Below are 115,343 nucleotides of genomic sequence, written 5' to 3' on the forward strand. Positions count from 1 at the left end.
TGGATCTCGGCGTAGGCGAATTCGTATATGGTCTGGGCGAACGTTTTACCGCTTTCGTGAAAAATGGACAAACCGTTGATATCTGGAACAAAGACGGCGGCACTAGCTCTGAGCAAGCTTACAAAAACATTCCTTTCTACGTATCAAGCAAAGGTTATGGCGTATTCGTGAATCATCCGGAATTGGTTTCCTATGAAATCGCTTCAGAAAAAGTGAAAAAAGCCCAATTCAGCGTAGCTGGAGAAAGCTTGGAATACTTCGTGATTGATGGACCTACCATTAAAGACGTTATTAGTAACTATACTGCTCTTACAGGTAAACCAGCGCTTCCACCAGCATGGACTTTTGGCTTGTGGCTGACAACTTCGTTCACTACCAACTATGATGAAGAGACTGTAAATTCCTTCGTAGAAGGTATGGCAGAACGTGATCTGCCGCTGCATGTATTCCACTTTGACTGCTTCTGGATGCGTGAGTATCAATGGACTGATTTTGAATGGGATAAACGTGTATTCCCAGATCCAGAGGGCATGCTGAAACGCCTGAAGGAAAAAGGCCTGAAGATCTGCGTATGGATCAACTCTTATATTGGTCAACGTTCACGCTTGTTTGAAGAAGGCAAGAAAAACGGCTACCTGATCAAAAAGCCTAACGGCGATGTTTATCAATGTGACCTGTGGCAAGCGGGTATGGGACTGGTGGATTTCACTAACCCTGCGGCTTGTGAATGGTATGCCGGCTACCTGCGTGATTTGGTAGATATGGGCGTAGACAGCTTCAAGACAGACTTCGGTGAGCGGATTCCTACAGATGTAGTTTATTTCGACGGATCTGATCCGATGAAAATGCACAACTACTACACTCAACTGTACAACAAAGTTGTATTTGAAGTATTGGAAGAGAAGCTTGGTAAGAATGAGGCAGCATTGTTCGCACGTTCTGCAACTGCTGGCGGCCAACAATTCCCAGTTCACTGGGGCGGAGATTGCTACGCAGATTATGAATCCATGGCAGAAAGCCTTCGCGGCGGTTTGTCCCTGGGCTTGTCCGGTTTCGGTTTCTGGAGTCACGATATCGGTGGTTTCGAGAACACTGCTCCGGCACATGTATTCAAACGCTGGTTAGCTTTTGGACTGTTGTCCAGCCACAGCCGTCTGCACGGCAGCACTTCGTACCGTGTGCCTTGGGCGTACGATGATGAAGCTTGTGATGTTACCCGCTTCTTCACGAAGCTTAAATGCAGCTTGATGCCTTACCTGTATGATGTGGCTGGGCAGGCTGCAGAGCATGGCTGGGCTTCTATGCGGGCGATGGTTATGGAATTCCCGGAAGATCCAACATGCGAAGTGCTCGATCGCCAATACATGCTGGGTGATTCCTTGCTCGTAGCGCCTATTTTCCAAGAAAACGGCGAAGTGAAATACTATCTGCCAGCAGGTCGCTGGACTCACCTGTTATCTGGTGAAACTGTACAAGGCGGATCATGGCGCAAAGAGAAATATGATTTCTTCAGCCTGCCACTGTTCGTTCGTCAGAACTCCTTGCTGGCAATCGGCAGCATCGACAACAAACCGGATTATGACTTTGCGGATGGCGTGAAATTTGGCCTGTATTCACTTGAAGAAGGTACTACTACTTCTGCAACCGTACGTGATCTTAAAGGTGCTCCAGAATTGACTGTGAAGGCTGCCCGCAAAGGCAACAGCGTAACAGTTACTGCAGAAGGCAGCGGTAAAGAATTCTCGCTTTCCCTTAAAGATCTGGGAGCTATCGCTTCCGTAGAAGGTGCAGAGCAAGTGGATGAGACTACAGTGAAAGTAAACGCGGGTGCAAAATCTGTATCGTTTACCATTACACTGAAATAAGATGATTTCTTAAAGCATATTGATATAGCCATAACCTCTCTTGTAGACTGGGTGAACGATCCGTTCCCTGGTTTATAGGAGAGGTTTTAGTGTTACAATCTTAACTAATAACGGGGGAAACGTTATGAATACTAATTTAATTAAGGGAAGTGGAGTTTTGAATCAGACGGACTATACCTCTGCTACGGTTCTTTCAACCGCCGCTAATTTTATTATGAATAGGCAAGAACCTTTTACACATACCTTCCGGACTTATATTCGTTTACGGGAAAACGGCCCGTTGCAGCTGAAATTTTGGCATAGCAATGCGGTGGATTCCACCTGGGACCAAGGGCTTGAAGCTTCGGGCAGTGAGCCTGGGGGCAGTTGGGTAATCGAATCGGCTTTTATCGCGGATGGAGGGACTGAGCCAAACGGAGCTATTATTGAGCATACACAACATGCTGTCACCTTTGAAGGCAATGTCTCCAAGTCAGTAGCGGCCGGTGAATGCTTCTGGAGTGATGAGACAAGTATCAATCTTCCCGATGGCCATTACTTAGCATTTACATGGACAATTAAGACAACTACTGCGGGCAAATCCATTCCTTTCAACGTAGAAGGGATGCTGGCAACCGCTTATGATGCGCCCGGAAATCTGGCTACACAGGAATCAGCCGATGGATTTACAGAATCTGACAAGCTTTTGGTACTGCCAAGCTATATCGGGTATAAGAAAGCTGTGAATAAGAAGCTAGTATTTTTGGGAGATTCGATTACTCAAGGTGTGCGGACATTAAAGGACGGATACGAATATTGGGCAGCGAGAATTGCGGATGGTCTTGGTGCAGAGATTGGTGTATGGAATCTCGGCTCAGGCTGGGCTAGAGCGTATGATGTGGCTGCGGATGGCCCTTGGCTTCACAAAGCTAAACAGAGTGATGAACTGATGATTGTCCTCGGCGTAAATGATATTGATATTGGCTGCCGCTCTGCAGATGAGTTACTTGGTGATCTGACAACTATTATTGCTAAGATCAAAACAGCAAATGCTGATGCTAGTATTATTCTAAGTACGGTGCCGCCGTTTAATTTTCAGGAGGCAAGAGAAGAAACTTGGCGTAGAGTGAATCATGAAATCCTGACTAACCCACCCGCTGGAGTAGACCGTGTGTTTGATATAGCAAGCCTATTATCGTTGCCTGCACCAGACGATCACCGGATCAGACCGGAATATATGAGTGGACAAGACGACCCGCATCCGAACGGCATAGCCGGTAAGACGGTTGCGGACGCCTTTTTAAACTGGTATTGATCAACTCTTAAATGTGTCCCGGTAGTCCTTAGGTGAAGATCCGACCTGCTTCTTAAACACTTTGCTGAAATATTTAACATCATGAAAACCGACCATTTCGGAGATTTGGGCCAGCTTCAGACGAGGATTCTGCAATAGTAGTTTAGCTTTATCTATTCGAATATTAACAATAAAGTCGGAGAAGTTAATCCCGTATTCCTGTTTGAATCGGCGGGAAATATATTCACGGCTAACAAAAAACTTTCCGGCCACTTCCTGTAAGGACAGGTCGGAAGCGTAATTAAGCTCGATGTATTTGACGATATCATGCATCGGATTACGTTCTTTAGCTTGTTTCAGGGCGATTACTTCGGCCAGCTCCTGCATTAGGGTATACGACCAGTCACGCCAAGCGAATAAGGAGAACGAGTAACCGTTCGTATAAGGAGCTGGGTGAAGCTGGTCGGCCTGTTCAAGCTCGGCCAGTGCGCCTTCAGCTTCAGGGCCTAACATTTCCCGTACCAGCTGGGAACGAAATAGTAGAGCATCATTTTTCCATGAGTTTAGGATTTCTGGCGTAACAATTCCGCCTCGGCTAAGCTCATCTACCCAGTGCTGCGCAGCTGTTGATAATATCTCTGGACTTCCGCTGATGACTGCCATTTTCCAATCTTCCTTGACGTCAGCAAAGTTCGTTGTTGATACATTACCGCGAACCTCTGCTTTGGCGATCTCTTTACGATCTCTGAATTCTTCGGAGGAAGAGGAGAAATGGCAGTAATCCTCATGAATTAATAAGTTTCGGCGTTGTAAGGCCTCTGCCACCTCTGCACGCTGATAAGGTAACTGCTTAGGTAAGTTGCCGATGCTGCTGATTCCAAAATGCATTCGGACCTGCAAGGTAGAGTAGATGCCATGATTGATTCTGCCTATTAGCTCGACAACAGAGGTTTGAATATCCCACAGAATAATCGCAATCTCCGGAGGACCTCCCCAATAACGAAAAGCAACACCCTTATGCGGACTGTGCAAAAATTCATTACAAATATTGACGATAGCGTAGTTCATTAGCTCGGTGTCTCCGCCAAAACGTTTAATCAACGGATTGTTACCCGCATCTGTCTGCACCAATATTAACCGAGCGGAATGGATGCTTTCCGGAATGATACCATCACTGCATAACCTCCGCAAAGATAAATCAGAATTGATCGGATCATCAATTAGTGCAGATAATAGCTTTTCCCCATAAATGGGCTTGAACTCATTAAGCTGAATACTCTGTTTCTGCCGTTCGCTTCGGTCGTCTTCTTCTGAGCGCCAGGCTGCAACTGCTTTAGCTACCGCTACATTGATTGCCTCGGCTTCGATAGGTTTCAGGATATAATCAATACCCCCATGCCGCACAGTCTGCCGTACGAACTCAAAATCATTATGTCCGCTGACTACAATAAACTTAGTGTTGCCGGCGAATTCGTTCACCCAGGTCATTAACTCTATCCCATTACCTGATTCCATCATCATATCCATAATGACTAATGCTGGTTTAGCCTGCCGGATGATCTCGATGGCTTCATTTCCATTTCCGGCTTCCAGAATTTCATCTATTTGATGGGCGTCCCAGTCGACAAGCAGTCTGACTGCCTTTCTAACTCTTGCCTCGTCATCAACAATCAACGCCTTCATATCTTTTCACGCTCCGCTATAATTTCAATTTCCAATTTCACTACTACTCCGCCCGCTCTAAGGTTATCCACAGTTAAAGTGGCGCTATCTCCGCACACAAACTTGAGTCGAGCCAGAACGTTCGGCAGACCAATACCTGATCCTGTAGCTTCCTTGGTTTGCTCTGTATTTCTTAATAAATCTATATCTGTTCTAGTAGGATGCTGTAGCTTCTGCTTTAAAAGATCTAACTTCGCTGAAGGGATCGCATTTCCGTTATTTTGGATACAGATTTCCATCCGGTTGTCATCCACTCTTGTTGCGGTGATTTCAATGAATCCGTCACTGCGGGAAAGATTAAAGCCGTGTTTGAAATAATTTTCTACAATAGGCTGTAAAATCATTTTCGGCATAAACGTCTCTAAAAGTGATTCCTCCATATCGTAGCGGAAACTGAACTTATTTTCAAAACGTTCCTTTTGCAGTTCAATGTAGGCTTTGACATGATCCAGCTCATCCTTAACAGTTACGATCTTCTCCTCATTGTACATGCTGTAGCGCATCATTTTGGCTAGAGCTGAAAGAAGTGAGTAAATTTGGGGCACTTTAAGCTCTAAGGCCAGCGTGCCAATGATCTGTAACGTGTTATTCAGAAAATGCGGGTTGATTTGTGCCTGCAGTGCCCGCAGTTCATTGGTCTTATTGGACAATTCCAGCTTGTACTCTCTTAAAATCAGGTTGTTGATCGTGTCCATCATACTGCGGAATCGCTCGGTAACCACGCCAATCTCATCTTTGCCCATAGGTTGAATTTCAACATCAAGATTACCGGTCTGCACCTGATTCATGTAACGAGTCAACTGCTTGATAGGAGCCGTGATTCGAAAAGAGATCAGGGTCGTTAACGTGGCAATTGTAATCAAAAGTAGAACAAGGAGGAATATATTGATCGCTGCCGCCTCATTGGCTTCCCGGAAAAGATAGGACGTAGGAATCTGCTTCACGAGGGTCCAATTTAAACCTTGGGTTTCGATTCTTTGGTAAATAAACACAGCATCTTCCTCTTCAAAATACCCTTGCGAGCTTTGAGTTGTGGCGATTTGCTTGTTGTACCAAGAAGCGTGTAGGCGCTTGCCGTATTCCTCACTGTTGCTTCCGTATACAATCCTGCCATCGCCATCCAGCAGCCAAATGTTCTCCTGCTTCTGATCATATAACTGGCTGACGATGTCGGTAAGAGCCGTTAGCTTAACATCGATCGACAGGAAGCCGAGTGGAGTGGTAGTTGGAATCCTTTCAATTCGTCTATGCAATGTGAACACAGGCTCCGGTATGAGTTGCGGGATAGGTGAAGTTAGGCCATAGCTGTGACTTATATGTGTACTTTGTATAAACACAGGAGAACTGCTAGTGATCTCTGAGTCGGCATAAGGGGGGATACCCTGCCAACGTTTGGGTGTATTTTGGGTGAGCAAAGTGGCTTTTCTATCCTTGACACCGTAAAGATACACCTGGGATATATCTGGCATGGATGAAGAAATGTAATTTAGAGAAGAATAAATTCGTGTGTTTGCTGCCATATCCTCGTATCCCGCTTCGAGCAATCTGTAGAAATCTGAATCTGAATAGACGATAAGGGAGAGACGATTGATCTCCTGAATCAGACTTTCGATGTTTCTATTGCCTTGAAAGAGGAGGTTCGTATTCTCATCTACTGCCCTTGTTCTTAGGGATTGAGTGCTATAGTGATAGCTAATAAACATGGTGGCCATAATACAGATTAACGTTGGCAGTAGGATAAAAACGATCAATTTTGTGCGAATCGTGTTCCATTTCATCGAAATTTGTCACATCCGATCAATATTTTACACCTGAAAGATCACTTTAGTAGGTGTGAGGTACCCTGAAAAAAACAGATAATATGTGTATAAAGCATAAACAAGTAAGTGAGCAAAAGAAAGGGGGGGGCAATAAATGCGCGGCACTAAGTTGTCCCAGTTAGGTCAACAGCTTTTTTTCGTTGGTCCGGCAGTTTTGTTTTTTACCTTAATAACGATTATCCCATTTTTGATGGGGATGTATTACTCTTTCACAGATTGGAACGGTGTATCCGGTAATGTAAGTTGGGTCGGATTTCAAAACTTTTCCACTATTTTCTCAAATGACCCTGACTTCTGGTCTTCCTTTTGGTTCACGGTAAGATTTACGGTGTTAGGTGTGATTTTGACTAACGTGGTAGGCTTCTTCTTAGCTTATCTGTTAACTAAACCTTTAAAGACACGTAACATGCTTCGGACTATTTTCTTTATGCCGAACGTTATCGGGGGATTGTTGCTTGGTTTCATCTGGCAATTTATCTTCATCAAAGGGTTCGCCACTATGGGCGACCTGACAGGATGGTCCTTCTTTAATCTTCCTTGGCTCGGTGATGCCACAACAGGATTCTGGGCGATTGTAATGGTCTTTGTTTGGCAGTCTTCCGGTTATCTAATGGTTATCTACATTGCCTCGTTGAGTAACGTATCTAAAGAAGTACTAGAAGCGGCTGATATTGATGGTGCTTCCCGTTGGCAGGTGCTACGCAATATCGTAGTTCCACTAATTATGCCTGCTGTAACTATCGGATTATTCTTGGCCATTTCCTGGTCATTCAAAATGTTTGACCTTAACTTGTCCTTGACGAAGGGCGGACCGTTCAAATCGACGGAATCCGTTGCTATGAATATTTACAATGAAGCCTTCCTGAACAATCGTTACGGGCTGGGTACTGCAAAAGCGCTGCTGTTCTTTGTAATTGTAGCCATCATTACTCTGATTCAGGTCCGTATCACGAAGAGCAAGGAGGTTGAAGCGTAATGAAACCTACGGAAAAAAAGAGATGGAATATTGGTACGGAAGTGATAATGATCCTTCTGGCGCTGCTCTTTCTCTCTCCATTCTATTTCTTGCTCGCAAACTCGGTGAAATCCTTCGGTGAAATTCTGAGTGATGCGGCAAGCTGGCCAAAAGTATTTATGTGGTCGAACTATTCAACCGCCTGGAAATTAGCCCGTTTCGGTGAAGCATTCCGAAACTCGGTTATTATCACAGTGATCAGTGTTATTCTAATCTCTCTGTTCAGTGCGATGGCATCCTATCGTATGGTTCGGGCGAATACGAAATTCAATCAGTTCTTGCTGCTTATCTTTGTAGCAGCAATGGTAGTTCCGTTCCAAACGATTATGATTCCTATTCTGAAGGTCGTAAATGTTATTGGAGTAAACAACTCTTTCCTTGGTTTGATTATCACGAATCTAGGAATCAGTGTTCCGATGGCGATCTTCCTGTTCCACGGCTTTATCAAGTCCGTTCCTCTTGAAATTGAAGAGGCGGCTACAGTAGATGGATGTAATCCTATTACCGTGTTCTTCCGTATTGTGCTTCCTTTGCTGAAGCCAATGGTGATGACAACAATCGTGCTAAACGCACTTGGAATATGGAATGACTATCTGTTGCCATCCTTGATTCTTCAGGCACCAGAGCTTCGGACCATTCCACTAGCGACTTTCTCCTTCTTTGGTCAATACACCAAACAATGGGATATGGCACTTCCGGCTCTCGTAATAGGGGTCGCACCAATTATCATTTTCTACCTGTTTATGCAACGTTACATTGTTGAGGGAATAGCGGCTGGCTCGGTGAAAGGTTAACACCGAGCCCTCCGTTCCAAATATTTTTTAAGCAGTCCACTATTTTAAGGGGGAATATATAATGAAGAAGAAACACTCCGCAGTTGCTCTATCAGCAGTAATGGCAATGAGTTTAGCTCTAACGGCATGTGGTGGTAATAATAACGCTTCTAGTAACTCACAAAATGGAAGCGCTGGCACAAATTCAGGTGAAGTGAAGACCGTTAAGATCTTCCAATTCAAAACTGAAATCGTAGAAGGCCTCAATGAGCTTAAGGTAGAATTCGAAAAAGAATACCCTAACATCAAGCTGGATATCCAAACAGTTGGTGGTGGTGCGGACTACGCAGCAGCATTGAAAACTAAATTCGCTTCCGGCGATGCGCCTGATATTTTTTCCAATGGTGGATATGCAGAAATGGAACTTTGGGGAGACAAGATGGAAGATCTGTCCGACCAACCTTGGGTAAAAGATCTGATTCCTATGGCTGCAGAGCCTATGACTAAAGATGGCAAAGTATACGGTATGGCAATGAACCTTGAGGGTATCGGTATTGTGTATAACAAGGACTTGTTTGCTAAAGCGGGAATCACTGAAACTCCAAAAACATTGTCACAGCTTGAAGAAGCAGCTAAAAAGCTGCAAGCTATCGACGTAACTCCTTTTGGTAATGCATATCAGGAATGGTGGCTGCTAGGTAACCAAGGGATCAGCGTAGCCTTTGCACAACAAGATAATGTAGATGAATTCATCAAAGGTTTGAATGAAGGAACTGGTACAATTGTAGGAAATAAAACGTTTGAAGAGTGGAGCAAGTATCTCAAACTGACTTTACAATACGGACAAAAGAATCCTTTGACCACAGATGCTAACACTCACCTGGCAATGTTCGCAAAAGGCGAAACTGCAATGATGCAAGAAGGTAACTGGGCACAAACTCTTGTTGATAACATCACTCCTGATATGAACATTGGTATGTTCCCTATGCCAATCAATGAAGATGCTGAGAAGAATGACAAAATGACTGTTGGTATCCCTGCGAACCTTGTAGTCAACAAAGAATCCGGTTCTAAAGAAGAAGCAAAAACGTTCTTGAACTGGTTGGTAACTTCCGATATGGGTAAAGAGTACATCGTTAAAAAATGGAAATTCATCCCTGCTTTGTCCACAATCGAAGCAACACCTGAAGACATCGGTATGCTTGGAGCAGACGTATGGAACTATGTAAAAGAAAACAAAGTTTATGGCCTGCAATCCTCCAAATTCCCTGATGGTGTAACGCAAGAATTTGCCAGCGTGATCCAACAGTTCATCGCTGACAAGGTTGACGTTAACGGCTGGATGACTGGTATGCAAGCTGCATGGGACAAGCTTAAAAAATAAGTAAAGCACATTATAGAGAAGATTTAATGGATATTAGTGGTTAAACAGAAGCGCTCTCCGTATACCTCATCAATTTGAGACGGGGAGCGCTTTTTTGGGGAAACAGGGCTGAATATCAAGGGATGGGGAGAAGCGCCAATGAAACGATATGATCATGTTCAGATGGGAGTGGACTATTACCCGGAGCATTGGGATGAATCCATGTGGGAACCAGATATCAAGTTGATGAAAGAAACAGGTGTTAAAGTAGTCCGGGTTGCTGAGTTCGCATGGAGCCGACTGGAGCCTACTGAGGGGAATTACCAGTTTGAGTGGCTGGACCGTGCGCTGGACCTTTTTCATCAATATGATCTGCAGGTTGTGATGGGTACGCCAACAGCTACACCGCCAAGATGGTTAACGACGAAATTTCCGGATGTGCTTCCGGTGTTTGCTAATGGAGAGACCTTTCACCCGGGGGTACGTGGACACCGCTGCTATAACAGCACATCACTGCGTGAGTATGGCAGCCGTATTATTCTGCGTCTTGCCGAGCGTTACAGTGAACACCCGGCTGTCATAGGCTGGCAGACTGATAATGAATTTGGCATGTTGGATTGTCATTGTGACACTTGTAATACTGCTTTTCGAGCATGGGTACAAGCTAAATACGGAACACTGGCTGAGGTCAATGCAGAATGGGGAACCGTTGTTTGGAGCGGGGAGTACAGCGATTGGAATGATCTTACCGTGCCGTTGGGCGGATCACCTCATCAGAATCCATCTTTTCTATTGGACTTTCAGCGGTTTCAGTGGGATTCGGTGGTAGTGTTTCAGACAGCGCAGATCAATATTTTGCGTATGATTTGTCCAGAGCATTTCATAACCCATAACTTTCACAGCTATCCGCAGCGTCTCGATATGTACGCAGTGGGTGCAGATCTGGACGTGGCTGCGTTTGATTATTATCCGAATACTTCGCCAACCAAACAAGAGACAACGCCTTATACCGGAGCACTTTCATTGGACGTAACCCGTGGCATCAAACGCCAAAACTTCTGGATCATGGAGCAGTTGAGTGGATCTCCGGGTTGTTGGATGCCGATGTGGCGAACCCCTTATCCAGGACTGATTCGTGCCTATGCATGGCAGGCGATTGCTAGAGGTGCGGATACTGTTGTTCATTTTCGCTGGAGAAGTGCAACTTCAGGAGCAGAACAATTCTGGCACGGGCTGATTGATCACAGCAATGTTCCCGGACGCAGATTAGCGGAGTTCACGCAGCTATGTCATGAGGTTAATGGGCTGAGCGGCAAGCTCCAAGGAACGATGCTGAAAAACGAAGTGGCTATCCTCCATTCTCATGAAGAGAAGGCTGCGCTGGATATTCAGCCGCAGGCAGAGGGCTTTGATTATTATGAGAACATTAAGCAGATTCACCGGGCGGTGACCAAGCTTGGCATGGGCTGCGATGTTATCGACCTCAGACAACCGCTTGATGGATACAAAGTAGTGATCGCTCCAAATTTATATTTGCTGGATGAGGAGATCGTACGAAATCTGGAGGATTTTGCCCTCGCTGGCGGGACCTTACTGATCACCAACCGTAGTGGCGTCAAAAATATAAACAACATCGCAGTCATGCAACCGCTGCCTGGGCAGCTGAGCTATTGTACCGGCGTTGAAGTGCTGGAGTATGATCCGATTGGCGTTGAAGCACATGTCATCGTGGATGGGGAGGGTAACCCATATGAATGTACGCAGTGGTGCGACATCCTCCGACCTGTAGTGGCTCAGCCAATTTCTTGGTATGGTGATGATTTCTATCGCGGCACACCCGCTGTAACTGTTAATTCCTTCGGCAAAGGTCAGGTTTATTACTTTGGAACCCATGCGGATGAGCAATACTGGACAGTTCTATTGGAGAACCTGGCTAAGGAAAAAGGGTTGTTACGCTTTGAAGGATTGCCAAACGGAGTACAAGCCTCCGTGCGGACTGGAGATCAGGGAAGCTTCTTGTTCCTGCTTAATCTGAGCCGCGAGTCCGTGATTGTTCCGTTGCCACGAGAATACAGTAGCCTGCTGGATAATAAGATTCGATCTGGAGAGCTCCAGCTCGAGCCGTATGGCGTAGAGGTGCTGGAGATTTGAGTGGTTTTGAGTAAAGAGATTTTGGAGTGGGTTTGGGAGTGTGGCAGGAGAGGGGAAAGTGGAGAGGGGAATGTGTGGAGTAGGGTGAAGTGAAGGTTGGTGAAGATGGAGTGAGGGATGTGTGGAGTAGGGTGAAGTGAAGGTTGGTGAAGATGGAGTGAGGGATGTGTGGAGTAAGGTGAAGTGAAGGTTGGTGAAGATGGAGTGAGGGATGTGTGGGGTAGGAATAGTGAAGTAAGTGGAAGTGTGGAGTAAAAAATGAGTGGAGTAGGGCATGCAGAAACTTTAACAGAAGCACAACAGAAAATAGTTGCACTTCGTACACTTATTTGAAGTGTTGGAGTATTTAATTGGTTTTAGTTGCACTTTGTGCAGCTAAAAATTGGCTAATCCCGCTGCAAGGCCATATTCCGAGAATATAGTTGCACAGAATACACTTATATGGATAATTTCTGCCGTGCAGGCTATTTTAAGTGTACAAAGTGCAATTATTTCGTCTGACTTACTCATACTGAACTGAAGAGAGTTGCACAATGGAGTCCCCAACATGAGCAGATTTCCACGTGGAGTCCACCATAGCAGATTTCCACATGGAGTCCAACATGAGCAGATTCCCACATGGAGTCCAAAGCGGGCAGATTTCCACATGGAGTCCCAACATGAGCAGATTCCCACATGGAGTCCAACATGAGCAGATTTCCACATGGAGTCCACCATGAGCAAATTTCCACAATGGAACCATGAGCAGATCTGCACGATCCATCTCAGAGGTGCCGTACACTCGCAGCCAAATGCACCCAGCCACCGTACCGTACCGCACTTCACCGTACCGCCCATTTCTACACAATAGTAGCGCATACCATACTCTTACTACGTTCTAGCCGCATATTCCCAGCGAGCAATTTTTCCACAGTAGGCGGGGCATGTTTAATGCAGGCGTCTAAATTGCTCCGGCGTAGTCCCGGATTGCTTGCGAAATGTGGCTACATAATGGCTGACATCGCGGAAGCCGACTAGCTGGGAGATAGCTTTTACCGTAAGATCGGGTTGGCTTACGAGCATTTCTTTGCTTTTGCGGATGCGTAACCGTACGAAATAGGCATAAGGCGAGAGTCCGAAAGTTTGGACGAATAGGTTGTTAAGATAGCGCCCAGATACGCCTAGTTCATCGGCTAGATCGTTCAGTCCAAGATCAGGATCGCCATAATGGCTGTCCATCCATTTTAGCAGTGGCTGCAGCTTATCTACATTGCGGGAAATCGCCGTATTATTTTGAAGCTGGCCATATTTACTCAAAGTAAGCAAAAAACGATAAGCATCTGTGGAGGCGCCGAGACCAAACATATCCTGATAGGCATCATGACGATCCAGCATTTCCTTCAGCAAATTGGGGAGAGGCGCTTCATTTTCCCAACGGTAAAAAGAATTACTATTCATCCCAAGGGTCTCCAAAATAGAGTGTGCCGAATCGCCACCAAACGTTAGATAATAGGTACCCCAGTTTTTAGTGTAAGCCTCATAACGATGGGGTGTATAAGGAAGTAGTAATACGCCGCTGCCTTCGGGCAGGGAAAAGGTTTTATTGTCAAAATGGATGATCCCTTCACCTTCTGAGGTTTGAAGCCAATGATACGTGTCATAACCATCGGGGCGGGATACTTTTTCCTGATCATGATTGTGCCCCATACTGTCTAAAGTGATTGGCAAGTGCTGTCCACCTTCATGGACGAATACGATCCTGCGATGCATGATTTCGGACAATGTTATCCTCTCCTGTTAGTTCTATATTCTTATATGTATGAGATATTATTTTATATTTAAAGGGCAACCTTAACCATTTACAATAGATATATAATTATACTATAAAGGGTGTGCGAAGTGTGATTAACGATAAATTACCTAAAATTTGGTACGGTGGAGATTACAATCCGGAGCAATGGGATGCGCCAGTATGGGCTGAGGATGAACGGATGTTCAAGCTGGCGGGAATTGATGTTGCCACAATTAATGTGTTTTCCTGGGCTTTAATCCAACCTTCCGAAGATACTTATGATTTCTCCTCATTGGATGAATTAATGGATAGACTATATAAAAATGGAACTTATGTATGTCTAGCTACAGGAACAGGAGCACATCCAGCTTGGATGGCTCATCGTTATCCTGAAGTGACCCGTGTCGATGTGCAGGGCAGAAAACGTAAGTTCGGCGGACGTCATAACTCCAATCCGAACAGTTCAGTTTACCGCAAGTATGCAGCGAAGCTGGCTGGTAAGCTGGCAGAACGCTACAAGGATCATCCGGCACTGGTAGCTTGGCATATTTCTAATGAATATGGTGGCTATGATTATTCCGAACAGTCCGCTGCTGCCTTCCGTGTCTGGTTGAAGGAGCGTTATGGTTCGCTGGATGCTTTGAACAAGGCTTGGAATACACGCTTTTGGGGACATACGTTTTATGATTGGGAAGAAATTGTGGTGCCAAATGAGCTGAGTGAAGAATGGAACGGTAACCGTACTAACTTCCAAGGAATCTCGTTGGACTATCGCCGTTTTATGTCTTATAGCTTGCTCGAATGTTACAAAATCGAATACGAAGCGATCAAAGAACACAGCGCCAACGTACCTGTTACAACGAACCTGATGGGCTTTTATCCGGAGCTGGATTATTTTGAGTGGGCCAAGCATATGGATGTAATTTCTTGGGACAACTATCCTTCACTGGACACACCGGTCAGCTTTACAGCAATGACACATGACCTTATGCGTGGATTAAAAAATGGCCAACCATTCATGCTGATGGAGCAAACACCGAGCCAGCAGAACTGGCAACCGTACAACTCTTTGAAACGTCCAGGCGTTATGCGTCTATGGAGTTACCAAGCTGTGGCGCGTGGTGCAGATACTGTGTTGTTCTTCCAACTGCGTCGTTCGATAGGGGCTTGTGAAAAGTATCATGGAGCGGTAATTGAGCATGTGGGTCATGAACACACACGGGTATTCCGTGAATGTGCTGAGCTGGGTAAAGAGCTCGAGCAGCTTGGAGATCAACTACTGGATGCGCGTAGTGCAGCTAAAGTAGGGATTATCTACGATTGGGAAAATCGTTGGGCGCTTGATCTCTCAAGCGGTCCGTCGGTTGCCTTGGATTACGTGAATGAAGTCCACAAATATTATGATGCGCTGTATCAGCAAAATATCGAAGCCGACATGATCGGGGTCGAAGAGAACCTGTCCAAGTATGAAATTGTTATCGCACCCGTAATGTACATGGTCAAGCCAGGTTTTGCAGAGAAGGTTGAAGCCTTTGTAAAAGCGGGCGGCACATTCATTACAACTTATTTCAGCGGTATTGTTAATGAGAACGACCTCGTGACGGTTGGAGGTTATCCAGGCGAATTGCGTAAAGTGCTTGGAATTTGGGCAGAGGAAATCGATGCATTACTGCCAGGTATGAGCAATGAACTCGTGCTGGATAAAACGTGGGGTAGCTTGAGTGGTTCTTATAAATGTGATCTGCTCTGCGATCTGATCCATGCCGAAGGGGCAGAAGTTTTGGCGGAGTACGGTTCTGATTTCTATAAAGGAATGCCTGCATTGACTGTGAATAAATTTGGCGAAGGTAAAGCTTATTATTTGGCGACTAGCCCAGAAGCTGGATTCCTACAAGGATTCTTAGCGAATCTATGTGCCGAAAAGAACATTCAACCGCTGGTAACTGCACCGGAAGGTATCGAATCTGTTCAACGTGTGAAGGATGGCGTATCTTACTTGTTCTTACTGAACCACACTGCCGGGGATTTAAGCGCGGATATTGGGGCAGCTGAGCGTACTGATCTACTGACAGGTAATGTAATCAGTGGTTCAGCAGTTGTACCGGGTCGTGGAGTATTGATTTTGTCGGATAAAAAATAGTTGAGTCTCGTCTAACCTATATAAATTTGAAATCCCCACTACAAAACGCTTTTTTGAAGCTGATCGTAGGTGGGGATTTTTTTTCTGTTATTTTTTGGTAGTTCAGTCGCTGCTCTTTTTGCCTTCAGCCATCCCCATTGGGTTTCCGCTGCTTAAGGTAATGCTCTCCGCCACAGTGGAATCTGATTTAAGCGTATATTGGATAATGTCATCAGCTTTCAGGTCAGCTAAGCTGATCGTGTTCTCCTGACGCGTGCCATTGTCAAAGGTCACCGTTACAATTTTGGTATCAGCATCAATTGTAATATCTGTGGTTTCCTCGGAGAAGGTTTGCTGCATCCCACCTCCCTGTGGTCCACCACCTTGTCCACCGCCGTCAGGGGCTCCGCCTTCCGGTATTCCCCCCTCTGGAGGTGTACCGTTTTCTGAGCCTTGATCACCTTCGGGTCTTTCCGGTGGAGTACCAGCCTGGCCGTTCTGCATATCGGCTCCAGCCGTATCTCCAGTGCCTTGTGCGGGCGGGGAAGGCATTTCTGACGTATAGATTGTAATTGTGTTGTCGCTAATACTCTTAATCTTGCCGAAATTCATGGACATGCCGGGTCTGCCGTTTTGTTGATTGCCGTTTCCTTGAGATTGCTGTGCCTCAGCGTTATCTGCGGGTGCCGTGTTCGCTTGGTTATTAGTAACAGCTGTTCCTTCGGACTCCGAATTGGTGCTGCAGCCAGCCAATAGTAGAGAAGCGAGTAGACTTCCTGAGATCATAATCGGTATTAATTTCTTCATTTATTTTCTCTCCTTAATAGTTTTAGATTGATTAGGAGAAATATATCAGACGGTTCTGAAAGGTTGCTTAAGATCAGCTGAAAGTTTGCCTAAAGAAATAGATCATGTAAATGCTATATAATAATCATATAAGTGGGATAAAACTCTACAAAGGTAAGTCATGGTAAGAGATAACCAACGTTCAGGAAAGAGGCAGTACATGAAGAATTTACTCGTAACAGGCTACCGTGCGCATGAGCTCGGTATTTTTGACAATAAGCATCCGGGAATTCCTTATATCAAAAAGGCGCTGTCTAACAGATTAAAGCCGCTAATTGAAGAAGGCGTCGAATGGATTATTACCCCCGGCCAGTATGGTGTCGATCTTTGGGCTTGTGAGGTGGTATGTGAACTCAAGACTCAATATCCTGAATTGAAATTGGGGATCATTACGGCGCATACTGGACAGGAAGAGAAGTGGAAGGAAGAGAAGCAGGAGGAATACCGACGTATTATTGCGGGTGCGGACTTTTGCAGGGCGGTCAGTAATGCCCCTTATGACGGCAGCTGGCAGTTCAGGGCCAGAGATGACTTGTTGTTCCGCAAAAGTGACGGGATATTGCTCTTTTATGATGAGGATGCGGCGGAAGGCAGCCCGAAGTTTTTTAAAGAACGAGCGCTGAAGCTGCATGCAGAGGGGGACTACGAGCTGTTTCTTATTCATTCTGATGAGATTCAAAATATTGCCGATGAAGAAAATCAGCGAGATTATGAATAAAGCTACGAACGAAGATATCGCGAAATAAAAAAGCCCGAATCGGCATTGGGAAATCACCGTTACGGGCTTTAGTTTCTATTTGAACGAGAGGCGGAGAATAGGATGAGTGAGGTCAATCAAGCAGATATTTGTTATGTTATTTTGCTTAGCCCGACGAATCAAGACCGTAGAGACATGGAGATTATTCGTGGTCATGTTAAGCATTTACAAGAGCTGGACCGTAAAGGACAATTAGTGCTGTGTGGTCCCTTTAGTGATTGTCCTGGCGGTATGGTTATTGTAAGAGCGGACTCACGCGAAGAAGCCGTTCTCCTTGCCGAAAAAGATCCTTACGTGCTCTCTGGCATTCGTAGCTATGAAGTGCGTACATGGAGTCTGTCCCATGAGGGAAACAGGCATTTAGGTATTGTTCCACTCCAGGAATAGGTTTAATCAAATGAAGCTTTTTAGCGAAGGTGCTTTTCGCACCTTGTAATGCTGCTCATAGGCATAGGCTAGCTTGATAAGCGTAGGCTCCTGATAAGCTTTTGCTGAGAAGGTTACACCAAAGGGAGCGCCGGCCGAAGTGTATCCAGAAGGAACGACGATGGACGGATATCCTGCTCTGGAAGTAATTCTGGCGCCAAAATCGGCAGGGAACAGCAGGGCATCCAGATTGTATTCTTTCATAGTGGCATCGATCCCTTCTTCCTTGCACAGCTTCAGGTCAGTCGCACGATGGCGTAAATATTGAGCTTCGCTTTGTGTGCCGGAGGAGGTATATTCCGCATCTATTAATGTAGCTTGACCAAATCTCAAAGTCTCCACAGGGTGTGCATGATTAAAATCAATAATATCCTTCAAGGTTCGCATAGGTGCTCCGGGGCCCAAATGAGATAAATAAGCATTCAGTGCTGTTTTGAATTCGTTTAATACCACCGAAGAGTAACTAATTTCGCGGGCGGTCTTAATATCCGCAGGATCAATGATGGTCGCTCCAAGCTCTCTCATTTTGTCGACGGAAGCGTTGAACAAAGCAAGCTGCTCATCTGTGAGCTCCTCAAAATAATAATCACGTGGTATCCCAATTCGAGCGCCCTGCAAACCATTCGGATCAAGGAATACAGTATAATCCTCGTGGATTTTACCTGTATTTGTTCCCATAGCTGCATCGTGATCCTTGCCCAGCATGGCGTTTAGCAGTAACACGGCATCATGAACGGTTCTAGCCATAGGGCCTGCGGTGTCTTGTGTATTGGAGAGCGGCAGGATTCCTGAACGGCTGAGCAGCCCCACGGTTGGCTTAATGCCGATGATGGAGCCCAAATTACCGGGATTAAGAATCGATCCCGAAGTTTCTGTGCCAACAGAGACCGTACAGAAATTACAAGCGACAGCTACTGCTGAACCCGCACTAGAGCCGCCGGTTGGCGTAGAAATATTGTAGGGGTTAAGGACTTGCCCGCCACGGGAGCTATAGCCGGAGGGCATGCCGTTCGTCATAAAATTGGCGAATTCGGTCATATTGGCTTTACCCATAATAATGGCGCCGGCTTCACGCAGCTTGGTAACTATAAACGCATCTTCCCCGGCAAAAGAATTCGCCAAAGCCAGCGAACCCGCACTTGTATGCATTTTGTCCCCAGTATTGATGTTATCTTTCAATAACACAGGTATCCCGTGCAGGGGGCCGCGTGGGCCATTAATTGCCCGTTCCACATCCAGAGATTCTGCGATAAACAACGCATCAGGATTAATCTCCAGTACAGAGTTAATCGTCAGGCCGTTTTTGTCGTGATCAGCAATGCGTTCATAATACATGAGAACTAGTTGTTTTGACGTAATTTCTCCGGCTTCTAATGCAGCTTGGATGTCCGGTATGGTGGCCTCTACGATTTCAAAACTCATATGCGTTCACGCTTCTTTCCCTCTAGGATATGGCTTCTCCTTCATCTAACCATAATTTGGGTGTCGTTGGTAGTTTTCTTTTTAGACTTACATTTTGATTGGCCATTTGATATATTCAGGTCTGCATTGTAATTTTTTTATTTTTCTAGATTAGGAGCTAAATTAAGAACATGAAAAACCACAACTTTGCTTCAAAAATTATCACTTTTTTTGTGGTGATGATAAGTTTTGCTGTTTTATCTTCAAGTCAAGCCTTTGCGGAAGACAGTGATCTCAAATGTTATTTGGACGGTAAGCAATTACATTTTAATGTAAGTCCTATACTGAAAGATGGAGTTACATACGTACCTATGCGGGCGATCTTTGAAGCTTTAGGCGCAACTATTAAATGGGATAATCATGCGAAGTCGGTCTCAGCGGTTAAAGGGGATATTAACATTAAGGGTATCAATTTTCAAAATAATACACTAGTCCCTTTAAGATTTATTAGCGAAGTGTTGGGTAGTAGTGTTACTTGGGATGAAGGTACAAAATCTATTTACATAACCTCACCAGTTGCCGAGGAGAAGATTATTGCCCCGGTCAACAGAACAATTTCAGTAGGAAGCCAAGAGCAATCAAAATCGTTATCAGATGAGAGAAACAGGTTTGTTATAATCGTAAAGCACTACGGAATTAAAAATAATCAGTTGTATAGCTTGCTCGAATTTTCTAACATGGATAATAAAGACATCTCAATAAATTTTAAGTCCGGTGATCAAAAAATCATAAAGACATTCTCAAAGGAAAAGGACCCCATGCCGACTCTGAAAATTGAAAATTGTACGGAAGTAACCCATAAAGTAGTTATCGATAATATTGGCGGGAATATATATAAAATCCCGGAATTTTCAGTTAATCAGGCGTGTGTCAGTTCCAACCAATCCCAACAAGATGCGCTTGATGTATGGCGGAACAACAATTCCGGCCTCTCGGAATTAGGCAGTAACCTCGTGTCTGTCCGTAAATATATTCAAGGTCAGACGGGTGGGCTGCAAAACTTTGTGATCCCAGCCAATAAAGCTGAACAGCTGATCTTGGTCGCCCCAGTTGGAGGGAAGGATAGGTTGGTTGTGGAGGGCAGTTATTTTGTAGGAGGTCTATCAAATAAGACTATAGAATTCCAACTAGATTATGAAGTGGTTTCTGAGCTCGATTTGGGTATTTATAGTTACATATATACGGAACCTGTATATTAAGGATCGTTTTATTAGAAAAGAGGTGTCCGAACGGCCAAAATAAATGGCTGCTCAGACACCTCTTTTGTTGTGAGTGTGTAGATTAAAGTCTGACAATTACTCCTGCGCTGCTGTAAATCCCTCTTCCGCTAAATATTCTTTAGCTTCCTCAAGCGTTTCAAACGCCATCTCCAGATTGAGGTCGGCATAGACATACCATAAATCATCCTCAAGCTTTAGGGTTAGGGTTTGGCCCTCATCATTAGTCCAGAGTGTATCGGCAGTTGCCGCAGCCTTTTTCTTTCTTTTGCTGGCTACAGGAGCATCAGGAATGTAAATAGACAGTGAGGTGATGGAGGCATCCAGCAAACTACGCAGCTCGGATTCCGAGTAGTCGCGAATATTCACGAAGCCCTTATCGTCTGTCTCGTAGCCCCGCAGTAAGCCTGCGAACACATAGCCATTACCATTTGGATGCAGGTGAAAAGCCACGGTTTTCTTATCATGCTGGCTTTCCTCGTAGTGATAGTTCACGCGCCCAAGGGATACATTTTTGCGTTCCAGCTGGGGGTAAGAGTCGAGAATCGCTAATTTTTGTTCAAAAGTAAGCATATACAGCCTCCGGTTTTCGGTGTGATTGTGCACATGATTATACCATGTCGATGGATCGCAGACTATTTTTTAATCATCAAGCGGCAGAGACAGCACGAAGGTGCAGCCTTTGTCTGAGTGCTCCTCAAGCACGAGGCTTCCGTTCATAGATTCGGCCAACAGACGGCTGAAGGTTAGGCCGAGTCCCAGACCACGCAGTGTGCTCTGCTTATCGCTGCCCCGGAAGAAGGCTTCGAAGACATGCTCACTATGATTGGATGAGATGCCAAGCCCGTTATCTTGAACACGAATTTCGGCAAAGCCATGACCTTGCTGATCCAGCAGTTCTATTGTAAGCTGCACCTTTCGATCCGGAGCTTTGGCTTGTACACTGTTATTAAGTAGATTGACGATTATCTGCTGGATACGAAGGGAGTCCCCACGCAAAAATAAGGGATTAATCGGCATATGAAGCACGGGTTCAGCAACATCTTCCGCCTGTGTCAGTTTCCATTGATATACGATTTCTGATAGTAGTGGTACGGCATCCAGTCGGTCGTGACGAACAGAAACCATTCCTGCAGTCAGGGCATTGTAATCCAGAAGGTCGGCTACCATTCGCTGCAACCGTCCAGCCTCCAGCAGGGCAATATCCAGAAATTCCGCAGCTTCATCACCTTCAACGACCCCTTCGCGTACAGCATGCACCAAGCCTTTAATAGAAGTTACGGGTGTTTTCAACTCATGGGAGACTCCGGCCAGCATTACGGCTCGAGACTGCTCAAATTGCTGTAACTTGCCTGCCATCTCTTCAAAAGACATCATCAGCTCATGAATTTCCCGCTCTTTAGCATCCTTATCTAGAACGATATCATAACGGCCCTGGCTGATTTGAGCCGCAGCCTCGACTACCTTCTGAATGGGTTTTGCCAGTTTACGAGATAAGAGGTAAATGGTTAGCCAACTTAAGATGATTAGAAACAGCAGCAGTATGGAGAAAAATATGATCTCCTCCTGTGGAATATGCCGCAGCGATTTTTTGGATTGCAGGACAATAACCTGTCCCAGTGTTTTGTCATCCGAATTTATGGGAGCCACAGCAGCCTTAAACTCAGGACTGCGGGAGTCGTTCAGGCTATCATTTAGCTTATATCTCATTTCCTTGTCAGTTAGAGGTGGCAGGGAGAATAGCATTTGACCTTGTTGATCAGTAATGATCACGCACATCTCTATGGTTAACTTGAAAAACCGCTTCCGGTCTTCGATCAGTTTTTCGAGATTTTGGCTGATTTCAATGGAGCCTTCCATATTTAAGCTGCGATCTGCAATCTCCTGTGCCAAAAGCCCCGCAGTCTGCAGACGATTGCTCATAGCCTCCTGACGGATCCACCATAATGTAGCTAAAGCTGTGAGGAGCAGGCCTACACTAATAATGAGCAGATAACGTATCGTCCAGTAAGAAAGGATAGAGGTACGTTTGGCGTTGTTTCTCTTTAAGTTGTCCATAATTGATATCCCGTCCCCCTTAGGGTACGGATTTCCCCCTCACTAGTAGGCCAGTGCGACAACGCTTGGCGTAGTCTTTTGATCGACAAATCTACCGCCCGGTCGCTTCCTTCATAATCCATTTCCCATACAAATTCTATTAATTGCTCACGCGTACAAATCTGATTAGGTCTTTCAGCGAGAAATAACAGCACTGACATATCCCGAGGACTAAGACTCAGCTCAGCCCCATTTAAAAAGACAGCACGTGCTGTGAAGTCGATAAACAAACTGCCATAATGCCGTTTACGGCTGCCATCAGACCACTGCGAGGGACGGCGTAAGACAGCGTTCACGCGTGCTACCACCTCCTCGGGAATAAAAGGTTTAGACATATAATCATCCGCACCACCGTCGAGGCCGGCTAGCCGGTCATTGATCCCATCTCTTGCTGTCAGCATGATCACAGGGCAGCTGCTTTTTTCACGGATGAGCTTAAGCAGTTCAAAGCCGTCCATGTTTGGCAGCATGATGTCTAGTAATACTAATGAAGGAGGAGATATAGCAAAAGACTCCAGCGCAGCGCGTCCATCAGCTACACGGGTGACTTGAAAGCCTGCTTTTTTCAGATAAGCACTGAGGACCCTAGAGATGGCTTCTTCATCTTCTACAACAAGAATGGATTTCGTCAAATTGGAGTACCTCCAGTCCATAAAATTTACGACAAGTTTAACACATCATAGCCCGTTCTGCTCTGACTTCTTCCCGACATATTGCTTTGTTAGAATGAGGGACGAGCTTGAAAGCATACAGAAATTATGAATATTGGAGGGAACAGGATGAAGAGAAAAAGAATAGCCTTGATCGCTGCAGGAGTTATTATCGTAGGAGTAGTCACAGGTTATACATTACTGGATAAATCGCTGGGCAATAATGTAGAGATCGAGTCCGTGATTCCAAATCAAGCAACCACAGCAGATGCTGGAGAGACAACAAATAACACTGGAGCATCAGCAGGGGTGGCGGTCACAGCCGAACAATTAAACGGGGATTGGACCCTTGGGGAAACCTCTAAAGTCTATTGGTCAGTGACGACCTCTAAAGAAACAGTAAACTTCGTAGACAACAAAGTTCAGGGTACCTGGAAGGTAAATATAGAGGATTCTACTTCGATGGCCGGGGAAGGGACAGTGGATATGAGCGCTCTGGATTCTGGCAATAGCCAACGGGACGAGCATGTAAAAGGAGAGGATTTTCTATCCGTTACGGAATTTCCACAATCCACGTTTGTAGTGAAGTCATTTTCGGAGCTGCCGGCAGAATGGACTGAAGGAGCAACTGTGCCTGTTGAAATGCAGGGGACGCTTACCGTAAAAGGAGTAGAAAAGGACGTCACCTTTCAGTCGCAAGCGGCGTATAGCGGGGGACAGTTGATGCTGTCGGGAACGACAACAGTGGCCTTTTCTGACTTTGGTCTAAGCAATCCCCACACCGTTGTACTGGATACAGAAAATAATCTTGAGGTTCGTTTGGAGCTTGTGCTGACAAAATAGTAGCTCTTTCGTAAGGATAACGCTGCTGTGAAATTTATAGAGAGACTGTACTGAAGAGATTTTCCCAGGCCGTGTTGGCTTTTGGGAGAGTCTCTTTGGTTTGGAATGAATTGTATGTTTTAATAGTAGTATCTGTCGAATAACTAGCAATAGTGGAGGTGTTCTTTGTGATCAAGGTGGCGGCAGCAATTATACATAATGAAGAAGGGCAGATTCTTATTGCCCGGCGGCGGCAAGGTAAATCGCAGGCAGGTCTGTGGGAATTTCCTGGTGGCAAAATAGAGCAGGATGAGAGCATCGCAGAGTGTCTGCAAAGAGAGCTTCAGGAAGAGATGGGGATCACAATCCTTCCCTATGAGAGCTTTGGCATGAACGAGCATAACTATGGAGAGATAAAGATCCAATTGATTGCTTGGAAAGCGCGGTATCAGGGAGGTGTAATTGATCTGGTGGATCACGACGAACATAGGTGGGTGCTTCCGGCTGAACTGGATCAGTTCATGTTTGCTCCGGCAGATCTTCCTTTTGTAGAACGTCTAGTGATGGAATCAAAGCCGGATTGAAGGGAGATATAATATAATATAGAAGAAAGGAAGAGCTTAAATGCCTGTATATGAAAAGCTAGTGCGTGACGGCATCCCCGATTTGATAGCTTCTCAAGGTAAAGATTTTAACACAAGGATATTAGAGTCCAAAGAATACATAACTGAACTACGCAAAAAATTGCAAGAAGAGTCGAAGGAATATTTACAGGCAGCAAGTGATGAAGAAGCTCTGGAGGAGCTTGCCGATATGCTGGAAGTGATTCAGGCTCTGGCGGAGACACATGGGAGCAATAGCGTGGAGCTGGAGAAGCAACGTGCAGAGAAAGCTAAACGTCGCGGTGGATTTAAGAAGGGGATATATCTGATTGAAGTGGAAGGAGAATAACGGGGAGATTATTTTTCCGCACAAGGAGGGTAAAACGTTGTTCAAAACCAAACTGACGATGATCTTAAGCAGTGTGGTGGCCTTGATTCCTGTAGCTATTTATTTATTCCTTTATTCCAAAATGCCGGATACCGTGCCGATTCATTATGATGGGAACATGGCTGATCGATTTGTAAGTAAAGCTAGTCTGGAGGTTATTTTGCAAAGCGGGCTGGGTTGTTTGGGATTCATAATCATGAAGCTTTTACAGTTCCTTTTGCAAAAAGCGTTTATTCAAAGCTCTAACGAGCACTCAGCGGCCTTGAGCAAGATCTGGAATATTGCTATTTTGGTGGTGACGGTGGTGTTTGCTGGCATCAGTTCCTATACATTCATTAGAATGGTCTGATAGAATTAAAGAGACTTAGCAGAAGGATTAGGAGGAACATGCAAATGAAAATGGACAACGCTTACAAGGTGAGATGGGGAATTATTAGCACAGGCTGGATTGCTCATCAATTTGTTACTGATTTGGCGCATGCCAGTAATGGTGTGGCTTATGCCGTTGGGTCAAGATCTCAGGAAAGTGCCGATGAATTTGCTAAAAATCATGGAATTCCGCATGCCTATGCAACCTATGAGGAATTGCTGAATGACCCAAATGTAGACGCGGTATATATTGGAACGCCGCATCCTTTTCACAAAGAAAATGCTTTAATGGCGCTGCGTGCAGGCAAAGCTGTCCTGTGTGAGAAACCTTTTACCGTAAACAGCGGTGAATTGGAAGAAGTTGTGGCCTATGCTAGAGCACATAAGCTATTCCTGATGGAGGCAATGTGGAGTCGCTACATCCCGGCGATTGTGAAGGTTAGAGAATGGATTGCTGAGGGTAGAATCGGTGATGTTCGTTTGGTGAAGGCAGACCTAGGGTTTCGTACCGACTGGAACCCGGAAGGCAGATTGCTGAATCCGCAGCTGGGCGGGGGGGCGCTGCTGGATGTGGGGATTTATCCGGTTTCTTTTGCCTCCATGGTGTTTGGACCTCATCCTGAGTCTATTTCCAGCACAGTGCACATAGGTGAGACTGGAGTGGACGAGCATTTCTCGATGCTGTTGTCATATGGTAACGGGAAAACCGCTTCGTTGAACGGTGGTATTCGTCTTAACATGTTGGAGGAAGCGCATGTGTTTGGCACAGAAGGCCGTATTATTGTAGAGGGTACATTAGTGAACCCGAAATCGGCTGCGCTTTATATAGGAGATGAGAAGATAGAGAGCTTTGCAGATGACCGAGCTTCTATTGGATATTGTTTTGAAGCGGAGGAAGTAGGACGTTGTCTTCAGGCAGGGCTTACAGAGAGTCCGGTGATGACATTGGATGAATCGTTAGCGATTCTGAAACTGCTGGATCAAGTGCGTGCACAGTGGGGGCTTAAATACCCTGGAGAGTAATTAAAATATAAATTAAACACCCCTCGGCGCAGTGCTACACAAGTAGCTCCGAGGGGTGTTGTTATATTAACTAAGCTGCGCTAGTTCTGATTATTGGCGTTTTTGCCTGCCTGAACCCAGCCGGCCACTTCAACGGTACGCTTCGCTTGATGAAAAACAGCGTCACGGATCCGATCCTGATCTTCGATCATTTTACCGTCTCCATCTACACTGACACTTGTTCCGTAAGGGTTGCCTCCCGCACCAAATGTGACTGGATCGGTATAACCGGGTGCTGCAACAATGGCTCCCCAGTGATACATCGACGTATAGAGTGCCAAAATCGTAGCTTCTTGTCCACCATGCGGGTTCTGTGCTGAGCTCATGGCGCTGACGACTTTGTTTACTGTTAGTCCTTTGCCCCAAATGCCACCGGTTGTATCAATGAACTGCTTCATCTGGGAAGCAATGTTACCGTAACGGGTTGGGGAACTGAAAATAATCGCATCCGCTTCGACTATATCGTCGGGTGTGGCGACTGGGATATCTTTTGTTTTTTCAGCTAGGGCTTTCATGGCTGGATTTGCTTGAATTTTGTCCTCGGGGACCAGTTCCTGCACCTTCAGCAGTTTTACCTCAGCTCCTGCTTTTTCTGCGCTTTCCGCGGCCCATTGTGCTAGCTGGTAGTTAGTTCCTGTGGCACTGTAGTAGATGACAGCTAATTTGATTTTTGACATGCTGTAGTCATTCCCTTCGAGTGTAGTTCCATACTATTAATTACCCTAATGGTGTCTTTATAACCCAGAATGAAATCAATCTATTCGAACTGGACAGACAGATGTCCACTTTGCCTGTGTATACTAAGTTCAATCACAGGAAATGAGGGAGAATGGATGAATACTTATTTTGTAGAGAAAGCAAAAATGACCTTGGCGGGGGTTAGCATACGCACAACTAATGAAGCAGAAATGGGACCTGATGGAGGTTTGTCGCAGCTGTGGGAAACTTATTTTCAGAGTAATGTTGCGGGGCAGATAGCTACGGTAAATCCTGAGTATATCTATGCTTTGTATACGGATTATGAGAGTGATGCGAGCGGAGCGTATACCGTTGTGATCGGGCATGAAGTAGCTGAGGAGAGACATATAGAGGAAAGGCAGCTAGAGGAAGGCGAGCTAGAGGAAAGCCAACTAGAGGAAAGCGAACTAGAGGAAAGCGAGCTAGAGGAAAGCCAACTAGTGGAAAACCAGTTCACCTATGCGGCTGTACCGGAGAGCAAATACATGGTTTTTAAGACGAAAAAAGGTCCGGTATTTGAAGTAGTCGCGCAAGCGTGGGGGGAGATTTGGGCGTACTTTAAGGAGTCTGGGGAGGTAAGAACTTACACGGGGGATTTTGAGATTTATGATTCACGGAATTTTGACCCTGCTGACACGCAGGTTGAGATTTATATTGCGATTGAATAGATAGGGGAAAAATGGCTTTAAGTGCTTAGTGGGTTAAGTGCTTAAGCGGGAGATTTTTTAGGGAAAAGTGTTATAGGAAGTGTTATAGAAAAGTGTTTAAAGGGATGTGTTTTAAAGGGAAAAAGGGATTTAAGGGAGTTGCTTATGATAGTAGTATCAAGCAGCTTGCGAGAGAAAGGGGGGCTGCCGAGAGGCAGTCCCTATTTTTGCTGACGGCCAGGTACCGGGGAGAAGGGTTACTTGACGGTGGAAGAGAATATAAACAGCTTAAAAGAATACATACATCTAAAAAGAATATATACATCTAAAAAAATATGTACATCAGTAAAAAATAATGAACAACGACTCTTATCTCATATGGGGATGTGTTGTTAATCCTTGCTGAGGCTTGCATTTAGGCAGACGGGGGGAGACATAAGAGAAGCCCTAGAATATATATACTTAACTAATATGTCTGCGGAAAATTGTACGGTAAAAATCCCGTAGATTTGCTGGATTGGGCAGAAGTGGCGGGGATGTACGGTAAAAATCCCGTAGATTTGCTGGATTGGGCAGAAGTGGCAGGGACGTACGGTAAAAATCCCGTAGATTTGCTGGATTGGGCAGAAGTGGCGGGGATGTACGGTAAAAATCCCGTAGATTTGCTGGGTTGAGCCAAAGTTGCGGAAATGTACGGTAAAAATACTCTACATCAGCTGCATAACGTCGAATTAGTCAGAAATAAGAGCAAAAGTGCCCTACATTAGCGGCATTGAGCTAAAGTAGCAGGAAAGAGAGTCAAAAATGCCCTACATTAGCGGCCCGAAGCTAAAGTAGCAGGAAAGAGAGGCAAAAATGCCCTACATTTGCTCCACCGAGCCAAAGTAGCAAGAAAGAGAGGCAAAAGTGCTCTACCTTAGCCGTCCCAAGCCAAAGTAGCAAGAAAGAGAGACAAAAATGCCCTACATTAGCGGCCCGAAGCTAAAGTAGCAGGAAAGAGAGACAAAAATGCCCTACATTAGCCGTCCCAAGCCAAAGTAGCAAGAAACAAAGGCAAAAATGCCTTACATTTGCTCCACCGAGCTAAAGTAGCAGGAAAGAGAGACAAAAATGTCCTACATTAGGCGCCCCGAGCTAAAGTAGCAGGAAAGAGAGTCAAAAATGCCCTACATTAGCCGCCCCAAGCTAAAATAGCAAAAAAGAGAGACAAAAATGCCCTACATTAGCCGCCCCGAGCTAAAATAGCAAGAAAGAGAGTCAAAAATGCCCTACATTAGGTGCCCCAACCCAAAGTTAGTTTGCTGGAGGAGCTAGTGGAACTGTTATTGTTAGTGGAGTTAATGCGCTTAAGGAACTGATCCAGTTGGTGTAACTAACGGAGTTGATAGAGCTAATGTAACTGTAGAAGTTAATGTAGTCGGCAAAGCTAGTTAGTTAAGCAAATGTGGTTGATGGAACTGAGGTGATTGGTGGAGCTGCTGGAGTGCTGGAGCTGCTGTAGTTCATTTAGTTCATGTGTTCATGTAGTTCATGCAGTTCATGGAACTCATTGAGTCGGCGGATCCGATAGAGTTGAGTAGAGATGACCAATTAGCCAACACACAAATATACAGAAATGGAGAATGCCAAATGGGAAAGCAATTTACCGCTATACTACCTGTACATGAAGAGTTTATTCTTCGGCAGCACCTTTTTTTCGTAGGGTCAGCGCCGCTTTCAGAAGATGGGCATGTTAACCTTTCGCCGAAGGGACATGATTGTTTTCGGATATTGTCTCCTAATCAGGTGGCCTATCTAGACATGACTGGCAGCGGTAATGAGACGAGCGCGCATCTGCTGGAAAATGGAAGAGTGACGGTTATGTTTTGTGCGTTTGAGGGGCCGCCTAATATTTTAAGACTGTATGGAACAGGGGCTGTGATTTTGCCTGAATCAGCAGAATGGGAAACACTGTCCCCTTTGTTTACATCTCTGCCTGGAGCTAGACAGATCATTTTGATAGATGTTCATAAAGTACAGACTTCCTGCGGATTTTCGGTCCCATTCATGAGTTATGCGGGTGAGCGGGATACGTTGCAGCGTTGGTCTATCCAAAAGGGCGAGGCAGGGCTGAGAGAATATAGACAAGAGAAAAACACAAAGAGTATAGACGGGCTACCCACACCTCTTGGACAAAAAAACTGACCAGAGAGGATCTCCCATACTCATGGTGGGTAGAAGGAAGGCACAAACCATAGGGTTGCTTACTCAAGTCATTAAAAGTTGTCTGCTTCGAATAGGGATGTACATCCAAGTCGTTCAAAGTTGTCTGCTTCGTATATGTACACCCAAGTCGCTATAGTTGCTTGACTACTCATTATAAATGTTCACTAGGTGGATACAGTGTATGCTATAAACCATTACATCCGATCTCATTAGGCAAAGTAATAAGCTAATTGAACGCAACAAGTAATCCCGTAATCCGTAATCCGTAATCCGTAATCCTGTAACCTGTAATCCCGTAATCAAAAAAATGAAGGACATAAGGGTGACGATTCATTTGGCATCCCATTGGAGGGTTTTTTAGAGTGTCCTTTACTATTTAATAGTCTATAAAAATTATGGTTTTTACTGTTATTTCTATCATCGCATGCTCAATTATTTAAACTTATAATGAAGGCGATGGGATGGGCTGCTTTTCCATCAATCATCGTTTACATTCTCATGTAGAAGTTATTTTACGTAGATTAATAAACGGACAAAGGAGATACAGCATGCTGCCATCACTCGCATTTCTTAAACGTCAATTAGAGGGGATTTTACGCAATAAATTTGCACAGGGGCATCAAACCTCGGGTTATTTAGCCAAGCTGGAACAGCTTCCCGCAAGCTATGATGCCTATCTGGAATTCGCTCATAGCTTGGTGGCCATTCCAATGAGGGACAATTGGCCTTACTATGAACCAAACGATTTACAAGAGATATGGCAGGAATGCGATCCGGCACGACCTTTAGGCCAAGTCGGAATCCTGAATCTTAAGGATAGCTCCAAACGTGTAGAGGCGGGATTCCTCGCTTCAGTCTGTGGTTCAATGCTAGGCAAACCGATTGAGGTAAACCCCAGCTTGTCGGAATTGCGTAAAGCTTTAACTTCTGTAGGGGAATGGCCACTGAATGATTACATTTCTGATGAAGTTCTCCATGCTTTGGATCGTCGACATTGGTCTTGGTTTGAGACGACGCGGGGGCGAATTCGTTATGTGGCACCTGATGATGATATCAATTACACATTAATGGGAATGATGGCGTTAGAACAATTTGGCGATGGTTTTACGAAAAGAAATTTAAGAGATTTATGGATAAATCATCTTCCGATAAGTACTACTTGGGGGCCGGAGAGGACCATCTTGCTTCGATCGGGGATTAGCTATTTGGAGCATGATAGAGAACTATTCAATCATTCTGAAATAGAGGCTTGGCCCGACTTCATGGTGCAAGAAACAGAACTATGCGGAGCAGCGATTCGCGCAGATGCTTACGGTTATGCCTGCCCCGGTCAACCCGCTCTTGCCGCTGAGCTAGCTTGGCGTGATGCAAGTTTTACACATCGCCGGACGGGGATCTACGCCACGATGTTCATCGCCGCTGCGATTGCAGTTGCGCAAGTACTGCGCGATCCTATTAAAATAATAAGTACTGCACTGCAATTCGTACCTAGAAGGAGCCGATTCTATGAGATTACTCAGGATTGCCTGCAGAGGGTAGCGAATGCAGATAACTGGCTGGAAGCTTATCAGAGCATCAACCATAAGTATGCAAATTATGGTCACTGTCAGGTTTATCAGGAAATAGGTACCTTAATTAATACATTTCGATTTGCAGACAATGTCGGTGACGGGATATGCAAGCAGGTGATGCAAGGCAACGATACGGATAGTTTTGGAGCAACAGCAGGCTCTCTGCTCGGGGTTTATTTTGGTTCTGACAGCCTGGAAACAAGATGGCTTGAGCCTTTCCAAGACCGGATTCATACGGGATTATCTAATTTTCATGAGCAAAAGCTATCCCGTTTGGCTGAGCGGATGGGGCGTTTGCCAGAGCTGTTGCATACTCACCAACATCGAATTGAACCCAGCGAGCTCTATGTAAACGAGAACACCGATTTAAACCTTTGAATTTGATTTCATCAAAAAATGGTTAAGTGGAACCTATATAGAAGTGCTTTAGAAATTAAAAGTGCCAATTGAGTAGCTGAGTAAAAGTCACCGTGCTTAATGCAATACGACATTATCCCGTAACAGGTTACTTTTTGATTTTTTTCATCTATCCATAGACTGCTAGTACATGGAAAAAAGACACCAACCCCCGGTTAGTGTCTTTTTGTCTAGCAACAGGTACTGCTAACAATGGCAAATTTGCTTGAAGATGTTACATCAAACGTAGATCACATAAGGGATGATGCGTAACCAATGGTGTGAAAGCGTCTAGAGCAGATTACTTGAAAGTTCAATGGTTTGTTAAAAACATCCACAATAGGTAAATTAACGAGACCTAGACTACAGGATAATTACGAATGATTAACGAGCTATGTGATCTTCATGGCATTACGTACCTATTAACCATCGAAGCGCTGTCCAACGCTAGTTGCTATAAGTGGTGGAGCTTACAGGATCGTCGAGCCGACACAAAGACAAGGTTATCCCGTATGCCGTATCCCGTATCCTGTATCCCAAATCCCTACCGCCCAAAGCTCATGCTACCTACGGATTCCACTATAAACACAGGCACATATTGCTCGCCCATGTCTGTTCCAACGAGCTCATATCCATTCTGATATTGGCCACTAACTAACGCGTTACCTGTAACGGAACCCACTTCTCCTTGGAGCAAAATATAAATCCCATCCGAGTAAGCAAGACTATTGCCGAAGTTATCTACGATGATCTCACAATGAAAAGAGACCTTTTCAAAAGGATGAGTGGTAAGATCCGCAGCTGAGATTACAGCATACTCCTGAACAATCTCCGCGAATTGATAGCTGCCGTCTACTTTACGGTAAAGTGCCGTTTGCCCGTCAACACCGTCTCCAAGATCCGCATTAGGCACGAGAATAGAGTCATCCGGCTGCAGTTCATAACTATCACCAGCTAAAGAAAATAACTGCGAAATACCATTCGATTTCATCTCATATGCTGTGAAAAGGGTGCGTCCACCTTCAACCTCAGATTGGGCTAAAACTACAGGTACACCTGAAGAAGTTGCCAACTGTTCATTAAAAGTAAGACTGCGCAGACTCTCGAAGCGTGGCAAGCTGTTTCCAGTTAATGTGACCACATTGTCGTCGTTATTCATCGCGGCATAATAGAGCACGCCACTATTATCCGTCCCGGCAACGATCACTTTTGTGCCCAATAGTCCTTTGCGGGAGATGACGTTGTTGTATTTGTCTTGCTCTTCACCGCCAGGAAGGAGGCGAACAGGCTCTGCGATATTCCAAGCCAGCCTAGTAGCGGCAATGTTTGTCGAAGTATCTTCTAGCGGGGCAAGATCTCCGTATAATTGTATCGCTTCAGCATATTGACCTTTAGTTGTCAGACGTTTGGCGTTTTTTAGTAGCTTAGCCTTACTAGTATCGATCAAAGTCAGCACCTTGGATGACGTGATGCCTGCCGATCCTGCAAAATTACGATAAGCTACAGCATGCCCAGCAAAAGCTGTGATATTGTCACCTTCAAGATCTTTGTTCAGGATGATCTTCCCGCTGCTTTCTGCTTGTTGAAGTACCCAAGGAGCTTCGTAATTATGCTGGCTATAAGCACTCATCAGGGACAGGGTGCTTTCCAGCATGCCGGTAAAGTTTCCTGCTCCTGCTAAGGATTTTAATATAGCTGTGTCATGGCTTTTAAACTTTGAGGCTAGTAAATCCTCTTTGGAAGCTGCACTTCCATAATAAGCATCAGGAATCTGCAAAAGATTCCATTTGAAGTTCTCTTCATTACTCACCCCTCCGCTCTGGTTCTGGGCAAGATCGGCAAGGAACTGCTCCTTAAACTGACGGAAATAAGAGGTGAACTGGTCTGAAATGCCTGAGGCCGACGATAACTGGCGATAATAGGATTCATAGGGACCGCCTGGCTTCATATATGTAGCTTTTAAACTGAGCAGAGCTTGATAGCTTTTCATAAATCCGGCAAAATCCTTGGTCGCTGCTTCCTCCTTAGTAGAGGCTACCAAATCATTCAGAACTTTGCGGATGTCTGTGATTGGAGCTAATTCATCCAGACGTTTTGCGACTCTTTCTTCCTGGTAATCAATGGAATAGTTGGCCGCTGCTTGACGGTACTGATCCTCTGCATTAATCAGATCCCCGGCAGCGTAGAGACGGTCGGCTTCTTTGGTGATTTGTATTTTATCTGCGATGAGAAAAACCTTCTGTCCAAGCAGCACAAGCATGCATATACACAAAATGATCATAAAGTTTCGCAGGGTTATTAATTGTTTGAACGTCATATAGAGTAGCCTCTTTTTTCAAAATATAAGAAAGCCTAAGAAAGTATAAGTTTCACGGTATACATCATCCTTATATTTCTTTGAGAAACGGTTGGTTGTCATCAATAAGGATGTTTGCTTTATATTGGTTCATCTTAGCTTTCAGGTCTATTGGACCTCCGGGTCCCAGCGGTATTTGGCTTCACGAATGTCAGCTACCCTGAGGTCTAAGCCGTTCCAAGGTTCATCGGGATTCGCAGCAATGAGTTTGGACAACCGCAAGAAACGGTCCTTGGGCAGATCTTGCACGTATCGGCCAATCATATTGGAGTAGAGCAGGGCATAACGCTTCATTCTTACCGCCGCTCCTGCAACGCTCGTAAGGATGGTTAAGCCGTTAGCCATCTGGCGAATCTCCACTTCATAGTTCTTCACGTAGCGTAGTGTACGATCCTTAATGAGATCGGGACGGACTTTAGCGATCTCGCCGATATATTCGGCTAGCAGTGGTTCGAAGTCTTTTAGAAGAAGCTGCTCCAGTTCTAGATCCATATCCTTGCGGAGTAAAAATCCATGCAGCAAAGCCACTCGCTGCCGCGCGATCCGGTCGCCGCGAAGCAGGATGGAGAGCTCGCGCAGCTTCTCATAGGCAAGAACATCATCCTCACGGAGTACGGAGACAGCTTCCTGACGGTTGACCTCCAGCCCTTCCTTGATGATGCCGATCCCACGACCAAGCAGCTCATTGAGAGAACGAAGATTCTCGTTCTGCCTTACTTTTCGCTGCGTATAGTACAATAGTCCAGCAAGCACAAGACCACCGGCACCACACAATATCATTTGTTGGATGCTATTTCCAAAATAGACAGAGGCTAGTGTGAGCAGTAAGATGAATAGTAGGCGGGTATGCATCTTCCGTCTGGCTAGTGATGCTGCGTGCTGCTCTACAGCAATAAGTGAGGCTCTGCCACATTTTCTACAGCGGTCTTCGCCAAGAGCGGTATACCGCCCGCAGTGGCGACAGATGCGCAGCTTGTCATAAGCGTAACGAGGTGCCTTGAAGGGCCGGAAGGTAACGGGTCTTTTCTTATTCACGGCCTTTATCGCCTCCGTTCAAAGCGGCTAGCAGTCGATCGTTAATATCATCACGTGTCAGTGGTTTGCGCTGATGTGCGGCATAAATGGAAATCTGAATTACGGCAATTAGGAACGTAATCCCAAGAATGACGTATGAAATCATGGAACAATCCTTTCTCATGGACGCTCTGCAGTCCAGATGGCTTTTAGAATGATAATCTTCTATGCATCAATGCACTGGGTCCGGCGGTCCTAAAGTTGAAGTTTACAAGGTTTAATTATATCATAATGGCATGCTATTTACAGATTTTAGCGATAGTGCTGAACCTGTCATATGTGCCTAATATAACACAAGAGGAGCCCTATTTATGCTTCGTAAATATCAAAGTATTAGAACAACCAAGACTCTCTTTCTACGTATCTTTCCGGCATTGCTCCTGGCTCTTTGTCTAGCTGCCTCGCCTTTTGCAGCTGTTAAGGCCTATGCGGCAACGTCGGCGCAATCTCACATTGACGCTGTGCTTCTTATTGATGTCAGCAACTCCATGAAGACTAGTGACAAGAACAAAATCGCCAACGAAGCGATGAAAATGTTCATAGATATGTTATCCACCCAAGGTGATAAAGTAGGTATTGTTGCCTATACCGACAAGGTGCAACGGGAAAAGGCCCTGCTGCAAATTAGCTCGGAGAGCGATAAGCAGGATTTGAAGGATTTTATTGATGGTTTGGACCGAGGAGCTTACACCGATATCGCTATTGGCGTAGAGGAAGCTGTAAAGGTTCTGCAGAATGGAAGTGACCCTTCCCATGAGCCTATCATTGTAATGCTCGCTGACGGCAATAACGATTTCAACAAAGCGACAGGCCGGACGCAAAGTGAATCAGATAAAGAGCTGAAGGCGGCCGTAGAGGTTGCCAAAAAGAATGGCTATCCCATCTATACCATTGGACTTAATGCAGATGGCAAGCTGAATAAACAAAGCCTCGCCGACCTGTCCAATGAGACGGGTGGTAAAGCATTTTCGACGGACTCAGCAGACGATCTGCCGCAAATCCTGAGTGAGATTTTTGCCAGCCATTTGAAGCTGAAGGTAGTGCCTGTGCAGTCGATTACTGCAAATGGCGATTATCAGGACGTGACCGTCAACGTGCCTAACGGCAGTGTTTTGGAAGCCAATATCTCAATTATGTCTTCACAGCCTGTGACAGCGAAATTAACGGACCCGTCAGGGAAAGAAGTTGCGATCCCCTCAAACAATGTCCTGCTGTCCAAGTCTTCTACTTATAGCTTGATTAAGCTACTGTCACCGCAGGAAGGAGATTGGAAACTTCAGGTTAAAGGTGTGCCAAAGGATAAGATTGATATTAATCTAGTCTTTAACTATGACCTGGAGCTTAAGATCGATGCGCTGCCATCAGCAACCTATAAAAAGGGTGATAAAATCGACATCACCTCGCATCTGTTCAGCAACGGTACTCAGGTAACACTCAGTAATTTGTATCAAGATATGAAGGCGGTACTGCTTGCTACAGATATTGATACAGGTGATGTGCAAGAAATCGAACTGGATAACTCCGGAGCTGTCTTCAAGGGTACATTTGAGGTAAAAGAAAGCCATAACTACGAGTTGAAGGTACGGGCAGAGGAAAGCAGCTTTTATCGGGAAAGTGCACCTGTCCAGATCAGCGCGAAGACAGGCGGAGCAGCAACAACAGCACCTTCTACAGGGACTGGCAACGAAGAACCCCTGAAGGAAGCCTCATCCAAAACCCTGTATTACATTATAGGGGGCATTCTTTTAGTGCTGGCAGCGGGTGCAGCATGGTATGTGCTGAATAAGAAATCGGCACGTGGTTTTGTTGGACAGCTGGTAGTAGAGGTTAAAGACAGCAATACGGGTGAGAAGACCTACCCACAATATAAGAAGCTTGCAGGCTTCAAGGGCAAGTTCACCCTTCATCAGCTGCTGCAATTGGCGCCTGAACTGAAGGAGAGCGAAACTGTTATTTTCACACCGGCTAAGAATGACCGATTGCTGTTACGCAGCGGAGAAGGTGTTACTGTGGAGAGATCCGGACGTGCTGCGGATGCTTCGCGTGGTCTTGAACTGAAGAGTGGGGACCGCGTTTCAGTATCTCTACAGACGGTAGATAAGACGATTTATCTGGAATATTTAGTATAGTAGGCAATGGCAATGTATGCCGCAGAAACAGTTTTGCTGCAAGATATCTGAAGTACAGCTTCCGCAAAACTTTTAGGAGGATAAGCATATGAAACCAGTAGTAAGAGAGCATATACAGCAATTGGATGTATCACTAGGCGGCGGGATTGTCAGCGATAAGATCAGGGTGGATACGATTGATAATCCGATCCTGATCATTGGACTAGGCGGCACGGGCATTGATGCCCTGCTGCGTCTTAAATATCAGATTAACCGCCGCTTTAAGCTGCCGGAGGATCCGATATCCAAGAAGAAACGGGACAAGCCGGATAATGTGGAATTTCTAGCTTTTGAGACGAATGAACAGGATCGTGGAAAAAAATACAAAGGCATTGGGCTGGACCCGCAAAATGAATTTGTACTGTTGGCGAATGCCGAAATCGGCGGATTGTTGCAGAACCGCAGTATCCTCGATTCCTATATTACGGATTGGCTGTCACCTGAGCTGAGTATTACAGATGGTATGAATGGTGCTGCTGGTGTGCGGCAGGCTGGACGTCTGCTTTTGTTCACCAAGATTAATCAGGTTGTAGGCGCGATTGATAAGAAGATCAAGACGTTATCCGTAGGCACTAACAAAAAGCTGATGGTCTTTCTGCTGACAGGTCTGTCGGGCGGTACAGGCAGTGGGGCTTTCTTGGATATTGCCTATATCGTGCGCGGTATTATTGAACGTGACTATGGATCAGCCGGTATTGACCGTGTGAACACGCTGGGTTATCTCTTTACACCTGACGTGAACCTGTCTAATAAAAGTCTAAGCGAGCACACGCGTGAATATATTCGCAAGAACGGTTATGCAGCGCTAAAAGAGCTGGATTACTGGATGAATGTGGACAGTCGTGGTGAGCGGTTCCAGCAGCAATACGGTAATATTTTGACGGTAAATTCACCGCTGCCTCCATTTAATCTATGTCATTTGATCTCTGCAACGAATACCGAGGGTAAGCTGCTGGAGAATGCGTACGATTACTGTATGAACGTAACGGCGGAGAACATCACGAACTTTATGGCGAGTGAAGAAAAACAGTCTGGTGAAGAATTCGCCATCCATGACTATATCAGTAATATCCGCACCAACATTGCGCAGATGAACAAGACCTACCCAGCTAACTATGAATACAACATTATCGGTGCCTCGTCCGCTGTGCTTCCGATTGAGGAAATGACGACTTACCTGGCTTTCCGCTTGTTTGATAAAATGGAAAAAATGTTCCAGCAGGCGCCAGGTCAAGAGGATGTAGAGAAATTCGCACGTAAGCTTGGAATTGATCTCGACAGTATGATCAAGACGTTTGAATCCCGTGTGCCTGAGCCGTTGCCAGGCTACGAGAACAGCGAACGCTTGAGCCATGCCAATGTTGTTAAGAATCAAGTGGTAAGCATGGATACAGAGCTGGAGCAGAACTTCCTGGCTCGTGCCCGTGAAGAATATATCAAATCGAAAAAGCAGCTGCCTGGCGAAATTGTGGGACGTTTCAGTGAAGAGCTGGAGCGCATCTTCCTGCATCCAGAGCAAGGGCCGTTCTACGTTTCCCGCTTGCTGTATACCGAGAAGGGCTTCTGTATTTTGAAGCTGATTCAGTCTTATATTGAGGCTTTACGTGAAAGCTTGTTGCGTTTGCCACGTGATATTGAGACAGCGCAGGACAGTGCGGATGAGAAGCTGAGCGATGCCCGCAGTGCTTTTGTCTCCAAAGAGAAGAAGAAAAATGCCTATATTGAGGCTAAAATCAATGAGTATTGGCTGCACGCCGATGTAGAACGCACTGAGCAAATGATTCAATTTTACGAGGACTTATATGAGCTCTTAAACGATGAGAACAGCCGGATTTACGGTGTGTTTACAGAGATTCTTAGTGCGCTTAGCTCGATTTTTGCCAAGAACGGGGACATCCTTATCAATGGCGAAGAGCAGGCAGACTATAAAGGAAACAAAACTTATTATTGGAACATTGTGAACGTGCCGGATATTTCGGCGACCATCTCCAAGATCATGGATCAGAAGGACGGCGACGACCTGATTCGTGACTTCACCCGTGAAATGCTGAAGCATTCCGGACGTTGGGTCAAAGAGCAGGAGATTGATATCGTTCGCTCAATTTCGGAATTCCTTAGCGATAAGTTTGGGGATCTGATTACCCGTTCGATGGAGGATTTCCTTGTGATGAAATTCGGCCATGAAGAGCCGCTGGATAAATTCGTTGAGCGGATTATTGCCGGTAAATTGGACGAAGAGGCTGTGCCTACCTTCCACCTTAGCAATAGCTCGGGTAGCTTACATTTCCCATCATGGGGTTTCGTTTCCGTGCCTGTTAAAGCGCCGGGTATCCTAAAAGGGATTCGTAATTATCAGAATAATGCGCTTGGCAAATCGCAATTTACGATCAAGGAAAGCCAAGTGAAAAATCGTATTTTCTGGCTTAATACACGTAATGGTGTGCCACTTTTCGTATACACGCCGCTGCGGGTGTTTGAAGAGAACTATGAGCGGACCATTCTCGACAAGGAAGGGATCGGCCGCCATCTCGTGATGACGGATAAGAACAACTGGACGTACCTGCCTTCTCCGATTCCAGAAAAATCATGGGGCGACACTTACGTCAATTCTCGTGTACGTGATTATAACGCTAGAGTGCGTGCAGACTTTGCAAAAGCGCTGGCAAGTGGAGTCATTATTGAAAAAGGTGTAGATGAGAACACAAGTAACAGATATTCTGTTGTGTTCACCAAACCTTTTGATCTGGACGCCATTTTGAACGGTTTCGATATGCAGCTGCAATCTACACGCCCAAATCTCGGTGAAGTGAAGAAGGCGGTTGATGAGCTGAAGAGCCTGCGTGAGAAGGGCTTGGAGCGGGAAGGCATTAAAGATATCTTTGGCAGCATCAACAAGGACATGGCGCAGGAGAATCTCATTCGTTCACCGCAGCTGATTTCACGTGTTCGTGTGGAGCTGGCTAAATATGCTGAACTGACTGCCAAAGCCGCTGAGCTTGAAGGTGTGCTTCATCAATATCTGGACGAAGATAAGTGGATGGATCAGTTCATTGAAGCTTTGTATACGGACAGCATTATCAAAAAAGGCGCACTCTACGTTTATGACCGTGATGAAGAAGAGGACGCTTGGGAGCCGTTTGCTAATTTGATGAAAGAGCGCAGCTACGTAGAGTATGCCGTGTATCGGCACTTCCGGGAGCTGGATGAGAAGAGCCGCAGCGTACTGCTGCGTAAGGCAGCACGTCGTGCAGGTGAAATGACTGCCGCTGAAGACGTTACCCCGCTGCTCTATAAGCTGGAAGGACTGTATGTATCATTCCTGGAAGCACGCGATAGCTTGGAGTACGAACGGGTAGAGTATGAGAGCGGCGATGAGATGTACGGATTCTACAAGAGCATGACTAGCAAGCTCGGCAGTATCCGCAGAAAGTTGAAATAGGCCTATGATCAAAACACAGGCATTATCTTATGGTGAACAATATGCGGTACAGGAAGAGGCACAGCGCAGCAAAGGGGATGGACGCAGCAGCATCCATTACCCTGCCCTGTTTCTGTTCGTAGGCGACAAGGTTGCTCCGGCCATCGGTCCGGTGCTGGATAGCTGCGAACGAAAATGGGATAACGCCGGCGGTGTTATGGCATTACATGCTGTGTCAGGTGCGGCAAAAGAAGGAATAGACGGAAGTATAAGTGGATCTGTTGCGGGAGGAAAAGACCGGGTGCTGGCCATGGCCTTGCCGGAAACGGCAGGGTCAGATCCACGCACTGTGCGTCATGAACTTTACCGCAAGTTTCATGAGGATACACGTTATCTTGCTGAAATGAATAAAGTTATCCGGCGGCTGAGCAACAGTATAGCGGATTATGGACGTCTATATTCATCTTTTGACGTCATCCATCTCTCTATCATTACGCGGGTTGATGATCCGCTTAATGTATTGCTGCCGGAAATTACACTGTTGGCTCGTGCTGTACTCGGCCAGTCCTTTAAGTCCGTACAGACAGATCTCTACGCTCTGATCAATGAGCGGGAGCAAGGGGATAATTTTGGATATTCCAGCTCAGTAGGGCTGGCTTTTCTGCGTGAATTGGACAGAATGCAAGCTACGGACTATAAGTTTAATGCGCCGTTACTTGTGACGGAAGACGGTCTGTCGATTCCAGTTGCCCATGGTCCTTCCGCATTATTTGACCTTGTGTATCTGCTCTCCGATAAGAATGAGCGCGGTATGATGTCTGCACACGGTATGGATGACAACTACGAGATTATTTCTCATATTAGTCTGCTCAAAAATCGGGTCCGCCCGGCTTCTGATCAGGCTACTGGTCATGGCGGATATAACAATATGACCTTCAAAAGCGGCATCAGGGGCAGCACTGGAAGACAAGGCTACGCCTCTGCTGGCTTTTCCGGGGTAAGAAGACCTAATGTTCAAATTGCTTTGGCGGTGCTGTATCATGCGTTTCGGCGGCTTGTCTCCGATATGCGTGAGGGCAGTTCGTGGACTATACGTGAACGGCAGGCGTTGTTAGGGCTGGACCCTGACAGCTTGCGGGAACACGCGGTACACCTACTTCCGGAGAAAGACGGCCTGAATGAAATGACGGGGTTAATGAGTCACGGACGCCCTACCTATAATGAACTGAAGCAGCTGTCACTTCGTGAAGCTGAACGGCAGTTGTTCGGTGACGGGGGCGAAGCTTATTTCCGCAATAACTTTGTGGCAGAGTCAAACCGGAGAGTAGAGGGAATGAATCCATTACGCCAATGGCGCACTATGCTGGCGGCACAGGAAACATCTACGCCAGCGGTAAGCTTTTATCAGCTTGCGGAGTGGACGGCAGATCGTGATGAAGCCGGAAGTGTGCTCCATCTTTTACGTCAGCATATGGCAGGCCTGCGTTCCGCGATTCTCTCCATGCAGGAGGAGCTTGAGGACCTTTACGCAGAAAGCGTGGAGCGCCAGCCGTTCCAGCGTGTGCCGCTTTTTGATAAAAGAACAGTACGTAACTTCATTCATTATTTATTCTCAGCCGTATATGGCAAAAAATATGAACTATTGGGCCTAGAAAGTGAGCTTGCCCTATGCAGTCGTTTGGAATCTGCACTTGAGCAGCTTCATATGGAAAGTATGGCCCGTGTGAAAGCTATGGAGACTTTGGAGGAAGAATTGCGTATTACTGTTATGGACAGCATTGGGCGAACAAACGAAACAACGGGCCAGAACGTAATGGAATACTACCGCGTAGTCACAGAAGAAGTGATGAAGGATATCGAAACCCGGCGTGGACCTGGAATATTCTTCAGTGAGAAGTACATGGGCAGTATCTCCAAGCTCTTAGAACAAGGGAAAGAAGCTGTGATTGAGCGTTTGATTGATATTTGCCGTCGGGAGCTGCTGACAGCAGAACCTTTCAATTTATCTTTTGAGGAAGAGCTTCTGCGGCGTGCAAATGTTGCGGCAGCCTATGAGAATCGTCAGGTTCTATCGAGGGAAGAGCTGTTCAAGCGCTTGTATCATAATTTAGAAGAGGGCGCGGCCATTAATGTTCGGTTATTCGAATATACGCAAGAGCATCGTCATGAGGAGAAATATTTCTTTGGAGACAGTTCATCAGAGTTTCTACGCTACGCCTTTGGAGTAGATGAGACAACCCGGATTTACCGGTTAGGATTCGTGCATGAGCAGCGGAGGAGCGGAGTGGAGAAGCTAAACCTGATGGGCGGCTTTCATTTAGAGGACCTGCTCTATTATCGCAACGGTAAGGTCTATTATGAGACTTATGCTCAGAATGGCTATCAGCTCCATGGGCTGAGTGAAGATCAGCTTCCTGAGATGCGCTGATGGCGTAATAGATAGGTCCCCTCACTTTGAGTCCCTTTATTGCCTTTGTGCAATAGAGTCATCGGATATAACTCTTAATTAGAGTTCCGGGATAGGGACATTTCTCCTTATTTCCACTGCACACTATGCAATAGAATAGAAATAGATGTTTCTCCTATTCCATTCTATTGCACAAAGTGCAATCTGGGGGATGATAACACATCCGGGTAGCCCGTTTATCAGGCAGCATAACCCCCGGAATGTTTAAAGGATAAGAGTACAATTCAGATTTTACCCGGAAAGGAAGTATAACGATGCAGAGAAAAATCAATCTGCTGCTGCTCTTCTTCAGTCTGATCGGCGGCGGGGTCGCCTTTCTTTTTGGCGAATGGCTGCTAAGCTGGTATAACGATCTGCCTTCCATCCTGCTTGTGGGTATTTATTTTGCCATTGTGGCGATGGGAGTCGGTGTAGGCTGCCTGCTTGCAGAGATGATCTCGCCACGACTGAACGGAGCTTCATGGAAGCAGCGCTATCTGGGGTTATCGTGGAAGCTGCTGCCTCTGATGATTGTTCTTGCACTTGGTGTTGGAGCCTTAACGGAGTTTGTTTATGAGCTGAATTTTGGCGGAGCCAGACCAGTTAAGAATGTAGTAATGGCTATTGATGACTCAGGCAGTATGACACAGAGTGATCCCGATAATAGCCGGTATTCCGCAGCAAAAGCGTTAATTACAAAAATGGACACTGACAATAAGGTAGCCGTGGTGACCTTTAACAACGAAGCTGTAGTTGTCCAACCTTTAACGCCACTTTCAAATTCGGAGAATCGTGAGAAGGTGCTGACTGCAATCGATAATCTGCAGCCAACCGAAGGCGGTACGAATATTAGCGGTGCGGTCTCGGAGGCACTCAAGGAGATTGACAGTGACGGCAAAAAAGACCAAGGAGCCATGGTCATCTTGTTGTCTGACGGAGTGAGTAATTTCGATACCACAAGAGAGTTGCAGGCTTATGTAGAGCGCGGCATTGCCGTGAATACCATTGGTCTGGGCTTGAATGATCCAGCAGGCACTCAGCTGTTGCAGGATATTGCGAGAGTGACAGGCGGACACTATTATGATGTCAAGGATTCAGCCCTACTGGGCGATGTGTTCCAGCAGATCTATGACCGTCTGGGAGATCGGACGCTGCTAACTGAGCGCAGTGATTCAACGGCAGACAGTCCTTATTATGCTGCGGTTCGTATTTTGTCATTGATGTTGATGGGGGCTGCAATTGGATTAGGTCTGGGAATTATGTTTGATAACCGTCATTTGGCTAAAAGCTTTGGGATTGGCGGCGTAATATCAGGCTTGATCGCAGGACTGATTCTGGAATTTGGACTTAGCGGTGACTCCTTTACAGATAGTCTTATTCGTCTTCTGGCTGTTCTTATATTAGCTGCTATTATTGCATTATTTACAGGCGTCATTCCGGTAGGAGAAGGACGTATTTATCGAAATAGAAGAAACAATAACGCAGCGCCTGCACCAGCATCGGATAACTTTCCGGGTCGGCGCAGAAGCAGGAACAGCAAAGGATTCTAGTGTAGCGGAAAGGGGTTTACAGTAATGAGGTACGCCGAGGTTAATGCTTCCGCTCCGGGAATAACGGATGTGACATCCCAAGTGGATGACCGATTCTGTACGCTGAGATGGCGCTGGCCGGACGGCGTGCAGGCGGTGTACATCCACAAAACCTCCGCAGAAGCGGCTGACATGGGAACCGGAGATGATCCGCCGATCGGGATGAAGCTCTACACTCGTGAGGAATACAAATCTAACAATGGTTATCGTGATCGATTGGATGAGATCGGATTGATATCCTATACGATATTTGCTCGTCTTGCTGAGAACGGTGAGACTGCCCTGGTGAGGCAAAATGATGGTGTGAACCGGGTGATGGTCAGTGCAGGCAAAGCCCGGATCTATTATTCCATTCAACAAAAAAAGGCCTTATTCGGAAAACAAAAGACCGTACATATGGCGATTACGGCAGAAGTGCCCGTGGCACGGGATGTCCTCTGTTATGTCAAGAAACGTGGAGGGCATCCTGCAGGGAAAGAGGATGGTATTCTCTTTCCCTTCGTCCAGGATTTCGCTCCTGGACGCAATGTACTTCCGCCGATTGAAATCGGTAAGGATGATTTTGTACGCATCTTTTTCACCGATGGCAAGAAATATGGGCTTTATTACGAATTGGTACCGGAGTGAGACTGGGTCTACGCGTACAAGCGGGTAATGAGCAGTGCGTTCATAGCAAGTACGTAGATACAACTTTTGGGAGGATGAGTAGATGTCTTTTTTTAGCCGTTTTATGAAAAAGAATCAGCCGGAGCCGCGGCCGCTTTTTTACGATATAGTGTGTCCGTATTGCTTCACCAAGTTCTCTCCGGAGGATGTCGTCTTTCGGGCTATGCACAGCCGGGAGGACGATGAAAATTACGCATTGGGTGAGGATGACGCCTTGAACAAATACCGTGAGCGCTTCGGGCTCGATACGGTAGATGACATAGAAGCGATTATCAACCCGGCGGATATTCCGGAAGAATATCATCATTACACGGATCATGTGTTAACTGGGCTTACGGATCGTTACGGTGTGCTTACACGCAGACGGCTTTGCCCGTCCTGCCATAATGAGCTGCCGGTGACTGCCGGGAAGGTGCCGAGTAACATCATCTCGATTATCGGGGCATCCCAAGTCGGGAAATCGGTGTATATGACCTCGCTGATCCACACATTGCAGCATACTACAGCAGGTCATTTTGATGCCGCTTGTATGCCGCTTAATGCAGAGATTAGCCGTAAGTTCCGTACATTGTATGAAGAACCGCTTTTTGAGCGTGGGGATCTGCTGGCTTCTACACAGAAGGAAAAAATGCAGGAGCCTTTTATCTTTCAATTTGTCTTTAAGGATGAAAATAAACCGCCACTGACACTTGTATTCTTTGATGTAGCAGGTGAGGGTATGGTGGATCAGGATTATCTTGGACTTCATGGTCAGCATATCAAGAACTCTGCGGGTATTTTGTTTATGGTTGATCCGCTGCAAATCCGTTCTATCCGTGAAAAGATTCATATTAACATCGGTGACCGCCCGGGAGAATGGGTCTCACAATATGACGAGCCGCGCGATGTGGTGCTGACGATGTTCGGTGATTTTATTGCCTATCAGGAAAAGAGTAAGACAGACATTCCAACAGCGGTTGTGCTTGCCAAAAGTGATATGCTGCATTCGCTGAAGGATGAGGATGGCGATTACATCAAGTCCAACAGCAATGTGTTCAATAACTATGTTCACCGCAAAACATTAAACATGGACGAGTTCCATAATATCGACGGGGAAATTCGCAGATTTATTGGTAAGGTGGACAGACCCTTTAAAGATACGATGGATGTTTATTTCGCGAATACGGGTTATTTTGCAGTATCTGCGTTGGGCAGCAATCCTGTGAATCAAAAGATTGAGGGTGTAGTAAGCCCGATTCGTGTAGACGAGCCTTTTATTTGGCTGCTGCATAAGCTGAAGTATATTGAGGGGAGCGACGGCCCGTGAATGTTTTCTCAGGGTCAACAATCGCCCAACAGATGTACACCCGCGAACGTCGCGGAGTGTTTCGTTCCACAGAAGGCTTCGATACGGTAGCGAAATCAGATAGTCTGGACAATAATTTTGTGAAAAAAATCCTTCATCCCTTCTGCCTCTACGATGCTCCTGCGGAGTTAACCGCACGTGGAGAGAAGGATGAGGCTGCATATCCTGGTGCGCTGCACCTATTTCATGCTGAGAACGGGGATACAGTTATTGGGCTTAGTCGTTATCAAGCGGCCGATTTCACAGGCCAACGAAGCGCTTTTTTTGCACATAACTATGTAGTTCCTGCTTCACGTTCCGAAGAAATTGTGCAGAGCTATGGAGACTGGCTGCATGCTGATTTTGCAGAGCGTTATACGGGAGAGCTTGGTGGAACCTTGCCGGAGCTGCCCTCTATTCCAGTTGTTCGCACAGACCGCAGCCCTGATCCAATCGCAGGCTTACGCTTGTTAGGGATTGATGAAGGGATATTCAAGGCGTTATTGCAAGCGGTGATGCTCTCTGTAGCAGGTAAGAAAAAAATCTACGTGGCTCTAAACGTACCTATCACCGAGTTGTCTGCGCGGGCGGTGGAACTTACAGAAATTCTGTATAGCGTGCTGCCGTATGAATTCCGCCGTAGATTAGGCGTGATTACGTATGCGAATGAACCGCAAAGCCGTAAATATATACATCTTAGCTTTGTGGAAAAAGGTTCACTTCGTCCCGGTGACCGCAGTATTGAGAAGGATTATACCTTTGATTTGGCTTCCGGACGGATGGGAAATGTCGATTTTGGCGATTCCCGCCAGCCTTATGCTGATTTGGTATGGAAGCTGTTACTGCTGAATCCAGGAGATATTAACGACTTCGTAAGCTTCGCCGATCAGATTCTGCGTGGAGAGAGTCCTGAGCACAAGCTATCCCTTTCTTTCTATAATGAGCTGGCTATATTTTATGAGATTGAGCAAGGGAACGAGCATTTATATACGGAAAACAAGAGTGCGGTGCTAAGTGGTTTGCTTTCTTACCTAAAACCAGACGGTGCAATTCATTCTAGAATCCGCTTGAATGATATTTTCTTAGAACGGTTTGACCGGGAATTTGATCTGATTCGGCAAAGAAATGTGCCAGATCCGGCGATTATGGAATGCTTTAAAGAGTATTTTGTACTTAAGGATCACAATTACAGGGTCAGAATCGTGGATTATTTCATCAATGGGATGCTTCATAGTGTGGAAGCGGGCCGCAAGGATATTTTGAGTGCTGCTTACGGGATCATTGAGAGTAATGATGAGTTAAGTGCAGCTTACTTCCAGCGCGTGATGTCTGAAACTTATTTCCGTAAGCAGCTACTTGAGCCTTATATGGAATCAAGACTAGCTGCGGCGTCCAGATCTGCGGATATTCTGAGCTTTGTGCTCCATTGGGGGCGGTTCCTGCCAGTGGCGTTAGAGCAGTCTTTTGCTCAAAATGCTGTGAAGGATTATTTGCTAGAAAAGCTCCAGCTGGAGCATGATCCGGTGGCTTCTGTGGCGGAAATTCATGAAATTGTAGATAAGGCAGAAAAAGATCGCCGCAAAGGAACAGGAGTTGCTCCTAAGGCACTCTCCCTAATGCAGGATCTTGCTGCTTCAGCAGATAGATTCTTACTGAACCGCTTATCGCTTTCTGATATGACGCAGGAGGAGCTTCTGGAGGTAGTTTTTTTACGGTATGGTAATGTTGTCGATTGGCAGCCGCCACTGGATAGGATTAGCAAGCAGAAAGAGAATGCGCTGCGTGCCGCTTACCGCTGGTTTGGTGAAGAGAAGCCGAGTGAGGAGATTTTTACAGGATTGTCTCCGCAGGAACTAGACGATGTGCAGCTACTGGGTCGTCGTTTGCTAAAAGAGGCGCGTGTTCTGGAACCCTTTGAACGGCTTCCGCTAGCCTTTTACTATACAACTCAGCGTGAAGGGGGTCCGCTGGATTACGATGCGCTTCTGGAGCTGTTAAAGCGTAAAGCCGGTTCCGACAAAGAAATCATCTATCGGTTTTTTGCTTGGTCGCAAGGCAATCCTTTATTTACGGTTTCGAATAAAAAGCTGCAACCGGGTTACCGTAAGGCGATTCTGAAGTATTTCCTGAGCAGTGATCGTGAAGCGTTCAAGAATCGGGAATTCCGAAAGAACTATGTCGCGGCAGCTCGGCCTGCTCTGCAAAATGTGTACAATGAAGCCCGCTCCCAACTGGCTTCCCCGCTGGCGCGCTGGATCAGCCGCAGCCGATTTCGACTCTTAATCTCCGGCTCCATTACGGGTATTCTGGTGATTATTGCAATTATCGTATTCAGTATGCTGCGTCCGGATGATACGAAGACGGCTGTGCCGGGGACAAGCCCTGAGCCGACCCCTGTTCAGAGTGCAGGCAATATGCTGCCTCCAGCTTCAGTATACTTGAAGGATCAGAGCGTCGAAGGAGATAAGGGGAGCAGCATATTGGTGTTCACCTTCGCAAGTGCAGATGACTGTGTGCAGTTTCAACCGACTGAGATTAGTTTAATGTCTTCGTCTACAGAGATAGATAAAAGCTTTAAGGTCGCTGCCACGAATGGCACTTGTCCAGTGCCGTTAACGGATGGGACGGATGAGGGAAACACCGCTGACGAGTCAGATACCGCTAGCACTACTGGAGGAACAGCAGAAGGTGCAGATGCTACTAATGCTGTAGCTGATGCATCTCCGTCTCCTACGCCTTCCTCTGATACTGAGGACAGCACTGGGTTGCCTTCCGCAACAGCTGTGACTGAAGGTGAACAACCTTCCTATCAGGTTGAGGTTACATTGGAGCCTGGAGTGACAATTCTAGAGAAAAGTATGATCAAAGCCGGAAGATTTACACTGATCGTAGATCCCGACCCTAATATTCCACCAGCTTCTGATTCAAGTGCTGAACCCTCCCCGACTGCAAGTCCGGAAGGAACAGCAGAATAACAAGCTTTCTGAACAGCAATACCTACCGGGAGGTATTGCTGTTCATTTTTTTTGCTGCCCATACTTAGCTTTTCTATAGACATGCTATGTATTAATAGATATGATTATGGATGTCAAAATAAGATACTACATACTGGAAAAGGTGCAGACTCTATCAATCTAGTCGTCTGCTTAAAAGGGAAGTCCGGTGCAAGAGTCCGGCGCGGTCCCGCCACTGTATGTGCGGAGCGTTTCTTCTATAAACCACTGCCCCGAAGGTAGGGTGGGAAGGTGAAGAACAGCGATGAAGCATTAGCCAGGAGACCTGCCTTTTTCGTGAGCGTTTCTATTCTTCGTGGGGTAAGAATGTGGAACATATACAGATGGACTGTTGGCAGGAAGCAAGCGCCGCAGCCTCGATTTGTAATCTTCCCTGACCGCCCTCCAATGGGGCGGTCTTTATGTTATGCGTCTTATTCCCGGCAGTACCCATTCTTATACAGAAAGAGGTTAAACAATGAAGAAAATCATGTCTTCCAAGTTTGTAGCACTTGGGCTGGCCTTATTCATGGTCATTTCAATTCTAGGAACATCTCTTGCTCCAGCAGGACAAATATTTGCAGAAGCGAGCGCTGGCGCCGGTCTGGAGGCAACTGCTGCGGAGCGGATTAATGTTGCGGATGCGACTTATGCGGCTGCAGAATATCTCTTGAAAGGTGGCGTGCAATCGGATTGGCAAGCCATTGGATTAGCGCAAGCAGGGTACAAGCTGCCGGCTAGTTACCTTTCAGAGCTTGAGAAAAAAGTAAAGGATGCAGCTGGCGATTTCACCAATGTAACCGATTATGCTCGAATCGTGCTCGCAGTGAGAGCGATTGGTGCAGATCCTACTAGCTTTGCTGGTAACGGAACGACTCCTGGCTATAATCTGATTGAGAAAATTTATAATAATAGCAAGCTCAGTGAACAGACGCTTAATAATCCGGTATATGCTTTACTTGCGCTGGATTCTGGTAAATATAATATCCCAAGTGACGCGAAATGGACGGCGGATAAACTCCTTACGGAGATTCTCTCCAAACAGAATCCGGATGGGGGCTTTGCACTAACCTCAGGCGCAAGTGAGCCTGATATGACAGCGATAACCTTGACGGCTCTGGCGGCACATAAAAATAATCCCGAAGCCTACTTAGCAGGGCTACAAGCCGTAGCCTGGTTATCCGCAGCTCAAGATAGCCATGGGGGTTACGGTGACAGTGCTGAAAGTAGCGCACAAGCAATCCTTGGACTCACATCCTTCGGAGTTGATCCTAGTGGATTAGAATACACCAAAAACAAAGTGGATCTAATGGAGAACCTGCTTAGCTATCGTCTAGCTGATGGTAGCTTCACCCATAGCCGTGGTGGAAGCAGTAATATTCTGGCGACAGAGCAAGGGCTTCAGGCGCTGGTTGCCTATAATTTGCTGTATAAAGGAAGCAACAGTAAGCTATACGATTTTTCCAAATCCTCCATTCAGAGCTCACTCATCTACGCTCCAGTAACGATTGAGGGACCACAGGCCACGTTGGCACAAGGGTACGCCTATGCTGGCAACGCACTTGGAGCGTTAGAGAAGCTGGCGCTTCAAACGAACTTGCCGATCACGAATCCTTCGGGCAGTTATGTGACTGGCATCGGAAATATTGTTGCTGGAAGCTTTGGTGGTTATGACGGATGGATGTATGTTGTATCGCGTGACGGAAAATGGATTAATCCCGATGTAGGCATGAGTGATTTTGTACTTAAAGATTCAGATCAGGTACTGGTTTATTATGCCGGAGACGACACTAAGCTTGTGGATTCCGTTACGCTTTCCAAAGCAAATCTTAAAGAGGGCGATTCTTTTACCGTCACTGTAACTAGTAAGACGTGGAAATGGGACGCTGCTACGAATACTTCCTCTCCTGTAACTGCAAAAGCTGCGGGTGTTCAGGTCCAAATTGGAGCTCACAAGGTAACGACGAATGCTAAAGGTGAGGCCGTATTCTCAGGAAATATGCCCGCAGGTGACTATACACTGACTGTAACTGGCTACCGTGAAGGTAAAGCCCCAACGATTGCTAAATATACAAAAGCTCTAAAGGTGATTTCTAAGAATGTAACAGCTTCGCTTACCGTTGAAGGCCCGGAAGGGTTGATTAGTGAGGGGACTTTAAAAGCCTCCAATGCCCTTGAAGCGTTGCAACAACTAGGGTCTACCGATGATTTTAAAGTAGATATCACCAAATCGTCTTATGGCAACTTTGTATCAGGTATCCATGGAGTTTCGCAAGGTACTTACGACGGATGGTGGAGCTTCGTGGTATCACGCGGCGGGGAGTGGATATATCCAAGTGTGGGTATGGATGCGTTCGAACTACAGGAATCCGATCGTGTGCTTGTCTATTATGCAGGAGAAAATACACAGGTTGTAGATTCTGTGGTGCTTTCCCCATCACAGCCAAAAGCTAATGAAGCTTTTACTGTAAAGGTTTCACAGAAAAAGTGGGTGTGGAATCAGGAAAGCTTCACTTCTGATCCGGTTATCTCACCGGCTGCAGGTGTGCAGGTTTCGATTGGTGATAAGAAGGTAATCACGAATGAACAAGGTGTAGCTGTTGTTGATGGGGGTCTCCCGGCAAATAGCTATACACTGACTGTTACCGGTTATACTAAAGACAGCGTACCGAGCGTAGCGCGTTATACTCAGTCTCTGACTGTCGGATCGTCTGTTATTGCTCCAGCAAAAGCTACCGCTACCCTCTCAGTGATTGGAGATAGCCGGAAAGGAACCATCCTAGCCAGTACAACAGTAGCTCTAAAAGAGGGCGAAACGGCTTATAGCTTACTAGTCAGTCAATTAGGGACTAAGGTAGTATCATCCGGCAACGCTGGAAGCATCTACGTGAAATCTATTGAAGGGTTGGCTGAATTTGATGGAGGCCCAAGCAGCGGATGGAAGTATAAAACGAACCGGGATGCGGATCCAAGCATCAGTGCAGACAGTTATATTTTGCAGAACGGTGATACTTTGTACTGGTACTATACCTCTGGAGAATAAGGAAGAGGAAGTTTGAGTAGGCGGGCACACTTGGATTCGGAGTAATAGCGGATCGGGTGCCCGTCCTTTTTATATTTGAGGAAAGTCGTTTTATGACAATATATACTTTTATTCGACACAATATTTAAAAAATCATCAAACTCTTAGCCCTTCCGACCGATAAAAATAGATAGATCATAAGATAATGTGAAGGCGGAGTGTAGATGAAAAATTTGAAAGTGAAATACAAAATAGGGTTGCTTTTGGTATTCGCTGTAATCATGGTTAATGTTGTAGGTGGCATAGGCATCATTACGATGACCCAAATGGCCGAAAAAACAAATGAGACATATAATGAAAATTTATTGCCTGTTTCTTACGTAGGGCAGATGCGTACGAATAATCGGGCTATTGAATCCTATCTTTTGGAGCGTTTGATTAGCGTAAATGCCAGCAAAAACAAAGAACTTTCTGAGAGTATCCAAGTGAAGGTTCAGGATAATAATGAACTTATGAACAAGGTGAAAGCGATTCAGTATAATGATCCTGCTATTGTAAGTAAAATCAAAGAGTATGAGTCCTTTTTGCCAGATTATCGTGCACAGCGGGATAACATTATAAAGATTGCTGATAGTAATCATAATCAAGAGGCCTATAAAGTATTTTCAGGCGAATTTAACGAATCCCGTGAAAAAATGATCAACCTACTTAAAGGAATTAGTGATTCTTTGCTTAAAGATGCTGATGAACACAATTCAGATTCCATGGCAACCGCTAAAAGCATGCGGGTAAACAATACCATAATGATTACGTTCGCCTGGGTGATTTGTTTCGTAATTAGTATTGCAATTATTCGACTGATAACAAAACCCCTTAAAGAACTGCAAGGACTAATGAAGCGGGCAGAAGATGGAGATTTGACTGTGGTAGCAACTTACACCGCTAAGGATGAGATCGGCCAAATTAACAGTTCATTTAACAATATGCTGCAGGGCTTGCGGAAGATGATGCAAGGGATTGCAGAGAGTGCAGAACTGCTGTCAGCTTCATCGGAAGAGATGAGCGCTAGTGCTGAGCAGACCTCATTGGCTTCACAAATGATCGCTGTATCTTCTGGAGAGATTGCTGCGGGATTTGATGAGCAGACAGAGAGCATTAACAGTACAACACGTTCCATAAAAGCAATGACCAATGATATTGCAGCCGTAGAGGGCAGTAGCTATGAAATGTCGGATCTTATGGGAGTAGTCTCCGGTTCATCGGATCGTGGAGTAGAGGCTGTAGACCAAATCATTGTGCAGATGAAGGAAATTGACCTCAGTGTAACTCAGAGTCAGGAGATTGTTTCTAATCTGGGGACATTGTCACAAGAGATTAATACAATTATTACAACGATTAACGGTATTGCTACACAGACGAATCTGCTTGCGCTCAACGCTTCTATAGAAGCAGCACGGGCCGGTGAGCATGGACGGGGATTTGCTGTAGTTGCTGGAGAAATTCGTAATCTGGCGGAAGCAACTAGAAATAGTTCTTTGCGGGTTACAGATATTATTACACATATCCAAAAGCAAACCGAAAGCGCAGTAGAATCCATGGCTTTGGGTACTGAGCTAGTCACCAATGGCGTAGTTCAAAGTCATCTGGTATCTCAAGCTTTTCATGAGATTCAGACTTCCATTAAAGAAGCTACCTTACAGACAGCGGAGATTAGAGAAGCGGTTGCTCATGTGGCCATGGAATCACAAGGTGTGGCAGCAGCTATGGAACAGGTCAACGTTATATCTAGTAAAGGTGCAGAAGGTGTTCAGGACACAAGTGCAGCGAGTCAGGAGCAACTATCCGCAATGGAGGAAATGTCAGCTTCAGCTCAGTATTTAGCGGTGCTCGCAGAAGATCTGCAAAAGACATTGTCCAGCTTCAAACTATAGGCTTCATAATATTGTTAAAACCAGCAGAGCAGCGGTTCTCCAGTAACGGAGATCGCTGCTCTGCTGTTTGTGGTTATAGCAGATTGGGAGCAAGTGCGAGCCAACTGATCTCAGTTGGTCAAGGGGGAGGGATGTAAGCTGGTCTCAGTAGGTCAGGAGCGGATAGACGTAGGCTAGTTTCAGCAGGTCAGGGGGAAAGATGTAAGTTGGTCTCAGTAGGTCAAGGGGGGAGAGATGTAAGTTGATCTCAGTAGGTCAGGAGCGTATAGACGTAAGTTGGTCCCAGCAGGTTGCGGGCAAACATATGCTATGTGATCTCCAGCCCACACTAGTGGTAAGACGGAGGCGTGGAAACAATAAAAACCTAGGAGATGATCGGTATGCTCATACATCGTAACCCCGTACCCCGTAACTCGTAACTCGTAACTCGTAACTCGTAACTCGTAACTCGTAACTCGTAACTCGTAACTCGTAACTCGTAACTCGTAACTCGTACCCCGTAACCCGTAACCCGTAACCCGTAACCCTAGTGTTCCCGGCAGATCTCTAGTTTTTCAAACACACTGTCTACTTGATATTCCCCAGTTTAAGGTCATCTGGGTCCGATGCGTGGGCTCATACCCATCCCCATATGCTATCGGACTCAGTAGCCGCTATTTGCATATTAATCGCCATTGGGGTAAGTTTCGGACTCCAGTGCAGCTATTGGTGTGGAAAACGCTGATAACTGGTGTTTTTTGCACCAATAGCGGCTATGTGGACCGATAACACCCGAAACAGAGGCAAATCCAGCAATTAAGGTCATCTGGGTCCGATGCGTGAGCTTATGCTCACCCCCAAAGGCTATCGGACTCAGTAGCCGCTATTTGCCCATTTATCGCCTTTGTAGCAAAGTTTCGGACTCCAGTGCAGCTATTGGCGTGGAAAACACTGATAACTGGTGTTTTTTGTACCAATAGCGGCTATGTGGTCCGATAACACCCGAAACAGAGGCAAATCCAGCAATTAAGGTCATCTGGGTCCGATAGCGTGAGTTCATACTCATCCCAACTGGTTTGGCGGACACAGCAGACGCCATTCGCTCATTTTGTGGCTTGGGAGTGGAGTTTAGGACTCAGTAGCCGCTATTTGCCCATTTATCGCCATTGGAGCAAAATTTCGGACACCAGTGCAGCTATTGGTGTGGAAAACGCTGATAACTGGTGTTTTTTGCACCAATAGCGGCTATGAGGTCCGATAGCATCCGAAATATAGCTAAATCCAGCAATTAAGGTCATCTGAGTCCGATAGCGTGGACTCATACTCATCCCCATAGGCTATAGGACACAGCCGCCGCTATTCGCACATTTGTCGCCATTGGAGCGAAGTTTCGGACACCAGTGCAGCTATTGGTGTGGAAAACGCTGATAACGGGTGTTTTTCGCACCAATAGCGGCTATGTGGACCGATAGCATCCGAAATATAGCTAGATCCAGCAATTAAGGTCATCTGGGTCCGATAGCGTGAGTTCATACTCATCCCAACTGGTTTGGCGGACACAGCAGACGCCATTCGCTCATTTTGTGGCTTGGGAGTGGAGTTTAGGACTCAGTAGCCGCTATTTGCCCATTTATCGCCTTTGGAGCAAAGTTTCGGACACCAGTGCAGCTGTTGGTGTGGAAAACACTGATAACGGGTGTTTTTTGCACCAATAGCGGCTATGTGGTCCGATAGCACCCGAAACAGAGGCAAATCCAGCAATTAAGGTCATCTGGGTCCGATAGAAAAACTCGGGAGCATGAATGTGATCGGATTAAACAAAAATTAGTGTTTAGTTCAAGACCAAAAAAAGAGGGAATTCCAATAGCTAGTTCACAGCTGTTGGGATTCCCTCTTGATTTTTTCAAAAAAACTCAGCGTGTATCCTTCCAGAAATTCAGAGGTTTCAGATCTGAGCTAATGACGTGGAATGTATAGCCTTCTTTTTTCAATGACTCTAAGATACGCGGAAGTACTTTAAGTGTAGCTTTTTGATCATGCATCAGAATCACTGGATTGGTCTGCGATTTCTGCAGCTTATGAACCTGATTCATTACCGAATTATAGATCGTCGTACTAGCATCCTTGTATTTCCAATCCTCTGAGTCCACGTTCCAATCCCATAGATGATAACCTTGAGCCAGCACTTTATCTCTAAAGGCCTTTGTGAAATAAGGCTTGCTTCCATAAGGAGGACGAATCAGTGTAGTGCTTTGACCTGTAATCTTTTTCAAAATGGCGTTATCGTTATCCATCTCTCCCAGCGCAGCCGCAGGTGAAGCATAAAACTTCTCTTTCCGGTGCGTCATTCCATGCAATGCGAGACCATGCCCTTCATTCGCAATCCGTTTCACTTGCGCAGTATGCTGGTTCATATTCGGTCCGATCATGAAAAAAGTTGCCTTCGCATCATATTTTGCCAAAATATCAAGCAATGTAGAAGTTGTAGCCGTTGGCCCATCATCAAAGGTGAGGTATACGGTCTTACCTTGCTTCCCAACAGTTGGCGTAGAAGTTCCAGGAGTTGCGGTTGGCTTCAATTCCTTTTTAAACTTACTTACAAATGTTGCATCATCTAATGTAGCCGAGCCATCTTTTACACGCAATAAATATTGATCTGCTTTAAAAGAAATTCCAAAACCAAGATAAGAGGTCAATTTCAGTGGAACCATTGTTTTTCCGTTTTTCAAAAATGTACTCATGGATATGGTCTTTCCATCGCCTAGAGTAGCTGTTGCATGATCATTCAGCAGTTTGATTGATCTGTTCTGACCTGTAACTTTTATCCCATCGCTCACTCCAGTTAGCGTTAACTTAAGTTCCTGTGATAGATCACGTAGAGGAACGTAATAGGTATCTTTTACCGAAACTGCTTCAATAGTTGTTAACTTATCGTTCACACCTAACCTAAGGGAGCCTGCACCTGCTGCATTCACTGAATCTATCGCTCGTATTGATCCGGAACCAATGAATAATACGATTAATAATAGCCATACTTTCTTTAAAGACATCGTCAAAAATCTCCTATCTATGTATATTTGTCTATTACCTTATCATACATTGATAGAATGAAATTTGAGAGATTGTAACCCCCAGCAGAATAATTTGTTACCTTTTAGAAGTTAACTGTGATTTCAACCACAATCATAAAAAGCACGCGACTCCGGCTAAATACTGGCGCATCAACAAAAAATGGTTAAAATCACCCTGTTTTGCGCAGAATAGATGTGTCTAAATTAGCAACTTTAGTAAACTATTGAACAAAGTTTGAACGGAATTTTTCAACCTATAAACAGCGCCGTTACAGTGATCTTTATCATACTATTAGAAACTTGTAACAAATTGATCACACATATTTAACTTGTTCGCCATTATTAAGGTCTTTTTTAGTCTAAATGGAAAAATAAGTCTTTTGCTTTCTTCTCCATAAATTCTTACTATATATAAAGGTTAATGTTGAGGGTTAATAAAAGAAGTATTGAAGGAAGGAGCTTAAGCATGAACAAAAAGGGACCGTTATACGCTTTATTTCTCAGCCTAATTTTACTCTTGCCAGGATGCAGTTCAATCGCTGTTCTGAATCCGAAGGGGCCGGCTGCAAGAACTTTATCTGACACGATCATTCTCTCCATTGTTATGATGCTCGGCGTTCTGGCAGTTGTCTACATCTTATATGTCTTTGTGCTTTTGAAATACCGTGCTAAAAAAAGCAACGAAGATTATATTCCTCCTCACGAGGAAGGAAACAAATGGCTGGAGGCTATCTGGATTACCATTCCGATTATTATCGTGGCATTCCTCTCCGTAGTCACCGTCAAAACAACAGTAGATGTAGAAAATGTTGCAGCGGATTATAAAGATCAGAAACCGCTTGTAATTTATGCTTCCTCCTCTAACTGGAAATGGCATTTCAGCTACCCAGAAGAAGGTATCGAAACAGTAAACTACGTTAACATTCCAGTTCACCGCGCTGTAGAGTTCAGATTGTATTCTTTCGGTACGATCTCAAGTCTTTGGATCCCACAATTGGGAGGACAAAAATACGCGATGAGCGACATGATCACAACCTTGCATCTTTCAGCTGATACTGTAGGTTCTTATGTCGGAAGAAATGCGAACTTTAATGGTAAGGGTTTTGCCCACATGGAGTTTGAAACACTTGCGATGACAGATAAGGACTATCAGGAATGGGTGAAAGACGTTAAAGAAACGGCGGGTCCACTGACGGAAGATGAATTTAAAGGTCTTTTGGAAATGGAACATGTCGGACGTAAAACGTATACGAATACTCACTTATCCTTTAGCCCGCCTCCGGGAAGCCATGGTGACCATATGAGTAATGGTGGCACTGAAATGGATACGGATAACGGAAGTATGGAGCATCAGGATAATAAAGAAATTCACCCGACTCCAGCACCATCCAGCGAGACGGAATTCAACACCGAGCCTAATCCAGAACTGGATGAGCCGACACCTAGTTCTCCATTAGAAGAGAGCACAACACATGACGGACACTAGTCAATGTTAATTGAACAACTTGAAAGGAGCGATTCCTAATGGATTGGGATAAATTTAAGGTCCACGGCGAACCCCTGATATACGGAGCTATGGCAAGTATTGTTCTGGCTACAATCGGGATTATCGTCGGCCTGACCTATTTTAAAAAATGGGGATATTTATGGCGCGAATGGTTGACTACTGTTGACCACAAACGTATTGGGATTATGTATATCCTCGCTGCATTGCTTATGCTTTTCCGCGGCGGCGTTGACGCTATTATGATGAAGCTGCAAACAGCAGCCCCGGACATGAAATTTCTTGACGCACAGCATTACAACGAGGTATTTACAACACACGGCTTGATTATGATCCTTTTTATGGCCATGCCGTTTATTATCGGTCTGATGAATGTTATCGTTCCGCTGCAAATCGGTGCTAGAGACGTTGCCTTCCCGCGTCTGAATGCTGTCAGCTTCTGGCTCTTCTTCTTTGGAGCTATGCTGCTTAACATTTCGTTTGTTATCGGGGGATCGCCAGATGCTGGTTGGTCCGCATATTTCCCGCTAGCAAGTTTAGAGTTCAGTCCAACGGTGGGTAATAACTATTACTCGCTCGCACTACAAATTTCAGGTATTGGTACGCTCCTCACAGGCGTTAACTTTATTGTAACGATTCTGAAAATGCGTGCACCAGGCATGAAGTTGATGAAAATGCCGATGTTTACTTGGTCCGTATTGATCACCAACGTAATTATCGTATTCGCATTCCCTGTGCTTACGGTTGCACTCGCGTTGATGATGTTCGACCGGTTGTTCGGCTCTCAATTCTTTACGATGGCCAATGGCGGTATGGATATGTTATGGGCCAACCTGTTCTGGGTATGGGGTCACCCTGAAGTATATATCGTTGTCTTACCGGCATTCGGTATTTATAGTGAAATTATCGCCACCTTCTCTAAAAAGAACCTGTATGGATATACATCCATGGTATTCAGTATGTTGATCATTTCCCTCTTGTCCTTCCTAGTATGGGCTCACCATTTCTATACAATGGGTCAAGGTGCTATGGTTAACAGCTTCTTCTCGATTACAACCATGGCCATTGCCGTACCAACAGGTGTGAAAATATTTAACTGGCTATTTACCTTACGAAAAGGGCGAATAACCTTTACGACACCTATGCTATACACCCTGGCCTTTATTCCGATCTTTACGATTGGTGGGGTAACAGGTGTCATGTTGGCTATGGCCAGTGCCGATTACCAGTACCATAATACTATGTTCCTGGTTGCCCATTTCCACTACGTTCTTATTCCGGGTGCGGTCTTCGCCGTTATCGCAGGGTTCCATTACTGGTTCCCTAAAGTATTCGGTTTCCGTCTGAATGAACGTCTTGGCAAGCATGCCTTCTGGTGGATTATCATTTCCTTTAACGTATCGTTCTTCCCGCTGTTTATTCTCGGACTTAAGGGTATGACCCGCCGACAATACACCTATTCTGCGGATACTGGATTTGGCCCGCTGAGTATGGTCTCATTCGTAGGTGCGATCGGTCTCGCTATTGGATTTGTAATCCTGGTTTATAACATTTACTGGAGTACTCGTTACGAACCAAGAGATACTGATGGAGATCCGTGGGATGCACGTACTTTGGAATGGGCAACGAAAAGCCCGATTCCAGCTTACAACTTCGCAGTGGTTCCAAATGTAAAAACACGCGATGCTTACTGGTCTGCTAAACAAGATAAAGTACCGCTTTTTGAAGATAAGATTACTAAGATTCATATGCCTAGCAACACAGGAAAACCATTTGTTTTGGGTGTTATCTTCTTCATTGCAGGGTTCTCTCTGGTCTTCAGTCTTTGGATTCCAGCGATCCTCTCTGGAGTAGGTATCCTCATTGTTCTAGCTGCTATGTCCTTTGATAGGGATCACGGATTCTACATCCCAGCAGAAGAAGTTATTGCTACTGAAAAGAAATTGCGGGGTGAGACAGTATGAAAATAGATGCGTCTAAGCCGCTTGAATACTCAACAGAAGAGAATAGTAATAAAATCTTTGGCTTCTGGGTTTTTCTAGGAGCGGAGATTGCACTGTTCGCTACATTGTTCACTGTTTACTTTGTAATGGTAGACCGTTTTGCCAGCGGCCCTAGCGGGCCGGATCTTTTCGAAATTGGTCCAGTAATGATCGAAACATTGCTGCTGCTGACAAGTTCGTTCACGATTGGTCTTGCAGTTCATGCCATGCGGCATGGTTACCAAAAAGCCATGATGGTCTTTTTCGGACTAACCCTTCTAATGGGTCTCGGCTTCCTTGGTATTGAAATTACGGAGTTTGTCACTTATGTTCACGAAGGGGCTACACTTCAAACCAGTGGTTTCCTATCCAGTCTCTTTGTACTGCTGGGAACACACGGAGCTCACGTATCGTTCGGGTTCCTGTGGGGTGCGGCTATTCTAATCCAGTTGAAGCGTCAAGGTATTAATCCGGCTACGGCCAATAAATCCTTTATCTTCTCGCTGTACTGGCATTTCTTGGACGTTGTCTGGATCTTTATTTTCAGCTTCGTCTATCTGAAAGGACTGATGTAGCATGATGAAGCAATTGTTTCCAATTCGCCATGTGATGGGTTTCTTAGCCTCTCTTGTCCTTTCTGTGGCTGCACTTGCTGTAATCTACCTTGATCTATCCAACACTGCGAACATGGCTATCCTGCTTGTTACAGCCCTCATTCAGGCTTCCTTGCAGCTCTTCCTGTTCATGCATATTGGTGAATCAGCAGATACCAAGAAAGAACTTTACATCAATATCGCCTATGCCTTATTCGTTGGTCTAGTTACGATATTCGGTACGCTCTTCATCTTCGTATGGGGCTGGTATGCTTAATTACAGACACTAATACTCAAAGGGACGTCTCTAAAGCCAAAATGGCTTAGGGACGTCTCTTTTTTTGCGTTTATTTCGGAGGTTAGTTGTAGCGGATGCCCGGAAATGAGCATCTTTTTAGGCAATAGCTGCACGGGACTCCGAAACTTCGCTCAATAGGCGGAAAATGTGCGAATAGCGTCATTTGAGTCCGAAAGCTACGGGGGATGAGGTTGGCTCGGTGCGATCGGACTCAGAGGAGCTTAAAAGCGGGAAACAGCGGCGTTTGGAGTTGTAACGGACCCCAAAGTCGCTATTGGTGTGAAAAACGCCCAAAATGAGCGCCTTTCTAGGCAATAGCTGCACTGGAGTCCGGAACTTCGCTCAATAGGCGAAAAATGTGCGAATAGCGTCATCTGGGTCCGAAAGCTAGCGGGGATAAGGAGGCTCGGCGCGATCGGACTCAGATGACCTTATAAGCGGAAATCAGCGGCTTTTGGAGTTGTAGCGGACCCCAAAGCCGCTATTGGTGTGAAAAACGCCCAAAATGAGCACCTTTCTAGGCAATAGCTGCAGTGGAGTCCGAAACTTCGCTCAAAAGGCGGAAAATATGCGGATAGCGTCATCTGGTCCGAAAGCTACGGGGGAGATAAGGGGGGGCGGCGCGATCGGACTCAGATGAGCTTAAAAGCATGAATTAGCGTCATTTGGAGTTGTAACGGACCCCAAAGTCGCTATTGGTGTGAAAAACGCCCAAAATGAGCGCCTTTCTAGGCAATAGTTGCACTGGAGTCCGAAACTTCGCTCAAAAGGCGGAAAATGTACGAATAGCGGCATCTGAGTCCGAAAGCTACGGGGGATGAGGATGGCACGGCGCTGTCGGACTCAGGTGACCTTAAAAGCTGGAAACAGCGTCATTTGGAGTGGTAACGGACCCCAAAGTCGCTATTGGTGTGAAAAACGCCCGAAATGAGCGTCTTTCTAGACAATAGCTGCAGTGGAGTCCGAAACTTCGCTCAAAAGGCGGAAAATGTGCGAATAGCGTCATCTGAGTCCGAAAGCTACGGGGGATGAGGATGGCACGGCGCTGTCGGACTCAGATGACCTTATAAGCGGAAATCAGCGTCATCAGGGTCCTAAAACTACTGTGGATGAGGTTGGCTCGGCGCGATGGGACGTAATTTTGATTAATAGCAAGGAATAGATAAATCCCGAAGGAAAATCTTGGGGATTTTTTTGTTGACATATAAATAAAACTGTATTAATAATAGTAGTACAGTTAGTACACATCATAATGGATTTAATGCAAGATAGTGGAAGGAGGAAGGTTATGTTCGAACTGGACGTTCGTAGTCGGAAGCCGATTTATGAGCAGCTGACCGATAAGGTCAAGGAGATGATTCTGCATGGTATTTTGCAGACGGATGAACAGCTACCTTCTGTAAGGACGTTATCCCAGCAGCTAACCGTGAATCCCAATACGATTCAGAAGGCTTACCGTGAATTGGAACGTGAGGGATATATCTATTCATTACAGGGGAAAGGAAGTTTTGTAGCCCCAGTGAAAAAAGAACAAAATGCGATCAAAAAAGCGGAAGTCCGGAACGAGTTGCTGAGGCTGATGGCGGAGGCGGTATACCTTGGGTTCACCGCAGCTGAGATTAGTTCTTTGTACCAACAAGTGGAGAAGCAAAGAGAAGGAGGGAAGAGTGATGATTGAGATTCGGGGAGTCAGCAAGTTATTTCAAGGCGAGAAGGCAGTCGACGATATCTCTTTAACGGTACATAAAGGAACAATTTATGGGCTGCTCGGCTCTAATGGCGCGGGTAAAACTACGCTGCTCAAAACATTGGCGGGCATCTACTCTCCAGATAAGGGGACCGTGCGGGTGGATGGTGAAGCGGTATTCGAACACCCGACGACTAAGCAACGGGTTATTTTTATGCCGGATGCTCCTTACTTTTTCCCACAATCCACCATGCTGCAAATGGCGGCCTTCTATCGCTCGATTTATCCGAGCTGGAATCAGAAGCGTTTTGAAGATTTGGGAACCGTATTTCAGCTCGATAAAAAACGCAAACTCAGTCGTTTCTCCAAAGGGATGCAGCGGCAAGCGTCATTTTGGTTATGTTTAAGCTGTATGCCGGATGTGCTGATTATGGATGAACCGATTGACGGATTAGATCCGGTGATGCGGCGTCAGATCAAAAACCTGCTATTTCAGGAGGTTGCTGAACGCGAGTTGACGGTAATCATTTCTTCCCATAACCTTCGTGAGATTGAAGATCTGTGCGATCATGTCGGGATTATGCATGGTGGGAAGATGTTGATTGAGAAGGATCTGGATGATCTTAAGGCGGATACACATAAGATTCAAGTGGTGTTCCGAGATGAACGGCATGAGATTCCGTTAGCTGCCAAGTTACAAGTTCTGCATCAAGAGCGCCGGGGAAGTGTGAACCTATATATTGTAAAAGGGGATCGTGAACGGATCAAAGCGGCTTTTCAGGTGTACGAGCCATACGTATTCGATTTGCTTCCATTAACGTTAGAAGAGATCTTTATTTATGAAATGGGGGATGTCGGATATGATGCGCAGCCATTACTACTTTAATAGCAGTATTTTTCGCCAGAACTTCCGCCAGCATGGCTGGATAGGGATTATATATGCACTCGGCTTATTATTTGCACTTCCATTACAGCTCTTCATGAGCAGCAATCCGGATGCAAAACCGCAGGAAGTTGATCATTTATTTCGCATAGCTGGTAGTGTGCAAGCCTTGTTTATCATTACGATCCCAGTTGCCGCAGGACTATTCTTATTCCGATACCTTCAGGCAAAATCACCTGCAGATCTTTGGCATAGCCTGCCTTTACGCAGAGAGCATATATTTACAGCTCATCTGACGAGTGGACTTACCTTACTATTGCTGCCTGTTTGGTTAACTGCTGGGGTGGTTGCCGTTGTTAAGCCGTGGAGTGGTAATTTTTATATTTTTCAAGGCGCAGATATTTGGCAATGGTGTATTACAGTTAGTATTCTGACTTTGTTCCTCTTTTGCTTTAGTGTTTTTGTGGGAATATGTACGGGCCAATCTATTCTTCAGGGAATTATCATTTATATTTTGCTTATTCTTCCTGCTGTACTGATCTCATTAATCCACAGCCATTTAGCTATGTATCTTTATGGATATGCAAATGCAAACTCTAACTTGCGTGATTCTATTTCGCAGATATGGTCTCCTTTTGTTCATATCGTGTATTATTTTACCGGCAAACCCTTCACCAATACAGAATTATGGATTTATGGGGTATTGGCACTTCTATTTATCGGGTTGTCGTACCTGTTATACCGTAAACGTAATACGGAAAAAGCGGGTCAGGCTATTGCCTTTGGATATTTCAACCCACTGTTTAAAGCAGGGGTTATGTTATGTGCCATGCTTATTGCCGGTAATTATTTTGCGCAAATGAAGCAACAGCAAATGGGCTGGGTGATTGGTGGATATGCCATCGGAGCCATTATTGGTTATGTTGCCGCAGAAATGATTGTTCGGAAAACATGGCAGATTATGACGCGTAAAATGGTAGCTGAGTTTGCAGTTTATGCGGTAATGATAGGGTTACTTCTGTATATCCCGGTATCAAGTGTTACGGGGTATGAAGCCAGAGTGCCTTCCGGTGATAAGATTAGCGGTGTATATATGGGAGCTAACTACCGGTTGTATGCCCCAACGGATGATTTGTACACTACACCCTACATGGGGCAGAACCCTTTTTCCGATGATAAAGATTATATAGAAGCTGTCCGTAAACTCCATCAAGCGGTAGTTGCGGTACGTCCAGAACTTACCTCACAACAATACGTTTATGAATATTTTACTCTGGCTTATCAATTGGAGAATGGTCACAAGCTAGTGAGGGAATACTGGATCCCTAATAAGGGGTTTGAATCAGAGCTCAAGGCGGTTAAGGATACCGAAGCTTACAAGTATGAAAAGTATAATTTAGCTCTCTTAGACAAAGACCTGGATTATATGTGGGTTACTAACAGGAATAAAAAAGTAGCGATCTCTGATCCCGGGGAAATTTTAGAGCTAAAGGAGATTATCAAACGCGAAATTTTGAATATGTCCTACGAAGTACAGATAGATAAGGATGGAATACCTGATGTGGCTAATATCCAAATAGAGGTAAAGGCAAAAGAGGACAGCAATCAAGTTTCTTCAAGTTATGGTTATAATTATCCATGGAAATCTTCTTTCCATGAGCTTGAAAAGTGGATGAACGAAAAAGGTTATGCCGATAAAATACAAATAACAGCTGAAGATATCCAATCGGCAGAGATTATAAAAGATGATTATATGGACGAGCAAACACCTAAGAACCCTACTAGTCCTGAACAAAGAGTAGCGCTTGCACGCGAAAAGAATCGTACGGCTGTTACGAAGGATAAGACATTATTAACAGATATTTTGGACCATCATTTCCATTATGGTGTTGAGAATGGCAACTACATTGTGAAGTTGATGTACAAAGAGGGTTATAGCGATTTCGTAATGTTAAAAGAATCGGATATGACGCCTGAATTGAAAGCATTGCTGAAATAAGTTAAGAATAAGTTAAGAATAAGTTTAGAATAAGGTAAGTAAAAGATTACAGATAAAAGACTACTGGTTGACATAAACTGGATAGTTGGATTATGCTTTTGGAGATAGGAGAAGGATGAAATGGAACTTTTAGATCAGCCTCTGAACCAGTATATTCGTTCCGGTAAAATAACATCGCTGTATTAACTGGTAAGGAGTTTTGTATTTAGGTGAAGCCCGACCATGGACGATAGAGTCCATGGTCTTTTTTGCATAGTAAGAGGTAATACATGGATGTGTGATTGCTGTAATGCCTCTGGAATCTGCTTCGAAGAGATCCTTTAGTAGAATAATATAAATAGGAAAAATTGAGGTGAAAATATAATGTTAAGCAATACAGCGGAAGTGTCGTTAAGTAAATTTATGACTAAGCTGCTTCGGCATACCCCGGAGCAATATGGTCTTATTTTGGATCCAGAGGATGGTTCCTGTAGGTTGGATGATTTACTGTTTGTTATTGTAAGCACTCCTAGATGGTCAGAGGTGACTGTGGGAGATATTCGGCAAGTGGTTGCAGGTTGCGACAAGCAACGATTGGAAATCGTTGATGACCGGATCAAAGCCCGGTACGGGCATAGCCACACAAAAATCACTTATGAGCCGGGGACTCCGCCTGCTATACTTTTTCACGGAACTCATTCTGGTGTGCTTTCTGTGATTTTGGAGGAGGGGCTCCAATCGATGGGACGGCAGTATGTTCATTTGTCTGAAGGGACTCATTTTGCCAGTTTAGCCGGAAGTCCGCAGAGGGAAATTGATATTGTTAACCGTTGATACGATTAGAGCGGGTCAAATGGGTGTAACCTTTTATAAGGCGGGTAATAAGGTATGGTTGGCAGGTCATATACCGCCTTCCTGTCTTAAGGTGTACCCCGTAAGTTGAACTAGATCGACGTTTGGTCAGGAGGCATAATAACATGGATGAAATTCCAGATCACTTAGATCACGGATTACAGATTGTATTTATTGGATTCAATCCTAGTATCCGTTCTGGCGAGGTAGGACATCATTACGCGAATCCGCGGAATAATTTCTGGAGAATATTACATCAGTCTGGACTTACTCCCCGGTTGTATGATGCGTCTGAGGATGGGGACTTGCTTAAGCTGGGCTATGGGTTTACAAATATTGTTGCCCGTCCCACACGGGGAATCGACGATATTACTCGTGAAGAATACCAGGAGGGTCGGGAAATGCTTCGCTCCAAGCTGGAGAAATATCGGCCTCAAGTCGCCTGTTTTGTAGGTAAGGGTGTGTATACAGAGTTTAGCCGCAGAACAAAAGCTAACTGGGGATTTCAAGGGGACGTGCCTCCAAAGGTAGATGGTGTCCGTGAATTTGTTGCACCCTCTTCTAGCGGATTAGTTAGAATGCCGATGGAAGAGATCGTTGGGATTTATCGCAGATTAGCCGAGTTTACGCAAGAGAACGATGGGTGATTGATGTATTCGGAGGTAGGGTGCTAAAGGACACAGGAGTCGCTAAAAGTAACAAATCACTCTAATTTGTGCGCTATCGGACACCAATGCAGCTATTGGGTGGAAATAGACTGAATATGAGTCCATTTTGGGTAGATAGCGTCTCTGGAGTCCGAAAACACGACTAAATGGCCGAAAATCCACGAATAACGGCGCCTGAGTCCGTAAGAGTAAAAGCTGGGGAAATTGGCCATGGATCTCCGTAAATCCGTAGACCCCGCAGATCCCGCAGATCCCGCAGATCCCGCAGATCCCGTAGCTCTCGTAAGGTCTGGCAAACTCTCGCATCTCAGTTATCTCTCGCTACCCTCAAACACAAAAGGAGCAAGATTCCATATCGGAATCTTGCTCCTTTTATAACTTCAAAGGGCAGTCTCAGTATATGAGACATGCCCTTAGTCCCTAATACATTAGGTCTCAATCAGCAGCAGAATGATAGAGGATAAGGATAGGCAAACACTAATCAGGCAAAGCACGGCAACGACCTGCTTCTGGTTCAGGCCTGCCCGAAGCAGGCGGTAATGAGCCTGGGTGGCATCGGCTTGATAAATGGACTTGCCTTGGATGAAACGTTTGACTACGACAAAAATGTTGTCGAAGATCGGTACGCCCAGCGCCAGAATCGGGATGAACAGCGACAGGACGGTGGCTTGCTTGAACGCGCCGTCGAGTGCAATGACCGCAAGGATGAAGCCGAGAAAGGTTGCCCCGGCGTCGCCCATAAAGATTTTGGCGGGCGGCTTATTGTAGCGCAGATAAGCAAGCGTAACGCCAATCAGTGAAATTGCCATAATGGCAGATGAGGATTGCCCCTTTGCCAGTGCGACAACAAATAACGTAATCGCCGAAATGGCCGTCAAGGCACCAGCCAGACCGTCCATGCCATCCGAGAAATTAATAACTGTGGTTACACCGAAGATCCAGATAATCGTCAGCAGAAACGATAGAATGACAGGCAAAACGATATAATCGCCTGAGAATGGATTGTAGAATCCGGTAAAGGCGTTGCCAGAAACATAAACCAGGATCGCTGCGCTAACTTGTACAATTAACTTGGGCAGAGCTGGGAAATCTTTGCCTTTCGTTTTGTACCAATCATCCACCGTGCCTATGGTCAGCAACAGTACGCCACCTACAAATAATGCGACAGTCTCCATGGAGAAATCACGCGCGAACACCAGATAAGTGATAAAAAATCCGATGAATATGGCGTAGCTGGCCGTTAGCGGAATGGGCTCTCTATGAATTTTACGCTCAACGTCCTGCCGAGGCTTGTCCACAAAATCAAGCCGAAAAGCAAGCTTGCCGAGCGGCGGAATTAGAAAGTAGACGATAAGAAATGACATTAGAAATGATAAAACGTATAAAATGACGCTCACCACCGTTTTCTTTTTAAAATACCACAGATCGATTAAATCTACCTTAAAAAAGTAAAATTTTGTCGTGAGGGGTGTGAAGTTGACTTGCCAGCAACGCTGTAGTACCTTGTTGAGAAAAGCCTTTGGGGGATATTTATGAAATACGATGTTATTTTATTTGATGCCGACGATACGTTGTTTGATTATGGAATGGCAGAAAGTCACGCGTTGTCTAATGCCTTTCTACACTTTGGGATGCCCACAGGTGCAGCAGATTATGCTGCCAGTTATCAAGAGATTAACCACGCATTGTGGAGGGATTTAGAACAAGGAAGGATTTCATCTGCGGCGTTGCGGGTAGAGCGGTTTAATCGGTTGTTTGCTGCACATGCGCTTGAGCTTGATCCTGAAACATTCAGTGAGGCCTATCTACGTTTCTTAGGCGAAGGAACCTTTCTGATGCAGGGAGCAATCGAGCTATGCGGAGAGCTTGCAGATTGCCGCCTGGCGATTATCACGAATGGAATCAAGGATGTGCAAACTTCCAGAATCCAAGGCTCGCTGCTGAGTGATACATTTGAGCAGATCATTATCTCAGAGGAGGCAGGATGTCAGAAGCCAGAGACGGGGATTTTTGATTATGCTTTTGCCAAATTGGGGATTGAGGATAAGGAAAAAGTATTGATTGTGGGTGACTCCTTAACCTCTGATATTCAAGGCGGAATTAATTATGGGATTGATACCTGCTGGTTTAACCCGCTAGGGAAGATTAATGAGTCCGGCGTTCAGCCAAAATACGAAATCCGAAACCTGTCGGAGCTACTAGATATTGTAGGGAAAGCCACTAACCTTCAATAAAAAAATAAGGTGTGAGCGCATAAGCGGCTCACACCTTTTATTTAGTAACCTGAAGAGGTTTATTGCCGAGTATCCAGCGGCTTTAGATACGCCTCGATTTGCTGGCGTTTCGATTCCAGAAATGGCGGCAGCGCAAGCGATTCACCTAAACTTTCCATAGGCTCATCTGTAGCAAAGCCTGGTCCGTCTGTAGCTAACTCAAAAAGGATGCCGTTAGGCTCGCGGAAATAGAGGGAACGGAAGTAGAAGCGGTCGACGAAACCGGAATTAGGAAGCTGCGCCTGGCGGATGTGTTCGATCCATTGCTTCAATTCGTCTTCATTATCTACGCGGAATGCGACGTGATGTACCCCGCCACGTCCCAAATGCTCTTGCTCCAGATCATTGCGTTCCTCCAGATGAACCTCAGCACCTGATCCGCCTTCACCAGTCTCGAATACGAGCACATCTGGCTGACCGGCAACTGTTGAAGGGTAGGTTCCTATACGGCGGAAGCCGAGCAACTGCTCCAGCACTACCGCTGTATGTTCTGCACTTTCTACTGTGAGATGTGCGGGTCCTAAGCCTACAATGCCATATTGGGCAGGTACTGGGCTTTTAGCCCAAGGAGTACCGCCGGCAACACCGTTATCATTTTCGTCGGATACGAGAATGAAACGTTGGCTCTCGTGATCGCGGAAGGATAAAGTCTGGCGTCCACCAAGTTCCTGTATCGTCCCATGCTCCACGTTAAGCTCGGTGAAGCGATGCTCCCAGTAGGTAAGTGCGGCATCGCTTGGCACTCGAAGGGAGAGCGCGGAGATGCTGTTATTGCCCTCACGGTTGCGGCCTGCCATCGGAAGCTCGAAAAAGGTTAATTCGGTTCCGGGATTACCCTTCTCATCTCCATAGAATAAATGGTACACTGAAATATCATCCTGATTTACTGTTTTTTTAATGAGACGCAGTCCGAGTACCTCTGTATAGAACTTAAAGTTCTCCTGTGCTTTGCCTGTAATAGCTGAGACATGGTGAAGTCCTTTTAACGTTAAACTCATGGTAGTTACCTCCTTGTAAATGCTTTGGGTTTGTGGATTATTTTAATTTATTTTTAATATATCGATAGAATCTTTGGTGAATATTATTAAGTTACTATAATTTTAATAGTAATAAGAAACTTTTGCAAGTGGATATTAATGTTTCATGAAATTTAATTCATACATAAGGAGAGAGTATAGTGCACACAACAACAAGCTTGATGAAACAATTACAGGAGTTAGGGATTGATCCACGGGGGACCATTCTAGTTCATTCCTCGTTAAAAAGTGTTGGCGAAGTAGAAGGAGGCGCGAACACGGTGCTGGATGCACTCAGTGAATATATGAAGGATGGGCTGCTTGTTTTGCCAACGCATACATGGGCTTATATTAATGCGGATAATCCGCGCTTCTTTGTTCAAGATTCCCCATCTTGTGTAGGGATATTACCGGAGCTGTTCAGAAAACGTCCAGGTGTTGTCCGCTCTTGGCATCCGACTCACTCTGTAGCGGCTTTGGGTGTTGATGCTGAGGCGTTTACTGCAGGGGATGAACGTTGGGATACGCCATGCGCCCGTGGTTCAGTGTGGGGCAAGCTGCTTGATCGGAAGGCGGAAATAGTACTGCTGGGCGTCGATCTGCGGCGGAATACGTTCATTCACGGTATTGAAGAGTGGGTGGATATTCCGGGCAGAATGACGGATAGTCATGAGGAATTATATACGGTGACGCCGGGTGGCGATGAAATCATGGTGCCTTCTCGCAGACATTGTGGTCTCTCTTGGTCGGAGCATTTTTGGAAAGTGGAACGCGAGCTTGAGGAAGGCGGTGCCATGCGTAAGGGGAACTTCGGGGATGCACTAGTTAGAGTGTGTGGAACAGTAGAAACGACGGATATTTTAAGCCTGATGCTAAAAGAGAATCCTGATCTTTTCTCCGATAATGAACCGCTGCATGGTGAGTCCAAACCAGATCCGCTTCCAAAGACCAGACGTGAACAACCGTAGGTGGGAGAGGCTAAACCATTTTTTCAGCACGCACAATCTGGAAGCCGCTATCAATGTATGGTATATTAATCTCACTAAAACATAGTAAGGAGATTGGAAATGGAAAAAACATTGGTCTTTGGACACAAAAATCCGGACACGGATACTATTTGTTCGGCAATTGCTTATGCAGCACTCAAAAAAGAATTAGGCTGGGATGCTGAGCCAGTTCGCCTGGGAGACGTTAGTGGTGAAACGCAATTTGCGCTTGATCATTTCGGAGTAGAGGCTCCTCGTCTGGTAGAGAACGTAGCTGGAGAAGCTAATCAGGTTATTCTTGTTGACCATAATGAACGCCAGCAAAGTGCGAATGACATTGATCGAGTGCGTGTAATTGAAGTTATCGACCATCACCGGATCGCTAATTTTGAGACTGCACATCCGTTATACTACCGTGCTGAGCCAGTAGGCTGTACTGCTACTATTCTTAATAAAATGTATAAAGAAAACGGTGTAGCTATCCCTAAAGACATCGCCGGATTGATGTTGTCTGCAATCATTTCTGATTCCTTACTGTTTAAATCTCCAACCTGCACCGCTGAAGATGTAGCTGCAGCACGCGAATTGGCTGAAATCGCTGGTGTAAATGCAGAAAGCTACGGCCTTGATATGCTGAAGGCTGGTGCTGATCTTAGCGACAAGAGTATCGCTCAACTGATCTCCTTGGATGCTAAGGAATTCAAAATGGGTGAATACAAAGTAGAAATCGCCCAAGTGAACGCGGTCGACGTTAATGATGTACTCTCCAAGCAGGCTGAACTGGAAACTGCACTGACTTCCATTATTGCTGAAAAAGAATTGGATCTGTTCCTGTTCGTAGTTACTGATATCCTCAACAACGATTCGGTGGGTCTGGCTCTGGGCCGTGTTGCAGGTGCAGTAGAACAGGCGTACAACGTGAAGCTTGATGACAATAAAGCACTTCTTAAGGGTGTAGTATCCCGTAAATCGCAAATCGTACCGGTACTTACAGAGACAATTGCTAAACTGTAAAGCATTTTGACAGTTGCGTTGTATTTTGTACAATAGAAATCCTGTCTATGAGAGTAGATTGGATAAAAAGAGCTCATGCCCCATCAGTAGTTAAGATGGTGACATGAGTTCTTTTTGTTTTACGGCGTATTCTGCTACAATATTTTGGGAGGGGATCCAACTGATCCTCTTCCAATTGCATGAACTTTGAACCAGCATGAGGAATATGACAAAGGGATAGGGGATATTGGAAATGGAATTGTTTGCAGCATTGGAACGGGACGACTACGAGGAATTATTATTTTGTCAGGATAAGGCATCGGGATTAAAGGCGATCATCGCGATTCATGACACGACACTAGGACCAGCACTGGGTGGAACACGGATGTGGACCTATGCTACGGAAGAGGAAGCTATTGTTGATGCGCTTCGATTAGCAAAAGGGATGACCTATAAAAATGCAGTATCCGGCCTGAATTTGGGTGGTGGGAAAACAGTAATCATTGGAGATCCCAAGAAGGATAAAAATGAAGCCATGTTCCGTGCTTTCGGAAGATACATACAAGGTTTAAATGGACGGTACATAACTGCTGAAGATGTAGGGACTACGGAAGAGGACATGAACATTATTTATCAAGAGACAGATTATGTTACTGGCACCTCACCTACGTACGGTTCTTCGGGCAATCCGTCACCAGCAACGGCTTACGGTGTTTACCAAGGAATGAAGGCAGCCGCTAAAGCCGCCTTTGGCAGTGATTCGCTTGAAGGGAAGACAGTAGCTGTTCAAGGCGTGGGGAACGTGGCCTTTACACTGTGCAAACATCTTCATGAAGAAGGAGCACAGCTTATCGTAACGGACATCCATAAACCAGCCGTTCAACGTGCAGTAGAGGCCTATGGCGCCAAGGCTGTAGATCCAGGCGATATCATCAGTGTAGATTGTGATATTTATGCTCCTTGCGCTCTTGGAGCGACAATTAACAATGAATCCTTACGGGTAATCAAGGCGAAAGTGATTGCAGGAGCTGCTAATAATCAGCTGAAGGATTCCTCGCATGGTGATGCACTTCATGAGATGGGGATTGTATATGCTCCAGATTACGTGATTAATGCAGGTGGCGTCATTAATATTGCGGACGAGCTGAACGGCTATAATAAGGAACGTGCCTTTAAGCAGGTGGCGAAGATTTACGACAATATTACCCGCGTAATGGAAATTTCCCGTTTGAACGGAATACCTACTTATGCCGCTGCGAACCAGCTTGCAGAGGACCGGATAGCGCTATTAAGAAATAGCCGCAGCACCTTCCTGCGTAATGGTCAACATGCACTTAGCAGAAGATCGCTGCGGGGATAAGCTGTAAAAAAACTCGGCAAGCTCCATCCGATTACAACTTCGGAGGGACTGCCGAGTTTTTTATGCTCTTTTATTTCTACAAGAAACGTTTATTCTCTTTCGAGGACGGTAACGTGGTTTCTGCTTATTCCTAATTACTGAACCTTTTGCGGTTCTGGGTAAGTGACGCCGAAGGTGTCGACCGTCACCTTTTTCATGACTGGTGGCTCATCTGGACGATCAGAACCGTCACGAGGCAGGCTCACAATTCTTTTTACAGCTTCGATACCTTCAGTTACTTTACCAAAAGCGGCGTAGCTTCCATCTAGACTAGGGTAAGCTGCATCCATAATAAAGAACTGGGAACCGGCAGAGTCAGGAGCCTGTGATCTTGCCATGGATAGAACACCTTCTGTATGCAGAAGGTTATTGGTGAACCCGTTGCCAGAGAACTCTCCGGCGATACTGTAACCCGGGCCTCCCATACCTGTGCCATCAGGGTCGCCGCCTTGAATCATGAAGTCAGGAATTACTCTATGGAATATAGTGTTATCATAAAATCCTTTTTGAATAAGTGAGATGAAATTGTTTACGGTGTTAGGGGCAACCTCAGGGTATAGCTCAGCTTGGATGATATCCCCGTCTTCCATTTCAATGGTTACTAAGGGATGACTTGCCGTAGCTGAAGGAACGCCTTCAGTTGGGGCTGCACCTTCCCCAGGTGCTGATCCGCTGCTTCCATTATTACTGCTTGCATTGTTATTGTTTGGTTTGTTACCGCAACCTGCCGCAATAACCATGACCAGGCATAACATGATCAGAAGAATAGCGGATTTTGTTCGTGTAGACTTCACTAAATAATCTCTCCTTTTTATTGAATAATCTCGTAGGTACTTCCCATAATACCTCCTTTGTCCTATTACATGCAAAGGTCAGTTATGACTTCTGGGATTGGCACATCTTAAAAAGAAGTTTACAATGGTAGGATGTTTCCAAAGAGAACATCGAGAAAGGATGTGCATAGGATGCTCTTTTCGTGGAAGCGGAATTTGATCGTGCTTTGGATAGGGGTTTTCTTTTGTAGTACAGCTTATTCGATCTCGATTCCCTTTCTTTCCATTTTTTTGAGCGACGAACTTGGGGTTTCAAATCATTTGGAGATTTGGTCAGGGGTTAGTTTTGGAATAACCTTTCTTGCCAGCGCTTTAATCTCTCCCTATTGGGGTTCGCTAGCCGACAAGTATGGTCGGAAACCGATGCTTATTCGCTCGGGTTTTAGTCTGGCAGCTTTATACCTTATTAATTATTTTGTACATGATCCTTATGTTTTTTTGATTGTGCGTGTGCTGCAAGGACTGCTTGCCGGTTTTGTTCCAGCAGCTATTGCAATGGTAGCCACCAATACACCTGAGCATAAGACGGGGTACGCTTTAAGTATTATGTCTACAGCCGGAGCGACAGGTAGTATTATTGGACCATTAATTGGCGGTGTAGTGAGCTATTATACCAGCAACCGGATTGCTTTTTTATTCTCAGCGGGTATTGTACTTATCTCAGCGCTCATTGCTACTTTTTTTGCAAAAGAGGAGAACTTCGACCGTTCGGCTCCAAGGTCACATGTAAGTGATGATATCAGGGAAGCGAGAAGTAACCGAGCTTTTATTACTTTGCTCTCGCTGGCGGGAATCAGTACCTTCTCCGTTATGATTCTGGAACCGTTAATCCCAATTTATCTACTGGACATGGGGATCTCCAAAAATAGTGCCTCGCTAAGCTCGGGAATCGTATTCTCCGCTGTGGGGATTGCTACGGTGCTGATGGCTCCGCAGTGGGGCAGACTCGGCAGCCGAAAAGGCTTTGGGATGATCTTATTTATTGGACTGATCGGGGGCGGGATCGGTAATATTCTACAGTTTTTTGTTTCGGGCTATGTAGAGTTCGCTATCCTTCGCTTTGCATACGGCTTGTTCTATGCAGGTGTGCTGCCGTCAGTCAATGCCATGATTGTACAAGTAATTGAGCCGGGATTCCGTGGACGGGCCTTTGGCCTGAATCAGGCGGCATCTCAGCTTGCGACGATGGCTGGACCGATTATCGGCGGCTTATTGGGCGCGTTTATTCCAATTCGTTGGGTGTTTGTAATCAATGGAGTGATGCTGCTGGTAGCAGCGATATTGGTTAAGACCCGCAAGCTGGAAGCACAAATCGCCGCTGCTCGTCCCGCAGAACAGCCAACAACGATGCAGGGCTAACTGCTACCTCAATGAGCATGTCGTTATTTAGAAATAACATAAAGCCGCCGGGCTCACAGCCCGGCGGCTTTATTCATATTAAGCTGCTATTCTCCCTGCGAACCGTTCAAAACGTCTGTTCCCGGCATAACATCCAATGGCGGGGAGGCAGGGTCAATAATGGAATTTGGATATACATCGTCTGCATCTGGAACATCCTCCAGCGGCTGATCTTCTTCTTCCATCTCCAAGAGTTCCTCATCCTTAGTATAATCCGTATCATCTAGGGTTAATCCTGCGGTTTCAGCGGCTAGATATGCATCGGATTCCACCAGCTCATCTCTTTCGATTACATCCTTAGGTGAGTTTAAACCAATATCTGCTGCCAAGTATTTATCGCCAACCAAGACAGGATCTGCGTCATCATCAACAATATCCTCTTCATCCATATCAGCTTGTATATAACGTTCATATTCAAAGTCAGCTTCAGTTTTATTTGGTGAACTATCCATAGCCGTTCACTCCTTTTTTATGATAAAATTTGAACTTCCTATGTTTATCTTTACCCGTTTGACCATGATCGAATCGCTGATCCAATAAATGGGTATGTCTATATTGGATTAGTAAAAAATGGGTGAAAGCAAAAGCCGATGAAAAACGTTCTTTTTCGAGAAAATTTACAAGAATAGGCAGGGATAGTGCGAAGCTTGTCGAAATTAAGAAGCATATATGAACGTTTAAACAACTAATGAATTACTGAGGTGCTACGATGAAGTTGCCAAAGCTCAATATAGCGGCTGCTTTTTTATTAATTCTACTGCTGACCGCTATGGTTCCTTTTGGTACGGCGATAGTGAGTGCTGAATCATCAGACTCTACGCTGCCCAATTGGGAGATTAAATTTGAACGTATAGAAATAGATCATATTGAAGAAGCTGTGGCAGCTCTTGATGAAGAATGGACTCGTGTTATGCCTCATGGGAAAAGCCCAGAGACTCCAAGTGGAGCAACCTCAGCCTGGCTGCGGTTTACTTTACCACAAATTAGTGATAAATCTGCGTTATTCATAGATAAAGTATATGGAAATAATGTTAAGGCTTATTTAAATAACGAATTAATATATGATTCCGGAAAAGATTTTAATTTCAATGGCAGTAAGGTTTTCATTCCTCTGTCCAAAAGTGTTGGAGGACAACAGCTATATTTATGGACCCATGGTGGCAGCAAAGACTTAGGGATTCACGGCGAAATAAGAGTAGGCCAATACGATGAGCTGTTATCTGTTTATGTAAAGCAGGGCTTAATGGATCTGATCATTGGAACGACGCTTATTTTTATTGCGATTGTACTGCTGATCTGCTCGCTATTCATGAGAAAAGGCTATTTTTCAGGCGGATATCTATTGGTGCTGATTATTTTATCCATTGGCGTCTTAGTGGTAACGTATTCATCGTTCCTGCCGACAATCCTCGGCGATTATGGAGAGATCGTACTTGTTTTCTTTGATGTAGCTTTATATACGCTTTTGCCATCCTTTACATTTTATTTTGAGAAAATATTTGGTCCAGGGAAAAAGAGAATCGTTACACGATTCCGTAAGTTTCAAATTGTCTATTCTGTATTTTGTTTTTCCCTAATGGTTATTAATATTCTTTTGTCCTATCAGGTGGATGACTTTTATAGATTGATGACTACGAGTGTGCTAGGTATCCTTATGATTGTGCAAATTATACTTTTGATCAGCTTAGCGTTTATACACGTGAACCGTGGCAATGTAGATGCTGTTATTTTTACTTCAGGGTTCTCAATATTTGCTTTCATGTCTCTTAGTGAACTGGTCATGTTCTATGCATCGGGGCAATCCTATCAATTATATTGGTGGAAATGGGGAATGGTGATTTTCGTAATTGCCTTAATCGTCATTCTGGGAAGAAGGTTTACTCGAAACCATGAACAGCTTATTGAATATTCCCATCAGCTTGAGAAGTTCAATAATGATTTGCAGCGCTCGGAGAAGATGGAGATTATTAGTGAGCTGGCAGCTTCGGTTGCCCATGAAGTACGGAATCCATTGCAGGTTACCCGGGGGTTTCTGCAGATTCTTGGGGAGCGTTCAGATCAAAAGGAGCGGGAATATCTGCAAATGGCAGTGACAGAACTGGATCGAGCTACGCTCATTATTACAGACTTCCTAACCTTCGCTAAACCAGGACTTGAAACCGTAGAGCAGCTTGATGTGTCCGAAGAGTTGAGGCATGTGACGGGTATTCTTTCTCCGTTAGCGAATCTGCAAGGGGGCGTCATTGAACTTAATCTGCAGCCAGGACTTTACGTTACTGGATCATCTGCCAAGTTCAAGCAAGCGTTTATCAACATTCTCAAAAATAGTATTGAAGCTTTAAAGGACAATGGGCTGATTAAAGTCACAGCCTGGAAGTCTGGAAAACATATAATAATCAGTGTTCATGATAATGGGGAAGGGATGAACCGGAATGAGCTGGCTCGGTTAGGGGAACCTTATTACTCCAATAAGACCAAAGGAACGGGGCTTGGACTGATGGTAACCTTTCGGATTATTGAGGCGATGGAGGGATGCACTGAGTTTCGCAGTGAGAAAGGGGAAGGGACTGAAATTATAGTAAAAATACCAGAACTTAGAAGAATTTAGAAGTAATTTATGATAATTCCGTTTTTTAGAAGGAAAGAGTGAGGGGCTGAGCGAAGTAGTACAGACAGAATATTGTTTCTGATACTTACTTCTGAGGTGCATATATGCGCTTGATGATTAAAGTCCTACATATAGCAATAGCTCTTACTCTCCTTCTGATAGGATATAGTTCAATTGTTGTATCAGCAGCGACCCCATATCCATCCCAAGAAATTACCAGTTGGCAGATGAGATGGGGCGATGGAACCGAAAACAGCGGCGTAGAGGTTCCACAGAATAATGACCAGCAGTATTGGATAAATGTGAATGCTACGAAGGAAATCCCACATCTGCCATCAGGCGTATCCACTTCTTGGACTCGTATTTCCATACCTAACTTTAGTTATATCTCCCCTTCAATCTACATTGATACTCTATATGCTCTTCATGTGAAGGTGTATGTGAACGACCGTTTGATCTTCGAGGAAGATCGTAATTATATTAAGGATAACTATTCTTTGTTGTTGCCTTTGAGTCAAAGCGATAGTGGGAAAACATTATACATTTGGACTGAAACGCTGCAGGATAGAATCGGAATTAAAAATGAAGTAGTGATCGGTGAACACAACCTGTTAATCAATGATTATATTAAAAATGGACTCAGCGATGTGATTTTGGGCTGTGCTTTTTTTCTTGTGGCTATCGTTCTATTTATAAGCTCTCTATACATTAATAGGGACTATTTTTCCAGTGTGGCTTCACTAGCCGTTGTAATAGGTTCAACCGGAATTCTTTCGATAACCTATTCTCCTTTTATTTATACCTTTTACAGCGATTTAGGCGCGATTAGTAATGTATTTCTTGATTTGGCTTTATTCTCACTTTTACCGGCGCTTACTCTTTTATTTGAAAAAATATTTGGCAGTGGAAAATATGCGATCGTTCGTCGTTTTCGTCAATTTCAAGTCATTTACTCCTCATTTTGTTTGCTATGTCTTTTGATCAATTTTCTATCGAATAATAGCTATATTGAGTTTTATTATTTTGTATCCACCACTATTATCGGGTTCATCCTCATCCTTCAGTTCATCTTGCTGATCGTATGTGTGATTATATTTTCGCTTAAAGGGAATAGGGACGCTATCATTTTTGCCATTGGCTTTGGAACGGCTGCATTTACTGTAGTGTCAGAGTTACTGTGGTATTACATTCATAAGGGGAACTATGATTTATTCTTGTGGAAGTGGGGCATTGTTGCCTTCATAATCTCCTTGATCGTAATTCTGGAGCGAAGACTAGCCTATAGCCATCAACAGGTTGTTAACTATTCTAAAGAATTAGAGCGTTTTAACAACGAATTGCAGCGTTCAGAAAAAATGGAAATTATTAGCGAGCTTGCTGCATCTGTTGCTCATGAAGTGCGGAATCCACTCCAGGTAACTAGGGGTTTCCTTCAGCTGCTTAGCGAGAAATCCGTTGGTGAAGAGGAAATATTTATGTCGATGGCCCTTAGTGAGCTGGATCGTGCTTCCGGGATCATTACGGATTTCTTAACCTTCGCAAAACCGGAATTTGAGACGATTTCCAGTCTGAATTTGTATAATGAATTTAAGCATATTGAGAGTATTATGCAGCCGCTTTGTCATTTAAATGGAGGAAAAATGATTCTCGATGTATCGGGCGAATTATGGGTGAAGGGGAATTCCTCGAAGTTTAAGCAAGCCTTCATCAACATTATCAAAAATAGCATTGAATCTTTCCGGGACGAAGGATTTATCTATATGTCGGTGTATGCGGAAGAGGAGAACGTAATTATTCATATCAAAGACAACGGGGAAGGGATGGACGCGGATGTCCTGCACCGATTGGGAGAGCCTTATTTCACTAAAAAGAATAAAGGGACAGGTCTAGGATTAATGGTCACTTTCCGCATCATCGAAGCTATGCAAGGTAAAGTGAAATTTACAAGCAAAAAAGGAGTGGGAACCGAATCCATCACCATACTGCCATTGGCAGAAGCTCCGGATGATTCTCACTCCTTAGGGGGTTAATCTTGTTGTCTTACCACGAACCGCGTGGTGCTGCGGTTGCCTTCAATACATCGGATGTAGGACTTGGTGGAATTACAAGATAGAATTCGTTGGAGCCTTCTTCAACGGCTTTCAAGGTAACGCTGTCGGGAATGATTACGCCTAATGCTTCTTGGAGAGCCGCTTTTGGGTCTGAGAGTAGTCTTTTCTTGAAACTTGGATCTTCCCATGCCTTTTGAATGACTTGATTTCTAAGAATTGCTTCTGACATAATAATCACCCTTCCCAAATTGTATATATTTACCTTTAATAATATAACATAGCAAAACTACTAATACTATTCTTTTTATTACAAAATAATAGAATTAATGGACATTTTTTGACAACCAATGATATAATCCTCCGTTTAGCAAGAGCTGCTTGTCCGCTTCGATGGAATCAGAGATCTGCTGTAAGTTACTTACTAGCATGGAATGGAACGCAATAAGATGAGGGGCATCAAGGTCGGAAACTGTAACTTTGTTATGTGTGTCGTGTGCTAATTGCGTATAGGTATGTAGACCATTTGCAGTGAATAGATAAAATTCGACCTCTTGCGTAGTGAGTTTAGCTGCACTGCTGTTTGGCAGATGTTTGCGAGTTAGGGAGAGAAGACAATTATAGTTGCCCGCGGATAAATCTTCTTTCCAGTCCTCATAGTCATCCAGCATTTGCAGTGTAAGCAAAACCGAATGGATAAGCTCTTCAGCTTGCGGCACTAAATCACTCTTTCCAGACATCAGAAGGGCAGCAGTGCTGGATAGCTTGAGCGGACTGGCTTTATAGGCAATTTTGACCCGATCATTAAGAAAATAGTCACTGGTATTTTCGTTGCTAACACTATCTGCCCACTCCATGATATAACGATTAAATAAGATCCAGAAAGCGGATGGCTCCGGAAATAGTATCCGGTAGATATTTAAAAATTCGACATAAAGCAAATTTGCCAAGGGTAATTTTTCGTATGCGGAGGATTCTTGGCTGTCCATCAGGTCATCCTGTATGAAGAAATACAACATAAAAAAGACGTTGCCCATCGACATCTGGCGAGTAACCTCTGTAGAGATTCCGCATCCCTTCTGCAGCCAAAAGGGTAAAAGATAACATATGTAGTTTTTGTGGCTTTCAGCGTTAAATACGTTAAAATGCTCAAGATAGGACATGCCTTGTTGATTTAGAGGTTCTGGAAATTCGGAAATAATCCGTCTGCTTTCTTGGAATACCAAGCGCAGTTCATCTTCGTAGTCATTTAGCCAATCCATAACAATCCTCCTATGAAATTTTTACGAAAATGGTTCTTTTGCCCTGATTATAGCTTTCTCTTTATTCCATTACAACTAAAATTTAGGAGGTATTAGCAAATATGGAATGGTATACTTTCGGCCAAATGCTTATGGCGATTCGAATGGGCCAAAAGGCGGAAACACCGGATGGCCGCATGGTTATGCGTACCTCCACGGGACTTTTTTGGATAAACGGAATCCTGCAGGGAAAAGTGGTAGAAATTAAAGACTATCTGTTCTCTGACCTATGGCGAATCTATGAGGATCAGGAAAGCCAGCAGGAGGGAATTGGCAGGGAACAACACGAGCAACGTGAGCGGGAGATGCTTGAGAATCAATATGAAGAGCTGCGCTGGGCGAACCGAAAACGTTAGTTCAACGTTCGATTACCCAACAGCAGCTATATAGTGAATATTAATAAGAGGGATTAGGAACTTACGGATGCGGAGAGCTCCGATTTTAATGCTTCATATTGACTACGCAGGCGTTGAAGTTTCGAGATACTTTGCTCCAAGCCGCCGAGCCGGTTGCGTTCCGTCCACAAGAGACGATATTGGTGAAGGAGTATATCAAGATCATTGATTTGCTTCGTAATCAGCGCAGGATCAAGCGAATCTGGTGCTGATGTCAACTGTAGCTTGATTCTGCCAAGCTGCACAGCATGCTTCACGAAATGGATGCCATTACTCAATTCTTTCAGCACAAGAGCAGCATCCTCGCATTGAAGATCTAGCCCCGATAGCCGCGCCTCAATGGAGAGCAGATATTCTTCGAGATGATTGAAGTGTTCCTCAGTAAGCTTCTCTATGATTAGGAAATTGTCCAGATGGGTACGCAGCAGCAGGGACATTTCTGCATCATTCGAACGGTTGATACTGGATTCAAGCTGATAGTAATTGCCGAGATCCAGGAGCAGCTGGCCAATTCCCTCAGAACGATCTGCAAAAATAAATCTATTTAAATACTGTGCAGTATCTGCTTCCAGATTATGATCTACACTCCAGGATAGGGCTGCGCCGTAGGCGAAGCCGGCATAGCTGACCGGCAGATGCTGCCAGTGTCCAAAATCTCCCCAATCGGTAATGAGATAACCGATAGCGCCGTTGTTTTTGCCATGAATAGCTGCACTGCGCAGATTGGCTAACATATTGTCCGTGCGTCCTGTAATGGAGTTCCATGAGCTGGTGCCTGGGCAGACATAAAAAGGAATACCTGCTTCACGGAATTTGAGCGTATCGGACTCGAAGGGATGCTCCGCGCTATAACCCCATTCCATAGCAATAATATCCTTAGGAAGCTGAGGAATCAGTTCGGGATGCTGGATAATGATATCGCCCCAGAATTGCATCGTTTTGCCACGTTTTGTAACCAATTCATAAATTTTTTGCAGGAATGATAAATAGAGTTGACCTTTGCCTTGTGTTTCAGCCAGAGCTTTGTTTTTACCAAGGCCGAGTTCATAGGTCTCATCGCAGCCTACATTAAACTGATTGGAGCTAAAGTAGGGCAGCAGATCGTCAAACATTTTGTCTAGCAGAGGTAGTACAGCAGGATCTTCGGTATCAAAAGTACCAGGGTGCATAAATAAGCCTTCTGGATAAACGTCCTGCGCATACAAATTCTTCGGAAGCATAAAGCCTTCGGGAATTTCAGCTAAAGCGTTGAATTCTGGACGAGAAAGCCAGCCCTCCATATGCCCAAAGCTATTCTGATTGGGAACAAGCTCTATATAACGTGCTTTGCAATAGGCATCCAGAAGCAGGATTTCCTCTCCGGTAATTGGGGTTTCAAGCTCCCAGACTTGAGGGAAGGATTCATAAGCGAACGGAGCACCTTCTATATATAGCTGAAGTTCATTCATCTTCAAATCAGCCATAAGGTCAATGATCCGGTACAAGGTTTCTTGCTTCGGGATTTTATTGCGGCTGATATCTATGAGCAGGCCTCTGGCTCCAAAATCAGGTTCATCGCGAATATGCAGCTGAGGTATAGATTTTCCACTTTGTTCTATGATTTGTTTCAGGGTTGCTGCTGCGTAGAAAGCGCCTACAGGAGAGCTATAGGAGACAACGATACCCTTCTGTTCGACAACAATCTCATAGGCCTGTGCAGACAATAATGGCACATAGTTAAAGTTACAGACAGATACAACGGTTGGACGTAAGCCAATGGATAAAGTCAGCTGCAGATTCAATGCTTGTGCAATTACTTCCTGTAGTTTTCGTGCAGCTGGCATGGCAGATTGTTCTTCCATATTAGGAAGCACGATGCTTCCGCTTGTTGGGAAATGGAAGGAGCCTTGTGACAATGTGATTTCACGCGGATTAGGGAAAAGCAGTAGTGTAGAATGATTAAGCATAGCGTGGACACCTCTTATTCATGTAGAATATGATCATCTTCACAATAACCTTATCACTACTAAACAAGGGGAGGAATGCCTATAATGTCCAAGCACATGGATTATATGATCAGTCCATATCCAATAAGAATTATTGATCCCAAGGTTGAATCCTCCAAGCTGAAGCTCAAGAATATAAGGGTGGGACAGGCAGGACATCTGCCAGGAAGAACGTTATTCCGTTCAGGTGTAGTTTTTGAGCACTGGGCCATTGTTTACATAGTGTCAGGTAGTGGCTCCTACATGGAGATTGGGGGAAAAGAGCAGCAGGTGCGTGAAGGCAGCTTATACTTTTTCCGCCCAGGTTACAGTTATAACTTTGGTCCACCACCGGGAGGCAGCTGGGATGAGTATTATATTAACTTTAATGGCACGCGTGTATCGGAATGGCTGGAATCGGGCCTCATAGCGGGGGGAAATGTTTTTCAAGCCCAATCTATAGTAGGTCTTACTACCTTATTTGAAGAAGTGCTGGAACGGATGGAGAGCGGAGAACCTGTAGATGCGGATCGGGCAGCATTATTGCTCGAAAGAATGCTGCTGGAGTGTTCTTTTATAATAGAAGAAAAAAGTTGGAATTCTCAGGCTGATTATATGCGTCAGATTCGGGAAGACCTGAACTTATGCATTTATGGTGAAATGGACCTAGAACAAATAGCGGCAAAACATCATGTTTCGATGTCTACGCTTCGTCGTCTTGTTCGGCGCAGCAGTGGATACCCGCTTCATGAATATATTCACCGTCTAAAAATGGCGGAAGCCAAAAAGTTGCTTTTCAACACATCATTACAAATTAAGGAAATTTCTAGTATGCTTCATTATAATGATCCGTTCTATTTTTCTCGTTTATTTAAAAAATATATGGGGATCGCACCCCAGCTTTGCCGGAATAACATTTAAATCGACATCATCCTACTAGAGTCCCAACAGCAATTGTTATAATTTGTATAATTGTTGTCGTTTTATAAGATATGTTGAAAATTATGGATTAATATTACATAAATACGTTAGTTCTTATTAACTATAGTGGATAAAATTCCAAATTTTAGTGATAAAACCTACTAAAAAAATAATAAATTTTTTGTAACTATTTTTCAAATGGAAGCGCAAACATGGGAAATGTCAACTTGTTATTGTGATTTTTCTCATGTATGATGCTTTTATCGAGCACAGTACAATCTTACATTTTCCAAAAAACTGGAGAATAGGGTGGTGGGATGAAAATCAAACCAACTGCAGAAGACAAACTGATTGCGTATTACAGGTATTTTTCATTGTCCCTCACATCACTCATGTATCTTCTAGATCAGACGGGACCTTCCATAATTTATAAATCACTTATTATTGCTATACTTGTTATGTTTGCACAAACGTTCTCATTTTGTTATCGAAGGCTACGCAGCAGGCCGAAGACTCTCGTCCTGGCTGTTAGTATAGAGATGGTGGGAATTATCGCATTGACCTTGTTTACGGGTGGGTACGAAAGCTCTTTTAGGCTTTATGTGCTAAATCCTGTATTGATTGCTGCAGGCTCATTGTCCATTTATTTTGGATGGTCGTTGCTCTTAAGCTACATCAGTATTTTTGCGGTGCTCTGTTATTTTTTTATCAATTCTGCGAACAGAAATTTTCTGGAAATTGTATTTATAAATGGGAATCTGTTTCTAACACTGGTACTTACGGTTATAATAATGCAGATCGTTAATCGGATGAAGCGGCAACGTGAAGAATCGAATGCTCGCACGAAAGAGACGATGGAGCATATCAAATCCCTGTACCATATCGTGGAAACCTCAAGCCAACATGATTTCATGAATATCGGTCAAGTGATCACCGATTATGTTGTTAAGCTAACGAAGCTGGATAAGGCTTTGTTTTGGTTCGCCAAGAAAAGCGGAGAACCAGCTCCGCAGAGCAGGCAGACCGGCTGGCAGCAGGAAGAGGAACAGTTCCTATTCTCAGAACTGGGAAAACATGAGCATGAATGGAGATTGCAGCGAGAGCCTATTTTTAGAAATCTGCCGGGATTAGGAGATTTCCTGCTGATGCCTGTACGGATGAGCACCCGTTTTGTAGGGATGATTGGACTCAAGCTGGAGTCTACAGAGGGGCTGGAAGGCCGCAGATGGTATATTCAACAATTGATATTCTTATCTGAGCTAAGTGCGAATATTCTTGAAAGACATGAGCTTGGTGTGATCGAGAACCGGTTGATCATCACGAACGAACAGAACCGGATTGCGGATGAAATGCACGACAGTGTATCGCAGAGCCTTTTTGGTATTGTGTATGCGACGCATTCGCTGAAGGAATCGTGGAAGAGAATGTCAGATCATGAGCTAGAAGAACAAATTGAGCTTATTCATGATTCTGCTACAAAGGTTGCTAAAGAACTGCGGATCACGATCTACAGTCTTAGCTCCAAGAAGAGTGGCGGTCCTACTTGGTTGGGCATGGTAAGATCACATTTGAAGAGCTTATCCAGGTTAAATGATGTTGATATTGATTTAAAAATAACGGGCGATGATTTCAGTCTCCCTTATCCTTACCACAAAGCGCTTTTTCGGATTATCTCCGAAGCCACTGGTAATGCCATCAGGCATGGTGCTGCCAGTCGAGTGGATGTAGAACTGTCTCTAAAGCCGACTTGGATTCGATTATTGATTTGTGATAATGGTGTTGGTTTTGATACTGATTTGTTATGGATTGAATCTGAAGATAGTGTAAGCGGACTTGGCATGAAGAATATGCAATATTTGACCCAGTCGCTCGGAGGCGACTTTCAGTTGTCCAGTAATGAGAGCACAGGAACAAGAATTATGATTTCGATTCCTGTCGGTGTAGCTGAATTAAAGAATGCATAAACTTTAGGCGGGAGGTCGTTTCTGTGAAAATCGTCATTGTAGATGATCATCCTTTAGTTAGAAGAGGACTGGCATCTGTCATTTCAATGCAGCCGAATGTGCAGTTTGCAGGTGAGGCAACGAATGGCCAAGAAGCGCTTCTTGTGATTGAGGAGACGCAGCCTGATCTCGTATTGATTGATCTTAAGCTAGCAGATGAATCGGGATTGGATGTCATTAAGACAGCACGTGCTCGTGGTATCGTTAGTAAGTTCATTTTGTTGACGTCATCTGCGAGCAGAGAGGATTTCCTGAAGGCTGAAGAAGTACTGGTAGATGGATATGTACTGAAAGAGGCGTTGCCTGAGGAGTTACTGTTTGCTATCCAATTGGTGCACAAGGGAAGAAAGTATTACGATCCTGGTCTGATGGAAGATAAAATGCGCATGAGTGGAAGCAGCCCAACGGATGAATTGACACCCAAAGAAAAGGAAGTCCTGATCGAGCTGGGGCAGGGCGCATGCAACAGAGAAATTGCTTCACGTCTTTTCATTAGCGAATTTACGGTGAAAAAGCATGTCAGTCAGATTTTAGCAAAATTACAGGTGGCTGATCGTACACAGGCAGCGCTTTATGCAAATGCTGTCGGATTAACCAAATATGAAATGTCATACGAGTGAAAATTGAAATAATTCGTAAGCATTGTACATGAACACGGACAGGTTGTCCGTGTTTTTTTGTGCGTTAAAACTTAAATTAGCCCTATATATGGCACTAAAGTATACCTAATCCCCCTCTTAAGAGGTATAACGTCTTACTCCAAAGTGAAGAGGAAAGTGATGGTATGAGCCATGTGGCGAATGGTGTGGATTGATAGAATTAAAGCAACAACTGAAACTTTCATGAATGCTTTCAGAATGTAATTTTAGCGGAAGGAGGGTTACTGTGGAAAAGACGATTCTGGATTACATTAACCTGATTAAAAAAAGGTTTTGGCTCATCATGGTGTTCGTTTTGATCTCCTGTGCTACGACTTACTATGTTAGCAAAAACTTCGTTGAACCCGTCTATTCCGCTTCCGGACAGCTGCTTGTCAACAACATTGCCAAAGCTCCCGAGAGCAACAATCTTAACGATTTGAGCTTTAGCCTGAATTTAATTGAGAGTTACAAGGAAATTATGAAATCACCAACCATCATGAAAAGCGTAATAGAAAATCACCCGGAGTTTGGTCTCACGGCCGATGAACTAAGTCAGAAGCTTGAGATTAAAACTTCAGAGAAGAGTCAGGTGATCAACCTCAATGTTCAGGATGAAAGCTACACCAAAGCTGCCGGGATCGTAAATGCGGTATCGCAGACATTCATTCGTGAATTGCCGTCGCTGATGAGGGTAGACAATGTTACCTTGCTGACACCGGCCGATCCGACTGATGTTCCAGGGCCCTCGAACGGCGGGTTTGCGATGAATCTCATCATTAGCTTTGTTGTATCCCTTATGGCTGCCTTAGGAATTATTTTGCTGATGGAAACACTTAACGGCACATTAAGGTCTGAAAAGGAAGCGGAATATGACCTTGGTCTACCGGTAATTGCTTCGATCGCAACCATTCGCAAACGTGATTTGGGTAAGGCGGCAGGCGACACCAGAGTGAAGGAGGGTGCTTATGTTGCGGCTAAATAAGAGTCTGGTTACAGACGTTAATCCATCCTCGCATATCTCCGAATCGTTCCGATCACTGCGCACATATATACGTCAGCTTGAACTAGCGCAGGGCGGCGGAGGAAAAGTGCTGCTCTTTACATCAGCAGAAGCTGGGGCAGGCAAGACGACAATCTTGTCGAATCTCGCGGTTTCTTTCGTCCAGGACGGCAAGAAGGTAGCGGTGGTTGACTGCAATCTGAGACATCCCGGTCTTCACACCGTGTTTGAAGTAGAGGGGAGTGACGGGCTTGCGGCTTATTTAAGTGGGCAAGAGGAAGCAGATAACATCGCAGTCCTCGGAAACTTAGCCAATCTTTCAGTCATCCCGGCAGGAAAAACTCATGTTAGTCCGCCGGATTTGCTGGGGAACCCCAAAATGACCGCTTTGCTTGAGGAACTAAAAGAAAACTACGATCTGATCCTGCTGGATTCTCCTTCGGCAGTCGATTTCAGTGATGCTCGTATATTGGCACCTCAAGCGGACGGCGTGATTCTGGTGGCCAGATACGGAAAGTCCAAACGGGAATCGATTCGCAAAGCGAAGACGCTGCTTGAACAGACCGGCTCTAATCTAATCGGAATTGCCATGAACCAGGCGAAGTAACTGTTTATGCTTTCGAAGTAAGTTTAGCTCGAAGTCAAATCATTGAAGCTAATGCTCACAAAACTTAAGTTTATGCTTTCGAAGTGAGTTTTGTACGAAGTCAAATCATTGAAGCTAATGCTCACAAAACTTTTAGGAGGTAAAGTGCGATGAAAAAGGTAAAAAAAGTAATCATACCCGCGGCAGGACTAGGTACGCGCTTTCTTCCTGCAACGAAAGCCATGCCTAAAGAAATGCTTCCGATTATCAATAAACCAACCATTCAATACATTGTTGAGGAGGCTATTGCTTCCGGTATTGAAGATATCATCATTGTTACTGGTAAAGGTAAAAGAGCCATTGAGGATCATTTTGACAATGCGTTTGAGCTGGAGTCTAGGCTTCTGGAAGATGGAAAGCTGGATCTGCTTAAAGAGGTTCAACGTTCAGCTAAGGTAGAAATTCACTATATCCGCCAGAAAGAACCGAAGGGTCTGGGGCATGCCGTATGGTGTGCAAGACGGTTTATCGGAGATGAGCCATTCGGTGTCATGTTAGGCGATGATATCGTCACAGGAGCCGTACCTTGCCTTAAGCAGCTGATCGATCAATATGAAGAAACACAAAACTCGGTTATCGGAGTTCAAGAGATTCCTGATGAATTCACGAATCGTTACGGTATTATTGAACCGGATTTGCAGGACGGTAAATTGTATCGGGTTAACAATTTTGTAGAGAAGCCGCCACTAGGTACGGCACCTTCCAATCTTGCGATCATGGGCCGGTATGTGTTTACGCCGAAGATCTTTAAGTATCTCGATTTGATGGAAGAAGGCGCTGGCGGAGAGATCCAGTTGACAGATGCCATTCAGAAGTTGAATCAGAGCGAACGGGTATATGCCTATAATTTTGACGGAACAAGATATGATGTCGGCGAGCGGCTTGGATATATTTTGACAACACTTGAATTTGCACTGCAAAGCGAAGATTTGCGCTATCCGGTGATGGATGCAATGGCGGAATGGCTGAATAAAATGGGACAAACCAGCTTGAGTAGTTAAGTTGAGTTCGCAAAATTTTAGATGAGGAGGATGAGCATGCAAAAACTGCCGGAAGACTACGAGGCGGTCCTGCCGAAACTTTACATGCTGCATACCGATGAGAGAAGGAAAGAAGCAGAGTCCTATTTGATAATGAAACGGATGATCGATATCTTTTTTTCCGCTCTTGGTCTTCTCGTGTTAATGCCATTATTTGTTGTCGTGGCGATTCTGATCAAGCTGGAGGATCCGAAAGGAAAGGTGTTCTTTCGGCAAAACCGGGTTGGGAAGAATGAAAAGCAATTCCCGATGTATAAGTTCAGATCCATGGTCAGTAACGCTGAGGAGTTAAAAGAAAACCTGATGGCCTATAACGAAGTGAGCGGTGCCATGTTCAAGATTAAGAACGATCCGCGGATCACACAAATAGGGAGATTCCTGCGCAAGACGAGCATCGATGAGCTACCTCAGCTGTGGAATGTGCTGATAGGTCAAATGAGTCTGGTCGGTCCTCGTCCTCCGCTGCCAGAAGAGGTGGCTCAGTATACGGATTATGACAAACAGCGTTTGACGGTTACTCCAGGTTGTACCGGATATTGGCAAGTAAATGCCCGAAACAGTGTCGGCTTCGACGAAATGGTACAGCTGGACTTAACCTACATCCATATTCGGAGCACCATGCTGGATCTAAAAATCATTGCTAAAACCGGACTGATGTTACTCGGTTCAAAAGATGCTTATTAATAATGTGGAAATTAGGTGAATGCCGATGCGTGAATACGGAGACGTTCCTAAGCTTTCCATTATCATCTGTACCTACAACAGAGCACCTTTATTGATCAAGACGCTTCAGTCACTTTTAAAGCTGGATCACTTAGAGCAGGCGGAGATCATTGTTGTGGATAATTGTTCCAAGGATGATACTGAAGCTTGCGTCAAAAAGTTTATAGGAAAGCATGGAGCTGATGTGGATATCCGCTACATGATGGAGCCGATGCAGGGGCTTTCAGCGGCTAGAAATACAGGAATTCTGGCTTCCAAATCGCCGCTGATTGCCTTTCTCGATGATGATGCCATACCTTGCCAGCGTTGGATAACAACGATTGTCAGTACTTTCGAGAGTAAACCGGAGGTCATGGCTATGGGAGGCAAAATCGCTCCGATATTTGAAAGTAAACGTCCGGACTGGTTGATTAAACCCTTTGAGCTTCCGTACACGATTGTTGATTTAGGTAGCCGGATTAAGGAATATCCCAAGCAACTTCATCCTTGTGGGGCCAATATGGCGATGCGGAAGCTCGTATTCGACATCAGTCTTTTTCCCCTAGATCTCGGAAGAAAGGGTGATTCTCTGCTCTCTGGTGAAGAGACCTGGTTATTCGGACAGATTCAAAAAGAAGGGCATTCCATCCTCTACCATCCGGAAATGGCGGTTGACCATTTCGTTCCGGCGGCCCGTTTGACGGAAGACTGGATTATGAGGCGCTATTATAGCCAAGGTATCTCTAACGCTATGAAAAGCGAAGGACTAAAAGGCAAGCTGCTTCTAGTGGGAAAGACAGCCGCTAAGCTCGTGTATATCCTGGCTGATTCTATCCTCTCAAGAAGTAAAGGAAGAAGGCTTTTGAATAAATGCAGGCTGGAGAGTATTCGTGGAACGCTTCATATGATTCTCAATCGGGAGAGGCATTCCGCAGCGGGGTGAGGGATTAACATGACAAATTTTGAGTGGGGCTCCAAATTAAATGTTTTGCCATACGGGATGCTCTATCTCATGTCGGCCCTGTTCTTTGGAACGGCGGTCATCTACCAGCCGATGATTGCGATAGCTGCCGTGCTTCTGATTATTTTGCTGGGAATCTCGATTTCACGGCCTGAACTGATCAGTTATTTCGTTCTAATCACGACGGCAATATCGATTAACTTTTTATATGATGGCAGCATGTTCGGAATGGAGATACTGTCCCTTTATAAATTGGTTATCGTGATGCTGCTTGTTCCTTGTATTCTGGTCAATGGCTTGCGGTTTCGTCTGAGTCACCCCTTGTGGGCAATGGTAGCGCTGCTGGTGATTACCTTTGGGTCTTCGATCTGGCTGCCGGAAATGACCTCATCCATTGCAGTTAAAGCTTTTATCGGTCTATCCATTCCATTCGTATTTTTATTAATCAACTGGAAAAAGAATGTAGCCGAGCTGCAAATCAAAATTATCTGTATGCTTCCCCTTGTTAGTGTAGTGGTTGGTTTGTTGCTGCAGCTTGCGCATGTTCATAATTTTCTCAACATCGAGTATACAGGCGCTGTACGGATTCAGGGGGCTAATATTCCTGCGCATTTAGCGATGCTGGCCTTTATGGGAGTAGCGATTCCATTTATAGAGGTGAAGCGGAATCCGCAGCAAGCACGCTTTTTCTATATCATGTTAGTTCTAAATTTCTTTATCTTGATTGGAACAGGAACAAGAGGGCCTATATTGGCACTTGGACTTACCGTTCTCTATTACTTCTATGATATTCTCCGCCAATATTTGAAGGGCAGAACCTATCTGCTAATTCCGTTGATGGGTGCATTTTTCCTGATTATGGTCGCCGTTTTCTGGCAGCTCGATAATTTTGAGAAACGTTCCTTTGAGAGACAGACAGATACGGCTGTTGATTTATCAGGAAGGTCAGAGGCATGGGAGTATTTCTTAAACAAGGCTGCGGACTCTCCTTGGTCTGGTAGAGGGCTTGGAGCAGTGACGGTAGCAAATGATGGAACATTGTATAAGGGTTTTGTAGTTCCGCACAACGAGTATATCCGCTTTTACTTCGATGGGGGATATATTGGCGCTATTCTGTTGATGTTCTCTTTATTGGCTGTATTTATTCTGGTGTACAGAGCATTGGCTCCGCCGATCAAACCTTATTATCTGTTATTTATTGCAGCGTTTTTAATCTACTCATTCTCCGATAACACGCTGTCGACGGTCCAATTTATTATTCCGTTCTGTTGGTACCTGAACTGCCTGTATCGATCTTCACAGCCAACCGATTCCCCACAAAAAGAAGTGATACGATGAGTCAAGTGAATATGTTCGATGTCAATTTTGATAACTATGATTTCATGGATTTGCTTGATTACATTGATAAAACCATTCAGGAGAGGAATCAGTCTTATATCCTCACTTGCAATGTAGATCATGTGATCAAGCTTCGTAAGGATAAAGAATTTCAAACGGTATATTCGAAGGCAGGCGCAGTTGTTGCTGACGGAATGCCACTGATCTGGGCATCCAAAATGCTAGGCAAGCCGCTTAAGCAGAAGGTATCCGGCGCGGATCTATTTAATCGATTGGGCAACGCCTTTGAGCAAAGGAAGTACCGGCTGTTCTTCTTAGGCTCAGCTGAAGGCGTGGCGGAACGGGCAGCGATGAATTTGAAAACAGCACATCCCGGAATAAATGTGGTTGGCTGTTATTCTCCATCCTATGGATTCGAGCACAATGAGGAGGAGAATGAACGCATTATAGAAATGCTGACAGAGTGCCAGCCAGATATCGTGTTTGTTGGTGTAGGAGCACCTAAGCAGGAAAAGTGGATTTACCGCCACTATACCTCTTATCAAGCTCCGATATCGATCGGAGTGGGAGCGACCTTTGATTTTCTGTCAGGCTCAGTGAAACGAGCGCCTAGCTTCATGCAAAAAACAGGGTTCGAATGGTTCTGGCGGCTTAGCCAGGAGCCGGGCCGGCTCTGGAAAAGATATCTTGTGGACGATGCACAATTTCTACTTTTATTACTTAAGGAACTGCGTAAGCGGGATAAGGTGAAGGAAGGAGGCTTGGAATGAGTGTATTTACGCCCCCATCACTTAGGTTCATCAAGACAGTTGGATTAATAGGGGGGACTGCTGCTGTAGGTGTCTCTCTTCCGCTGATCATCGGCTTCTCCAGTGCGATGCTGAGTTCATCGAACAGTCTGCAGGGAGCCATTCTCTCAGCCATCCTATTCCCAGCTTTCTTGTTAGCCATACTTAGACCGAAAATGCTGGTTGCTTATACCTTGCTAATCTGGGCCGTAGCTCCAGAGCTGCGCCGCATTGCTGACTGGTCAGAAGGAGTGTATCACTCTGTATCCTTGCTGAGCTTAGCTCCCTTGTTAACCGGTGTAACCTTGATCATTCCGCTGCTGAAGGAGATTCATAATATTCAAAAAGCCTCCACGCGGATCATGTTAATGTTCGCAGTTGCGCTGGGTTATGGTGCTTTAATCGGTTTGGCTAAGAATGGCATGGGTTCAGTTTATGACTTAGCGAATTATATTGTGCCACTGCTGTTATTGCCGTACTTTGCCGTCACGAAGTTCAAGCCGAAGGATATCGATCGACTGCTTACCGCTTTTGCCAATATTGCAGTCCTAGTTGCCATTTACGGGATTGTTCAGTATTTGACGGTGCCACCTTGGGATGTGTTCTGGATGAAACATGCGGATATGATGTCCATCGGAAATCCATATCCATTGGAAATCCGAGTGTTCTCTACGCTGAATTCGCCCGGACCGGCTGCAACCTTCTTAGCGTTTGCTTTAGTTCCGATGATACTGGAGAAAAAATGGCGGGGAACATTGCGCTGGATCGGCGTTCTGCTAGTTGTAATCTGCCTGCTGACTACTTTGGTACGTGCGGCATGGCTGATACTCCTGGTGATGCTGCTCATGTATATTGGAACCTCTCCTTCTAAGGGAAAGTGGAAAACCTTGATCCAATTAGTTTTTGTGGCTGCTGCGTTGTTCTGGGTTGTGCCGAAATTGCCTGGTGCCGAAGGACTGGTTGCTCGGGTAGAGACACTTTCTTCTGTTCAAGAAGATCACTCTTATAATGAACGGCTAAGCTTATGGCAAAACATGCTGCCGATGGTTGCCGCCAATCCAGTAGGTCAGGGAATTGGTAGTGTAGGCCAAGGGACTAAGCTTGGTAATGACGGCGAGCTTGGAGAGTACGGAATTATGGATAACGGAGTTATCGCTTTACTGCTTACCTTTGGTGTTCTGGGTGCTGTTTTCTTCTTCGGAGCTTTAGGCGCAGTTGTCAAACAGATATTCGCTAGAGTAATCAGCAGGGACCAATTGCAGCCCTACGCCCGACTTGCGTTAGCTACTTGGACCGGTGCGATTGTCAGTCTAGTTTCAGATAATGGGTTTCCCGGACTCAAGGGATACTTAATCTGGATGCTGATCGGTCTTGGCCTCAGCGCAAGGGAGATTACTCAAAGTAGAAGGAAGGGAACACCGTATGCAGCAGTTGAATGCAAAATCTCTCCCCGCTAGAACAATCTGGTCATCTTTTAGACTGTTCGCCAAGAGCAAGGACAACAGCTCGGCAGCCGTAAAAACTATGTTTGTCAGTGTCATGATCCTATTGATTAACATGTTAACTGGTGTACTGACCGCACGTTATCTTGGACCGACAGGTCGTGGGGAACAGACGGCAATGATTAACTGGTCACAGTTTCTGGCGTTTAGCATGAGCTTTGGCATTCCTTCAGCTCTCATCTATAACGCTAAGAAAAATCCGGAGGATGCCGGAGTGCTTTATCGTATGGCATTGCTGCTCGGTACCATTTTTGGGGTCATAGCGATGATTATAGGTATCGTGGTCTTGCCTTATTGGCTGAAATCCTTCAGTCCGGAGGTCGTGACCTTTGCTCAGTGGTCTATGATTCTGTGTCCGATTATAGTGATCTCTCAAATTAACAATGCAGCTTTTCAATTCAGAGGCGAATACAAGAGGTTTAATTGGATTCGCTATCTAGTGCCGTTGCTTACACTGACGATGATCGGGATATTGATCGCGCTGGATCAGATGAATCCATTTACAACTGCAGTTGCCTATCTTCTTCCGGGAGCTCCGCTGTTTATTGGAATGACGATTTCCTTGCTTCGTACCTATAAGGTGAAGATGAGAGGGGCCTATCAGAATTTAAAAAGATTGTTTACTTACGGGCTTGGTTCCTACGGCAATGACTTGCTTGGCAATTTCTCTACCTATATCGATCAGATCGTAATTGCCGGTTTGTTAAGACCTGCTGATTTGGGGCTGTATGTAGTGGCTGTGAGTCTATCACGAATGGTTAATTTTTTCTCAAGCTCAATTACGATCGTGTTGTTTCCTAAGGCTTCTGAGCTGTCCAAAGAACAGGCAGTTGAGTTAACATTCAAAGCCTTCCGAATAAGTACGACCTTCACCATGCTTGGCGGGGTATTCCTGATGCTCTTAGCCCCTTTAGTAATTCCGTTGATGTACGGCAAAGACTTCAATGCGGCATTAACCGTGTTTCGCTTATTGCTCCTTGAAGTGACCATTAGCGGAGGGACGATCATTCTGGCGCAGGCATTTATGGCGTTAGGCAAGCCAAAAGTGGTTTCGATGCTTCAAGGTTTCGGCTTACTTTTGGTTATCCCAATGTTGTTCCTGCTCATCCCTAAATTTGGCTTACTCGGAGCAGGGATAGCGATGTTGTCATCAGCAATCCTGCGATTTTTCTTCATTGTTCTCAATATAAAGTACACCTTAAAAGTTAAACTTCCGCGGTTGCTCATTACCCGGGAGGACATTCAGTGGATGAAGACGACGATGAATTCTTACATTCGCAAGAAACCTATGGATATGAATGGATAATGCGAAAGATAAAGGAGGAAACCTTCATGGATTCAGTAAAAAGCGTGGTAGGCGGCCAAGGCAATTATCCAATATCGGCTGTCATCATCGCTCAGGATGACGAAGTTCGAATATCTAAGGCCATACAATCCTGCAGGTTATTCGCCGACGAGGTGGTTGTGATTGACGGAGGCAGCAAAGACGGGACAGTACAGCTTTCTGAAAGCTTGAATTGTCGTGTATACGTCAACCCTTGGCCCGGATATGCGAAACAGAGGGAGTTCGGAGTAGAACGCGCGGTTCATGATTGGGTCTTCCTTATTGATACTGACGAAGTGGTCAGCGACGAGTTGGCCGCGAGTATTCTTGAACTGAAACCGGGGCTTATGGATCAATCGGTTGCCTATTCTATCTACCGGATTGGCGATTTTATGGGCAGATGGCTGGATCGTGGCGAATATCTAGTGCGCCTTTACAACCGCAAAGCGTATGGCATTCGAAATAGCTTGGTGCACGAGATGCCCGAGGTCTCTGAAGAGCGAACCATACGTTTGACAGGAACCCTCTGGCATTATGGTTACCGCAGTATTAACGATCATGTGGCACGTTTCAATAAGTACACTGACTTGGAAGCTGAAAGTGCGTATGCCAAGGGCAAACGATTTCGGGTCAGTCATCTGCTGTTAAGACCACCAGCCCGTTTCCTGCAAAAGTATTTCTTACACGGGTTGTTCAAGAAGGGAATGTCAGGTTTCGGAGTATCCGTATTCTGGGTCATGTATGAATTCATGGTCGGCTTCAAGCATTACGAATTAATTAGATCGGGAAAGCTGACTCAGCACAATGCGAAGACGAGTCAGACCGAGAAGGAGAATAAAGGAGAGAGAAGCTATGCCGTACAGTGACGGATTGAACATTATGACGACAGGCCTTAGCTGGCCGTCGCTACAGCCGGGTGGGCTTAACACGTATTTCAAATCCGTTTGCGAGCAACTCTCCTCACGTAATCGGGTGCATGCGCTGATTTGCAGTCAAGAGACGCCTGCTACCCCTGAGGAATTGATTATTCACAATGCCGGAGATCCAAAAGATGGGATCTGGAAACGTAAGGATGCTTTCCAGCGTAAGGCGGCCGATCTGATGGGAGAGGGCAGTGGCCGTATAGATATTTTATACACTCACTTTGCTCCTTATGGTATTGGTCCAGCCTTGGAAGCAAAGAAACGTGGGATTCCTGTAGTGATGACTTTTCATGGCCCATGGAATGAAGAAATGAAAATCGAAGGCCAAGGCATTAAGCACCGGGTCAAAACAACCATCGCCAAATCCATTGAACATAGAGCCTATAAGCTTGCGGATAAGTTCATCGTGCTTAGTGAGACGTTCCGCGATATTCTCCATAAGCTGCACGGAGTGCCACTACACAAAATTATTGTGATTCCAGGCGCAGCTAATGTGGAACGTTTTATTCCCGCTACGAATCGATTGGCGATTCGCCGGACCTTGAATTTACCTGAGGGAGCAACAACCGTGCTGACTGTCCGGCGTTTGGTCAATCGGATGGGACTACTCCAGCTGCTTGAAGCCTGGAAGCAAGTTGCGGAGCGATTCCCAAATGCAATTCTGCTGATTGGTGGTAAAGGGCCGTTGCGGGGGGAACTGGAAGAAAAAATCGCCGACTATGGCTTAAGCAACAAGGTAAGACTGCTAGGCTACATTCCTGATCATGAACTAGCCTCTTATTATCAGGCAGCGGACATGTTCGTGGTTCCCTCACAGGCATTGGAGGGCTTTGGTTTGATTACCGTTGAAGCCTTATCTTCAGGATTGCCAGTGATGGCTACACCGATTGGCGGCAATAAGGAAATTTTGCAAGGCTTCCGGCCGGAGTTGCTATTTAAGAGTTCAAGTAGCGACCACATGGCTGAAGGCATGATCCATATGCTTAGCAATCGAAAACTGCTTCCGAGCCGGGATGAATGTAGGGAGCATGTACTGGAGAGATATACCTGGGAGCATGTTACGGATCAAGTAGAATCCGTGTTCCTACAAGCTTTAGGAGAGGAGGTGACCACGTAATGCTTAGAGTGGCCTATATAGATCACACTGCTAAATGGAGTGGTGGAGAAGTTGCCCTGTTTAACATCCTTACCCATATTGGAGAACAGATCGATCCCCTGGTAATCCTGGCTGAGGATGGTGCCCTGGCTGAACGGCTACGTGAAAAAGGAATGGATGTCCGTATTATTCCGCTGGATGAGAGCATCAGAAGTCGTGGTAGAAATGCAGTCAACTTGGGAGCACCTGCTGCAGCCTTCAAGCTGTTGGCTTATGGCCGCAAGCTTGCGCCGCTTTTAAAAGCGGAGAAGGTAGATTGCGTGCACACCAATTCCCTGAAATCTGCATTATACGGAGCCATCGCTGCAAAAATAGCGGGCGTTCCATTGATCTGGCACATCCGGGATCATATTGGAGCTCCTTATTTAAAGCCAATCGTTGCCAAAGGAATTCGTTTGCTGTCGCGTCTGCTCCCCAATGGAGTCATCGCAAATTCACATTCTACGCTGAATGCTTTGGAGCTGCCGCGTTCGAAAAAAACGCTGGTCGTATACTCCGCTTTCGCTAAAGCGATTGGTAATGGGATCGGTATGCGGGACCAGAAGGATTTTAACGTACTGCTAGTTGGTCGATTGGCGCATTGGAAAGGTCAGCATATTGTGCTGGAAGCCGCAAAAAGCTTTAAGAACGAACCTCGTGTGAAATTCTGGCTGGCCGGAGACGCTCTGTTTGGAGAAGAGGCTTATAAGCAGGAATTGCTGCAAAAGATAAAAAACGACGAGCTTACTAATGTAAGCATGCTAGGGCATGTGGATGATATTCAAGGCCTTATGAATACTGCTGATTTACTGATTCACACTTCGGTAACTCCTGAGCCTTTTGGCCAAGTTATCGTTGAAGGAATGGCAGCGGGATTGCCGGTGATCGCCTCCAATGAAGGCGGGCCGGTAGAAATTGTAGTTCAAGGTGAGACAGGGCTACTGATAGAGCCTGGTGACGCGGCGATACTGGCAGACTCCATTAAATGGATGCTGGATCACCCAGAGGAAAGACGGCGGATGGCGGACAATGGGATGAAACGAGTGAAAGAGCATTTTGTTATCGAGAATACGGTCAAGGACATCGTTGACTACTATAAAGGTTTGTTGGCGGGCACCTGACAGATGATGATATGACGCGGTAATTCTGAAGATGATGCTCCATAAAACTTTGAGGATGATTCACATGAAAATTGCGATAGCGCACGATTACTTAATCCAAATGGGCGGCGCGGAAAGAGTGGTGGAAGTCTTTCATCACATGTATCCCGAGGCTCCAATCTACACAACGGTTTTTAACGGAAGCCGCCTTACTGACAATCTCAAAGATGCGGATATCCGTGCCTCCTGGCTGCAAAAGATTCCGGGGGTAAAGACCAATTTTAAAGGGGTGCTGCCACTTTATCCAATGGCCATCCGTGATTTGGACTTTCGCGGTTTCGATATCGTCCTGAGTTCCAGCAGTGCTTTTATGAAAAGTATTCAAGTTCCTAAACATACGTTTCATCTTTGTTACTGCCATACGCCTATGCGCTTCGCATGGGATTATGACACCTACATGGAACGTCAGTCGAATTCCGGGCTGTTCAAAAAAATGCTTAAGGTATACATGCAGCAGCTCAAAACGTGGGACCAACGGACTTCCAAAAATGTGAATCAGTTCGTAGCCAATTCTTCAGTAGTGAAGACGAGAATTCAGAATTATTATCACCGGGATGCAGATGTCATATTTCCACCGATTAATACAGCCCGGTTTACAAGCTCTTCTACCATTGGTGACTACTATTTAATTGTCTCCCGGCTTGTTTCCTACAAGCGGATTGATCTGGCAGTAGAGGCTTTCAATCGTAACGGTCTTAAGCTTTATATCGTAGGGGATGGACCGGATCGCAAGCGTCTCGAAGGCATGGCTAAGGATAATGTATCGTTTCTGGGCCGGCTAGAAGATGAACAAGTAACTGGAATGATGGCACAGTGTAGAGCATTTATTTTTCCAGGAGAAGAGGATTTTGGAATTACACCGTTGGAAGCGAACGCTGCAGGAAGACCGGTAATTGCTTATCAAGCAGGTGGGGCACTAGATACTATTATTCCTTATGTAAATGGTGTGTTCTTTCAGCATCAAGAAGTGGAGGATCTACTTAAGGCTATTTATGAGGTAGAGTCCTACGCTTGGGATATCGATCAAATTATGGAGCATGCACGTAAATTCGATGAGCAGGCGTTTATGGTTAAGTTCAAGCAGTATGTTGAGCAGGCGTACGTCAATTTTCTAAAAGGAGGATGATTATATGAAGCTGACAGTAATCGGTACTGGGTATGTGGGTCTTGTATCTGGCGTGTGCTTTGCACTGGGCGGACATCATGTCATCTGTGTGGATAAGGACGAGGAAAAGATTAAGAAGCTGAAACAGATGGAATCGCCCATCTATGAGCCGGGAATCGAGGAACTGATTGAACTGAATCTTCGTGAGGAACGGTTATCTTTTTCTGCAGATCTTCAAGCGTCGGTGCGCCGTTCAGATATTATCATTCTTGCTGTAGGTACGCCATCATTGCCTAACGGTGAAGCAGACTTAACCTACATTGAGGGTGCAGCCGCTGAAATCGCCAAAGCGATGGAAGGGCACAAAATTATAATGACTAAATCTACAGTTCCAGTAGGAACAAATGAAAAAATCTCTCAAATGATCTCTAAGTATACCCAACATTCTTTTGATATCGTGTCTGCACCTGAGTTTTTACGTGAAGGGTCAGCGATTCGCGATACCCTCCATCCTGATAGAATTATCATTGGCCTTGATAATCCAGAGCTGGAACCAACGATGCGCGAGCTTCATAAGGGTTTCACAGAAAATGTATTTGTAACAGATATACGCAGTGCTGAAATGATCAAATATGCTTCGAATGCATTTTTGGCCACGAAGATCTCCTTTATTAATGAGATCGCCAATATTTGTGAAAAAGTGGGAGCTGATGTAACCGAGGTAGCACAAGGAATGGGTATGGACCAAAGAATCGGGTCATCCTTCCTGCAGGCTGGTATCGGTTATGGAGGCTCCTGTTTCCCGAAAGACACTAATGCGCTCATTCAAATTGCGGGCAACGTCGATTACGAATTCAAATTATTGAAATCTGTAGTCGAAGTGAACAAGGGACAACGGTTTATGATCATCTCCAAGCTGCATGAATCACTTGGCAGCCTGCGCGGTTCGACAATTGGGATATGGGGGCTTGCTTTTAAGCCTAACACTGATGATGTCCGCGAAGCTCCAGCCAGAGAGATTGTTGAGGCACTGGTGGCTGAAGGGGCAACAGTCAAGCTATATGATCCAATCGCAGCTACAAATTTCAGGCAGCAATACGATCATCCGCAGCTTCGCTGGTGCAATCTGCCAGAGGAGGCGGCTGAGGGCAGCGATGCCGTATGCCTCTTGACCGATTGGAGCCTACTGAAGGACATTGATCTGCATCAGCTGGCGAAAAGCATGCGCAATGGGGTGCTGATCGATGGACGCAATGTGTATTCCAAGGAGCAAATCGAGGGTACCGGCCTCGTTTATCATTCTGTCGGTCGCCCGCAGATGGGTGGATTGAGCGGTTATTCTGCTAGTGTGGCTGGAGCGGTTTAATGATTTGTGTTAAGTGTCAGTCGCAACTGCGGTGAATGTTTGGACTTCCAGCCGCTGTTGTCTGCAGATTTCCTGATTCTAACCGCTAATAGCGGTAGAAATCCGCAGACAAAGGCGGACGCTATCGCTCTTACAGTTCCAAAATTCCCCTCCGTCACTCCGTTCCCTTATCTTAAGTTTCTAAGCAATTTATAAAGTTAGGTACTCTGATTATATACCGCAGTAGCAGTAGCATTTGTAGTTGTCATTGTCATTGTCTCTGTCTCTGTGGTGGCAATTAGTCTTGCTCTTGTAGTTGCAGTTGTTCTTGCAGTTGCAGCTGCCTCCCCCGGAGCAGAAGCAAATCTTTAGAAAAACGTGCTTGCTTCCGGCTGGAACAGCCCGGTACGCACGGATCAAGTATTAAGAAGAAGTTGGTTAGGTTAAGAACGGAAAGGGAATTTGGAACTGTAGAAACGGAGTGTTCGCCCGAAAGATTTCCGTAGGAAAGCTAGCTTCGAAAGCATATGCTATCCTCGGATTTCTACCGCTAGAAGCGGTTCAATAAGGAAATCTGAGGATAACAGCGATCGGAAGTCCAAAATCCCTTGAAGTGGTTTCTACCTAACAAATTTTTTTAGTGCATCCGCTCGAAATAAGGCTAAGTGGAAGCTGACGTTTTGATAACAATTCAAATATGCTCGATTTCCATAATTCAAGGAGGGTTCATTCTATGAAAATGGTACTTCTATCAGGCGGTTCAGGTAAACGGTTATGGCCGTTGTCCAACGACTCACGTTCAAAGCAATTTCTAAAGGTACTTGAAAGCCCTCAAGGTGAACCAGAATCCATGGTACAACGTGTCTGGAGACAGCTGGAGGAAGCAGGGATGGCAGAATCATCTTATCTGGCCACCGGCCGCGGCCAAGTAGAAATGATACAAAGCCAGCTGGGAAGTCATGTGCCGATTATCGTTGAACCGGAGCGTCGGGATACTTTTCCGGCTATCGCCTTAACAGCTACCTATCTTTATTCAGTGGCAGGTGTTTCTCCAGCGGAGACGGTAGCAATATTGCCTGTTGACCCTTATGTAGAAGCATCCTTTTTCGATACCATAGCTATGCTTGAGGGGACCATGCTGGAAAGTGGAGCAAATCTGGCCCTAATGGGTGTTGTTCCTGAACATGCCTCAGAGAAATACGGATATATTATTCCTACCACCGAAGAGGCGGGGGAAAATGGTTTTATGAAGGTGAGTCACTTTCAAGAGAAACCAGACCGCATACAAGCAGAACAGCTCATCGAGCAAAATGCCTTGTGGAATTGCGGCGTGTTTGCCTTCCGCTTAGGGTACTTGTTAGATATTTTGCAGCGTAAAGGGTTGCCTTTAGGATATGAAGAATTGCAGAAGCAGTATAAGCTATTGTCTTCCATCAGCTTTGATTATGAAGTAGTGGAGAAAGAAGAACATATTGTAGTACAGCCGTATGATGGATTCTGGAAGGATCTTGGAACGTGGAATACGCTGACAGAGGAAATGAGCAGCAAGCATGTAGGAAAAGGTTTTGTGACGGCGGATTCTGAGGGGACTTGCTTGATTAATGAGCTGGACATTCCGATTACGGTAATTGGTGCGAAGGATCTGATCATTGCGGCTAGCCCGGATGGGATTCTAGTTACCCATAAAGCTGAGAGCCCACGGATTAAAGAAGTGCTGAAGACCTTTGAACAAAGACCGATGTACGAGGAACGCCGTTGGGGCCATTACAAAGTTATTGATTATGTGAAATATGATGAAGGCAATGAAGTGCTGACCAAACGGATTTTTATATCCGAGGGGAATAATATCAGCTATCAATTACATCGCAAGCGTAGTGAAATTTGGACAATCGTCAGCGGCGAAGCAAGTATTGTGCTGAATGAGAAAAAACATAATGTGAAGGCTGGGGACGTGGTACGTATACCGGAAGGAACGAAGCACGCGATCCTTGCTTTGACGGATGTTGAGTTTATAGAGGTACAGACGGGGTCTGAATTAGTAGAAGAAGATAACATACGTATTACTTTAGACTGGAATGATATAGAACTACAACAATTCATTTCATAGGTCTAACCTATCTATTTAACCAATTCAAAATTTCTTGAAACAGGTAAATTGACTCAATTATCAAAAAAAGTCATAAAAACACTAAATATATCATTAATTGTCGTCGATACTTACGGTAAGAGAGATTATTTCTCTTAAATTGAAAAGGCAAACCTATCGAAAGGTAGGGACGCAAAGCTATAGGGCCTTCGAAAGAGTGGCAGCCTGGCTACCGAAAGGGAGATTATTTTGAAAGCTTACCGTACGTATCGATTGTTTGGTGCATTTCTGTCACTCGTCCTGTTTCTGACTGCACTTCCGCTTGCTGTTGGAATTTCGCCGTCTGTTGTCATAGCTGCTTCAAATTCTGGAACGCCAGTTACCCCAGGTGCCTCACCTGAAGCCGTAAAGCTGCTTAACTATTTTTACTCGATCTCAGGAAAAGGTATTATTGCCGGTCAACATGACTATTTAGAAAGTCCAGATGAAATTAACAATATGCTGAAGGGAACCAGCGGACAATATGCGGCTCTTCACGGTTATGAAATGGGTGCGATCAGTGGTCAGTCCGAAGCAACGATGGCTTGGCAACGTCAAAATGTGGTGAACAGCGCCATCAACTGGAATAAAGCGGGCGGGATCGTAGCTATGACTTTTCATGCTAACCTGCCGGGCACCTCTTATGACTGGGATAATGTGAAAAAAACACTTAGCCAGAGTGAGTTTGATAGTTACGTTACACCGGGTACCAAGCAATATAACAATCTGATCGCTGAGCTTGATAAGGTGGCCGTCTCTTTAAAAAGCTTGCGCGATGCCAATGTTCCGGTGCTTTGGAGACCCTATCATGAAATGAACGGGAACTGGTTCTGGTGGGGGAAGAAAAATAACTTTTCTACACTATGGAATATTATGTATGACCGTTTTGTTAACGTTCATAAATTAAATAATTTGTTATGGGTATGGAGTCCGAATGCTCCCAATGTTTGGTCAGATCCTTATGCGCTAACTTATCCAGGTGCTGATAAAGTAGATATTCTGGCAGCAGATATATACGAAAATGATTACCAGCAAAAATACTATGACAGCTTATTGAGTCTAGCCGCAGGCAAACCGATTGCGATCGGGGAAAATGGTGAAATGCCTAATCTGGAGAAGCTTCAGCAATCGCAAAGTAAATGGACGTATATGATGAGCTGGGGAAAAATGCTTTACGAGAATAACAGTGCAGACACAATCAAAACATTTATGAATAGCAACTATACCCTGACCAGAGATAAATTAAATACTGGTCTGGCACCGACACCTAGCGCCGCACCAGCGCCGGCACCTTCTGAAGAAGAGGGGGAGGCAGCAATTCCTCTCGCGAAGGGGCTTGCAGGAGAGTATTACAACAACATGCAATTGTCGGGAGCAGCAGCTCTTAACAGAACTGATGCAATAATCGATTTCAATTGGCGGCAAGGCTCGCCGGATGCCGCCCTCGGGATTGATCGGTTCTCCATACGTTGGAGCGGTAAAATTAAGTCATTATATAATGAGCAATATACATTTTACACTACCTCAGATGATGGTATCCGTGTCTGGGTGAATGGGGAATCCGTGATTGATAGTTGGACTAAGCAAAGTGGTACTGAGCGTAAGGGCATTATAACGCTGAAGGCTGGCCAGCTATATGATATCAAGGTGGAGTATTACGAGAATGAAGGCGATGCGAGAGTCCGCTTGATGTGGGAAAGTGCTAGTCAAGCTAAAGAGACAGTTCCAGCAAGTGCACTTTTTCTTCCGGATGTCTCCTGATTGATGAAAATTAAAGGTCGATCCTTAGTGGCTCTGCGTTATTGCAGAGCTACTAAGCTATAGTCCTCATTAGGTCAGAAGACGATTGTCCGATAACAGGTATGTTTTTAACACCTGTGGAGGCAGTACAGCTACCGAAAGGAGGATTTATTTGCGTAAATATTATAAGAAAAACAGATTGTTGTTTACTATGTTACCGGTGTTTATTATTTTTTCCTTGCTGCCTTGGGGAGAGGTTAAAAGTCTTCCGAAGGCTATGAGTGTTTCTTCCTCTCTACCTCCGGCTATACCAAGCAATCCTTCGGCTTCTGAAGAAGCCAAGCAACTGCTGAGTAATTTGGTGAATCTACGTGGCAAAGGGATCTTGTCCGGCCAGCATGATTATCTAGAAAGTCCAGATGAACTGGTTCATAAGCTGAAGAATACTTCGGGACAAAATGCCGTTCTACATGGTTATGAATTAGGGGCGATTAATAATCAATCCGAAGGGACGATCGCAGAACAGCGGCAAGCTGTTATAGACAGTGCAATTGAATGGCATCAAGAGGGTGGCATTGTAGCCATGACCTTCCATCAGAGCTTACCGGGAACCTCACCAGAATGGTCCAATGTAAACAGAAGTCTCAGTCAAGAGAAATTTAATGCTTATGTTACACCTGGGACAGCTCAGTATAAGAGGCTAATTTCAGATCTAGACGAGGTTGCTGGATATTTGGGTCAGCTGCGTGATGCCGGAGTGCCGGTCTTATGGCGACCTTACCATGAAATGAATGGTGGTTGGTTTTGGTGGGGGAAAAAGGACAATTTTTCAGAGCTGTGGAGTATTGTCTATGATCGTTTTGTAAACACACACAAGCTAAATAATCTACTGTGGGTGTGGAATCCGAATGCACCGAATGAATGGTCAGATCCATATGCTGCATATTATCCCGGTGGGGATAAACTCGATGTTCTGGCTGCGGATATCTACAATAACGATTATAAACAGTCCTACTATGAGGATCTGCTCGCATTGGCCGAGGGTAAACCTATCGGAATCGGGGAGAGTGGGCAATTGCCGAACCCGGATGTATTAACTGAGAAACAAAATAAATGGGTCTATATGATGACCTGGGGAAAATTACTGACAGAAAATAATACGCTACAGTCAATTAAAAGCTTTATGAAAGACTCATTTATAGTATCGAGAGAGGACTATGTTCTCACAACAGGAGGTCCTTCGATAGCACCCGTAACTCCGGTAACCCTAACGGGTTTAACTGGAGAATACTATAACAATACTGATTTAGATGGAGAAGCGGTACTTATCCGCAATGACCGTAAGATTGATTTTAATTGGCATGGTGGGTCCCCTGCCTCAGAGATAAATGAAGATCACTTTTCTGTACGCTGGAAAGGGAAACTCAAACCTAAATTCAGTGAAAAATATACGATTTCGGCATCCTCTGATGATGGAGTCCGTGTCTGGATTGACGGAAAGCTGATCATCGACAATTGGAAAAATCAAAGTGCAACCCTTCATAAAGGAAGTATCCCGCTCACAGCCGGAACGCTTTATGATATCCAAATTGAATATTATGAGAATGAAGGAGATGCCAATCTTCGTTTGCTATGGGAGAGTTCCAGCCAGAAGCAGCAGGTAATTCCACAAGGGGCATTGTTCCTTCCTTAATCTAATGAAATGATAGGGTAAGACATTCCGGAAGAAAGAGAGGACCTATGGATGGGAATAACGAGGAGAATATCTAATAGAAAAAATAAGATATCTGCAAACAAACCATTACTGTTATTACTAAAATTCGCCGCATTAACCGTCTTGTTTCTGTTGTCTGTCTCTGTCTTCGGAACGAATAGGACAAACGATTATAAGGTAGGTGCCAATATACCGAGACTATCTGCAGGAACTGATGCTGCAGCAGAAATACCGGATGGTACTGTGATCTGGAATCTGGGACAACATGATGGCTCAGCAGCTGAATTCGCTGCGAGTGGCACTTCTGGCAGCAAGAAGGAATTTAATGTTACTTCTTCGGCGCTCAAATCATCGGCTCTGCAGAGCTTGCCTGCAGGCTTGAATGGAAAGACCCAGCCGGAATTAACAATCACCTATCAGCTAAATAAGATCCCGGAGAATGGGGTCTTATTTAGCGTAGGTATTCTGGATGCTTATAAATCCGTGCCGCAAATGAGTGTGTTCTCCAATCATCAATTGTCGGGGATCATTCAAATTGCGGGCGTTGCTGGCACAGAAAGCGAATATAACTTTCAAAAGACCTATGAATTATATATTCCCAAGGAGCAATTAAAGATAGGAACGAATGAATTGAAGCTGCAAACGGTTCGCTGTTTATATTGCAGTGACAAAGAAGACGAATATTCCTGGTGGACTTGGGATAATCTCCGTTTAGAATCTCTTAACGCTCCAATTTCTGAGCCTATCCATGGCAGCTATACACTGACGGGAACAGTAGTGAATAATAAACAATTTTATTTCGATGAAGGTGCAGTTACGCACTTGCCTTATGTTATCAAATGGCTAGGGATGGCTTATAGCGGGAATGTGATGCGTACTAGCTGTGCCAGTGATGTCGGGAGATCCTGCTCGGATATGATGGAATATTACAAGGTATTGCAGGATTACAACATGCAGGCGGTTGCTTTGTATTTGCATACTGGTGATATTAAGCTTAAGGCAGATGGATCGTTGCCTGCTGACGCGGAGAAAAAGCTGACAGATTATTTTGAGCAATATAGCCCCTATTTTCAATATTATGAGGTAGATAATGAGCCGGGATTATTCAATCGTTCTAAGGCAGTGAACCTGGCAATTGCGGACTGGCTGAATAAAAAGGGCAAGCAAATCGCGCCCCATTTACAAACTGTTGCTCCGGGCTGGGCATATTGGCCGAGCTACAGTGAGGATTCCTGTGGTAATCAGAAGGGAACTGGGAAGGAATGTGGAGATCCGGATGGCTGGGAACGTGATCCAGAGCAACGTATGGAGTTGGAGAAGGTTACGGATTTGACCAATGGACATTCCTACGGTGACTCTTATATTTTTAGTAATGGAGGAAGCTTTACTGAGAATTTGAAGACCTTCACTGGCGCAGACAATGGACTCGGCAAAAAAATGCTGACCACTGAATTTGGTACCTCGGACAGTCATGTGGATGCCTATCAATACGGGGCAACGGAGCGGACAGCGGCTGTATTCGACCGGATCATGCGTGCACATATTGGTTATGCGGATATGTTTGTGCAGCATGCTGCTTTTTTTAAGGATTTCAGTTTATTCAAATACGGGTTTAATTTAGAAGAGCATGATCCGGCGACCACAGAGATTTATTATACAAAAGAAAATGAGGATTCACGTGTCAGCATTATGAGAAGGCTCAGTCTTGCCTATGCTACACATGGAGCTCCGCTAACTTATCAAATTGCCAACAAAGATGTATTAGCCGACAAGCTGGTATATGTTCGGGCCGTGGATACTTCTACATTGAAGCCTCTTGCGGGAAGTGGAGCGACCTCAAATAAGGTGCTGGTTAATTTCGTTAACTTTGAGTCTACTCCACAAACTGTGAGTGTAAATGTGACTATGCCGAAGAACGGGGTGTATGAAGGGGAACGTTTTGGAAACGGGGATACGTATGAAAAAGCAAGAAGTTATGTAACAGGTAAAAAGGCTACTCCTACGTTAACCTTTACGGAGACCCTTGCTCCAGGAGAGGCTGTGCAGTATATTTTGCAGCCTTCCTCTGAAGTAAAGCCGTCGGCACCTAAAGGATTCAAAGCCGCAGCAACAAAAGGTTTAGCTGTAAAATTAAATTGGTTGGAGGCACCAGGAGCAAGCTATGAGCTGCTTCGCGCTGAAGGTAGCGGCGGGGAAATGAAGGTGGTGGCCACCGATGTGAAGCTTACAGAATATACGGATCATAATTTACGTGAAGGGACGTTATATACCTACGCGGTAAGGGTATCCGGCTCTAATTTACTGTCCGATAAAGTTCAGATTACAGCCACTGGACTGGTTCCTCTGGATCGTACTAAATGGAAGGTATCCTCAAATGTGAATACGGCAGCATCAGCTCCTAGTCTGGCTATCGATGGGGATCGGCGCACGCGCTGGGATACGGGGAAACATCAGGTTTCCGGTGAGTATTTTCAGATTGATCTGGGTGAAGCACATGAAATTGAAAGAATAGATTTGGATAGCACGTTATCACCGTTTGATTATCCAAGAGACTATGTAGTCTATATTTCTGACGATGCTCAAAACTGGAAAAAACTCACGTCTGGTAAAGGTACGAAAGAGCTTACTAAGATATCCTTTTCTAAAGTGAAGACGAGGTATGTCAAAATTGTGCAGAACGGAGCCGGCGGGAATTATTGGTCTATTCAAGAGCTACAGGTGTACTCCAGAGAATAAGAATTATTTGAATTTATATAACTGTTAATAGAGCATACTAAATAACCTCAGCGGGATCCTTCTCCCGCTGAGGTTATTTTTGTGCTTTAAATAAAATGGAGGCCTGACATATAAGGTAAAGGGATTGCCTCTGATTCCCCCAAGGAATCAGAGGTGCGAAGCGGGCTCGCTGGATCAAACAGCAGCGAGATCAGCTCCTTGTCGTCCACAGACGACAAGTCGAGGCTACGCTTGCGGCATACTTCCGTCTGCCGCAAAAGCGCTTCCCGGTCTGCGATGCAGACCGTCCCGCTGTTCGCACCGGCGCTTAAGGAGGCGCCGGCGTCCCGCAGAAGCGCGAGCAGGCTGCGCTCCTGCCACGGCACAGGCACTTGCAGCGTGCCAACGCCGCCGCACAGAGCCGCCTTGGCCAGCAACGCCGCTACCGCTTGCGGCTGGCCGGCCCATTCCACCGCCGTCGCTGGGCTCGGCGCCGGCACATCCGCCGCGGGCACAGCCATCGCGGCGAACCCCTCGATGCTGCCGTTCCGCACGGCTACGAGTGTGCGCTGGGACAAGCCCAGCACACCCGCGTAAGCCTCGGCACCCAGCAGCAGCGCCAGCTCACCCGGACTGTACACCTGTCCGGCTTCGCGTTCATTCAGCAGCCGGTTGACGGCGAAGAAGTCGCCCGGCTGCATTGGCCGCAGCGTCCATTCTTCCCCTGCTGCGGCAGCAAGTGCGTGAGCCGAGCTTGCGTTCAGCTCGGCAAATTGCGTACCGCCGAACGGTACGCATCCCGCTCGGGTATACAGCGAGCGGTCACCCGAGACAAAGATAAGCGATGCGCCGGCATTCGCAGCATGGGTCTGGCATAGCTGTAGAAGCTGACCGGCTAGTCCCTGTCCGCGATAATCAGGATCTGTGCAAACCGCGCCGATGGAGAACACGTTCAGGAGAGCTTCTCCAGTGCGGATCGTGGAGGGCACTAATCCCATAAAAGCAGCGATGTTACCGTCCTCGGCAACGGCTGCATAAGAGTGAGTGTAACCAGGGCTAAAAATCAGCGGAAACAGCTCTTTCATAGAAGTGTCGCCAGCTTTACGAAAGATGGAATGGGCTAGAAGAGCGGCTTGCTCCAGCTCCGCAGGTTTAATTAATCTCAATTGCATATACAGTCAGCCTCCTTATATGTAAATACGAGTAGGGTAGAAAGGAATTATTTTAAGTATAAGCCCCAGCGGATGAAATCTTCAATCCTGCTTATATTATTCAATGTCTCAAAAGGAGGTGGATAAGGGTAATAACGTACATAAATAAGGAAGCTTATATTTTAAGCTAGAAGCGAAAGGGAAGTGAATAAACGGTGACCCAACTTGCAGATAATATCATATTATTGCTGGCAGCTCTCTTACTTGTAGGTGTGTTTTCCACCAAATTCTCCACTAAATTTGGAATGCCAGCTCTAGTGCTTTTCCTTGCTGCGGGGATGGTACTGAGTCAATTTATCTTTTTTAACAATGCTTCCTTAACACAAATGGCTGGGATTTTTGCGCTGGTTGTTATCTTGTTCGAAGGTGGGATGCAGACCAGTATTAAGGATATCAAGCCTATTATTCGGCCGGCATTATCCTTATCCACGGTAGGCGTATTGTTAACGACAGCTATCGTTGGGGTGTTCGCTAAGCTGATTCTTGAGGTGTCATGGGCGGAAAGCTTTCTGTTCGGAGCTATCGTGGGTTCGACTGATGCGGCTGCGGTCTTTTCGGTATTAGGCGGTAAGAATATTGACAAACGACTGACCTCGACACTCGAAGCGGAATCAGGCAGCAACGATCCTATGGCGGTGTTTTTGACAGTATCGCTGATCGAATGGATTCAGCATCCGGATATGGCGATATGGGGACTTGTGCTGTCCTTTATATGGGAGATGGCAGTTGGTTTGGTGATAGGGGTTGTACTTGGCAAAGTCGCAGTATATCTTATTAATCGAATTAACCTGGATTCCACCGGACTTTACCCGGTATTGGCAATTGGATTTGCTGTCCTAACCTACGGCTTATCTGCACTCGTTCATAGCAGCGGCTTGCTGGCTGTCTATGTAATGGGTCTTACCCTTGGCAATTCCGAGCTGATGTATCATCGAACCATTATGAATTTTAGTCATGGCTTTGCTTGGATGATGCAAATATTTATGTTTATATTGCTGGGTCTACTGGTATTTCCACAGGAGCTGGCAGAGGTGGCTTGGCAAGGTATATTGCTGTCCGTCATTCTGATGGTTGTGGCAAGGCCAATAGGAGTGTTTATAAGCTTGCTCTTTTCCAGATTCTCTATTCGTGAAAAAACACTAATTTCTTGGGCCGGCCTGCGCGGAGCCGTTCCAATTGTGCTGGCAACCTATCCGCTGCTAGCTAATCTTCCCCACGGCCGACTGTTCTTTAATGTAGTATTCTTCGTCGTGCTGACCTCAGCAGTGATTCAAGGAACAAGCATTTCACCGCTGGCTTCCCGGTTGAAGCTGGTGGGGCAAGAGGATTCAGCACAGCCATCACTGATGGAGCTGGTCGCCCTTGGCAAGACGGATTCCGAGTTCAACCACATAGGAATTGAACCTTACATGCCCATTGCCGGGCAGAAAATCTCCGATATCGGACTGCCAGATGATATCTTATTTACTGCTATTATCCGGA

89 protein-coding genes and 2 riboswitches (2 of these 91 running past the window's edge) are annotated in these 115,343 nt (G+C 45.2%); of the genes, 67 read left to right on the plus strand and 22 right to left on the minus strand.

Annotated features, from left to right (window positions below):
• A protein-coding gene (gene yicI, locus MHB56_RS18785) for an alpha-xylosidase (RefSeq protein ID WP_076129610.1) crosses the window boundary here: on the plus strand, positions 1-1,865 show its 3' portion. 457 nt of this gene lie to the left of the window's left edge; the window shows 1,865 of its 2,322 coding nt (coding positions 458-2,322); its start codon lies beyond the left edge, outside the window; its stop codon occupies positions 1,863-1,865.
• 124 nt (positions 1,866-1,989) lie between these two features.
• Positions 1,990-3,159 (plus strand): SGNH/GDSL hydrolase family protein, encoded by a 1,170-nt coding sequence (locus MHB56_RS18790; RefSeq protein ID WP_076184999.1) that lies wholly within the window; start codon positions 1,990-1,992, stop codon positions 3,157-3,159.
• On the opposite strand, the gene MHB56_RS18795 is transcribed toward MHB56_RS18790, so the two are convergent.
• Together MHB56_RS18795 and MHB56_RS18800 are read right to left on the minus strand one after the other, a co-directional pair.
• Positions 3,160-4,821, minus strand: a complete 1,662-nt coding sequence (locus MHB56_RS18795) for a response regulator transcription factor (RefSeq protein WP_076185000.1) — start codon at positions 4,819-4,821, stop codon at positions 3,160-3,162.
• Positions 4,818-6,638 carry a cache domain-containing sensor histidine kinase gene (locus MHB56_RS18800; RefSeq protein ID WP_341143867.1) on the minus strand — a complete coding sequence of 607 codons (1,821 nt, stop codon included), beginning with the start codon at positions 6,636-6,638 and terminating at the stop codon, positions 4,818-4,820. Before MHB56_RS18800 ends, MHB56_RS18795 begins: the two co-directional genes overlap by 4 nt.
• Positions 6,639-6,774: 136 nt before the next feature.
• On the opposite strand from MHB56_RS18800, the gene MHB56_RS18805 reads away from it, so the two are divergent.
• The 4 genes from MHB56_RS18805 to MHB56_RS18820 all read left to right on the plus strand — a co-directional run bounded on the left by MHB56_RS18805 (position 6,775) and on the right by MHB56_RS18820 (position 11,982).
• The gene (locus MHB56_RS18805; protein WP_036680772.1) at positions 6,775-7,656 is read left to right on the plus strand and encodes a carbohydrate ABC transporter permease; all 882 of its coding nucleotides are present in this window, start codon (positions 6,775-6,777) and stop codon (positions 7,654-7,656) included.
• Positions 7,656-8,489: a carbohydrate ABC transporter permease gene (locus MHB56_RS18810; protein ID WP_036680774.1), complete on the plus strand. Its 834-nt coding sequence runs from the start codon at positions 7,656-7,658 to the stop codon at positions 8,487-8,489. The genes MHB56_RS18805 and MHB56_RS18810 overlap by 1 nt, the downstream gene beginning before the upstream one ends.
• 61 nt (positions 8,490-8,550) lie before the next feature.
• Entirely contained in the window at positions 8,551-9,852 is a 1,302-nt protein-coding gene (locus tag MHB56_RS18815; RefSeq protein ID WP_094902687.1) for an ABC transporter substrate-binding protein, read from the plus strand.
• A gap of 138 nt (positions 9,853-9,990) precedes the next feature.
• On the plus strand, positions 9,991-11,982 hold the full coding sequence (locus tag MHB56_RS18820) for a beta-galactosidase (protein ID WP_341143868.1): 1,992 nt from the start codon (positions 9,991-9,993) through the stop codon (positions 11,980-11,982).
• 502 nt (positions 11,983-12,484) lie between these two features.
• On the opposite strand, the gene MHB56_RS18825 is transcribed toward MHB56_RS18820, so the two are convergent.
• Together MHB56_RS18825 and MHB56_RS18830 are read right to left on the minus strand one after the other, a co-directional pair.
• The gene (locus tag MHB56_RS18825; RefSeq protein ID WP_341143869.1) at positions 12,485-12,802 is read right to left on the minus strand and encodes a hypothetical protein; all 318 of its coding nucleotides are present in this window, start codon (positions 12,800-12,802) and stop codon (positions 12,485-12,487) included.
• A 107-nt stretch (positions 12,803-12,909) separates the two neighbouring features.
• The gene (locus MHB56_RS18830) at positions 12,910-13,743 is read right to left on the minus strand and encodes an AraC family transcriptional regulator (protein WP_341143870.1); all 834 of its coding nucleotides are present in this window, start codon (positions 13,741-13,743) and stop codon (positions 12,910-12,912) included.
• Positions 13,744-13,862: 119 nt separating this feature from the next.
• Between MHB56_RS18830 and MHB56_RS18835 the strand changes: the two genes are divergently transcribed.
• Complete coding sequence (locus MHB56_RS18835; RefSeq protein WP_341143871.1) at positions 13,863-15,893, plus strand: beta-galactosidase; 2,031 nt, start codon at positions 13,863-13,865, stop codon at positions 15,891-15,893.
• A gap of 102 nt (positions 15,894-15,995) precedes the next feature.
• On the opposite strand, the gene MHB56_RS18840 is transcribed toward MHB56_RS18835, so the two are convergent.
• The gene (locus MHB56_RS18840; protein WP_341143872.1) at positions 15,996-16,679 is read right to left on the minus strand and encodes a hypothetical protein; all 684 of its coding nucleotides are present in this window, start codon (positions 16,677-16,679) and stop codon (positions 15,996-15,998) included.
• 199 nt (positions 16,680-16,878) lie between these two features.
• On the opposite strand from MHB56_RS18840, the gene MHB56_RS18845 reads away from it, so the two are divergent.
• Positions 16,879-17,436 carry a DUF1273 domain-containing protein gene (locus MHB56_RS18845; protein ID WP_036680784.1) on the plus strand — a complete coding sequence of 186 codons (558 nt, stop codon included), beginning with the start codon at positions 16,879-16,881 and terminating at the stop codon, positions 17,434-17,436.
• A 102-nt stretch (positions 17,437-17,538) separates the two neighbouring features.
• The gene (locus tag MHB56_RS18850; RefSeq protein WP_341143873.1) at positions 17,539-17,862 is read left to right on the plus strand and encodes a YciI family protein; all 324 of its coding nucleotides are present in this window, start codon (positions 17,539-17,541) and stop codon (positions 17,860-17,862) included.
• Positions 17,863-17,868: 6 nt separating this feature from the next.
• Here the strand turns inward: MHB56_RS18850 and MHB56_RS18855 are convergent, their stop codons facing one another.
• Complete coding sequence (locus MHB56_RS18855; RefSeq protein ID WP_341143874.1) at positions 17,869-19,323, minus strand: amidase family protein; 1,455 nt, start codon at positions 19,321-19,323, stop codon at positions 17,869-17,871.
• Positions 19,324-19,493: 170 nt separating this feature from the next.
• Here MHB56_RS18855 and MHB56_RS18860 point away from each other — a divergent pair, with 170 nt between their 5' ends.
• Positions 19,494-20,561, plus strand: coding sequence for a copper amine oxidase N-terminal domain-containing protein (locus MHB56_RS18860; RefSeq protein ID WP_341143875.1), 1,068 nt, complete (start codon positions 19,494-19,496; stop codon positions 20,559-20,561).
• 96 nt (positions 20,562-20,657) lie between these two features.
• Here the strand turns inward: MHB56_RS18860 and MHB56_RS18865 are convergent, their stop codons facing one another.
• From MHB56_RS18865 to MHB56_RS18875, 3 genes are all read right to left on the minus strand, one after another.
• Entirely contained in the window at positions 20,658-21,152 is a 495-nt protein-coding gene (locus MHB56_RS18865; RefSeq protein WP_076099543.1) for a hypothetical protein, read from the minus strand.
• Between the two features lie 69 nt (positions 21,153-21,221).
• The gene (locus MHB56_RS18870) at positions 21,222-22,637 is read right to left on the minus strand and encodes a HAMP domain-containing sensor histidine kinase (RefSeq protein ID WP_280753480.1); all 1,416 of its coding nucleotides are present in this window, start codon (positions 22,635-22,637) and stop codon (positions 21,222-21,224) included.
• Positions 22,625-23,308 carry a response regulator transcription factor gene (locus MHB56_RS18875; protein WP_232061150.1) on the minus strand — a complete coding sequence of 228 codons (684 nt, stop codon included), beginning with the start codon at positions 23,306-23,308 and terminating at the stop codon, positions 22,625-22,627. Before MHB56_RS18875 ends, MHB56_RS18870 begins: the two co-directional genes overlap by 13 nt.
• A gap of 147 nt (positions 23,309-23,455) precedes the next feature.
• On the opposite strand from MHB56_RS18875, the gene MHB56_RS18880 reads away from it, so the two are divergent.
• From MHB56_RS18880 to MHB56_RS18900, 5 genes are all read left to right on the plus strand, one after another.
• A complete protein-coding gene (locus MHB56_RS18880; protein ID WP_076194409.1) occupies positions 23,456-24,169 on the plus strand; it encodes a YceI family protein in 714 nt (237 codons plus the stop codon).
• A gap of 167 nt (positions 24,170-24,336) precedes the next feature.
• Entirely contained in the window at positions 24,337-24,732 is a 396-nt protein-coding gene (gene mutT / locus MHB56_RS18885; protein ID WP_076185009.1) for an 8-oxo-dGTP diphosphatase MutT, read from the plus strand.
• A 40-nt stretch (positions 24,733-24,772) separates the two neighbouring features.
• Positions 24,773-25,099 carry a nucleoside triphosphate pyrophosphohydrolase gene (locus MHB56_RS18890; protein ID WP_076129598.1) on the plus strand — a complete coding sequence of 109 codons (327 nt, stop codon included), beginning with the start codon at positions 24,773-24,775 and terminating at the stop codon, positions 25,097-25,099.
• 37 nt (positions 25,100-25,136) lie between these two features.
• Positions 25,137-25,487: a DUF1648 domain-containing protein gene (locus tag MHB56_RS18895; protein ID WP_081387265.1), complete on the plus strand. Its 351-nt coding sequence runs from the start codon at positions 25,137-25,139 to the stop codon at positions 25,485-25,487.
• A 44-nt stretch (positions 25,488-25,531) separates the two neighbouring features.
• Positions 25,532-26,530: a Gfo/Idh/MocA family protein gene (locus tag MHB56_RS18900; RefSeq protein ID WP_445667747.1), complete on the plus strand. Its 999-nt coding sequence runs from the start codon at positions 25,532-25,534 to the stop codon at positions 26,528-26,530.
• A gap of 80 nt (positions 26,531-26,610) precedes the next feature.
• Here the strand turns inward: MHB56_RS18900 and wrbA are convergent, their stop codons facing one another.
• Positions 26,611-27,246: an NAD(P)H:quinone oxidoreductase type IV gene (wrbA, locus tag MHB56_RS18905; RefSeq protein WP_076138996.1), complete on the minus strand. Its 636-nt coding sequence runs from the start codon at positions 27,244-27,246 to the stop codon at positions 26,611-26,613.
• 156 nt (positions 27,247-27,402) lie between these two features.
• Between wrbA and MHB56_RS18910 the strand changes: the two genes are divergently transcribed.
• The 4 genes from MHB56_RS18910 to MHB56_RS18925 all read left to right on the plus strand — a co-directional run bounded on the left by MHB56_RS18910 (position 27,403) and on the right by MHB56_RS18925 (position 32,108).
• Positions 27,403-27,975 (plus strand): GyrI-like domain-containing protein, encoded by a 573-nt coding sequence (locus MHB56_RS18910; protein ID WP_341088557.1) that lies wholly within the window; start codon positions 27,403-27,405, stop codon positions 27,973-27,975.
• A gap of 464 nt (positions 27,976-28,439) precedes the next feature.
• Complete coding sequence (locus MHB56_RS18915) at positions 28,440-28,628, plus strand: hypothetical protein (RefSeq protein ID WP_341143876.1); 189 nt, start codon at positions 28,440-28,442, stop codon at positions 28,626-28,628.
• Between the two features lie 955 nt (positions 28,629-29,583).
• Complete coding sequence (locus MHB56_RS18920; RefSeq protein WP_248547935.1) at positions 29,584-30,138, plus strand: pyridoxamine 5'-phosphate oxidase family protein; 555 nt, start codon at positions 29,584-29,586, stop codon at positions 30,136-30,138.
• A gap of 569 nt (positions 30,139-30,707) precedes the next feature.
• A complete protein-coding gene (locus MHB56_RS18925) occupies positions 30,708-32,108 on the plus strand; it encodes an ADP-ribosylglycohydrolase family protein (protein WP_341143877.1) in 1,401 nt (466 codons plus the stop codon).
• A 562-nt stretch (positions 32,109-32,670) separates the two neighbouring features.
• Here the strand turns inward: MHB56_RS18925 and MHB56_RS18930 are convergent.
• From MHB56_RS18930 to MHB56_RS18940, 3 genes are all read right to left on the minus strand, one after another.
• The gene (locus tag MHB56_RS18930; protein ID WP_341143878.1) at positions 32,671-34,443 is read right to left on the minus strand and encodes a hypothetical protein; all 1,773 of its coding nucleotides are present in this window, start codon (positions 34,441-34,443) and stop codon (positions 32,671-32,673) included.
• Positions 34,444-34,590: 147 nt separating this feature from the next.
• Positions 34,591-35,517, minus strand: a complete 927-nt coding sequence (locus MHB56_RS18935) for a hypothetical protein (protein ID WP_076282103.1) — start codon at positions 35,515-35,517, stop codon at positions 34,591-34,593.
• Positions 35,510-35,662 carry a hypothetical protein gene (locus tag MHB56_RS18940; RefSeq protein WP_155986556.1) on the minus strand — a complete coding sequence of 51 codons (153 nt, stop codon included), beginning with the start codon at positions 35,660-35,662 and terminating at the stop codon, positions 35,510-35,512. Before MHB56_RS18940 ends, MHB56_RS18935 begins: the two co-directional genes overlap by 8 nt.
• A gap of 205 nt (positions 35,663-35,867) precedes the next feature.
• On the opposite strand from MHB56_RS18940, the gene MHB56_RS18945 reads away from it, so the two are divergent.
• The 9 genes from MHB56_RS18945 (at position 35,868) to MHB56_RS18985 (ending at position 55,113) form a co-directional block, all read left to right on the plus strand.
• Positions 35,868-37,685, plus strand: a complete 1,818-nt coding sequence (locus MHB56_RS18945) for a vWA domain-containing protein (protein ID WP_076185016.1) — start codon at positions 35,868-35,870, stop codon at positions 37,683-37,685.
• An 88-nt stretch (positions 37,686-37,773) separates the two neighbouring features.
• On the plus strand, positions 37,774-41,163 hold the full coding sequence (locus MHB56_RS18950) for a tubulin-like doman-containing protein (protein ID WP_076194441.1): 3,390 nt from the start codon (positions 37,774-37,776) through the stop codon (positions 41,161-41,163).
• A 4-nt stretch (positions 41,164-41,167) separates the two neighbouring features.
• Complete coding sequence (locus MHB56_RS18955; protein WP_081383413.1) at positions 41,168-43,570, plus strand: transcription initiation factor TFIID; 2,403 nt, start codon at positions 41,168-41,170, stop codon at positions 43,568-43,570.
• A gap of 293 nt (positions 43,571-43,863) precedes the next feature.
• A complete protein-coding gene (locus MHB56_RS18960; protein ID WP_341143879.1) occupies positions 43,864-45,138 on the plus strand; it encodes a vWA domain-containing protein in 1,275 nt (424 codons plus the stop codon).
• Positions 45,139-45,162: 24 nt separating this feature from the next.
• On the plus strand, positions 45,163-45,804 hold the full coding sequence (locus MHB56_RS18965) for a beta-mannanase (protein ID WP_076099551.1): 642 nt from the start codon (positions 45,163-45,165) through the stop codon (positions 45,802-45,804).
• Positions 45,805-45,886: 82 nt separating this feature from the next.
• The gene (locus MHB56_RS18970) at positions 45,887-47,149 is read left to right on the plus strand and encodes a hypothetical protein (protein ID WP_076129587.1); all 1,263 of its coding nucleotides are present in this window, start codon (positions 45,887-45,889) and stop codon (positions 47,147-47,149) included.
• On the plus strand, positions 47,146-50,142 hold the full coding sequence (locus MHB56_RS18975; protein WP_341143880.1) for a GAP1-N2 domain-containing protein: 2,997 nt from the start codon (positions 47,146-47,148) through the stop codon (positions 50,140-50,142). Before MHB56_RS18970 ends, MHB56_RS18975 begins: the two co-directional genes overlap by 4 nt.
• Positions 50,143-50,265: 123 nt before the next feature.
• Positions 50,266-50,468, plus strand: a riboswitch (cobalamin riboswitch).
• 170 nt (positions 50,469-50,638) lie between these two features.
• Entirely contained in the window at positions 50,639-53,203 is a 2,565-nt protein-coding gene (locus tag MHB56_RS18980; protein ID WP_339281727.1) for a DUF4430 domain-containing protein, read from the plus strand.
• Positions 53,204-53,406: 203 nt separating this feature from the next.
• Positions 53,407-55,113, plus strand: coding sequence for a methyl-accepting chemotaxis protein (locus MHB56_RS18985; protein WP_076185021.1), 1,707 nt, complete (start codon positions 53,407-53,409; stop codon positions 55,111-55,113).
• Positions 55,114-57,005: 1,892 nt separating this feature from the next.
• On the opposite strand, the gene MHB56_RS18990 is transcribed toward MHB56_RS18985, so the two are convergent.
• A complete protein-coding gene (locus tag MHB56_RS18990; RefSeq protein ID WP_076129583.1) occupies positions 57,006-58,142 on the minus strand; it encodes a polysaccharide deacetylase in 1,137 nt (378 codons plus the stop codon).
• A 487-nt stretch (positions 58,143-58,629) separates the two neighbouring features.
• Between MHB56_RS18990 and qoxA the strand changes: the two genes are divergently transcribed.
• The 9 genes from qoxA to MHB56_RS19035 all read left to right on the plus strand — a co-directional run bounded on the left by qoxA (position 58,630) and on the right by MHB56_RS19035 (position 68,587).
• On the plus strand, positions 58,630-59,649 hold the full coding sequence (gene qoxA / locus MHB56_RS18995) for a cytochrome aa3 quinol oxidase subunit II (protein WP_036680822.1): 1,020 nt from the start codon (positions 58,630-58,632) through the stop codon (positions 59,647-59,649).
• A 38-nt stretch (positions 59,650-59,687) separates the two neighbouring features.
• Positions 59,688-61,631, plus strand: a complete 1,944-nt coding sequence (qoxB, locus tag MHB56_RS19000) for a cytochrome aa3 quinol oxidase subunit I (RefSeq protein WP_076129582.1) — start codon at positions 59,688-59,690, stop codon at positions 61,629-61,631.
• Complete coding sequence (gene qoxC, locus MHB56_RS19005; RefSeq protein ID WP_042124373.1) at positions 61,628-62,224, plus strand: cytochrome aa3 quinol oxidase subunit III; 597 nt, start codon at positions 61,628-61,630, stop codon at positions 62,222-62,224. Before qoxB ends, qoxC begins: the two co-directional genes overlap by 4 nt.
• A 4-nt stretch (positions 62,225-62,228) precedes the next feature.
• Positions 62,229-62,519: a cytochrome aa3 quinol oxidase subunit IV gene (qoxD, locus tag MHB56_RS19010; RefSeq protein ID WP_036680878.1), complete on the plus strand. Its 291-nt coding sequence runs from the start codon at positions 62,229-62,231 to the stop codon at positions 62,517-62,519.
• Positions 62,520-63,828: 1,309 nt separating this feature from the next.
• Positions 63,829-64,218, plus strand: a complete 390-nt coding sequence (locus MHB56_RS19015) for a GntR family transcriptional regulator (protein WP_076129581.1) — start codon at positions 63,829-63,831, stop codon at positions 64,216-64,218.
• Positions 64,211-65,113 carry an ABC transporter ATP-binding protein gene (locus MHB56_RS19020; protein ID WP_076302831.1) on the plus strand — a complete coding sequence of 301 codons (903 nt, stop codon included), beginning with the start codon at positions 64,211-64,213 and terminating at the stop codon, positions 65,111-65,113. The genes MHB56_RS19015 and MHB56_RS19020 overlap by 8 nt, the downstream gene beginning before the upstream one ends.
• Positions 65,067-67,109, plus strand: a complete 2,043-nt coding sequence (locus tag MHB56_RS19025) for a hypothetical protein (RefSeq protein WP_143766481.1) — start codon at positions 65,067-65,069, stop codon at positions 67,107-67,109. The genes MHB56_RS19020 and MHB56_RS19025 overlap by 47 nt, the downstream gene beginning before the upstream one ends.
• A gap of 363 nt (positions 67,110-67,472) precedes the next feature.
• Positions 67,473-67,922, plus strand: coding sequence for an RNA 2'-phosphotransferase (locus MHB56_RS19030; RefSeq protein ID WP_305953966.1), 450 nt, complete (start codon positions 67,473-67,475; stop codon positions 67,920-67,922).
• A 143-nt stretch (positions 67,923-68,065) separates the two neighbouring features.
• Positions 68,066-68,587: a mismatch-specific DNA-glycosylase gene (locus MHB56_RS19035; RefSeq protein WP_076129577.1), complete on the plus strand. Its 522-nt coding sequence runs from the start codon at positions 68,066-68,068 to the stop codon at positions 68,585-68,587.
• Between the two features lie 449 nt (positions 68,588-69,036).
• On the opposite strand, the gene MHB56_RS19040 is transcribed toward MHB56_RS19035, so the two are convergent.
• Positions 69,037-69,972, minus strand: coding sequence for an MraY family glycosyltransferase (locus MHB56_RS19040; RefSeq protein ID WP_076129282.1), 936 nt, complete (start codon positions 69,970-69,972; stop codon positions 69,037-69,039).
• 168 nt (positions 69,973-70,140) lie between these two features.
• Between MHB56_RS19040 and MHB56_RS19045 the strand changes: the two genes are divergently transcribed.
• On the plus strand, positions 70,141-70,842 hold the full coding sequence (locus MHB56_RS19045; RefSeq protein WP_076194170.1) for a YjjG family noncanonical pyrimidine nucleotidase: 702 nt from the start codon (positions 70,141-70,143) through the stop codon (positions 70,840-70,842).
• A gap of 59 nt (positions 70,843-70,901) precedes the next feature.
• Here MHB56_RS19045 and MHB56_RS19050 read toward each other — a convergent pair whose 3' ends face one another.
• Positions 70,902-71,879 (minus strand): ring-cleaving dioxygenase, encoded by a 978-nt coding sequence (locus tag MHB56_RS19050; RefSeq protein WP_341143881.1) that lies wholly within the window; start codon positions 71,877-71,879, stop codon positions 70,902-70,904.
• 179 nt (positions 71,880-72,058) lie between these two features.
• Here MHB56_RS19050 and MHB56_RS19055 point away from each other — a divergent pair, with 179 nt between their 5' ends.
• The 3 genes from MHB56_RS19055 to MHB56_RS19065 all read left to right on the plus strand — a co-directional run bounded on the left by MHB56_RS19055 (position 72,059) and on the right by MHB56_RS19065 (position 75,236).
• Positions 72,059-72,865 carry an AAC(3) family N-acetyltransferase gene (locus MHB56_RS19055; protein WP_076129279.1) on the plus strand — a complete coding sequence of 269 codons (807 nt, stop codon included), beginning with the start codon at positions 72,059-72,061 and terminating at the stop codon, positions 72,863-72,865.
• A 99-nt stretch (positions 72,866-72,964) separates the two neighbouring features.
• Positions 72,965-73,897, plus strand: a complete 933-nt coding sequence (locus MHB56_RS19060) for a manganese-dependent inorganic pyrophosphatase (RefSeq protein ID WP_076129278.1) — start codon at positions 72,965-72,967, stop codon at positions 73,895-73,897.
• A 232-nt stretch (positions 73,898-74,129) separates the two neighbouring features.
• Positions 74,130-75,236 carry a Glu/Leu/Phe/Val family dehydrogenase gene (locus MHB56_RS19065; protein WP_248547923.1) on the plus strand — a complete coding sequence of 369 codons (1,107 nt, stop codon included), beginning with the start codon at positions 74,130-74,132 and terminating at the stop codon, positions 75,234-75,236.
• Positions 75,237-75,370: 134 nt separating this feature from the next.
• Here the strand turns inward: MHB56_RS19065 and MHB56_RS19070 are convergent, their stop codons facing one another.
• Positions 75,371-76,030: a peptidylprolyl isomerase gene (locus tag MHB56_RS19070; RefSeq protein WP_051491160.1), complete on the minus strand. Its 660-nt coding sequence runs from the start codon at positions 76,028-76,030 to the stop codon at positions 75,371-75,373.
• 210 nt (positions 76,031-76,240) lie between these two features.
• Between MHB56_RS19070 and MHB56_RS19075 the strand changes: the two genes are divergently transcribed.
• Positions 76,241-77,467, plus strand: a complete 1,227-nt coding sequence (locus tag MHB56_RS19075; RefSeq protein WP_339811967.1) for an MFS transporter — start codon at positions 76,241-76,243, stop codon at positions 77,465-77,467.
• Positions 77,468-77,553: 86 nt separating this feature from the next.
• Here the strand turns inward: MHB56_RS19075 and MHB56_RS19080 are convergent, their stop codons facing one another.
• The gene (locus MHB56_RS19080) at positions 77,554-77,958 is read right to left on the minus strand and encodes a hypothetical protein (protein WP_341143882.1); all 405 of its coding nucleotides are present in this window, start codon (positions 77,956-77,958) and stop codon (positions 77,554-77,556) included.
• Positions 77,959-78,215: 257 nt separating this feature from the next.
• Here MHB56_RS19080 and MHB56_RS19085 point away from each other — a divergent pair, with 257 nt between their 5' ends.
• Together MHB56_RS19085 and MHB56_RS19090 are read left to right on the plus strand one after the other, a co-directional pair.
• Positions 78,216-80,114: an ATP-binding protein gene (locus MHB56_RS19085; protein WP_341143883.1), complete on the plus strand. Its 1,899-nt coding sequence runs from the start codon at positions 78,216-78,218 to the stop codon at positions 80,112-80,114.
• A gap of 113 nt (positions 80,115-80,227) precedes the next feature.
• Positions 80,228-82,144, plus strand: coding sequence for a sensor histidine kinase (locus MHB56_RS19090; protein WP_256721819.1), 1,917 nt, complete (start codon positions 80,228-80,230; stop codon positions 82,142-82,144).
• Between the two features lie 10 nt (positions 82,145-82,154).
• Here MHB56_RS19090 and MHB56_RS19095 read toward each other — a convergent pair whose 3' ends face one another.
• Positions 82,155-82,394 (minus strand): NHLP leader peptide family RiPP precursor, encoded by a 240-nt coding sequence (locus tag MHB56_RS19095; protein WP_170914256.1) that lies wholly within the window; start codon positions 82,392-82,394, stop codon positions 82,155-82,157.
• Positions 82,395-82,488: 94 nt separating this feature from the next.
• Complete coding sequence (locus MHB56_RS19100; protein ID WP_248547920.1) at positions 82,489-83,424, minus strand: hypothetical protein; 936 nt, start codon at positions 83,422-83,424, stop codon at positions 82,489-82,491.
• A 101-nt stretch (positions 83,425-83,525) separates the two neighbouring features.
• Between MHB56_RS19100 and MHB56_RS19105 the strand changes: the two genes are divergently transcribed.
• A complete protein-coding gene (locus tag MHB56_RS19105; protein ID WP_076129272.1) occupies positions 83,526-83,819 on the plus strand; it encodes a hypothetical protein in 294 nt (97 codons plus the stop codon).
• A gap of 53 nt (positions 83,820-83,872) precedes the next feature.
• Here the strand turns inward: MHB56_RS19105 and MHB56_RS19110 are convergent, their stop codons facing one another.
• Positions 83,873-85,804: a glycoside hydrolase family 20 zincin-like fold domain-containing protein gene (locus MHB56_RS19110; RefSeq protein ID WP_076194184.1), complete on the minus strand. Its 1,932-nt coding sequence runs from the start codon at positions 85,802-85,804 to the stop codon at positions 83,873-83,875.
• Between the two features lie 84 nt (positions 85,805-85,888).
• On the opposite strand from MHB56_RS19110, the gene MHB56_RS19115 reads away from it, so the two are divergent.
• From MHB56_RS19115 to MHB56_RS19215, 21 genes are all read left to right on the plus strand, one after another.
• Positions 85,889-86,743 carry a helix-turn-helix transcriptional regulator gene (locus tag MHB56_RS19115; RefSeq protein WP_038568894.1) on the plus strand — a complete coding sequence of 285 codons (855 nt, stop codon included), beginning with the start codon at positions 85,889-85,891 and terminating at the stop codon, positions 86,741-86,743.
• A gap of 317 nt (positions 86,744-87,060) precedes the next feature.
• Positions 87,061-88,707: a sensor histidine kinase gene (locus tag MHB56_RS19120; protein WP_076137153.1), complete on the plus strand. Its 1,647-nt coding sequence runs from the start codon at positions 87,061-87,063 to the stop codon at positions 88,705-88,707.
• 23 nt (positions 88,708-88,730) lie between these two features.
• Entirely contained in the window at positions 88,731-89,366 is a 636-nt protein-coding gene (locus tag MHB56_RS19125; RefSeq protein ID WP_036676623.1) for a response regulator, read from the plus strand.
• Positions 89,367-89,631: 265 nt separating this feature from the next.
• Positions 89,632-90,369, plus strand: a complete 738-nt coding sequence (locus MHB56_RS19130; protein ID WP_076129269.1) for a YveK family protein — start codon at positions 89,632-89,634, stop codon at positions 90,367-90,369.
• The gene (locus MHB56_RS19135) at positions 90,353-90,994 is read left to right on the plus strand and encodes a CpsD/CapB family tyrosine-protein kinase (RefSeq protein WP_076129268.1); all 642 of its coding nucleotides are present in this window, start codon (positions 90,353-90,355) and stop codon (positions 90,992-90,994) included. The genes MHB56_RS19130 and MHB56_RS19135 overlap by 17 nt, the downstream gene beginning before the upstream one ends.
• Positions 90,995-91,143: 149 nt before the next feature.
• Positions 91,144-92,034: a UTP--glucose-1-phosphate uridylyltransferase GalU gene (gene galU, locus MHB56_RS19140; protein ID WP_042185171.1), complete on the plus strand. Its 891-nt coding sequence runs from the start codon at positions 91,144-91,146 to the stop codon at positions 92,032-92,034.
• A 30-nt stretch (positions 92,035-92,064) separates the two neighbouring features.
• The gene (locus MHB56_RS19145) at positions 92,065-92,757 is read left to right on the plus strand and encodes a sugar transferase (RefSeq protein ID WP_076129267.1); all 693 of its coding nucleotides are present in this window, start codon (positions 92,065-92,067) and stop codon (positions 92,755-92,757) included.
• A 25-nt stretch (positions 92,758-92,782) separates the two neighbouring features.
• Positions 92,783-93,718, plus strand: a complete 936-nt coding sequence (locus tag MHB56_RS19150) for a glycosyltransferase (RefSeq protein WP_036676610.1) — start codon at positions 92,783-92,785, stop codon at positions 93,716-93,718.
• Between the two features lie 9 nt (positions 93,719-93,727).
• Entirely contained in the window at positions 93,728-95,074 is a 1,347-nt protein-coding gene (locus MHB56_RS19155; protein ID WP_036676609.1) for an O-antigen ligase family protein, read from the plus strand.
• A complete protein-coding gene (locus tag MHB56_RS19160) occupies positions 95,071-95,844 on the plus strand; it encodes a WecB/TagA/CpsF family glycosyltransferase (RefSeq protein ID WP_036676606.1) in 774 nt (257 codons plus the stop codon). The genes MHB56_RS19155 and MHB56_RS19160 overlap by 4 nt, the downstream gene beginning before the upstream one ends.
• Entirely contained in the window at positions 95,841-97,319 is a 1,479-nt protein-coding gene (locus MHB56_RS19165; protein ID WP_076129265.1) for an O-antigen ligase family protein, read from the plus strand. Before MHB56_RS19160 ends, MHB56_RS19165 begins: the two co-directional genes overlap by 4 nt.
• Positions 97,285-98,670 carry an oligosaccharide flippase family protein gene (locus tag MHB56_RS19170; RefSeq protein WP_076129264.1) on the plus strand — a complete coding sequence of 462 codons (1,386 nt, stop codon included), beginning with the start codon at positions 97,285-97,287 and terminating at the stop codon, positions 98,668-98,670. The genes MHB56_RS19165 and MHB56_RS19170 overlap by 35 nt, the downstream gene beginning before the upstream one ends.
• Positions 98,671-98,696: 26 nt before the next feature.
• A complete protein-coding gene (locus MHB56_RS19175) occupies positions 98,697-99,554 on the plus strand; it encodes a glycosyltransferase family 2 protein (protein ID WP_038568901.1) in 858 nt (285 codons plus the stop codon).
• Complete coding sequence (locus MHB56_RS19180; protein WP_036676596.1) at positions 99,541-100,728, plus strand: glycosyltransferase family 4 protein; 1,188 nt, start codon at positions 99,541-99,543, stop codon at positions 100,726-100,728. Before MHB56_RS19175 ends, MHB56_RS19180 begins: the two co-directional genes overlap by 14 nt.
• Entirely contained in the window at positions 100,728-101,867 is a 1,140-nt protein-coding gene (locus tag MHB56_RS19185; protein ID WP_036676593.1) for a glycosyltransferase family 4 protein, read from the plus strand. The genes MHB56_RS19180 and MHB56_RS19185 overlap by 1 nt, the downstream gene beginning before the upstream one ends.
• A 64-nt stretch (positions 101,868-101,931) precedes the next feature.
• Entirely contained in the window at positions 101,932-103,032 is a 1,101-nt protein-coding gene (locus MHB56_RS19190; protein ID WP_036676592.1) for a glycosyltransferase, read from the plus strand.
• Positions 103,033-103,036: 4 nt separating this feature from the next.
• Positions 103,037-104,377, plus strand: coding sequence for a UDP-glucose dehydrogenase family protein (locus MHB56_RS19195; protein WP_076129263.1), 1,341 nt, complete (start codon positions 103,037-103,039; stop codon positions 104,375-104,377).
• 712 nt (positions 104,378-105,089) lie between these two features.
• Positions 105,090-106,463, plus strand: coding sequence for a sugar phosphate nucleotidyltransferase (locus tag MHB56_RS19200; RefSeq protein ID WP_076129262.1), 1,374 nt, complete (start codon positions 105,090-105,092; stop codon positions 106,461-106,463).
• A 136-nt stretch (positions 106,464-106,599) separates the two neighbouring features.
• Positions 106,600-106,679, plus strand: a riboswitch (cyclic di-GMP riboswitch).
• A 12-nt stretch (positions 106,680-106,691) separates the two neighbouring features.
• Positions 106,692-108,242, plus strand: coding sequence for a glycosyl hydrolase (locus tag MHB56_RS19205; RefSeq protein WP_341143884.1), 1,551 nt, complete (start codon positions 106,692-106,694; stop codon positions 108,240-108,242).
• 151 nt (positions 108,243-108,393) lie between these two features.
• Positions 108,394-109,914: a glycosyl hydrolase gene (locus MHB56_RS19210; RefSeq protein ID WP_339246602.1), complete on the plus strand. Its 1,521-nt coding sequence runs from the start codon at positions 108,394-108,396 to the stop codon at positions 109,912-109,914.
• 51 nt (positions 109,915-109,965) lie between these two features.
• On the plus strand, positions 109,966-112,671 hold the full coding sequence (locus MHB56_RS19215) for a discoidin domain-containing protein (protein ID WP_081394017.1): 2,706 nt from the start codon (positions 109,966-109,968) through the stop codon (positions 112,669-112,671).
• 86 nt (positions 112,672-112,757) lie between these two features.
• On the opposite strand, the gene MHB56_RS19220 is transcribed toward MHB56_RS19215, so the two are convergent.
• Positions 112,758-113,822 carry a GNAT family N-acetyltransferase gene (locus MHB56_RS19220; protein ID WP_341143885.1) on the minus strand — a complete coding sequence of 355 codons (1,065 nt, stop codon included), beginning with the start codon at positions 113,820-113,822 and terminating at the stop codon, positions 112,758-112,760.
• Positions 113,823-114,016: 194 nt separating this feature from the next.
• On the opposite strand from MHB56_RS19220, the gene MHB56_RS19225 reads away from it, so the two are divergent.
• Positions 114,017-115,343 carry the 5' portion of a potassium/proton antiporter gene (locus MHB56_RS19225; RefSeq protein ID WP_076129260.1) on the plus strand. It continues 152 nt past the right edge of the window, so only the first 1,327 of its 1,479 coding nucleotides appear in the window; the start codon lies at positions 114,017-114,019; its stop codon lies beyond the right edge, outside the window.

The organism is Paenibacillus sp. FSL H8-0315 (genome assembly GCF_038005365.1).
GTDB lineage: Bacteria > Bacillota > Bacilli > Paenibacillales > Paenibacillaceae > Paenibacillus_AQ > Paenibacillus_AQ odorifer.

What these genes read in the sequence shown, in the direction of transcription:
- MHB56_RS18790 (WP_076184999.1), top strand. Translation starts at nt 1,990, where the DNA reads ATGAATACTAATTTAATTAAGGGAAGTGGAGTTTTGAATCAGACGGAC.
- MHB56_RS18795 (WP_076185000.1), bottom strand. Translation starts at nt 4,821, where the DNA reads ATGAAGGCGTTGATTGTTGATGACGAGGCAAGAGTTAGAAAGGCAGTC.
- MHB56_RS18800 (WP_341143867.1), bottom strand. Translation starts at nt 6,638, where the DNA reads ATGAAATGGAACACGATTCGCACAAAATTGATCGTTTTTATCCTACTG.
- MHB56_RS18805 (WP_036680772.1), top strand. Translation starts at nt 6,775, where the DNA reads ATGCGCGGCACTAAGTTGTCCCAGTTAGGTCAACAGCTTTTTTTCGTT.
- MHB56_RS18810 (WP_036680774.1), top strand. Translation starts at nt 7,656, where the DNA reads ATGAAACCTACGGAAAAAAAGAGATGGAATATTGGTACGGAAGTGATA.
- MHB56_RS18815 (WP_094902687.1), top strand. Translation starts at nt 8,551, where the DNA reads ATGAAGAAGAAACACTCCGCAGTTGCTCTATCAGCAGTAATGGCAATG.
- MHB56_RS18820 (WP_341143868.1), top strand. Translation starts at nt 9,991, where the DNA reads ATGAAACGATATGATCATGTTCAGATGGGAGTGGACTATTACCCGGAG.
- MHB56_RS18840 (WP_341143872.1), bottom strand. Translation starts at nt 16,679, where the DNA reads ATGAAGAAATTAATACCGATTATGATCTCAGGAAGTCTACTCGCTTCT.
- MHB56_RS18845 (WP_036680784.1), top strand. Translation starts at nt 16,879, where the DNA reads ATGAAGAATTTACTCGTAACAGGCTACCGTGCGCATGAGCTCGGTATT.
- MHB56_RS18850 (WP_341143873.1), top strand. Translation starts at nt 17,539, where the DNA reads ATGAGTGAGGTCAATCAAGCAGATATTTGTTATGTTATTTTGCTTAGC.
- MHB56_RS18855 (WP_341143874.1), bottom strand. Translation starts at nt 19,323, where the DNA reads ATGAGTTTTGAAATCGTAGAGGCCACCATACCGGACATCCAAGCTGCA.
- MHB56_RS18860 (WP_341143875.1), top strand. Translation starts at nt 19,494, where the DNA reads ATGAAAAACCACAACTTTGCTTCAAAAATTATCACTTTTTTTGTGGTG.
- MHB56_RS18865 (WP_076099543.1), bottom strand. Translation starts at nt 21,152, where the DNA reads ATGCTTACTTTTGAACAAAAATTAGCGATTCTCGACTCTTACCCCCAG.
- MHB56_RS18870 (WP_280753480.1), bottom strand. Translation starts at nt 22,637, where the DNA reads ATGGACAACTTAAAGAGAAACAACGCCAAACGTACCTCTATCCTTTCT.
- MHB56_RS18880 (WP_076194409.1), top strand. Translation starts at nt 23,456, where the DNA reads ATGAAGAGAAAAAGAATAGCCTTGATCGCTGCAGGAGTTATTATCGTA.
- MHB56_RS18890 (WP_076129598.1), top strand. Translation starts at nt 24,773, where the DNA reads ATGCCTGTATATGAAAAGCTAGTGCGTGACGGCATCCCCGATTTGATA.
- MHB56_RS18900 (WP_445667747.1), top strand. Translation starts at nt 25,532, where the DNA reads ATGAAAATGGACAACGCTTACAAGGTGAGATGGGGAATTATTAGCACA.
- wrbA (WP_076138996.1), bottom strand. Translation starts at nt 27,246, where the DNA reads ATGTCAAAAATCAAATTAGCTGTCATCTACTACAGTGCCACAGGAACT.
- MHB56_RS18910 (WP_341088557.1), top strand. Translation starts at nt 27,403, where the DNA reads ATGAATACTTATTTTGTAGAGAAAGCAAAAATGACCTTGGCGGGGGTT.
- MHB56_RS18920 (WP_248547935.1), top strand. Translation starts at nt 29,584, where the DNA reads ATGGGAAAGCAATTTACCGCTATACTACCTGTACATGAAGAGTTTATT.
- MHB56_RS18925 (WP_341143877.1), top strand. Translation starts at nt 30,708, where the DNA reads ATGCTGCCATCACTCGCATTTCTTAAACGTCAATTAGAGGGGATTTTA.
- MHB56_RS18930 (WP_341143878.1), bottom strand. Translation starts at nt 34,443, where the DNA reads ATGACGTTCAAACAATTAATAACCCTGCGAAACTTTATGATCATTTTG.
- MHB56_RS18940 (WP_155986556.1), bottom strand. Translation starts at nt 35,662, where the DNA reads ATGATTTCATACGTCATTCTTGGGATTACGTTCCTAATTGCCGTAATT.
- MHB56_RS18945 (WP_076185016.1), top strand. Translation starts at nt 35,868, where the DNA reads ATGCTTCGTAAATATCAAAGTATTAGAACAACCAAGACTCTCTTTCTA.
- MHB56_RS18950 (WP_076194441.1), top strand. Translation starts at nt 37,774, where the DNA reads ATGAAACCAGTAGTAAGAGAGCATATACAGCAATTGGATGTATCACTA.
- MHB56_RS18955 (WP_081383413.1), top strand. Translation starts at nt 41,168, where the DNA reads ATGATCAAAACACAGGCATTATCTTATGGTGAACAATATGCGGTACAG.
- MHB56_RS18960 (WP_341143879.1), top strand. Translation starts at nt 43,864, where the DNA reads ATGCAGAGAAAAATCAATCTGCTGCTGCTCTTCTTCAGTCTGATCGGC.
- MHB56_RS18965 (WP_076099551.1), top strand. Translation starts at nt 45,163, where the DNA reads ATGAGGTACGCCGAGGTTAATGCTTCCGCTCCGGGAATAACGGATGTG.
- MHB56_RS18970 (WP_076129587.1), top strand. Translation starts at nt 45,887, where the DNA reads ATGTCTTTTTTTAGCCGTTTTATGAAAAAGAATCAGCCGGAGCCGCGG.
- MHB56_RS18980 (WP_339281727.1), top strand. Translation starts at nt 50,639, where the DNA reads ATGAAGAAAATCATGTCTTCCAAGTTTGTAGCACTTGGGCTGGCCTTA.
- MHB56_RS18985 (WP_076185021.1), top strand. Translation starts at nt 53,407, where the DNA reads ATGAAAAATTTGAAAGTGAAATACAAAATAGGGTTGCTTTTGGTATTC.
- MHB56_RS18990 (WP_076129583.1), bottom strand. Translation starts at nt 58,142, where the DNA reads ATGTCTTTAAAGAAAGTATGGCTATTATTAATCGTATTATTCATTGGT.
- qoxA (WP_036680822.1), top strand. Translation starts at nt 58,630, where the DNA reads ATGAACAAAAAGGGACCGTTATACGCTTTATTTCTCAGCCTAATTTTA.
- qoxB (WP_076129582.1), top strand. Translation starts at nt 59,688, where the DNA reads ATGGATTGGGATAAATTTAAGGTCCACGGCGAACCCCTGATATACGGA.
- qoxC (WP_042124373.1), top strand. Translation starts at nt 61,628, where the DNA reads ATGAAAATAGATGCGTCTAAGCCGCTTGAATACTCAACAGAAGAGAAT.
- qoxD (WP_036680878.1), top strand. Translation starts at nt 62,229, where the DNA reads ATGAAGCAATTGTTTCCAATTCGCCATGTGATGGGTTTCTTAGCCTCT.
- MHB56_RS19015 (WP_076129581.1), top strand. Translation starts at nt 63,829, where the DNA reads ATGTTCGAACTGGACGTTCGTAGTCGGAAGCCGATTTATGAGCAGCTG.
- MHB56_RS19020 (WP_076302831.1), top strand. Translation starts at nt 64,211, where the DNA reads ATGATTGAGATTCGGGGAGTCAGCAAGTTATTTCAAGGCGAGAAGGCA.
- MHB56_RS19025 (WP_143766481.1), top strand. Translation starts at nt 65,067, where the DNA reads ATGAAATGGGGGATGTCGGATATGATGCGCAGCCATTACTACTTTAAT.
- MHB56_RS19030 (WP_305953966.1), top strand. Translation starts at nt 67,473, where the DNA reads ATGTTAAGCAATACAGCGGAAGTGTCGTTAAGTAAATTTATGACTAAG.
- MHB56_RS19035 (WP_076129577.1), top strand. Translation starts at nt 68,066, where the DNA reads ATGGATGAAATTCCAGATCACTTAGATCACGGATTACAGATTGTATTT.
- MHB56_RS19040 (WP_076129282.1), bottom strand. Translation starts at nt 69,972, where the DNA reads ATGTCATTTCTTATCGTCTACTTTCTAATTCCGCCGCTCGGCAAGCTT.
- MHB56_RS19045 (WP_076194170.1), top strand. Translation starts at nt 70,141, where the DNA reads ATGAAATACGATGTTATTTTATTTGATGCCGACGATACGTTGTTTGAT.
- MHB56_RS19050 (WP_341143881.1), bottom strand. Translation starts at nt 71,879, where the DNA reads ATGAGTTTAACGTTAAAAGGACTTCACCATGTCTCAGCTATTACAGGC.
- MHB56_RS19060 (WP_076129278.1), top strand. Translation starts at nt 72,965, where the DNA reads ATGGAAAAAACATTGGTCTTTGGACACAAAAATCCGGACACGGATACT.
- MHB56_RS19065 (WP_248547923.1), top strand. Translation starts at nt 74,130, where the DNA reads ATGGAATTGTTTGCAGCATTGGAACGGGACGACTACGAGGAATTATTA.
- MHB56_RS19070 (WP_051491160.1), bottom strand. Translation starts at nt 76,030, where the DNA reads ATGTTATGCCTGGTCATGGTTATTGCGGCAGGTTGCGGTAACAAACCA.
- MHB56_RS19075 (WP_339811967.1), top strand. Translation starts at nt 76,241, where the DNA reads ATGCTCTTTTCGTGGAAGCGGAATTTGATCGTGCTTTGGATAGGGGTT.
- MHB56_RS19080 (WP_341143882.1), bottom strand. Translation starts at nt 77,958, where the DNA reads ATGGATAGTTCACCAAATAAAACTGAAGCTGACTTTGAATATGAACGT.
- MHB56_RS19085 (WP_341143883.1), top strand. Translation starts at nt 78,216, where the DNA reads ATGAAGTTGCCAAAGCTCAATATAGCGGCTGCTTTTTTATTAATTCTA.
- MHB56_RS19090 (WP_256721819.1), top strand. Translation starts at nt 80,228, where the DNA reads ATGATTAAAGTCCTACATATAGCAATAGCTCTTACTCTCCTTCTGATA.
- MHB56_RS19095 (WP_170914256.1), bottom strand. Translation starts at nt 82,394, where the DNA reads ATGTCAGAAGCAATTCTTAGAAATCAAGTCATTCAAAAGGCATGGGAA.
- MHB56_RS19100 (WP_248547920.1), bottom strand. Translation starts at nt 83,424, where the DNA reads ATGGATTGGCTAAATGACTACGAAGATGAACTGCGCTTGGTATTCCAA.
- MHB56_RS19105 (WP_076129272.1), top strand. Translation starts at nt 83,526, where the DNA reads ATGGAATGGTATACTTTCGGCCAAATGCTTATGGCGATTCGAATGGGC.
- MHB56_RS19110 (WP_076194184.1), bottom strand. Translation starts at nt 85,804, where the DNA reads ATGCTTAATCATTCTACACTACTGCTTTTCCCTAATCCGCGTGAAATC.
- MHB56_RS19115 (WP_038568894.1), top strand. Translation starts at nt 85,889, where the DNA reads ATGTCCAAGCACATGGATTATATGATCAGTCCATATCCAATAAGAATT.
- MHB56_RS19120 (WP_076137153.1), top strand. Translation starts at nt 87,061, where the DNA reads ATGAAAATCAAACCAACTGCAGAAGACAAACTGATTGCGTATTACAGG.
- MHB56_RS19135 (WP_076129268.1), top strand. Translation starts at nt 90,353, where the DNA reads ATGTTGCGGCTAAATAAGAGTCTGGTTACAGACGTTAATCCATCCTCG.
- galU (WP_042185171.1), top strand. Translation starts at nt 91,144, where the DNA reads ATGAAAAAGGTAAAAAAAGTAATCATACCCGCGGCAGGACTAGGTACG.
- MHB56_RS19145 (WP_076129267.1), top strand. Translation starts at nt 92,065, where the DNA reads ATGAGCATGCAAAAACTGCCGGAAGACTACGAGGCGGTCCTGCCGAAA.
- MHB56_RS19150 (WP_036676610.1), top strand. Translation starts at nt 92,783, where the DNA reads ATGCGTGAATACGGAGACGTTCCTAAGCTTTCCATTATCATCTGTACC.
- MHB56_RS19155 (WP_036676609.1), top strand. Translation starts at nt 93,728, where the DNA reads ATGACAAATTTTGAGTGGGGCTCCAAATTAAATGTTTTGCCATACGGG.
- MHB56_RS19160 (WP_036676606.1), top strand. Translation starts at nt 95,071, where the DNA reads ATGAGTCAAGTGAATATGTTCGATGTCAATTTTGATAACTATGATTTC.
- MHB56_RS19165 (WP_076129265.1), top strand. Translation starts at nt 95,841, where the DNA reads ATGAGTGTATTTACGCCCCCATCACTTAGGTTCATCAAGACAGTTGGA.
- MHB56_RS19170 (WP_076129264.1), top strand. Translation starts at nt 97,285, where the DNA reads ATGCAGCAGTTGAATGCAAAATCTCTCCCCGCTAGAACAATCTGGTCA.
- MHB56_RS19175 (WP_038568901.1), top strand. Translation starts at nt 98,697, where the DNA reads ATGGATTCAGTAAAAAGCGTGGTAGGCGGCCAAGGCAATTATCCAATA.
- MHB56_RS19180 (WP_036676596.1), top strand. Translation starts at nt 99,541, where the DNA reads ATGCCGTACAGTGACGGATTGAACATTATGACGACAGGCCTTAGCTGG.
- MHB56_RS19185 (WP_036676593.1), top strand. Translation starts at nt 100,728, where the DNA reads ATGCTTAGAGTGGCCTATATAGATCACACTGCTAAATGGAGTGGTGGA.
- MHB56_RS19190 (WP_036676592.1), top strand. Translation starts at nt 101,932, where the DNA reads ATGAAAATTGCGATAGCGCACGATTACTTAATCCAAATGGGCGGCGCG.
- MHB56_RS19195 (WP_076129263.1), top strand. Translation starts at nt 103,037, where the DNA reads ATGAAGCTGACAGTAATCGGTACTGGGTATGTGGGTCTTGTATCTGGC.
- MHB56_RS19200 (WP_076129262.1), top strand. Translation starts at nt 105,090, where the DNA reads ATGAAAATGGTACTTCTATCAGGCGGTTCAGGTAAACGGTTATGGCCG.
- MHB56_RS19215 (WP_081394017.1), top strand. Translation starts at nt 109,966, where the DNA reads ATGGGAATAACGAGGAGAATATCTAATAGAAAAAATAAGATATCTGCA.
- MHB56_RS19220 (WP_341143885.1), bottom strand. Translation starts at nt 113,822, where the DNA reads ATGCAATTGAGATTAATTAAACCTGCGGAGCTGGAGCAAGCCGCTCTT.